A 115343-nucleotide genomic window follows, 5' to 3' on the forward strand; every position below is an offset into this window, starting at 1 on the left:
CAGGGGGCGGCCATTGCGACGTTTTTCAAACGACCGGCCACGACAAGCAAGGATTCGGCCAGAAACCCTGGGAGACCGAACTAGCTGACATGGTTGCGTGGCTCGATCAGCTTGAGAAACCCGTGGGGGTGATGGCCGCCACCGACTTCCGTGCCTTGCAAGTGCTGGACGCCTGCCGCCAGGCCAACGCCTTTGTGCCCGAGGGTATCGCGGTGATTGGTGTCGATAACGAGGAGATTGTCCGAGAAGCCGCTATCCCAAACCTCTCCAGCGTCATGCCCAACGCAGAGCTCGTTGGCTATCATGCTGCTCAAACACTGCACGAACTAATGAGCGGCAGGACCGTTACGAACCTGCTCCAGTACATCGAGCCGGTGCGTGTCGTTGTGCGCCAGTCGACAAGTTCGCTTGCGATCCAAGATCCGTTTGTCGCCGATGCCATGCAATTCATTAGGCAGAACGCGTGCGACGGCATCAACGTCACCGACGTCCTCAAACATATTAGAATTTCGCGAACTGCGCTTCAGCAACGTTTCTTGGATCAGACCAATCACACCATTCATGAAGAAATCGTTGCGGCAAGAATTCTCAGGATTAAGGAGCTGCTTTCCAAGACGGAAATGGCGATTCCCCTGATCGCCGAACGGGTGGGCATCAATTCGTCGCCTTACTTAAGTGTCTTATTTAAGAAACACACCGGAATGACTCTAAGCGAGTATCGACGCCAGAAGCAAAGCCGCCGTCGGACTTGAGACCGTGGATGGCTCGGCATGAGTCGTTGTGCGACTCCCCAATGAAGCCCTGTCAAGCAAGCCCCTTCCAAAAAGAACTTCTTCAGGAAAGAAAAAAGTAGTTATGCTCTACCACTCACAACAGCAGCGTCTTGTGACGTTCGCCATGTTCACTCTCGCCGTGCTCGGCACCGCAGTGACCGGACGCGCAAAGGATCAAGCTCCCTCGACCGACCCGGCGCAGGTCTTTTACGTTTCCCCCGCGGGCGACGATGCGGCCCCGGGCACTGAAGCAAATCCGTTTGCTACGATTCTTCGCGCCAGAGAGGCGGTACGCCGTCTGAAGTACACCGACCAGTACCCCGCCGAAGGCGTTACGGTTTTCCTCAAGCAAGGAAGGTACGAGCTGGACGAACCGCTCAACCTAACGCCCGCCGATTCCGGCCTGGCCGGCGGCCCGGTGGTTTACGCCTCTGCCCCTGGGGAGCTGGCGACGCTTTGTGGTGGAAGCGAAATCAGCGGCTGGAAACAGCACGGCCGAGGGCTTTGGCTAGCTCCAACCGATGGGGAGTTTCGTCAGCTTTATGTCAACGGCAAGCGGGCAACCCACGCACGGTCGCCCAATGATGGGAAGCAGTTCTACTTGGTGAGTAAGTGGCACAAAGAATCCAAAACTCTTGAGATTCCCTGGGACGTCGCGAAAGACCTGGAAGACGTTTCGCAACTCGAAATGCTCCTGCAAAACGAGTGGTGCCAGTCGATCTTGCGAGTCAAGTCCGTAGAACGGCAAGAGGAGAATCAAGACTTAGCGACGGTGCAACTTCGCAATCCCGGCCAGGACATGATCTTCTCCCGTCTCGCCCCCTGGATTCTCGACGGAAACGCATTTCGCTGGGAGAACAGCCTTGGATTGCTCGACGTGCCTGGGGAATGGTATCTCGATCAAAAGAAGCACGTGGTCTACTATCGCCCCCGCGAGGGTGAGGACATGACACAGGCTCGGATAACGGCTCCGCGGATGGAAAGCTTGATCCATATCGCGGGAACCGTCCGCCGACCGGTCGAGCATGTCGTCTTCCGCGACTTAGCCTTTGAGGAAACCAATTGGCACCGACCGAGTCGCCTCGGGTTGATCGAAGGGCAAGCCGGCTTCTTTAATTACACGGCCACTGCAGACAACTTCCAGCTGTTCGGACGCCCCCCGGCGGCGGTCGAACTGACCGGGTGCAAGCATATTCGCTTCGAGCGGAACCAATTCCGCAATCTGGGTGCTACGGCTCTCGATCTCCTTTTCGCAACCAACGCTTGCGAAGTGGTTGGCAACCGCTTCACTGACATCGCGGGCACGGCGATTCGTCATGGTACCTTCTCCCCACCGGAGTACGACCACCACTACGTATTCAATCCCAAGGACGAACGCGAGATCTGCACCAATGATCGCATCGCCAATAACTACATCACCAACGCAGCGGCGGATTATCTGGGCAACCTTGCCATCGCCTGTGGCTACGTTCGCGGTGCGCGAATCGAGCACAATCAGATCGAAAACCTCCCGTACACGGCCATTAGCCTTGGATGGGGCTGGGGTCCAAAGCCCAACGCGATGCTAGGCAACAAAATTCGGTACAACCACATCTCCGATGTAGTCAAGCAACTTCACGATGGTGCTGCGATTTATACGCTTGCTCCGCAACTAGGCACGGAGATTGCCTTCAATTATATGGCTGACATACAGCCTTCGAATTGGGTGACCGCCGACAAAGCGTGCGGCGTCTTCTTCGATGAGCAATCGGATCACATCCGGTGCCACGACAACGTGATGTCCAATATCGCTCGCCCTTATCTGCTGCATGCGATTGGCAACAACAACCAGATGGAAAATGACGTGGTGCTAGACCCGGATTCTGACGAATCCGAAACCACTCGGAGCTTCCCACACTTGGGCGGCAAAAGAGCGGGGACTCCTGCGTTTTCACTTAAAGTTATGCGTGAACCAACGCCTGCAGTCGAGGAAATCATTTCGCAAGCCGGCTTGGAGCCCGCTTATCAGGACCTCCTGGAGCAAGCTCAGCCCTGATGCCCAACTCTGCCGAACTACAACTGCAGTCCACCGACTACGCCGTGATCGCGGCGTACTTTGTGGGAATATTGGCTGTGGGCGTGTACGTCAGTGTTCAACGGCGCGAGGAGGACGATCATTTCCTCGCAGGTCGCAGCTTTGGGTGGTTCAACGTGGGGCTGTCGGTTTTCGGCACGAACATCAACCCTTCGTTCCTCATCGCCTCGGCCAGCGCCGCCTACGCGACCGGAATGGCGACGGCCAACTTCGAATGGATGGCTTGGCCTTTCCTATTGCTGCTGGCTATGGTTTTCGCCCCCCACTACTTAAATACCCGCGTCACGACGATGCCGCAATTCGTCCGCCGCCGTTTTGGCCCAGCCTCGGCTGAGTTCCTATCTTGGTACGCTTTGCTCTCGACGATCGTCCTCTGGTTAGGCGGCGCCCTCTACACGGGTGGGTTGTTGCTGAGCCAGATTTTGGACATTCCGCTGTGGGGTGCTGTTGTGGCGCTCACCGGAGTCGCAACCTTCCTGACCGTTGCGGGCGGCTTGGCGGTGATCATGGTGACAGACATGCTGCAATCGTTGCTGATGATTGCAGGTGCCTCCACGGTGACGTTCCTTGGTCTGTACCACATCGGTGGACTGGAAAACCTTCTTGCCGCGGTGCCCGCTGATCGCTGGGCACTCATCCGCCCGGCAAACGATCCGGACTACCCGTGGATTGCCATGGTCTTGGGCTACCCGGTGCTGGGCGTATGGTTTTGGTGTACCGATCAAACAATCGTGCAGAGGATCCTAGGGGCACGCGATCTCAAACAAGCTCAGTTAGGCGCACTGTTTACGGGTTTCTTGAAGGTCGCTACACCGTTTATTTTCACCCTGCCCGGCATCATGTGCGCGGTGCTTCACCCAAAGCTCGAAGACTCCGACCAAGCCTTCCTGACGATGGTCAACTACTTGCCGGTGGGAATGGTCGGACTGATTGTCGCCGTCCTCATCGCAGCATTGATAAGCACCATCGACTCAGGGTTGAACTCTTTTAGCACGATTTTCACGCTCGATATCTACCAACGCAAATTCCGACCCGACGCTTCTCCACAACACATCAAAACGGTTGGCCGAGTGGTGACGATTGGAATTGCCATCGTCTCGATCGGTATCGCCCTGTCGATGCAATCAGTCGGGAAGAATCTGTTCGACCTACTGCAGAGCATCATCGCCTACTTCGCCCCTCCAATGGCGGCCGTATTTCTGATCGGCATCCTCTGGCGTGGGGCCACTGCTACCGCTGCCTTGTGGACGCTCGTTTGCGGCTCAGCAGTATCCCTAGGCTTTGGGCTCATCGATTTTTTCAAGGAACCCATCACCTCGCAGTTCGGCATTGAAATTCAACTGCCTCACTTCCTGATGATGTCCTTTTATCTGTTTTCAGGCATCAGCCTGTTCATGATTTTGCTCTCACTAGTCACCGAGAATGCTTCCTGTGAGGAGCACTTGCCATCGCCTAACAAAGCGAGCCAGCAACTTGGTTCGAAAACCGGCCTCATCTGGGCCGGCTGGGCACTACTTGCGCTCATCATGATTGGGATTTACGTTTTGTTTTCTTCTGCTGAAGGCACGTCCGCACTTAACTGACCCCAGGGCTCACAGAGGCTCTCTGGCCGCTTTAGAAATAACTTAGGACACGAAGTGATCTACTATGAAATACCTCAATATTTTTCACGCCAATCTGAACTACGCTTACTTAACCCCCGAAAGCTATGAATTCGTAATCCGCCACTCGTACGAAATGATGTTCGATACGATGGCGGAACATTTCCCAGGGGTAAAGTACGTATTTGAGGCGTCTGGATTCACAATCGAGCAGATGGCGGAGCGAACCCCTGATGTACTGGCAAAGCTCAATGCGGCTATTGCCGATGGCTCGTGCGAGTTCATGGGCAGCCCGTACGCGCATCCCATGCTTCCCAATTTCCCTGAGGAGGATGGGCTATGGACACTGCGATTTTCCAACGACATTTACCAGCAACATTTAGGCTTCCAGCCGCGTAGTTTCTGGAACCCGGAATGCGGCTGGCGGAGTTACGTGCCCAAAATGGTGCACGATGCTGGGTATGCCAACTTGATCGGCGATTTCGAGGCTTACAGCCGCTCTCTTAAGTCAGACGGAACGCCGCAGCGTCCAGAGATTTATGAGGCAGAGCACTCCAACGAAGCGGCTTTCTACAACTTCGCCTTCCGCTACGATCTCCCCGGCTCGGAGCCGGCGATCCATTTCCCCTTCAATCAGCTCCAAGGCCTTGAGAAAGACCAGTTGCGCATGCTCTTGCGTTCTGATCGGATTGCACAGCACGGTGTACGATACTTCATGGGGATGGACGGCTACACGCTTGAATCCTATCTTGAGCTGATTCGCAAATATTCCTCCCAGAGCGAAGGCGAATCTGAAGGTGCCATGATCGTCTTCGCCGACGATGCCGAATACGTTGGCACCAACGGCTGGTTCCGCTTGAAGTACGAGAACCGCCCGGACAATGTGTTCGAGCACACGCCCAAGTCGAGAGAGAAGCTGATCGATTTGGTGGCTGCGTGCCTAGAAATGGGCGAATTCATCACTTTCGACGAGGCCTGCGCCACCTTGCCAGCGATTGAGGAACCGATCACTTTCGATGACGACTCCGCCTGGCACGGGGCCTTTGCCTCGACTTGGGCCAATACCCCAATGGCTCGTATTCTCAGGCCGTGGCAGGACTTGGTTCGTGAGAAGCTCAACGCGAGCGAAGACCTCACCGAGTCAACCGAGCGCCAAGCGTGGTATCATTTGACCAATTCGTATAACTCTGATGGGCAGTGGCCGCCGACACTTCCTGAGTCCCCGCATATCGTTCATCCCTACAACTACCAATACTGCTTCGATAACTTGTTGGAAGCAGAAAAGTTGGTGGGTGGCGTCGATCATTCACGGCTCGAAACCGATGCCAAAAACACCTTGAACGAAATCCTTTCCCTGCAGCAAAACCTCGTACTCAAGAAAGCCGAGGCCGCGATGACTTCTGGTATTGCCAACCAGAACACTAGCGCACAGCAAGCGAAGCAGCTCATCGAATCTTCGCGAGATATTTCTTTCCGTTTAGACTCCGGCCATCAAATTCGACCCGATACGTACGCCCAACTTGCCGCCGCTCTCACAGAGGCTCGGCAACTGGTTGGCGGGATTGAAATTGAGCGATCTGAAGAGGCTGTTAACTAAGGAGAACCATGCAATGGCTACAACTGATCGAAGAAACGTCCTGCTTGGCTTAGGGCTTTCAGCTGCAACGTTTGCCTGCAAAATACCGGGCCTACGAGCTGGCGAGCGATCGCCAAATTCAGAACCCGGCAAACTTACTCTGGGGCTGGTGGCAGATGTCCATCAAGATGTGATTCAGGATGCCCACGAGCGACTTCGGATGTTCATCGACCAGATGAAGCAGGACAAGCCGGATGCCATTATCCAATTGGGCGATTTTGCCATACCCATCTCGAATAACCAACCATTCCTTGATACTTGGAATTCGTTTGACGGGCCGAAGTATCATGTGCTCGGCAACCACGATACCGATGGCGGTTACAGGAAGCAACAGACGATGGAATGGTGGGGGATGCCCGAGCGGTACTACTCATTCGACAAGCATGGATTTCACATCGTCGTACTCGACGGCAACGATTCCAACCCAGAACCTTGGGAAGGGTACCCCAGATATATCGACGCCGAGCAGCAGGACTGGCTCGCTCAAGACATTGAGGGTACCGGTCTGCCAACGCTGGTGATTTGCCACCAGAGCCTTGAGGCCGAACGAGGTGTCGACAATCGAGACCAGATTCGCAAGATACTTGAGGCGGCCAACGCCAAAGCTGGGCATAGCAAGGTGTTCGCCTGCCTTAGCGGACACCACCATATTGATTACCAAAAACGATCCAAGGCATCGTCTATATCCAGATCAATAGCATGTCTTATCATTGGGTGGGAAGTGCATACGAGCACACGCGGTTCCGTCCTCATGTTGAAGAGGCATTTCCTTACATCAAATTTACCTGTCCCTATCGCGATCCATTGTTCTCCACCTTAATCCTTGATCGAGAATCTGAAACTCTCACGCTGAACGGTCGCAGCTCGGAGTTCATTCCGCCATCTCCTCAGGAGTTAGGCGTGCCCGACAGTGATACGCTTTCGGCGACGATTAGCGACCGTGAAATACAGTTCCGCCAACAGACAAATTAGCACAAGGTCACTTACCAGTCCGCTCTGTACTCACCTCATAGTGCTGACCGTCAGAAACGATCTGCACTTGGCCGTGTATCTTGTTGGAATACACTGCTGAGCCAATGTCGCCGTAAACCTTTTTCGCTCGCTGCCCATCGCCGTAGCGATTGAGACAACTGATCACAACAACCTCAGGTTGGACGGACTTAGCGAACTTTAGATCGGCATGCAGGCCGTGCCCTGGGGCAGACATGATCGTCGCCTTGAGATCCTCAGGCTTGTAGTACTCTTGCATAAACTCTCCTTGATCTTGCTCCTGGATGTCCCCTGGGAGCAGGATGGTGACCTTGCCGTGTCGAATCCTGAGCGTTATTGAGTTTTTATTGGCCATGTAGTGCCACGCGTGATCGTAGCTGGCTCGTTTCTCGGGATTCGCCTCCTTGAAAAACCCCGCTGGGGGTGCCAGTACATCAACCTGGAGCTGCTCGTCCAGCACAAGCGGACTGCCGGCAAGAATCGGATGATAGTCGCCCCCCTCTTCGACAAATTTGTCGATGGAATCCTGATAGGCAGGAGCATATCCTGAGTCGAATAGTCGGTCGATTTTGTAATTATTCAAAAGCCACTCAAGGCCGCCATAATGATCGTTGTGCGGATGGCTAATGATGATGCCATCGATTCGCTCAATACCTTCACGCTTCAAGTATGGCGCGATCACATCTCGCCCAGCGTTGAAGGACTCTTGCTCATCAACCGAGACACCCGTATCGTAGAGCCATGTCTGGCCGGCAGGAGTTTGAATTGCTATCGCCAGACCGCAACCGATACCAATGTCCTGCATCTCAAAGAAAGTCAGCTTGAGTGGTTTACCATTCGGCTTTTCAGCGGCTTGGCTAGTTGACCAGCTGTGCGCCGAAATGAAACTGGCGACAAGAAGGATGAACAATCGCATGTTGCTTCTCCAGTGTGCGAGGGATAGCCTGTGCGGCCCCCTTTGAGGTTGCATGTATCCTCGAGAGATTGTAGCCCAATGGCGCAGCTAGCCCGCGTTATTCAAGCCCGATTGGTAATTAGCGTAGGAATGGGTGTGGAATAGTAAATCGCCTAGAATGGACTTTTTGACAAGAATAATGTGGTGAGGGATACGGCTGATCGCTTGCCGTCAGAGAGGCAATTTCCACCGGCTAGAACGCCTACGGTGCTTCTCGTAGCTATGTCTTGACTCACTACTCAGTGGTCCTTGCTATGCAAGCGACTCCCGGAACAGAGAAGCAGAAAGACGAGTCAATGTCTCTACCTATACGGTCTAGATTCTCCCTCGCAACAAGACGATTGCTCATCTTGTTCGTAGGTGCGTGTAGTTGGCTGCTCGCCTCCTCCGCAGCGCCGGCGGCAACCTACTACGTGGCCAACAACGGCAACGACTTTCGATCGTTTTCGCAGGCACAGAACCCAGACACTCCCTGGAAAACTCTAGACAAAATCAACGGGCTCAATCTCAACCCGGGTGACAACGTCCTCTTCAATCGGGGCGACACTTGGAGAGAGTCTTTAGTGGCTTCCAATTCTGGGGTAACTGGAAGCCCGATCACTTACGGTGCCTACGGTTTGGGAGCCAACCCCACGATTAGCGCTTCGTCGGTGATCTCTGACTGGACACCTCATCAGGGCAACATTTACGTGGCCAACACTCCCGCTCCTGTCAATCAGCTATTCTTTAACGACGCCCCTCTCACCTTGGCACGGACTCCGAATGAGGGTTACCTGAAAATGGATTACAAAACAGATGCTACGACTTTTGTCGACGCAGCGCTAGGCACGGACATCGACTGGACTGGCGCAACGGCCCACATTCGTACTTTGCAGTGGAACATCGCCACCGAACCGGTGGCGGCTTTCAACCCATCGAACAAAGCAGTGACCCTGGCCAGCGAACCCACCTATGGCTTACCCGACCAATCAGGCTGGGGGTACTTTCTGAATAACAAACTCGAGGCATTAGATTCCCCAGGCGAATGGTACTATGACGCGCCGACGCAACAAACCTATGTGTGGATGCCCGACGGGGATTCCCCGGCCAACTATCTGATCGAAGGATCGGCGTTGGACTACGGGGTCGAGCTGTCTGCCAATACGCATGACATCAAAATATCCGACCTTACGATCAAGCATGCCGCCAAGCATGGCATTTTTGCGGATCGGTCCTCGGACATCAGCGTCGAGAATAACGAAATCCTCTACCCCGATGCCGTTGCTGTTTTCGTCGGCACCGAATTCTCACGCCAGGGAAGCGACAGCCTCATCGACGGCAATCTGATTGTGGGTGCGAACCACGCCGCCATTTACTCGTCCAATGATGCTACCACGATTACAAACAACACCGTTAGAGACACCGGCGAATTCCAACGCATTAATGCAAGTGGGATCGGCAGCAATATCTACGGCGCTATCGGAACCAAGTTGCGCGGCAACGACAATGTGGTAAGCAACAACCATTTCAGTGACACCGGCTACAGCACCATCACCTTTTCTGGCGAAAACACACTAATCGAACAGAACCTGATCGAGAACAGCAACAAGATCAAAGATGACGGTGCTGCCATCTATACGTACAATCCCAATGGGGCACTGCCGGGTTCGGCCGGCTCGATTATTCGCTTCAATATCATCCTGGACACACAAGGGGCACCCGAGGGGACTGCGAATGAGAATTTTCGTTCCACGTCGGCTGGCATTTATTTAGATGAGAACACCCATGATGTGCTCGTCGCAAACAACACCGTATCAAATAGCTATGAGCGCGGAATCTTCGTCCATCGTTCTTTTGACAACCAAGTTATCGACAATACTCTCTACGATAATGAAGGCGGACAATTAAGGTTTTCTGAAGGCAACAATATCCCCGTCAGTGGCCATACCGCTACCGGCAACATATTCTTTTCCCTTACGCCTGAACAAATTGGACTCTCCTTATCAAGCCAATTATCGAATCCCGATTTCGGTACTTTCGATGACAACTATTTCGGCAATCCATACTCAGAAGATGTGGTTGAGCATAAAGCGGGTTCAGCAGGCAACGCCACTTTCACCTTAGCAGAGTGGCAAGCATTCAGTAGCCAAGATTCCAATTCAGCAACGAACAATTTTTCCTTCGATCCTGAGGACGGAGACCCGCACGGCCTGGCGATGCTGTTCATCAATCCAACGACAACTGATTCCGTTATCGACTTAGCCGGCTTAACTTACCTCGACCTGCAGGGAAACACCGTAAGCGGCAGTATCACACTTTCTCCATTCGCCTCTCAAATCCTCATTTTCGACGCCACCGGAGGACTTGCTGGAGACTTTACCGGCGACGGCAACGTCGATGGCATTGATTTTCTCGACTGGCAAGCCAATCCCACGATCGGCAACTTGGCAGACTGGCAGCAGAACTATGGCATGAGCACGTCAAGTTCAGCTTCCACTTCTACGGCTGTGCCTGAACCAATTTCAGCGGTACTATTGGCCCTGACGGGATTGTTTGCGTTGCGACAGCGGAGTGCTAGGTCAGAGCGTTCCTAAACGAACATCTATCACAGACAGGTTACGCACCTGGAGCGATTGTCGTTGAACTGGGCGGACGTAGGTCGATGCTGCGGATCCCTGCCGAAGCCGAGAAGGGCGGAACCCACTGGCTACTTCCGATTACCCCTGAGTTTTCCGAGCTCCTGGAATCGGTCCCTGAGGATGAGCGGCGCGGGCGAGTGTTCCGGCTTCTATCTAAGCATGGCGAACCAATGAAGCCAAGCCGACCCGCCATAGGACCCAGAGTAGGGGATATTGGCGAAGCGGCTGGGGGAATCGTCGATCACCGTGAGAAGAAAGGCGAGTTACTGAAAGTGTTTGCCAGTGCTCACGATCTGCGGCGCAGCTTCGGTTTCCGCTGGTCCCGCCGGGTAATGCCTACGGTCCTGCGGGAGCTCATGCGGCACGCTTCGATTGGAACGACGATGAAATACTACGTTGGCGTGAATGCCGAAGCGACCGCCGATGAACTATGAAAAGCCGTGAGAAAGTCTCAAGGTAACACTGTAGGTAACATTCAGGGCGACGATGAAAAGCAGGTTTCAGAGAACACTGCTATTTAAGTACCGGAGGGGGGACTTGAACCCCCACGAGGTTGCCCTCACTGGATTTTGAATCCAGATGTCTCAACTTTCTTGACTCTTCACTTGCATGGGAACTGTGTTGCGTCTCTGTTGGAAACCGCTTGCCTCACTGTGTTTAAAGCCGGGTAGTAGGAATGTCCTGCGGTGCTTGGATTGTATCCGCATGGGAGTTGTGTGGCCAGTATCTGCCCCAATTTTGCCCCCAGTTTGAGACACGCCTTGGAAGATCGATTTACTTCGTTCCCAGCTTCTTGATCGCCTTGCTCAGCGGCAAGAACAGTGACCTTGGATCGCGGGCAAGCTCTAAGAACCCAAAGTGCTCATAGAACTCAGCAGAGCTATTGTCTTTGGCGTCAACGACGATGGCATACGCGGCAATCTCGGACTGGGCTGTCCTGGAATCGCTTTCGCCAGCAAGATGCCGCTCAGCTTTCGCCCCCAATAATTTACGCCCGCTGCTAGCCATCCCAGTCGAGCGACGCTATTACAGCGTTAGTTTCTCGTTGATTCCACGAACGCTGTGCATTTCCGGAGATTTGTTACGATCGTCTTAGGTGATAGTAGACGCCGCCGCGTCAGCAACTTGATCCTGCTTGCCCCTCCAGCATCCTGACTCTCCTCGTGTGAACTTCTCGGTAAGATGGCTTTCAATCTGCCGACGCTTCCACCCCCTGGAGATTCTCTTGTCGATTGCTTCTAGCGAAATAGCTTCAACAACCGGATCCGACGCCTCGACACTCATAGCACCAACTGCGACAGCCTTTTCGAGGGCCTCACCAGGGTTTGCATCCCGGGATATCGCGGCAAGAAATCCTGCGATCGTTCGATCGCCGGCCCCATTGGTGGAGGCAACTTCCACCTCGAAGCACGGAGCATACAGCTCGCGGGCCACCCACTCTGCTAGGTCTCGTTTCCCATCATAGAATCCGTGAGTAATCCTCTCTGCGTCCGAGGAGCTTTTCAAATAGAGGCCGTGCGAACCAAGTTTCAATACGACAATACCTGCTCCCAACGAAATCAAGCGATCCGCAGTTTGACTCAACAGGTCATGATCGAAGGTATCAACTTGCCCCGCTTCTGCCAGCTCGTGATGACGTGTGGGATCAAGCATGAAGAGGACCTCTTCGAGGCTCGGCATAAATAGAGCTACATGGGGCAACACGCGTTCTAGCCATGCGCTCCAGTTAATTTCTCCAGCCGGAGCAGTCGGGTCGGGCATCGCCATGTCGAGCGATGTCATGGGGCCCTGCTCTTTGACACTTCGAAAGAGCCTTGCCATTGCTGTTCCGCCATCCTCCCAGAATCGCTGCATGAGCGGTGGATAGCCAAAGTGAAATAGCTTTGCGCCTTTGAGCAGCTCAAGCTGAATGTCTTCTGCCGAGAAAGTATCATTCGCCGCTGGAAAATGCAGGAAGGAACGATCAACACCCGATGGCATAATCACGAGCGAATAACTGGCATGCTCACCTGGAGCAACAATCATCCCGTCTGCAAGGTCACCGCTGGTGTTCTGCAGAATGTTGAGTATCTCATTCCCAAAAGAGTCATCGCCGATTTTTCCCATCAGGGATGTTCGCACGCCAAGCTGGTGTAGTGTCAGACCTACATTGGCAACACAACCTCCGGTAACATGAGCTGCCGGGCCAATTACTTTTAACTTGCCCGGTTCAATAAGGGCGTTCGCTGAAACGGTCTCTTGAGGGAACTCTGGAATAATGTCCAAGCAGATGTGGCCGGCGACAACGACTTCAGGCCTCGGCCTCTCGGGCCCTTTTCCCTGACTCTCTCGCCTCGAAACGGCTGAGGTCGTCTTGCTGGAATAGTCGAAGTAGCGATTGGTCGCATGTAGGTCTTCTTCTAGGGTGCGAAACGGCCTTATGCCAAGACCTGCTAGGTCGTTGTGGTAAGAGCGAACTGCTTCTGCCGCATCGGTAAGCTGGCCATCAGCCAAGTAGCGGAGATGCTTGATAAAGGTGAGTTGATGCTCGGAATTGTTGATCATTCGACCATAAAGGGCCACACGAGCACCATATTTTTTGGCTTCCCACAACTGCTGGAAGGCGTCGTAGGTTGTGCCGGACGAACCTCCGAGAATCCCCACCACGAGCGAAGAATCGTAACTGACCAGCTCCTCTAGCGATGCGGGGCCGTGATAAACCATCTTCAGAAACAGTGGACGACCTCGCTCCGTGACGCCAGCCAGTGCTCTCACGATATGGTCGTTTACAAACGAACCTACGTCTGCGATAGGATTGACGGGGCAGTTCGGATCAAAGATTTCCAGAAAGTGGCGAAATCCTTTGCGTTCGGCTTCCAGACAGAATTCGCGATAAGCTGAAAGAGCTTGTGCATCGAGCACGGTGTCGTTATTGAAGGTGATCGAATAGAGACCCAGGTCTGCTCCAAGCTGACGTTCTTCCCGCTGGCAGTCCGCCTTACCGCACATGGCATGGTCGATCGAGGCAGAACGAAATGGACGTGACGGTTGCTCCGAGTAGATGCCTCCCCGTGCCAGCCAGATATCGGTCGTGTCATTAGCACGAATTGCAGGGGTGACACGACTTTGGTCAAACAGACGCTCGTTGAGGGTGAGCACTTCGTTGGTACTCGCACTCATCAGCATGATGTCGATGAGACCTTGCTGAGTGTTTTGGCGAATGATGTCGCGATACTCTTGCAACGATCGGAATTGTTTCGATTCTAAGTTCTTGCCGGGAGCAGCAATCCCGAAGGCCATGTCCGCATCCTTAGCGTCGGCAAGAAGGAACTCATCGCAGGAAGGATCGTCGAGAATGCGAGTTAGCTTCTCATCCAACGTCTTATTGGCATGGTCTGGCATATCGTTGACTGTACAGTTCTTTCAGAAAGCTAAGCTAACAGGAGTGCTATTACCGTGCTGATTACGTCACCATTGCTTCAATGCATCTCTGTTTCGACGCTGCCGATTCCACCACGATAGAAGTTGAAACGGACTTGGGGATGATCGGCCAGCAGCGACATCGGTACAGAACTATCGGGGATCTGTTTCGCAATCATCAAGGCACTCAATCGCATGCCAAACGGGTTGTCGTGGTGACCCGGATGCCAAATCGACACACAATCGGCCTTCCAAGTCTCTACGGGGCCGACCGTTGCGGCGCGAATGGGCACTTGGGGAACGTAGCCCCCTCCTGAGGTACGCGCATTCTGGATGACCGTCATGGGATGCAAGTCGGTGATGCGGGTTCCTAACTGGCGATACTCTTCAGGTGTTGGTGGTGCATCCTGATAATCGCCTTCTCGCTTAGGCGGATCGTTAAATGCCCAATGCTTGACTTCGCCTTGTCCACCTTGCATCAGTGCGCATCGCACTTCATCGTAGCTCTTGGAGTAGGCCTCCAAGTCCGTCGGGAAGTGTATGTTTTCTGTGGGCATCAAGAGTTCAGGTCGAATGCGGTTAAAGCAAAGTTCCATGTCGGCTTTGGCAAACGAGAGAGGATGATCGGTGGCGACCGGCTTACCATCTTCGATCCATTCATCCATCCCCCAAAAGTGAGCGTCATGGAGTTTGAGGTCGAGCGCGTTAACCATCCGTGCCACGAGAGGCAATTGTTCCGTCGGACCAATCGGACCGCAAATCCCTACAGGATTGTCGGGGGTCGCTTGCCGCCAAACCTGAATGTATTCGAGTGCTTCGGCGCAGAAGAATTCCTCCAGGGTGTCGTAGAGGGTCACGACGAATCCGTCTCGCGATAGCCCCGTCAGATCGTCAGCCGTTAGTCGAGCCGCATCTTTGAGAATCTCCGAGTCGAGTGTCGTATAGTCCCACCAGCCAGGTGCCACTTTGCTTATTGGACGTCCCATCGTTCTAACTTGCCTCCTAATAGTTCGTGCAGAATGTCGGTTTGAGGAAACGGATGTCCCCGGTGTTGGATGAAGGCTTCGGCATACTCGGTGCCAAGTTCGGTGCCTCGCTGCTTACTGTGCCGTTTCATCGACTCAATGTATTCATCCATGCCGTGGTGGGAGCGTAGCCACTCACGCTGCGAAGCGTGACAGGCGAGCATCTCGCTCTTCCGGTCAATCTGTTCTGAAATATCGATTCGAACAGACGGCTTCACCAGCTCTCCAGAGTAGGGGTCGCTCCCCTCGATCGGATCGCAATAGTAGAGCCAAGGGATAGTCGAGCCTGCCAGAAGAGGCAATGGTGACGCATTGGGTATCGGGAAACCAAAAGCGGCACTGCGAGCCAGTTGATGCACTTGCTCGTGGTCGAGCATGTAGTCGTGACGCGGATGCGTGAAGACCAGGGAGGGGGCTACTCGACGGAACAAGTCAATTGCCTTTCGATTCGTCTCTTTCTCAAACACGACATTGACATCGCGTTCCTCCAGGCAGTGATAAGTGGCGCCGAGTACCCGAGCGGCAGCGACCCCTTCGGCGCGACGTATCTTTGCTATTTCTTCTGGAGGCAAGGAGGCTGACCCGCAATCACCGGGAGTCGCGGTCGCAATGTGCGTTTCCCAGCCCAGCTTGGCAAGACGTAGCAGGGTGCCAGCACAGAGAATCTCCGCGTCGTCGGGATGTGCTAGGAAGGCTAATGCGACACGTCGGGTTGTCAGGGTGGAACTGGCCATAGAATCCATGACTCAAATCTTTTGGTAGGTAGGTGGTATCACTCTGAGCTAATTCACTGGAAGCCACCTTTGTCGTGGCCTGCGCACTTGAGAAGCAAGTGCACGAGTCTCGCCTAGGTTAGTGAAAGAGCCTTTTGGGGATTGAGAGAGGTAAGCATGCATATCGAATCTTCATCGAGATGTAGGTGATTGCGAAGGTTATCAGCACTCGTAGTCATGGTTGCAACCGAACCTGCCAAATGAGATTTGTCACCAGCAATCGATGTCACTCCATACTCGTCAACATCGACCTGTTGCCCTCCGATGGTGTACTGCCCTGGCCCCAGGCCGGCGGCGGAGATCGCATCTGTCACAACAATCGATCGATCAACGCCTGCGACTTGGAGGTAGTTGCCAAGTGCATAGAACGGAATGTGTACTCCATCGGCGATAAAACAGCACCAGAGGTGATCTGCAAAACTGAGTACTCGCTGAATGACATTGTCGTGGCGGTCAATCTCCTTGGGACATCCATTGCCTACATGAGTGAACATGGACAGTCCTGAATCGACTGCTGCTCGCAAGACATCAAGCGGTGCTTCGCAATGTCCGGCTGAGACGATTACTCCCTCCTGAGAAAGTCGTTGAGTTACCTTTAGTCCGCCGTCACGCTCAGGTGCCAGTGTCACTATGCGGGTTAGTCCTTCTGCCGCCTCCAGCAGTTGGAGCATCACCTCGGTATCCGCAGGCCGAACAGAATTTGCCGGATGGGCACCAACATACCCTGTTCGTTCGTTGATGAAAGGTCCCTCAATGTGAATGCCTTGTATGACCTTACGTACGATCTCATCTTCGTCGCGAGCCCGAACAATTCGCCGGAGTCGCGAAACCATGGCATCGATATCATCCGTAATGACCGTAGCCAGGATCCCTTCCACGCCATCGTTCGCTAAGCGTGTACACGCGCGGTGATAGTCTCTACCACTAGCATCGTCGGAATTGAAATCAACGCCGTCGTAGCCGTTGACTTGCAGGTCAAAGTATTGGGGGCCGTTAATCATGGATTCCTTGCTTCCTAGCGGGTGGCAGACATGGATTCTGACAGTTTGCTTGCGGCGGGTGGATCCAGGAAGATGGTCGTTGCCAGGTGCGATTGCAAGATAGATGCAGGAACATCCTGGGTAATCGGCCCTTCAATGACCTTCGCCGTTGCATCTGCCTTCCGTTCGTCGGGAACGCTACAGACAATGGCGTTTGACTTGAGGATTTGCCGAACAGACATGCTAATTGCCTGAGTTGGGATCTCTTCAAACGTCGAAAACCAGCCTTCGCCAAGTTGTTGGCGACGACATGCCTCGTCCAGCGAAACCACCAAGTAAGGTACTTCCGTATCAAAATCGGCAGGAGGATCGTTGAAGGCAAGATGGCCGTTTTCGCCTATGCCTATCAGGGCAACATCAATCGGATGAGCTGTTATCAGATCGGATAGGCGAGAACATTCATCGGCAACTTGCTTAGCCATTCCATCGATAAAATGGAAAGCTTTCAACGGCACCTTGGAAACAAAGCGTTCGCTAAGGTACTTGCAAAACGAGGCCGGGTGATCTGTGGAAATCCCAATATATTCATCCAGGTGAAATCCCGTAACTTGCTCCCAAGGAATATCCTTCTGCGCTATCAATGCAGCCAACGTTTCAAATTGGGAGGCTCCCGTGGCAACGACAATATTGGCAGAGCCTCGTTCGGCAACGGCCTGCTTAATCAACTCACCAGCTTTGGAAGCAGCCAGTTCTCCCATTTCTCTTGTGTCTTTTGAAATAACAACGTTCATCTTTCTCGTCCTTTCGCGGTTAAGTTTAGTAGGTCAAACCTTGACTTGTTGTGCAGGTTGTTGCGTGTGAATTGGTTTTATACTCGCAACACGGTTCCCAGCTGCTCACATATTGCATTGCTTGATTTTCGAATTCTGATTGCCATTTCATTTGTGCAAGCACCAGAAACTCCACTTCTCACTTCGTATGGATCTCTCCTGCAAGCAGTTACGGTATCACATTGCCAGAATTCTCCATTTCAGTCTGTTGCAGAGTTGAGAGCGGTTATCGGAGCAACCTAACATTGAAGCAACTTAATTTGACTCCCGCTCAAAACTGCGCTGAACAATTTATTGAGGTGGGCCTGCAATGTCCGGGATCCGTTCTTCAACAGGTGTTTTCAGCTGTCGATTAGTGACGATAACTTCAGTCTCGGTACCTTGTGTTCCTTGCGAAGTAGCTATTCGTCTCCAAATTCACTCCAAACGGGGCGATGCCTTGGCAACTCAGCGCGAAAATCGCCGAGACTGTTCCAATTGAGTGGCCTGGCTAGGTCAACTTCGGCAAGGACAACTGTGCCAAACTCGTCTCCCTTAGAAAGCGGTTGTCCCGTGTGGTCCCACACAGCCGATAACATCCAATCCTGACTTGGCGAACAATAAGTGCTGCTCACAAGGTAGACTTGGTTTTCACAAGATCGAGCCGAAGCTAATGTGGGATTGCATCCCCAAACCGGCCATGCGATTACTTCGGCTCCGCGATTAGTCAACTTTCGGGCTACCTCAGGAAAAAAGCCGTCGTAACACACCATCATCCCGATTTTGCCAAAGCGGGTTTCGAAAACTGGATATTCGTTTCCGGTTGCAATTCCCTTTTCGACTTCTTCGCGAGGAAGACATACTTTTCGATACTTGCCGACTATTTCTCCTTCTGGCCCGAGCAACACAGCGCAATTATAAATCAAATGACCTGATCGCTCATAAAGGCCGACAACGATATAAAGGTCGTGTTGTTTGGCAAGAGAAGCGAAGTAATCGGTCGATGGACCCGGTATTGCCTCTGCCACTTCGTCACACGTTTTGCCCAAGCCGAAGTAATTGATCGTTTCTGGCAGAACCACGAGATCGGCCTCTTGGTTGGCCGCCGCTTCGATCAATGGGGCAAATTGTTGGCTATTGTCACTTGGGATCTCGCCTCCGTGAGGGCGGTAGTGAACTGCGGCAAGGCGAATCGTGCGACTTGGAGGCGCATCGGATTCGACAAGTGAGACCTCTCGATACTCCACCGCACCGTTAGGTGCCCATTGCAAGTGCAGTTCGACGACTGCCCGCGTTGCGCGCCGCGGGGCACAATAGTTGCCCGACAATTCACACCAACCTTCGCTATCTACCTGGCCGTCACGCGGATGTTCTGCTTCCACAATGCCGAGCGATTTTGGCAAATATCCGACACCTGGAGGCTCGTCACGTGGTACCTTCCGCCCCAGATCGTCGGTCCAGACAATGCGGACCAAGCAACTTCGTCGTGGCACTGCCACGTTTCTCGTTTTTCGTAGAGCGGTAAAGCGATACCACTTGCCACCCTTGATCGGAATCGTATTGGTCCAATAACCGTCGAGCCCTGGTCGCTGGTCATGCTCGACATTTAGCACCGGCTGGCCAACGGTATCAGTCGAAAATGAAAACTTAGGCTTAAGTTCATCTCGAGGTGCGGCTGGTATCCAGCCGCCTGAATCATTGCTTGTCTCGTCGCCGCGAGCGGCAAGAGTTGCAAAGAACAGAATCAATGCAAACCAATAACACTTGTAAGACATGCTCGACCTCCATTCGGAAGATGGTTTCATGTTAGCACGGGGCGACAATCCAAATTCTACTCAACCTACGCTTCGGAATTCGTCGCGCGGGCCGCTACAAAATAACTCTTCGCACATTCGGTTGACTTTGGCATCAAATAATACTAGGGCACAATTGTGTATTTCGAAGACCTTTCGGACGATTGCATTTCGTCACCGAAACTAGAGAGTGTCCTCATTCCTCCGGCGTGTTCCTATATTTCCCACGGCTCACGCTTGGGTCTCTTCAGCATCCCAGCGGCTTCGTCGTCGCCGATGATCTGCTCCGATTCCGGATCCCATTTGATCTTTCGTTTCAGTTTCATCGCGATATTTCCCAAGTGACAAATTGTTGCAGTACGGTGGCCGACTTCGACTGGTTCGATAGGGTCTTGCCTTGATTTCACTGCGTCTAAGAAGTTCCGCACATGTTGTGGCGATACACGGTCATATCTAGTAACCGGCTTGCCGGGCACGGCTACAGGTAAGTGAAACTCGTCGGGACCGATTACCGAAGTGAGCAGAGACTTCGGCGAGGCGTGTACACCGCTTGAATCGACCTGCACCCAGCCCTCACTGCCTTCGAATCTCGCACCGAATCCAGGAGGTCGGGTTTCGCAGATTAGCTCAACACCATCAGCGTAACGTGCGTGAAATGCAACTCTCGTTGCAGTAGTAAACAGCGAACCTGACTCTGGCCACTCTGAACCGGCATCGGTGAACTCTAATGGTCCGGTGAGCTCACTACCGTGTCCGAGCTGAGCCAGATCAAGCGAATGGGCACCAAAGTTTGTCGTCTGACCACCAGAATACTCTTCGATGAAGCGGAACTTGTAGAGGCAGCGGTCCTCATGATAGGGTGCCTTTGGGGCGGGGCCGAGCCACATGGCGTAGTCAAAGCCTTTTGGCACAGGCATCGGCATCCAACTAGTACCGGGACCGGTGAAATTGTTCTCGGCGATGTATGCAGTTATTCGTTCCAAATCGCCGATGCGTCCGTTGCGCACCAACTCGCAACCGCGGCGCATGTTATCGTTTGAGCGATGCTGACTACCCGTCTGCAAAATACGCTTATGCTCTCTCACGGCCTTGACCATCGCCTTTCCATCTTCGACTGTGAGTGACAGCGGCTTCTCGCAGTAGATGTCTTTGCCCGCCCTCGCCGCAGCAATGGTCATCGTGGCGTGCCAATGGTCCGGCGTGATGATGACCACTGCGTCGATGTCGTCTCGCCCCAAGACTTCGCGAAAGTCAGTATATGCAGCGCAGCCTTTGTAAGAACCTGAATGAGACTTGTCGGCGTAGTACGCTTCCACACTTTGCTTGCCTGGCTCTCTACCGAGAAAGTCTTCCGGTACGCGATAACCGATGCTGCCAGTGTTTACATCGCATACGGCCAAGACTTGCACGTCATCGTTTTCCAAAAACGCGGGCAGATCGACTTTGCTCTGGTTGCCCAGGCCAATGAAGCCAACGTTGATGCGATTGCTGGGAGCATTTGCCCCAAATACACTGCGCGGAACAATAGTCGGAGCGGCAACGGCGCACGCAGCGGATTTGATGAATGTACGGCGGGTTGATTGGGACATGATAGGACACTCCTTTTTTGGGATAGTAAACTTTGTTCACTCAGAGATTCACTCGAAGTTGTTCGAGTGAATGAGATGGCATGAGAAGACTTTTCGCTCTACCCGTTGGAAGTAGCGTATGAAATTGATTCCAGGAGAAAAATGCACAAGCCATTAATCTGTGGATCAAGAAGTATTCAAACATAGCAAAAACTATAAGGTTGCGTTGATCGAAAAGGCTCGGATCGAACGTAGGAGACATAGTCCCAGTGCCTATCCCGGAAAGGTTCTGGCTCCGCAGTTGAAGGGCCAATTCGCGTGCAGGAGTATTGCCAACAACGCCACCACCAACGATCAACGCTTCAATCGTACTCATTGTTATCAGATTCAAAGCTTGAGAATTCAATTGATATCGCTTCCCGTACTAAACTTGAGAATCGGTCGCTGCTTTCTCAATGAGCAGGCTGACTAGGAGGCCATCCGTTGTTCCCACTGCAACCGAGATATGCAAAGTCCAAACAAGACAGTACTCAATGATCTCACGAGCAAGGAAGGCCTACGCCTCCGACGATACTCGCGAACGCTGCATTAGTAGTGTCTGACTATGTCGCTGAAGGAATGCGTGCCGTCCAAACAGCTACAACATATACAAAGTGCCAATTTAGGATTTGTTGAGTCCATTAAATTAGAGTCCAGATGATGATTGATACAGGCCCATTAAGTTGACGAACCAGCGAGCGGGTATTTTGGAAAGCATCTAGAAACGAGTACTCCGATGGAAATCTGAACTATTAGTCCCAAGGGCATAGCCCATAGAAAATTTATGCCTTGTTGGCCAGTAATCTCTTCCCAGTAATTCACTGTCACGACGACAATCAGACCACATAGTGCACCAAGATGGGTACCCAATACTGTCGATCTAGGAACGAACATGGCCATGAAGAAAAGACCGAATAGAGGAGCAGTAAAAAGGTTGCATATTTTGAACGATAATTCCAAGAGATTGCCCTTAACGGAGCCAACGACTGTGCTCAACAGTACCACGATTAGGCCGACGCCCACCGATATCCACATTGATTGAACAACGTCCTTCCGTTGACTCTTGGAGGGCGAGCGACTTAGCCGATCAAAGAAGTCGATCTTTATAACTGAACAAGACGAGTTGATCCCTGAGGAAAGACTAGACATAGCCACGGCCAAGAGGCCTGCCACCACTAGGCCACTGACGCCGGGTGGCAAATTGGTCATGATAAAATCCGGAAATAGTCGATCCGCTCGAGCCAGCAATGCAATCGATTCAGAAGGCTGGCTTACATTGGCTCGATAGTACGACCATACTGCTAGTCCAACTAAAGCGAGCAGTATGGCTGAGAAGGCACTGGAGACTAATGCTGCTATTAGAGTTCGCCTGGCGGTTTTAACATCGCGGTTGGCCAAGAATCGCTGTACTGCCATTTGGTCCGAAGCTTGAGTACAAACGTACCAAACCAAAGTACCGATCAAGGCGCCAAGAAAGGTTCGTGTGTCAGGATCGTTGTCGTATCCCCACCGTGGTTCGGGCCAGTGCGTGAGCCAATCGTCAGGCCACCAACTACTAATGCCGCCAGAAAGATAGGTTATCAGTGCCAATGTCAGCAACGCTCCGCTGAAGAGAATTGCACTTTGTAGTACGTCGGTAGCGACCACAGCTCGCAGTCCTCCTAGTGATGTGTATGCTATCGTCACAGCACCGAGAACTAAGCTTATCCAGGGAGTAGCCCATTCTTCGATTCCTAACATCGGGACCAGCACCATCGCCGCAGTTGCGTAGACGACCACCGCCATCCACATCAAACGCAACGACAAGAATAGGAACGCACCAAGTAATCGAATGCTAAGTCCCAGTCGAATCTCAAGGATCTCGTAGGCACTGGTTACCCGCATCTGCATGATTCGAGGAATAATCCACCATCCGACAATGAGAGCAACCAACGGATAGGCAGCTAACTTACCCATCACAAAAACGGGCCCATAGAGTGCTGTCTCACCAGGAATTGCTAGGTAAGTAATCGCACTTAGCATGGTTGCGAAGAGCGATATCCCCAGATTGAACCAGTTCATCTCTCGACCGCCGAGGAGATACTCTTCGGTCGAGGTTGTTTTGCGAGAGTAGTACCATCCGATCGCCAACACTAGCAGCATATAGGCTGCGATGACGAGCCAATCGAGTGGCCCTAGTCCAGGAGTTGTCTTTAAATCAGGCATTAATAAAAAAAGGAGCCCGTCAATGAGCCTAGCTCACCGCTGAAGGGACTTAGCGATGGCTCGAACAGAGAGTGGTTGACAACTTACCCAAGGTGTTAGCGCAATACTCGCGCAGTGAATTTGGAGCCATATCACTTGGGAGGGCGTTTCTGAAGTTGGAGCATGGCCTGAGCGAAGCGATTGCCCAATTCTTTGGCCGAGGCGGCGTCAAAATGAACCGCGTCTTCTTGCGATTTTAAACCACTTGCTTCTACACTAGCGGTTGCCGGAACGCGATGTGGCAATGACTTAAGGGCATCGTTCACCATGGCCGTGAATGGAAACTGCTTTTTACTTAGGAAATCGCCTAGCTGGCCGACGACGATTGGTAGTCTTGCGTTTTTCAGGTCACGGCGTAAATCGTTAATTAGCGAGTCTAAACGCTTGGCGTAGCTTTCCGCTTTTTCCTTTGTCATCGAATCATTTTCGCCTTGATGCCAGAGCACTCCCTTCAGTGTTCCGTGCTGCAGTGCCGTTTCAGCGCGTTGGAGGGCCTGTTTGTACAGATCGCCTCCCTTTTCCCAACGAGAAAGCGGTGTGCCCCCAACAGCACACGGTACTAAGCCGATAGTTGCCGACAGGTCGACCGCAGCCATCACATTGCCGAACGAAAGGCCAGGTCCAACCCCCGCCGTCGGCTTGTCGAAATGCAGAGGATCTCTCGCAATTGCCCAACGATCCTGTTGGTTCAATACCAACACGCGTGGGCTGGGCTGATCGTCTTCCTGACAAATCGCAGCACGTCCCGCCATATTGGACTGGCCCATCAATAGGTAAATGTGAAAGCTCTTCTTCGAAGGAAGCGTGCTGTGATCCTCAGCCGATGCTTGTTTCAAGAACAACATTGATATTGAGACGCACAGCAATAAGAGAAAGCATATTAACCGATTCATGAATTGTGACCGCAAGTCCTGTTTGTTCACTGTTGTATCTACTGTTGGTACTAGAAATATCGAGTAAGCGGTGATCTTGCCGCAAGACAGCCTGCGCAGGACTCGGATGCTATGCGGTGGGCATTTTGCTAATGACTTTGCAGTTCGAAGTTAAATCGATTGGGCCCATCCGACGTCACCTCTAAGGTCAATTCACTATCGCTGTTATATCGTGGTGGCAACAATTGCCGCGTTCCTTCAACTTGTTCCAATTTGCCGGTGTTAAAGTCAATGTCCGCTTGCTTTCTGCCTGTGGTAGTTTGAGCAGCCGTGACTTCGACGCGAAACTTCCCTGCCAGCGGCCCTCCGCTAGATGCTATGGAGAATTCGCCGTCAACAATCTCGGCACCGGCTGTTGGACCACGAGTTCCTTGAAGTGGTACGAGGACAATTTGACCGCTAGCGAGCGGTTCACCGTCGACGGTCACCGTCCCTTTCACGGGCAGGCGAAGTGGATTGTCACTGCAGCCACTCGTTGCTACCACCATGAGCGTACAAGCGATAAAGTAACCGACAGGACTTCGCCGGCAAGCCCAGTGAAGTGGTAGAGGGTAGATAGGCATTTGCGTTAACTCCTTTCGACTAGAATTGCTACGGTATTCCGCGACTGCTTCTGGCATGTCCATCCTCACGCGTCTGCACTATCGGAAGGCAAAACTATACAATTCAGCATCGTGTATGTTTAATCGCAATATTATCGGTCGACCTCGCAGCTCTGACACGTCTTTCTTATTGTTGAATGTCACTACGTGACGAATCTCGTCGCCCGAAAAAGGATCGGACTCTTCCCACCCCTTTAGTGTTTGCCCAGCAGCATCCAGGATCTCGACGGTAATCAAACCACCAGCTTTGGTTAACGCGTTAATCTCCAATCGCTCGCCTTCGAAAGTAATGGGCACGGTTGTCAATGTTCCGCCCTCCTTAGGACCGTTGACCGACATGAAGCCATCAAGCCTCCATGTTGCCAGACCGATGGACCCCCTTAATGGCTGTCGTCCGACACCAGGAATGTTGAGGTACCCTTTTTTCTTGGCTTCCCCGACGCCATGAGTCTGATTGCCTCCGCCATAATAGACCCAGATCTCGTCGTTTACTCTTAGAGCGCTAGAAGGACTTGTTATGTTTACTGAATCCCAATCGCTTATCTTCCCGAACTCAATAATCGGCGTGCGGAAAGGACGCTCCCAGTTGAGAAGATCGCGAGAAGCTGCCAACTGGACCTCCATGGTACCTTGGTCGTTGCCATAGCGTGCTTTGGCATTGGTCGTCAATATCCAAGGCAATGCGACGGTGCAGCTCTCGGATTCATAGACTCCAATTCCATAAAACTCAGAACGCATCATGGAAGGGTCATCCGGCATATCTAGCAACGCTCGGACCGGTTCAATTTTGAGCAAACAATTCGCGTCGTCTCTTAAGTCGTTGGTAAATGACAACTTAGGCTTTGTCCAATTCTCAAAGTCGTCGCTAAAAATGGTCGCGAACGATCTGCGTTGAAAACCTCTTACGGTCGTGTTGTGTTTTGGAAAGCCCACATACTGGCTTAATCGGTGGTCATAGTAGCCTGTTGCGACATCGCTGCTTCGAGAGATTGGTTTTTCGCTTAGCATTGTCCAATTCAAGCCGTCAGGGGAAATATACGAATAGAAGCCGTGCGTTGTCGAGTCTTGACGCCAGCCGATCATTTTGTACCGCCGATTAGGGTCTGCATCCTTATTGTCTTTGAGTACTGATCCGTGGGTCATCAGTCTAATGGCATTGTGAGGCTCGCCATTTTTCGAAACGATTGTCCCGATAAGCGGCTTTTCCCAATGAATTCCGTCTTTACTAGTGGCGTAGCATACCGTCCCGTAGTCGAAGTAGTCGTTCGCCTTCCATGGGGATGTATTCTTAAAGGAATAGTTTGAATACCACATCTTGAAGAGCTTTTCTTCTTCATCGTAGATAGCAGTATTGCACTTGACCAACCAGGGTTCCCATGGTTGATCTGCGACTATTATTGGATTGGCGGGATGCTTTGTGCCTGTGTGTTGCTTAAGCCAAACACCATCCATTTCTTGAACGATTACTTTGTCAATGAATAACTGCGCCTTGTTCCCGACATCGAAAGGTGAATTTGCAGCGATAACACTCCCACCTAGAGTGATTAGTATGACAAAGCAATAGCACGATAGCACCCGTGCGGGGTTGAGTTGTACTGGTTTTCTCATACATAGCTCCAAGCTGCTCTGATTAGCAATGTAAATTTGACTAAATAGGTTCGCTGTATGGGGTGAATCAGCAAGCTGGATAATCCTATTGATTGCCCCGGGTCGATTTCTGCAAGGAGGGGGGCGCTCGGTCACAACTCATGGTCGCGGCCTGCAGTTGTGTTGCAGGTCGGTTCACTGTGTCGGCGCGACTTCGCCTTGGTCAATCGTCGAGATTCCTCGCCAAGGGATTAGATCAACCGTGTCGCTGTAGAAACTCACATGACCGTCGACAAACAATACATTCACGCCTCCGGTGTGCATGCTTCTGGCAGCAGCATGTTCGTTTTGTCGGTCCACGCCCGCCGTGGTATCGCAAGGCATTTGTGGCTGCGAAATACACGCAGTACGATCGATGCGGTCGCCAACACTTGTATTAGGGGTATTACGATGCGTGTAAATGGACTTGCCCATCCATGCCAGCGCCCAGATGCCACGAGTTTCGTAGGGCTTACTGCTACCGTCATCAGATTCGCCGACTAACAGTTCACTTGCAGCGGCGGTATTGGAAGTTCCGTCTGTAAAGTCTTTTAAACGACGCCCAACAAGCATGCGAAAAGCGCCGTCTGTGTCATGATCGGAGTCATCTCCACTGCAATAGGCAAGTGTGCTCCACGAGGCCTTTCCAGTTGGTAACAATATATCGGAACCAAAGGAGACGACATAATTGGACCGGGCACGGCGATCAGCTGAATTCGAAGCTTGGAAATAACGTCCCGCTGCGTCATCGCTGGGACAAATGAACGTCGCGATGCTCGCGCCAATGGACTGCCTGTTTTGTCCACTATAAACCAGTCGATTAAAATCAAAGTCAGCAGCCAAATTGGCCTGTTCTAAGAAGGGCAACATATAAACAAACGCGGAAGCACCTGTCCATGACAGGGTGACCGTACTGCACCCCGAAGAGCCTGGCGGCAGATTGCTGTTTGCACTCTCGTAACTGTGTATGGCCAAGCCAACTTGCTTCTGATTATTTACGCATTGCGCTCTTCGAGCGGCTTCTCGCGCCGCCTGAACGGCCGGCAACAGCAGTCCGACCAAAACGCCGATGATCGCGATGACAACCAACAATTCCACTAAGGTGAAACCACCTTCTATTTGCACCTTGCAGGTACGCTCTTTCGACTTTTCACAAATCGCGGATAAGTCTGAACGTCGCGTCAGTCTTGACTTCATGGGAATCTCCTAGAGCACGATCCAACAGAATTCACACAAATCAACCACGACCAGCCGCTGCCCCGGCCTGGGAACTGATCGTGGCTGAATTGTTCATGTCCGTTCACCAAACTAAGTAAAGAGAAAGCCAATCAGCAGTTGCGATTCCGATAACAAAGCAACATGAAATTGCACCCTACGATCAAAGCGAGGCAGCTAGGCTCCGGAACCGCTTGGACAGCGGAGAGGGGATAAAAACTTTCTCCGTAGTTGGATTGCCAATCCGCCAGGCTCCCCACTCCGGGATCTCGCTGCCATGCGAGGAAATCCTGGCCGTCCACGTCGAAATCTGCGTCGAAGTCACCCGGTACCAGCGCAACGGAGTCCGTTGTGACCCCCCCGACTCCGTTGCTATCCAAAACCAAACCGATACCGGCTGCACCCAAGTTGATTAAGCTGCCAGGCGTGCCGGAGATTTCGGCATCGAACTCCCAAGTCTTTCCATCGATAGTGACGTCAGTCAGGGAGCCGTCGTACACTTGCCAGAGGCTGTCGGCCTGACTCGCGTTGTAATTCACGCTTGGATTATTGGCAAAGCTGACAAGCGAGTTGATCTCCGCCGAATTGAGCGCCTTATCCCAAACAGTGAAGTCATCGAGGAATCCAGGAAAGGGTGCCTTTGCAGAACTACTAACATACCAACGATCGCCCAAGTTGAGGCTGTATTCTGTGGCAAAGCTCGTGCCGTCGGCATAGCCATTGCCTATAACGTTACTGGGAGCCGTCACCCACCCGTTTTCAAGTTCTTGATCCGTACCCGACACGGTGGCATTGCCGGAACCAGCGCCGTTGAAGTAGCCGACCAGAACATCGTTGTCATCGTCAAATACAAGTGCCACATGATTCCAAGTATTCGCTTGAAGGACACCGTATAGCCTCATTCCGACACGATTGTCTCTGATTCCTTCATCGGGGTTCGCCGTAATCTGCACAAAACCACCTGAGGTGGCGTTCAGATCAATTGCAAAGCCTTGATTTGTACTCCCCATAGCGCCTTTTTTTAACAGAGCACCTGTCCGAATGCTGGTCGGGTTAAACCACAACGATGCGGTATATCCGTTTCCAGGAACAGGATTGGCAACGTCTCCGAAATCGACGTGACGATCCAGTCCCGCAGTAATGCTATGCCCCACGAACTGCAGACTCTCGCCAATTATGCCGGCTTGACCGGAAATGACCTTCTGTGTCGATTCGCTAGGTCCTGTAGCTAAACCATCCAAGCTATTCCCAGACGTGTCAAAAACAGTAAAGCCTGCCACGCTAGTATCGCCGCTACCGCCATCGCTTACATCGGCATTATCCATGGTGGCATGAATCAATGGATCGGCGTGGACGGCGACTGTTCCGGCAAGCAGAGACAATACTCCGATGGTCAAGCCCATTAGCTTGGCACTTGACTCTTGGATCAACCCCATAATTGGTCTCCCTTTCAACGATGTGAATATCAGGACAAGGATGGCATGTGCATTACACACATGCCCGACGAGCTTCTCTCCATACCGTAAAGCCGCAATCATTCCCTCCGTTCAGGATTCACCATCGAGGCGTAAACTGAACAGCGAACTAATAAAGTGTTAGTGAAAGAAAACACGACTAATACATCACAACTCTCGTTTCTATCAAGTAATGACGTACGCCTCATGTTCTGTCAATTATTACGAAAATCGTGCAAACTGTCAATGGGCCAGTTGTGATTAGCTGTTTTTATGCAAGCAAATGATTTTCTCAGGTTTTAAGCCCAATGCATTACTACGAAACCTGGCAATAAGATCGCTGCTGATTTCGGTTTGCTGGGGTGGCTCAGAGTACTGATGTCTGATCTCGTCGACCGTGTGGCATTCCGCCAGAGGTGCGAGAGTAGGCCACCTGCACATCGCCGTTCGGGAGGTGCACGCCATTTGGGCGTCAAGAGGCGATCACCGTGGTAAAGATAGTGGCTGCTGCTCGGTCACAACTCATGGTCGCGGCCTGCAGTTGTGTTGCAGGTCGGTTCACTGTGTCGGCGCGACTTCGCCTTGGTCAATCGTCGAGATTCCTCGCCAAGGGATTAGATCAACCGTGTCGCTGTAGAAACTCACATGACCGTCGACAAACAATACATTCACGCCTCCGGTGTGCATGCTTCTGGCAGCAGCATGTTCGTTTTGTCGGTCCACGCCCGCCGTGGTATCGCAAGGCATTTGTGGCTGCGAAATACACGCAGTACGATCGATGCGGTCGCCAACACTTGTATTAGGGGTATTACGATGCGTGTAAATGGACTTGCCCATCCATGCCAGCGCCCAGATGCCACGAGTTTCGTAGGGCTTACTGCTACCGTCATCAGATTCGCCGACTAACAGTTCACTTGCAGCGGCGGTATTGGAAGTTCCGTCTGTAAAGTCTTTTAAACGACGCCCAACAAGCATGCGAAAAGCGCCGTCTGTGTCATGATCGGAGTCATCTCCACTGCAATAGGCAAGTGTGCTCCACGAGGCCTTTCCAGTTGGTAACAATATATCGGAACCAAAGGAGACGACATAATTGGACCGGGCACGGCGATCAGCTGAATTCGAAGCTTGGAAATAACGTCCCGCTGCGTCATCGCTGGGACAAATGAACGTCGCGATGCTCGCGCCAATGGACTGCCTGTTTTGTCCACTATAAACCAGTCGATTAAAATCAAAGTCAGCAGCCAAATTGGCCTGTTCTAAGAAGGGCAACATATAAACAAACGCGGAAGCACCTGTCCATGACAGGGTGACCGTACTGCACCCCGAAGAGCCTGGCGGCAGATTGCTGTTTGCACTCTCGTAACTGTGTATGGCCAAGCCAACTTGCTTCTGATTATTTACGCATTGCGCTCTTCGAGCGGCTTCTCGCGCCGCCTGAACGGCCGGCAACAGCAGTCCGACCAAAACGCCGATGATCGCGATGACAACCAACAATTCCACTAAGGTGAAACCACCTTCTATTTGCACCTTGCAGGTACGCTCTTTCGACTTTTCACAAATCGCGGATAAGTCTGAACGTCGCGTCAGTCTTGACTTCATGGGAATCTCCTAGAGCACGATCCAACAGAATTCACACAAATCAACCACGACCAGCCGCTGCCCCGGCCTGGGAACTGATCGTGGCTGAATTGTTCATGTCCGTTCACCAAACTAAGTAAAGAGAAAGCCAATCAGCAGTTGCGATTCCGATAACAAAGCAACATGAAATTGCACCCTACGATCAAAGCGAGGCAGCTAGGCTCCGGAACCGCTTGGACAGCGGAGAGGGGATAAAAACTTTCTCCGTAGTTGGATTGCCAATCCGCCAGGCTCCCCACTCCGGGATCTCGCTGCCATGCGAGGAAATCCTGGCCGTCCACGTCGAAATCTGCGTCGAAGTCGCCCGGTGTCAGCGACACGGAATCCGTCGTGACCCCCCCGACTCCGTTGCTACCCAAGACCAAACCTGTACCGGCCGCACCCAAATCGACGACGCTGCCAGGCGTGCCGGAGATTTCGGCATCGAACTCCCAAGTCTTTCCATCGATAGTGACGTCAGTCAGGGAGCCGTCGTACACTTGCCAGAGGCTGTCGGCATGACTTGCGTTGTATTTTAGTCCGGGGTGATTGGCCAAGCTGACAAGCGAGTTGATCTCCGCCGAATTGAGCGCCTTGTCCCAGACAGCAAAGTCATCGAGATACCCAGGGAAGGGGGCCTTAATGGGACGAGTATCATACCATCTATCACCCAAGTTGAGACTGTAATCCGTTGCAAAGCTCGTGCCGTCAGCATAGCCGTTCCCTACCACACTAGATGGAGCCGTCACCCACCCGTTTTCAAGTTCTTGATCCGTACCCGACACGGTGGCATTGCCGGAACCAGCGCCGTTGAAGTAGCCGATCAGAACATCGTTGTCATCATCAAACACTAACGCCACATGAAACCAGGTATTCGTTTGAAGAGCACCGTACAATCTCATGCCGACACGATTGTCCCTGCTCCCATCATCATCGGGGTTCGCTGCAATCTGTACAAAACCACCTGAAGTGGCGTTCAGGTCAATTCCAAAGCCTTGATCTGTGCTCGCCATAGCGCCTTTCTTAAGCAGCGCGGGGGCAGTAGGAATAGGGCTGGTCTGCTGAAACCACAGCGATGCGGTATAACCGTTTCCAGGAACTGGATTGGCAACGTTGCCGAAATCAATATGACGCTCTTCCCCGGGCAATATACTCGCTTCTGTAAGCTGCAGGCTTTCGCCGATCGCGCCGGCTTGACCGGAAATGACCTTCTGTGTCGATTCGCTAGGTCCTGTAGCTAAACCATCCAAGCTATTCCCAGACGTGTCAAAAACAGTAAAGCCTGCCACGCTAGTATCGCCGCTACCGCCATCGCTTACATCGGCATTATCCATGGTGGCATGAATCAATGGATCGGCGTGGACGGCGACTGTTCCGATAAGCAGAAACAGAACTGCTATGGTGATGTCCGTCACAATGGCACCTGACATTCGGATCGAACTCATGACTGGTCTCCCTTTCAACGAAGTGAACACTAAGACAATAGCGCTGCGCGCAACTAGCACATGCCCGACAAGCCTCTCTCTAGACCTTAAAGCCGCAATCCGTTTCTTCCGTCCACGATTGTCGGCAGGGCAAAAGCCAAACAACCAGCGAATAGAAAATTCTTCGCCATCCTTTATTTCGGGAGCAAACTCATCACCCCAGAGTCAACGCCAGTGTAGAACAGGTCGCGTCGACTCATATCAGGCGAAAGTAATCTCTTCCGGTAAATAAACACCAACAAGTGACAACCTACAATCAACACGAAACCGCTAGGCTCTGGCACTGCATCAACGACGACTGATGGCAAGCTCATTCCGTAGTTTGTTTGCCAGTCCGCTAGGCTTCCAACTCCAGGATTGCTCTGCCACACGAGAAAATCATTGCCATCCACCTGGTTATCTATATCGAAGTCCCCGAGCATGAGACCAAATTCGACGGTCGACAGCTGGTCGACCGGCAAGTCAAAGAGTACTTGAGAAGCCCCGCCTGGCCAGAATATCTCCAGATCGACAGGCGCGGTATGGCCCCCCAGACCGAAGTGGAGAGTCGACTCATTTTGATTGCCCTCACCGGTGCCGAACTCGACCTGTCGGAGGAGCGTGTGGTTGCCGAGATCAATGCGGACTTGTGCACCGACCGCGTCCCGATTGATCGACTGCCCATCACCGACAAGCTTAACCTTTAGCCAATGGTTGTTGTTGCCTTGGTTTTGAAAAAGCTTGCCTTCGGTGACCAGGTCCAGGTCGCCATCGTTGTCGTAGTCGGCAAAGCCGGCTTGGTAAGTCACACCAAGTCCAGCCAGACCGGCGATACTGGTTACGTCGGTAAAGCTCCAATCTCCATTATTGCGATAGAGCCGTGGATGGTCGCCGCTGTAGACGGCGGTGAAGTACAAGTCGAGGTAGCCGTCGTTGTCGTAGTCGCCTACCACCGGAGAGGCATACGACTCCTGCCAACCTACGCCACCTTGCCCCATGTCTTCGAAGGTATACCCGCCAGCCGCTCCCCGATTTCTCAGGAATTGGGATTCAGGTTGGCCGGGATGAGCGAAGTGTCCGGCGAACAAGTCAATCTCGCCGTCATTATTAAAGTCGCCCCAGGCCGCCCCGATGGCATGTCCCCAGGTGCCACCCCACCGCCCCCCCTGGACGCCGCGCGTTGCTGCTTGGTCGCTAAAGATGCCATTGCCACCATTCACGTGCAATTGATTTGGCTCCAAGCGGTAGTTCGAAACGTAGACATCCAGGTCTCCATCGCGGTCGAAGTCGGCAGAGGTCACTCCGCGGCCCGGTCGTGGTCGACCGCTGGTGACGATGGCGTCGTTTGGCTGCATCCAAGTTTGTGAAAAAGAGGTTCCCTGATTGTTCTGCAAAATGACATCAGAATAGTAGGCATCAGGATAGTTTTCATAGCCTCCCGTATAGAGATCTAGGAAGCCGTCATTGTTGAAGTCGCCCCAACTTGCCCCACGGCTGGCTTGGACGGGCAGCGACGGCAGGGTGGTGAGTACAAAACTGTTTCCCGACTGGCTTCGGAAGAGCTGCTGATTGTTATACGCATAATAGTCGAGCCATCCATCGTTGTTGTAATCGCCCCATAAGCCAGATGCCTCCAAGCTCCTTTCGGGAATAAAAGTGAAGCCACCGTTATTGCGCCAGAGAGTGCCACCGGCTTGGAAATCTACCCACCCGTCGTTGTTGTAGTCACCCCACGCGACCTTCGCTCCGCCTGGGGCAGCTACTGCCTGAAAAGTCGCTGCCACCGTCCTGGCAGGTAGAAATGCGGCAAGCAGCCCAACTGCAAGTGCGACGAAAGGGCTTGGGTGGATTCCAATAGTGTTCGCCGTGTCCCGCCTCAACATATTTCGCCACAATTCTTTCTTGCTGGAATTTGACAATTCGACGACTGCCTCCGCGGCGTGTGATACCACCACCTTGTTCTTGGGTTTTACAACTTTCATGCTTTTGGCTCCACAAATTCGAGCCGAACGATTACATTTGCGTTCGCACGCTCGGGCCCTAATTCGAGTCGCTGATTGTTGTGACGATACGGCTTCATAATAAATTCACCATCGCCATTGGCAGTCGTAATGCGCGCCAGACTCGCCAGTCCTATTATCGCAGAGTCGACGCCAGTTCGGATCGGGTCGCGGCGACTCATATCAGGCGAAAGCAATCTCTTCCGGTAAATAAACACCAACAGATGACAACCTACAAGCAACACGAAACCACTAGGCTCCGGCACTGCATCAACGGCGACTGTCGACAAGTTCATCCCATAGTTTGTTTGCCAGTGCGCTAGGCTTCCAACTCCAGAATCATGCTGCCAAACGAGGTAATCATTACCATCCACGTCGTTATCCATGTCGAAGTCCCCAAGCACAAATGTCACGAAATCCGTCGTGACCCCCCCGACTCCGTCGCTGTCCAAGACCAAACCAAAGTTGCCAGCGCCTAAGTCAATCACACTGCCGGGAGTACCTAAGAGGGCGGGGTCTGACTGCCAAGTCTTGTTGCCAATCGTGACCTCAGCCAGATCCCCAGCGAATACCTGCCACAGCAAATCAGCTTGGCCGGCGTCATAGTTCAGGTTACCTTCCGTCGCCAGCGTATTCAGCGATTGAATCTCGATCGGGCTGAGTGCCCGATTCCACACGGAAAAGTCATCAAGGTATCCAGGAAAGGGCGCTTTAGAAGAACTGCCAACATACCATCTATCGCCCAAGTTGAGACTGTAATCCGTGGCGAAACTCGCGCCGCCTGCATAGCCGTTGCCTACGACATTGCTGGGAGCCGTTACCCAGCCATTAGCTAAATTCTCATGATTGCCCGTCACAGTAGTAGTGCCAGAACCAGCACCGTTGAAGTAGCCAACTAAAACATCATTGTTATCATCAAGCACAAGAGCAATGTGATACCAAGTATCCACTTCAAGGATATGGTAATACCTCATGCCGACACGGTTGTCGCGAATCCCCTCATTGGGGTTTGCTGTAATCTGCACGAAACCACCTGAAGAGGCATTCAAATCAATGGCAAAGCCTTGATTGGTGCTCCCCATAGCCCCTTTTTTGAGCAGCGCGGGAGCGAGAGGGGCGCTTGTCGGATTAAACCACAACGATGCAGTGTATCCGTTCCCAGGAACTGGATTGGCAACGTCTCCGAAATCGACGTGACGCTCTAGCCCCGGATCAATGCTCGCTTCTAGTAATTGCAGGCTTTCGCCGATCATGCCGGCTTGACCGGAAACGACCTTCTGTGTCGATTCGCTAGGTCCTGTAGCTAGACCATCCAAGTTATTTCCAGACGAATCGAAAACAGTAAAGTCTGCCACGCTAGTATCGCCGCTACCGCCTCCACTCACATTGGCATTATCCATGGTGGCATGGATTAATGGGGCGGCGTGGACGACGACTGTTCCGGCATGTAAAAACAAAATTGTCATGGTGATGCCCGTCAGCCTGACACTTGACTTTTGGATTGGCCCCATGCTTGGTCTCTCGTGCAACGATGTGAACACTAGGGCAAGGGTGCGACCTGCACTACACCCATGCTCGACGAGTTTCTCTCTGGACCGCAAAGCCGCAATCTTTCTCGCCGCCCAGGATTGCCCGCCGAGGCGTTTGCTGAACAGGTGACGAATAAGATATCAGTGAAAGAAAACACGGCTTGTACATAACCCATTTCGTTTCTCTCAAGTAATGTCGCACGCCTCAAAAAGTGGTGGTTCAGGGAACTGACACCTGTGCCCAGCGACCGTGTGTCACTCCGCCCGTTGTGCAAAAATAAGCCACCAGCACATCGCCGTTTGGCAGAAGCACGCCATTTGGACGCCCAAAGGCAATTACAGTGTTCTTGGCGATTACAGTGTTGTTGGCCGCCTTTTGAGTCGAGGTTTCACTACCAGCGTCGAAGACGACAACTTCGTTTTCAAGGTCGTACTCCGAGAAATTGTTGCTCACCGCCAGGCGAACCCCCTGAGGTTTGTGCCGGTAATTGTAAATTACTGCAATGCGACCATCCGAAAGTGCAATTGGGCAACAAACTTGCCCGCGTAGATTCGTTGGCTGCGGTGACGACCACGAGCGACCACAATCGCGTGATATGGCCCAGTGATTGGTCAGATCGGACTGCTTTGTCCAGTCAATGGCCCAAAACATGGTGTATAAATCACCATTGCTAAGTAGCGTGCTATTTTGGTCGTGGTATTCGATTCGATCATCGGTGTCATCGGCGACGATGGTGAAATCGCTCCAGGTTTTGCCGGCGTCTTCCGTGAACACTGCAGCCGCCTTGTGGTCGCGATTGGCGTAACCTTTGGGCATTCCTACTTGCAAGGGATACATCCAGCGATTGGGCTTCAACACCATCAACCGCCCCATGCCATGGCAAGTATATTTGTCGGCGGGAAGATCGGCGGGCACAACCTGCGGTGCCGACCAGCTATGCCCAGCGTCTGAAGACCACAGCACCAATCGCTCGCTCTCGGGCATGGCGCCAGTCTTCAAATCGGCGAGAGTTTTTCCTGAGAATCGAAAGCGATTTACCAACATCGCCAGACGGCCATCAGGAAGCTCGGTAGTTGACGGACTGCGATACGACCAGGGGTTGTCGCTCGATTCCAGATTCAATCCCGGCAAACGTTCCCAGTGACGCCCTTCATCTCGGGAGAGCAATACCTGCACTTCCGTATCAGGAGCGGCGAGCGACGAGGCAGTGTATTGCGTCGCAATCCACGTGCCATCAGAGAGCGGCGTGATGTAAGGCATAAACGCCGACTCACTCGGGTCACGCGTGATGAATCCGTCCGCGACGATATGTGGCTTCTTAGCGAGCGTTGAAGTGTCACCTTGTTCGGCTTCATTCTTTGATGAGCGTTCCTTCGCAGGAACGCTCCCCAGTAATCCAAATACAAGCTGAGTCGCTAGGGCCGCTTGAACAAAGATGCGACGAGTAACTTTCACATGCATGATCGAAAAAGTGCTAAGAATCGATGAGGGTGATGGATTCCTTGTAGTGTCAATTATCACGAAAACGGAGCATTCAGTCAAGCGTTCTAGGCCTCATTTTCTGATTTATGTGCCAAATCCCTGCGCCAATGGCATATGCACTTTACTTTTAATACGATACCTGAGATAATTAGCTACGCGATGTTGGTGCTAGAGGGGAGAGATTGCTTCAAAGGGATCTACTAAACACAAGTGCGAGCCGACTCATCGCCTCCTATTAGGCTCGCTTCATACTCCTCTTTCTTTAGCAGGCGGTAACGCAATTATTATGAGCAACCTTTCTGACCGCAGTATTCTCGATTTAATTCGTGCTGGACGTGCCCAAACCCAAGCCGAAGTCTGCCGACTTACGGGAATGCGAAGCTCTACGATTTCATGTGTTCTGAAACGTTTACGCGAGGCGGGGCTAGTAGAAACCGTTGGGAAACGAGTCGTGGGTCCCGGTAAGCCGGCGACGGTTTTCCGGTTTGCTCCCCCCGGAGAGGTGTTGGCAGTGCACATCGACGGCTCGCACGCAGAAGTCGGTATTGTGACTTTGGCGGGGACTGTGCTTACTGAGTGTTCCGTCGAGCTAGGCAAGTCGCCCGAGCCCCATGCGCTTCTGCAGGAACTCTCGGGGAGAGCCCGCCAATTGGCGGAGCAGTCGGACATCAAGTGGGGAGGTTTACGAGCACTGGGATTGAGCGTTAATGGCTATGTGTCTCCGGATGGTGTGTTGCAATTTTCTACTGTACTTCCCTGGCGCGACGTTTCTGTAGTGCAGTTGGCACGCGAGGCCTTTGGCTTGACGGTTTATTGTTCCGATGGTCGTAGTCGGGCTGTAGCGGAATACCGTCACGGAGCCGGGCAGGGAAGCGAGGTAATGCTGTTTTTCAATGCTGCCGATGGAGTGAGCGCCAGACCCGTGGTTCGTGGCGAGTTGTTTCGTGGCGCTCGGAGTCATAGCGGGGAGATCGGTCATATTGTTGTAACACCCAATGGCCCACATTGTGGATGTGGCCAACGTGGTTGTTTGGAAGCCACTATTAGTGGACCTGCTCTGGTACGACGAATTATTGCGGATACTGCGGCAGATTCAAAGCTTGCCCAAGAGCCGGCTATTGCACGATTGGTACATTTAGCTGAGAACAGCCGCGCATCCAAGGTGGTCGATGAGTTGGTGCGATTGGCGACCGAAGAGCAGTTTGCCTATGCCCAGAGAATGGTCGACGAGGTGGTTTCTTCGGCTGGCCGTGCGCTGGGAACGGCTGTAGCTTGCTTCGACCCGGATTGCATCGTCATTGATGGCTACATATTTCGGAATCGACCTGCGCTACTGCATCGACTGTGGCAGTCAGCGAACACGCATTTCAATCCGGATTATTCAGAAGTCGTCCGGCTGACACCAGCCATGCTCGGCGCCAGCGCTGAACTTATTTCACTGGCCACGTTTGTCGGAGACAGTTTAGCTTACACCCCCGAATTGACTGGGTGATGCACATCTGCAAGCAGAGCAAGGACAACTAGAAGTGGCATATGCCTTGGCGTTCGAAGCTAGGGATGAAGCAATCAAGGAAATTCGATGACAAGTCGCACTAATCAATTGTCGGAGCGCCTACGCAACAAGGAGCCGTTGCTGGGGTTTTATTATGGCTACCCGGCCGAAGGGATTTTGGAAACCATAGGACCAGGATGGGATTTTGTGTGGATCGATGGGCAACACGGTCAGTTGTCATTCGGCGATGCCCTGAGCGCGGTACGTGCTGCATCGTGGCTTGGGTTGGAGACGGTGCTGCGTGTGCCGACGCACGACCCTGGCTTGTTGTCACAGTATGCCGATACTGCGCCGTCCGCAATGATGATTCCGCAGGTTGACTCTGCCGAGATGGCGACTGCGATCGTGCGCGCCTTGCGATTCCCTCCGCAGGGGAATCGATCGTACGGAGGTCGCAGGGTGATCGACGTCAATGGCCATGATTATTACCGATCCAGTGAACCGTTGATTATGGCGCAGATCGAATCCCGTATCGGCTTAAAAAATGTAGAGCAGATTGTCGCAGTTGACGGCATTGATGGTCTGTTCTTCGGTTGCGACGATTTCAAATTAAGCCTGGGACTGCCTATTGAAACTTGTGCAGCGGAAAACGAGTCAATCCAAATCGCACGGGGTAATACCGCTCGGGCCGCACAGTCCGCCGATAAGTGGAGCGGCACGAGCATCGGCGTTAGCGAACTGTCGGCGCATCTCGATATGGGATATCAATTGCTTGCGATTGGCAGCGATGTTGGCTTCCTCCGCCAAGGAAGCCGGCAAGCCCTTAATGAGGGTCGGAGCATTCTTCATAAGAGTTCGGCCGAAGAAAGCGCTGATGGTGATCGAGTCCAAACAGCTTCCAACACAGTGAATTCATAGGTCGACATGAGTACAGAAATCTACGTTAGCTGGACTTTGGACTGTGAGGCGACGCAACGCGCAGTCAACGACATAGAGTTGGGGTGCCGCTCGGCGCGAGCATTTGTTGATCTAACGATGGCCGCGGGCATGATGCCCACATTGTTCGTGCTGCCAGGAGATGCGCAGGCCTATCCAAAGTTATTGAATACGTTTGCTGAAGAAGGAGTGGAGATAGGCTTGCATTATCATCCACAAGAAGAAGGGTACGATGACTTCTGCGGTGCCTATACCGCAGATGAACAACACGAGATGTATCGAACTGCCGTTCTTCAATTTGCCAACGCCTTAGGTTTCGAGCCGCGAACATTCCGCACCGGAAGCTGCTCGGCCAACGACGCCACCTTTGCCGTCACGGCTGAGTTGGGATTCACTAGTTGCTCTCACTCAATGCCGGGTCGCAAAATAATGAAATTGCGTAGTAATTGGACAGGTGCACCCGATCATGTGCATTATGCACACCCGGCAAATCGACTGCTGGAGAGTGGGCTGGACTTGGTGGAAGTTCCGGTGTCCACCGATCCCGACTCGATGCTCTGGTCGGGTGGACATCCGCAAGACTTGCGTGTGGAATTATTTGACGCCAAAAATCAGAAGTTTCTCATCGACAAAATCCTGCAACGTGAAAAACTTCGTCTCGGACCGATCAAGTCAATTGTGGGGTTGAGCCACAACATATTCCGTTACGACGAGCCAAACGATTTCCGCCGTCAGACATTCAAACAGATGTTGAGTGATTTCTCAATGCTGGCTGACCGATACGAGGTGCGGCTTAAGTCTGCAACAGTCAGCGAGCTTGCAACTGCCTATCGGGCGGCGGCTCCACATAGGCAGTGACTTACCTGTTTTTTCTTTATTATCACATTTACCCGCAAGAACTTGATCTTTTAGACCCATGAAAACATCACCCGCGATCCGAGAAATTCCATTTGCCGCTTTAGGTGGCGTTTTTGAACAGGACGATATTGAGGCTGCGTTGGCAGTCATGCAGGGCGCAGCTGAACCCAGCGGTAGTTTCTTTCCATTGCCCGAGGAAAACGATTTTCAGCAGGCGCTAGCCAAGCACGAGGGAGCTGCGAAAGCGGTGTCGGTTAATAGTTGCGGCACCGCTCTCGATCTATGCATGATGGCATTGGAAATCGCACCCGGCGATGAAGTCATCACTACACCCTTGAGCTTTGTCTGCACCGCGACGTGTGCCATCGCGCTTGGAGCAAAGGTTGTCTTTGCCGATATCGATCCGAATACCATGTGCCTCGACCCCCAAGATGTGCGAAGACGTATTACACCGCGCACCAAGGCGATCCTGCCCGTACACTTTGCAGGATTGGCAGCGGACTGTGGCGGTTTCGACGCCATATCGGACGAAACCGGCATCCCGATTATTTACGACGCCGCTCATGCCGTCGGAACAAAGTATCGCGGAGCTCCTATTGGCGGACGTGGACGCGCCAACTGCTATAGCTTTCAGTCAAACAAGAATATGACGACCCTCGGTGAAGGTGGTGCCGTAACCAGTAATGATGAAGAGTTTGCTGAGGTGGTTCGCCAAAAGAAAACCTTTGGCTACGTTTATGGCCCACAGTTGCGTGTGGCCTCAGTAGGATTCAACTATAGGATGACCAAGCCCCAGTCTGCGGTGGGACTCACCCAGCTTGCGAAAATAGATCGTGTGATCAGCCGTCGGCTCGAAGTGTTTCAGGTCATGCATCGGATGCTGGAAGGAGTGGAAGAGTTGATTCTCCCAGACGGTATCGAAGATGGGCACGGCTGCCATCTATACATAGTTCGCCTCAACACCGACCGCTTTCCGCTGGATCGAGCGGAGTTCTTAAGTGTACTCAAGAACAAATATCGCGTCTCATGTGGCATGCACTATCCTGCGATTTGGACTTGGGACGCGATGAGTGAACTGGGTTATTCCGAAGCAGGATCTGACTGTCCAATCGCCGCCAAAGCCTCTCGGCAAGTTGTCAGCCTTCCGCTCTTTCCAAAGACCACTTCCGATGACTGCGAGTATCTCGCATGGGCAATTAAATCGTCCTTAGCGGAAATACAAAAGTCGTGAGCAGCTTAGAATTAGTGTGCGTACAAAAAAAAGTGAACCACAATGACATCAATGGAAAAACTGCGTTGGGCAATCGTCGGCTTGGGGGATATTGTTCGCAAACGTGTAGGTCCAGCCATCCTCGAACAGCCACAAAGTGTTCTCCAAGCCTGCGTCACACGTGATCCAGATCGCCGAACTGATGAGCTGCGTGCTCTAGTGCCTGGCAAGGTGTATACGGATTTCGAACAAATGCTCACGGACACGGAGGTTGACGCGGTCTACATTGCGACTCCGGTATTTCTGCACGCTCCGCAAGCGATCGCCGCGCTGCGTGCTGGGAAGCACGTCTTAGTGGAAAAGCCGATGGCACTCGACGCAAGTGAGGCCGAGGCGATGAATGTCGCTGCCAAGCAGGCCGGCCGCAGGTTATCCGTTGCATATTACCGCCGCTTTTGGCCGACCTTTCAGCGGGTTCACAGCATGCTGGAGCAGGGTGATTTTGGCCAAATTGTTTTGGCCCGTGTTGCGCTGCATAGTTGGTACGCGCCGTCGCCGAATGATTCGAATGCCTGGCGCGTTCGACCGGAGTACTCGGGAGGCGGAGTCCTGAGCGACGTCGGGTCGCACAGGCTCGATCTACTGGCATGGTGGTTCGGCTTGCCTCAAAAGACGGTGAGCGACGTTCGCACTCGCACTCAAGACTATTCAGTGGAAGACTCTGCTACTGGGATCTTGGTCTTCGCAGACGGTTTTCCATGTACGTTGTCGTTTCAATGGAATAGCAAGACATGGACCGACGAACTGCACATCGTGGGTAGCGAAACGAAAGTTTCTCTTACGCCGACCGACAGTGATGAGATGAAAATCACGTGCGGTCGTGAGACTACCACTTCACGATTGAACCGGCATCCCAATGCGCATTATGGACTGATCGATGATTTCGCGACAAGCATTCTCGAAGGTCGTGCACCCAGATTCAGTGGTGATGACGGCATAGCGGCAACCCAAATGATGGATTGGATCAAGCAAGCGGCAACTTGCCGGACATGGATCGAAGGCGGATGAGAATATGACAACAACTAGTGAACTGGGTAAATTACAAGCGCAGTTTGGGGACGTTGCTGAATACATTGGCAATCGGCTTTCGGCTGCGAACCCGTGTGTAGTGGCTTTGATTAGCAAGTGGCCGACGGGCGACTTAGTGCCGGGACTGAGCGATATGGACTTCCGTGTGGTCTGCGACAAGACGACCACCGCCTCAGACTGGGTCCAAATTGACTGGCACGTTGGTCGCATCCACCGTGAAATGGTCGAACACCATCCAGAATGGAACCGGATCAATGAACATACCCCCGGAGCGGGTATCTCTTTGACAGAACTCGATCACGAGCGGCTTCACCACCCCGAGTATTCGGTATGGAATGTGTGGTGGGGCAGTGGCGAGTGGCTAAGTCGCCTAAAATCGCGAACGCTGCCAAGACCACTATGCGCAATCGACGAACAATACCATTTGGCGAGATTCTTAACATACTATTCTCCCTACATTCACGGCATTGACCCGCCCATTAATCTTGGCGCATATGAACCAAAATATGCGCTACACTCGCGCTGTTGGCATTATTATGCGCCTCCGATGCTCTCTGCCGCTACGTTGCTAGCCCGCAGGCATTTTGTGGGCAAACGAGAGTCGCTGAGGTGGCTGATCGAGAATGATTTTGCCAAGAGGCAAACCCAAGCGATGCTACAACAAGTTGATGCTCACTACGATACTCCGGAGCTATCGGATCCGTCACGTTTGGATCGCTTTGAACAACTGCTGTGGACTGGGTTTCAAGAGTTGTTCGAACCGGTGTGCCGGTCTGTAGAGCATTTGGAATTACCAAGCCCTTTTTCGCTAGTGGACTTGAAGCAGCAAGTTAACGATTTGACTGTGGATCCATTAATGGAACTCTTGGAGAATGTCCGCTTTCTTCGCATTCGCGCTTCCCGGTGCTACTTTTACCTAAACGCACCAGCACATTTCTCCGCGAACCTTCAACTGGTCCAGGAACAACCTTGGATGCAAAAACTCGTAACTCGAACGCTCCAATTGCTCTGTCGTTTGCTAGGTGGGCAGGGGCGGAGCTTTGAGGAATGCATGGACGTGCTAGGGGTCGATCTTGACCAGCAACAGCGATCAGCACTGCGGTTCGTCACAACATTGACCGCAACGCCAACCTCCGATACGAAGCTTCGAGAGAATTTTGCAGCGGCAGTTGAGATTCTGCCGCACTATTCTCGCACGATGGAGCAGGCATTCTCAATACTCTCAATGCGTTCCGACGGCGCTGTCGGCAAACAGCGTGAGGGATCGCTCATACGCCTGGATGCAGTCCATAAAACCGCCAAGTCATCTATAATATCCATGCCAGGATTGGAGCCGAAACCAAGTGAAAACTTCTGATATTAGATCCTTGCCGCAAACTACGCGATCATTAGGAGAGCGGTAATCCGGTGACAATTATCGGCCGTATTGAAAGTATGCTCGCGCAAAGGTACTTCTCCGCATACGCTGTTTTGCGTCCCGAGCGACCCCAAAATGTCATATCGGCCTGCCGTCAGATTGACGCTCGTGGCAGCGACCTTTGTGACTGCCAAGAGCGATACCTTTCGCGGGAGCTTGCCTGCGTAGTTGGAGAACAGTATTGCGTCTCACTGCTTATGCTCTAGGGGTTCTTGGTTGTCCCGAGCCCCGGCTCGCCTAATGCAATGAAAATCGGTTTGACAGCATACCTGACCTGATGAGAGCGTAGATATTCTAATCACAATGTAGCATTTAGAGGAGTAGCATGGACCACAATATCAGTACCTCGCGAAGACAGTTTCTTGCAGCCAGCGCATTTTCCGCGTCAGTTTCCGCTTTCTCAGCCGAAAGCTATGCTCGAATATTGGGCAGCAATGAACGAATAGGTGTTGGTTTTATAGGTGCCGGCGGCATGGGCACCAACCATCTCAATGCCTGCCAAGACTTGAAGGCAACTAATAATCTCCACTTTCACGGTGTTGCCGACTGCTGGAGAACTCGCGCGGAGCATGGTGCGGCCATCGTGAAGACGGAAGCCATCGTCGACTATCGCAAGCTGCTGGATAAGAAGGAAATTGATTACGTAGTGATTGCAACGCCGGAACATCGACATGCGCAAATGGTTCTCGATACTTTGGATGCTGGCAAAGCGAGTTATTGCGAAAAGCCTTTGGCTCACACCATTAGAGAAGGTCAGGCTATTGCCAAGAAGCAAGAAGAAACTGGGCGGGCTCTCCAAGTGGGAGTTCAGTCGATGTCGGATGATTGCTACACCTCCGCAGCAAAAGCTATCGCTGAAGGGGTCATCGGCCAGGTCGTGCAGGCGCAAATCGAATACGTCCGCCGATATGATAAGCAAGGCCTGTTTCGCAAGCAGGATCTGGATCACCAGATGCCTAAGCCCGAGGATCTGGACTGGGCTGCTTGGCTTGGAGACGCGCCAAGCGTCCCTTGGAATCCGCAGCACTATTTCGAATGGCGTTGCTACTCGGCCTATTCCGGCTCCATCGCAACCGATCTCTTCATCCATCGTATATCGAGAATAATTAAAGCTTGTAATCTCGACTTTCCGCGCAGGGTTGTAGGGATGGGGGGCATATGGCAATGGAATGATGGTCGCGATTTACCCGACAACTTCGAGATGATCGCCGAATACCCACGAGGCATGACGGTATACGTGCTGGGCACGCAAAGCAACCGTGTGGGTTTTGATCACTTGATCCGCGGCTACAGAGGCACACTCTATTTCACGCCTGACGGGTGGATTGCGAGAGATAAAGATGGCAAGGAGCTGGCTTCGGATCATAATCCCCCAAAGGAGGACATCCATCTTCACCACACGAACTTGCACAATCATTTACGCGAGGGCAAACCATTGGCCTGTCCTGTCGACAATGGCCTCGCTGCGGTTGCAGCGATGTGCATGGCCAATGAATCGTGGCGTACCAGTCAAATGATGGGGTGGGATAAGGTGAACGAGCGTATGGCACCGGCGCATAGCCTTGATCTTTCCCATCTGCCTATAGAGAGTGTTGATGGCAAGACGCCGTAGTGTTTTTGTAGTGTTACTGAGAAAGTGATCATTGCACAGCGAATATCGCTCACTTCGGCAAGTACGTTGAGTTAGTACTGATGAGAGGACTCGCCTGCAAACGGCAATTTTGAAACTTGCGAGGACTAGTGCCCATACGCATCTCAATTGAGATGCGCATTTGATTGCGGATGATGCGAGTTTCCCGACAGATTTGAAAACACCTACGCGTCGCCAATTCAACAGAATCACCTTCTTTGGCTACAGAACTAACTCAAGCTCACTCCGTGCACTGTAAAATAGCCGGTAGACGAGCTAGCCTTACGGTCATCAACGCCCCCTTAACGATTCTCGTGGAGCATCCGTGGAACTGACAACGCTGATAAATCGGTGGGATTGCTATCGAGTTAGAGAACCTATTGCGAGTCTTCTGCTCATTCGCAGAAAATCATGTTTCTGCTGGGTGGTAATCATTCTAGTACTTACTACGGCAATTCAGGTTCAGGTTGATGGTAAAGAAATCCCCATTGTCAGAGATCACCTCGCACAAGGAGTGATTGTAATTCCGGATGAGCCTTCGATTCGGAACCGAAAAGCTGCGGCATTATTGTCAGAATACATCGAAGAATCTTCTGCGGCTACGTTGAGCATAGTTCATGAATCAAAGGTTCCCATGCAGGGCTCTCGTATTCATGTGGGGAGAACGCAATTCGCGAAGCAGTCTCATTTGCATTTAAGTGAGCTAGACGCCGATGGGTTTGTGATTCATCCGGTGGATGAACAGAATCTTGTAATTGCTGGGCCAACAGATTGGGGAACGGAGTTCGGAGTATGCGAGTTTCTTGAAGAAGTTGTTGGAGTTAGGTGGTTGCTACCAGGAGAGGATGGTACCTATGTTCCTAAAAGGCCAGCAATCGTGGGACCAAGAGAGGCTGTTCGGCAGGAACCGGCCAGCATTTCCCGGTTCATGAGTGGGTTCCCCAATGTCGTCCAGAGCGAGTGGGCAAGACGCAACCGCATGCGAAGTCGAATTGACTTTCACCACAATTTGTTGCATCTATTTCCAGTTGAAAAGTATTCTAAGACGCATCCGCACTTCTTTCCGATTCAAAATGGCAAACGGTATTTGCCTAGCGAGGGCGTAATCGACGGCTGGCAACCTTGTTTCACAGCGGAAGGTATTGTTAAGGAAGCCGTAAAGAACATCAATGAGTTCTTTCGAACGCATCCAGAAGCGACGTCCTTCTCACTGGCTGTAAATGACAGCGGCGGCGATTGTGAGTGCGCAACCTGTCAATCAAGAGATACGGGAGAGAATAATTACTTAGGTGTACGTGACGTTTCCAATCGTTACTTCGAGTGGTGTAATCAGGTTGTAACTGAAGTACTCAAGTCGTATCCGGACAAGTACTTTGGGTGCTTGGCATACTATCAAGTAGGGGTGCCGCCGACGGAGTTGAAGTTGCATGAACGGCTTGTTCCATGCCTTACGCAAGACCGGATGAGGTGGTTTGATCAGAGCCTTGAAAAACGTGGTCGTGAGCTGACTGAATCCTGGGCAAATGCCAGCCCAACGTTAGGATTTTATGAATACCTCTATGGCACACCTTACATGCTCCCACGCATCTATTTTCGGCAAATGGCCGAGAACTATCGGTATGCAAAGCGACAAGGTGTCCGCGTTCATTATGCAGAAGTATATCCGAATTGGGGTGAAGGGCCAAAGTTGTATCTGGCGCTTAAATTGCAATGGAACCCCGACCAAGATATCGACAAGTTGCTTAACGATTGGTACACGACTTGTGTTGGCGAGCAAGCTGCTCCGGCACTCGCCGAATATTACGAACTTTGGGAAGAGTTTTGGACAAGTCCGGAACTTGCAAATGGAGAATGGTTTACTTCCTCAAATCGTGAATATTTGAATTTCTATTCACCTGATTACATGGAGTTGGTATCCGAAGATATTATTCGACGAAGCAGGGAACTACTCGATCTAACAATTAGTAACACTAAGACTTCTGAGCAGAAGAAACGAGCCGAATTAATACTACAAGCCTTTGGGTATTACGAAGCATCGGCGTATTCTTATCTTGCAAGCCAAAAGCATCTCAAGACGATCTCCAATGAAGAGGAGGCGTTAGAGTTCATCGCGCTTACCTTGAAAGGGGGAGCAATGGCCGAGAAACGCCAAGAGTTGCATGGCAAGTTTTATGATCACCCAGTACTGGTACATCCTCGCCCTATCTCCATGAGACAGCATGAAAGACTGCGCTGTGAAGCGTGGGGGGTTGGTTCGTTGTGGCCCATTTATCCATGGCTGGAAAAGTCACAAGATGTTCAGGATATGCTGAAGAAAGTCTCTGCAACTGGTTGGAATGTGCGTGCCGCACAAGCCAAGAATATTCTCGCAAAATGGAGCGCACAGCAAGAGTAGTAGCACAAGCCACATGTTTCCCAGGCCCTCTTGGATGTGAGTATCCACCCTGCAAGAGACTTGGATGAAGGTGAGTGTTACATCGCAAGGAATTGGCGAAACCCTCTTGGATTGCATACGATGCAAAAGAATAAAGTCATTACGAGTTCTAAATGTCTCACAACAACTGAGAGTAAGCCGACTGACGTAAGTGTGCGCTCAGCAGCTTTGTCTCTATTGCCTGTCGAGTTGCGTGTCCCGCTTAAGTTTGGTGATCAGATAGTCACAAGCATCGTTTGCCTTCGCGTGCGCATGTCAGTCTGCGACAATAGCGGCCGTACAGCGGAGGGCTGGGGAGAAACGCCACTATCAGTTCAATGGGCTTGGCCCAGCGAGATGACTTATCAGAATCGGCTTGATTCTCTGGTCGAGTTCTGCCACAAGCTCAAGCAATCTTGGCCAGAACATCGGGGTAGTGGGCATCCTCTCGAACTCGGACATGACTTCCTTCGCGACGTGCTTCCAGCTTTTCAAAGAAATCACAATGCAGGTGCTAGGTCCGGCGAAGAGCTGCCTTACTTGGCTGCGCTCGTTGCCAATAGCGCCTTCGACATCGCCCTGCATGATGCCTATGGGAATCTGCATCAGGTAGATATCTACGATACTTACAATGCGAACTATATGAATCGAGATTTGGCTGCCTTCCTACAACCTGCTGAGAGTCAATCGACAACGATTTCATTCTCAGGTGCCTACCCCGAGGACTTTCTTGTCTTTCCTCCCCCCCAGCAATTATCTGCCTGGCATCTAGTTGGAGGTCTTGACCCTCTATCCTCCAGCGAACTGGGGGACAATCCACCCGATGATGGCTATCCATTGCTGCTAAGAGAATGGATCGAAACAGATGGGCTGAAGTGCTTGAAAATCAAGCTGCGAGGCAACGACATGGAGTGGGACTACGATCGCCTTGTGCAAGTCGGTAAGGTTTCACTTGAGACAGGAGTCGAGGCCTTATCTGCCGATTTTAACTGCTGTGTCCAAGAAACCTCCTACGTCAACGTAGTACTAGACCGGCTCCGCAATGAAGAGCCCGCTATTTTCGAGCGACTTGTCTATGTGGAACAACCTTTTGAGTACGATCTTGAGCAGCGCCGCCTAGACGTCCATCAAGTTGCCAGACGTAAGCCGCTATTCCTAGACGAGAGTGCCCACGACTGGCAACACGTCCGCTTGGGCTATGAACTCGGCTGGACGGGTGTTGCACTGAAAACTTGTAAGACACAAACAGGCGCACTGTTGAGTCTCTGCTGGGCCAAGGCACACGGCATGCAGCTGATGGTACAGGACCTTACGAACCCGATGCTTGCGCAGATTCCACACGTTCGGCTAGCAGCACACGCAGGAACAATAGGTGGAGTCGAAACAAACGCAATGCAGTTTTATCCAGAAGCATCAGCCCGTGAAGCACAGATTCATCCTGGCCTCTACCGCAGACGTAAGGGGCAGGTAGATCTCTCGACTCTATCTGGCTCTGGATTCGGATATCGAATCGATGAAATGAATCCCTCTCACCAGCATCACGAAGTATGAGTTGCAATTAAATGAATAGCGGGAAAACAATTAACGGGCTCTTGCACAGTCTACTTCCTATTGCAATTGTGCGTCGATTTGCAGCGTTGGGTGGTTGTTTCGCTTTGCTGCTAGTAGTCGGGGTTGCGTCATCCCCACTTACTGCTGCTGACGACACAATACGTGCTGGCATTATCGGCTGCGACACTTCGCACGTCATTGCATTTACCGATCTATTCAATGCACCAGACGCAGATGAATCGCTGGCGAACGTAAAAGTCGTGGCAGCATTTCCGGGAGGGAGCCACGATATTGCATCGAGCCGTGATCGAGTTGGTAAATTTACGGAAAAACTTCGCGACAAGGGGATCCAGATTGTTGATTCGGTTGACACGCTCGTGGATCTGGTCGATGTCGTCTTGCTGGAGAGCGTCGATGGCAGAAAACATCTTGAACAAGTTCGCCCGGTATTTGCCTCTGGCAAGAGAGTCTTTATAGATAAACCGATTGCAGCCTCGCTTGCCGATACGATCGAAATAGCAGACCTGTCGAAAGAGTCGGGAGTGCCGTTTTTCTCTTGTTCAGCAATTCGATTCACGCCTGGAATATCAAGTGCCCGCACCGATCCGAAGTTAGGCCAAATCACAGGGTGTGCAACTTACAGTCCATGTCCCGTTGAACCGACCCACCCAGATCTTTACTGGTATGGCGTTCATGGAGTTGAAGCGTTGTTCACTATCATGGGACCGGACTGTGAACGTGTAACGCGAACGCAAACGGAGGATACCGAATTGGTGGTGGGAGTTTGGGGGGATGGGCTCGTTGGAACATTTCGAGGAATTCGCAAAGGGCGTCGTGACTACGGAGCCCTCTTGTTTCGAGAAAAATCAAATGTCTTCATCGAAGGATTTGGGGGATATGAACCGCTGGTAAAACAAATCGCCCAGTTCTTCAAGACAGGTGTTCCGCCGGTGAGTGCTGAGGAGACAATTGCAATCATTGCCTTTATGGACGCAGCCGACGAAAGCAAGCGCCAAGGCGGCATGCCTGTCACGATCGAGAGTGTGATGGCTAGAGCGAAAGCAGAAGTGGCTGACCGAAAATGAATTCCTCCCACCCCAATCGTCTTTTAGTTTGGTTTCGAAGTATCGGCCCGGCCATTATTGTCGCATCGGTTGTGCTCGGTCCCGGTAGCATACTTACCTCAAGCAAGGTCGGCTGTCAGTACGGCTACTCGATGCTTTGGGTGCTGGTGGTGGCGGTTGTTTTAATGATCGGCATGACGGCCCTGGCAGCAAGACTTGGTGTGGGTGCAGAGAAAACACTTTGCGGCGAGTTGGCGGATCGAATCGGCAGACCTTTTTCAGCGATGGTGGGCATTGTCTTATTCTTAGTGGTTGCCAGTTTTCAGTCTAGTAACAACATGGCGGTGGTTACCTCAATCGAATCAGTCCTAGCCTCTGGCCCTACCACAGACACCTCGGGCTCGACCAAGACGATACTCATCGTCCTCTTAGTTCTCTTCAATATCGCACTCATAGGCACGATGTTTGTCTTGAAGTCTCTCTACAAACCGTTGGAACGGTTAATGAAGTTCTTGCTGGGAGTCATGATACTCGGCTTTGGCGCAAACCTTTGTCTGGCCGGTCCATCGCTAGGAGAAGTTTTCTCAGGCCTAGTGCCAAGTATTCCCTCGGAGCTAGCGGGTGGATTCTGGCCACGGCTAAATACTTCTGGCCACATTGTTGATCCGCTGTGGGCAATTCAGGGGTTGGTGGCAACGACGTTTTCCGTTGCCGGGGCGTTTTACCAAAGCTATCTGGCCCGCGAAAAAGGCTGGACGAGCAGTCAATTGAAACAAGGCTTGGTTGATTCAATCGTGGGAATCTCAGTGCTTGGAGCTTGTAGTGCAATGATCATGATTACGTCAGCCACCATGCTGCATGGAAAAATGTCACCTGATGAGCTGAGGAGTGCGGCTGATGTAGCTGGACAATTGGAACCTCTCTTCGGCCCGGCAGCAACGATTCTTTTCTCCTGCGGCATTTTCGCAGCCTGCTTCAGTCCATTTTTGATCAACGCGATGATCGGTGGTTTGCTGCTGTCCGATGGACTTGGTCTCGGTAGCTCGATTGATTCTCCTTGGTCGAAGAGGCTGACTGTCGTTGCGATGCTGTTAGGTATGTCGATAGCGATCTGGGCCACAATTGCTGGGAACAATCCGGTAGGTGTGATTATTTTTGCACAAGCTCTGACGGTTCTTGGATCGCCGCTCTTGGCACTTTCGCTGTTGTATATGGCAACACGCAGTGATGTGCGCGAACGCGTATCATGCCCCATCTGGATGATTGGAGTATGTAGTCTAGGGTGCGTCGTCACTATTGTCTTGGCAGCGCGTACGGCGTGGAAACTGTGGTTAGAAGGGGCTTAGTTCGACTTTTGCTGACGACCTCGTGTTATGAGGCTAGTCATCCACTATGTAAAACCCGGTAACTGATGACCCATGAAACCTCACCTGACACTACAGCTACGTCAAATCGCTCGCTTGGTTAGCCTGGGCTGTAGCAATGAAGAAATCGGCAAGATTCTCGGTAATTGTCACATCGACCGTCATTGCTCTCGCTTGTCAGAATCGCTTGAAATCAAAAAATCCGTATTGTCCACACGACTGGCTATTTAGGATCGCATTACCTCAATGAAAGACAAACTGATGCCCCTGGAAAAAGGCAAGAGCGGTCGAAAGTAGGTTGGTTGGAATTAACCAGGTGCATGCATCGGCGGAGTCGATCTTCTTAGCACAAATCCCGTTGCGTCGGAACGCTCGGCATCGGTGAGGGACGATCCAATTCGACCGGAACAGCGTCCCGGAGAATGGCATCTAATTCACCAGCTGCCTGCCCTCCGAATGCTCGCTCGTACAGGCTCAGCATACTCCCATAGCGATTCTTGAGAACCTCGGCTTCTTGATTCATTTCGATTAGGGCAATTTCTAGCAGTCCGGTGCTCAATCCTTTGCCGGTCACCGCGCAGATCGCTTTTTCAGCGCATTCATAAAGATGAGCAAGGTCTAGTCGCATGCTGAGCAATTCATACGCATGCCCAAGCGTGATGCCTTGCAATTCTTCGGGGCTGGGACGAACCGGACCATTGATCGCCATCCCAAATCTACCCTCCTTAATCGCCTGCTCCAGCGGTTCAGGCGTCGGTAGGCACACCCCGGCCAGTCCGCATCGTTCAAACTCCAACTGACGTTTGCTCTTCCGATGCCTCATCACAACAGCTCTAAATCGATGTCTTCGATCCGCTGATCGATCTGGGTGAGCCGATATTCCAGTTCAACGCCCCGCTCGATCCGATCATCGGGAGCGATCTTTTCTTTCACGCGATTGAACTCACGCATAGCACGGGCCGTCTGCTGACGCTGCCCTCGCAACTCGGCCTGCTCGTTCAATAACTTCTGACGTTGCTCTTCCCAATCCATCGCGCGATCGTAGCACTGCAGAACGGGGCGAGTCAAAACTTTTCGTACTCACTCGCACGATGTTGTTCAGAAATCAACGATATCTTTTGTGCTTGACTCCTATTGCCCTTTTCTGGTTTCTTCGCCTTGCAATGGCAAAGAGAAAATACACCAAGAATCACAAGCGAGACATTTACCAAGAGATCACCGACCGCATCCTCGCGATGTTAGAGACAGGAACCGTGCCGTGGCGCAATCCCCTGCGTCGTCAGGGGGGCGGCGGTTGGCCGAAGAATCTTGATAGCATGAAACGCTACCGCGGCATCAACGTATTCTTGTTGGCGGTCACTGCTTGGGAGCGTGGCTACGGATCCGACTACTGGCTCACGTTCCGCCAAGCTGTCAAACAGGGTGGCAAAGTGAAAAAAGGTGAGAAAGCCTCGCTCGTCACTTTCTGGAAGCTGTTTGATAAGACTGACAAAGAATCGGGCCAAGAATACAAGTTACCCGTGTTGCGTCATTACAATGTGTTCAATGCCCAGCAGTGTGAAGGAATCCAGACGCCCGACCTCCTCCCTCCCGATCCCGATGCTCCGCCTTTCGAGCCACTTTCCGAGTGTGAAGCAATTGTTGCAGGATACAAGGACGCCCCACCGATTGAGCATCAGGCTGGACCGGCAAGGTATCGACCGTCGGCAGACCGGGTACTGATCCCCAAACCGGATGAGTTTGATACGCGCGAGAACTACTATGCGGTACTATTTCACGAGCTTGTTCACAGCAGTGGTCACAAGTCCCGACTTGACCGTGGATTTGAAGAGTCCCCGGCTCCCTTCGGTTCGCCCGACTATTGCAAAGAAGAACTTGTGGCTGAAATGGGAGCTGCTTTTCTTGCGGCTGCCGGTGGGATCAGTCCACCGACGATCGAACAATCGGCTGCCTACATCGACAACTGGCAGAAACAACTTCGCGGGGATGCCCGACTGATCGTCACCGCAGCTGGAGCTGCCCAAAAAGCAGCTGATTTTATCTTCGGAGCGAGCTTCGAGGAGCAGTCACCTACCCAATCGTAGTTGCGCGGGCGGCTAGAGAAACGACTACTGCTTCGTTTTGCCAAAGCTACCTTGTTGGAGTTGGTGGCTAGAGTTTAGCCTTTTCTACGAGACGATCAGGTTACTTCCCTTAGCCGGTGCTTCTGAGAGGTAGTCTCCCACAGGAACCTCTACGGAACGATGACTTCCTATCGCGCCTGATGCTTCTGGTGATTCGCTGATATGGCAATCGATACGCTCAACGCTCCTCCAGCCTGCGATTGTTCCACCACTAGAAATTCAACGACTTCTTATGGGTCGCGACATCAGGAGATTTCTGTCCTTACAGTCCGTGATTGAGGGATCGCTGCATGGTTCCACCCAGTCCTGGCCCAGTTCAAATGTCGCAAAAAATAGACACTCACCAGCTCGATCGATTTTTGGTCGATCCGCAAAGCGGCAAACATTGGACCCGCACCAGCGCCGGTCGGAAGGATTCCAGGCATCGTCAACCACAGACTGAAAGGACAAACTCATGACGAACACTACTCCAAAGAACCCAGTCGCAAAATTCCAAGATGGTAAGGTACAACTGGCCATCTGGAAGAACCCGAGCGAGCAAGGGAGTTTCTACTCGATCTCCGCTCCCACCCGGAGCTACCAGGATGAGGCGGGAAACTATCGGGATACGACTTCCCTGAGTGGAACCCAGCTCCTCCAGGCGCAACGGTTACTCGGCCTGGCCTACGATCGCATTCGTGATCTGCAGGATGCCGACTATGCAGCCCGCCTAGCGGCTGCCAACGAGGCGAGTTAATCCGCCTTGACCCACGAGTGCGGCGGTCGTTTGCTCAGAGCGATCGCCGCTCTTCGTTGGCTCTGTAGGTGCAGGTAGTCGTAGCGCTGCCGAATTGTTTTGACTCAGGTGCTTAAATAGCTCTACGCTTGGTCAGAGGTTTTGCAGGAAAAAAGATGGCCTATCAATCACGTTCTAACAAGCATGCTGGTTTGAGTCTGCTCCGGGTGAAGTTTAACCGGGTGAGCGCGCTGCGCCGCAAGCGAAGAAAAGATATATCCCCGCCTCGGCCCCGGCGCTCTCGGAAATTGTCATTGCGAGGTTTTCGGCGGCGATATCCTAGGCCAAAGCGATAGGAGTAGTGATTGTTGGAAGTGGAATCGAGAGACTTGACTCGGTGGGCCCTTTTGGGCTAACCAGAGAAGAGATGAACTGTGAATGGCAGTTGAAAAGTGCAGCGATTGGCGGTCGAAAAGTACAGCGCTAGGTAGGTGCGGGGATTGTAACAGACCCTCCCGCTTAGGTCACGATTACTCTTTGGTTCTCTTTCGGCGTCTGCGTTGTGCGTCCTTGAGTCGATAGCTTTCGCCGGTCGTTTCGATGATCTGACAACGATGGGTAAGCCGGTCAAGGGCTGCCCCAGTCAACCGTTCACTGCCCAGCACTTCGGTCCAATTCTCAAAGGGCAAGTTCGTTGTGACAATGAGACTCTGCCGCTCATAGGCGGTGCCGATAATGTCGAACAGCAGTTCGGCTCCCACCTTGCTAGCTGGCACATATCCCAGTTCGTCTAAAATGAGTAGGTGCTGCTTGGTCAACTGACTACGAAGTCTCAACAACAACTTCTCATCGCGAGCTTCAAGCAAGGTGGTGATCAACTCGGTGACTCGGAAGAAGCGAACCTTCTTGCCAGCCAAGCAAGCGGCCATTCCTAAGGCGATCGCCAGGTGTGTCTTGCTGGTGCCACTGGCGCCGACCAGGATGAGATTCTCCTGCTTCTCAAGATACTCACCTTTGATCAACTCCAGCACCAACGGCTTGTTGAGCGAAGGCTGTGCCTTAAAGTCGAACTCATCAAGCGTCTTGTGAGCCGGGAACTTCGCTAACTTGAGACGACGTTCAGCGGCACGTCGCTCTCGCTCTACCAGTTCTAATTCGCACAGCGATAGCAAGAACGCCAAGTGATCCAGATTCTCGTTCGCCGAGCGAGCCGCCACCTTCTCACACTCGCTATGCATCGTGGGAAGTTTTAATTGCTTCAGGTGATGCTTCACCAGTACGGTGGACTTCGTTTCGGTCTTGGTCATCTTACGTCCTCCATGAGCAATGCTTGATAGGCCGAAACATTCGTTTCGGTAACCGCTACCGTCCTGAGGTGTGGACGCCCATCGAGAGAAAACAGTCCCACAGGAGATTCGCGTCGATGTTCCAAGATGACTCGAATGCTGTCGGCATCGTGAATGCCGATATCGAGAGCATACTCGATAGCTCGTGCCAGTTCAGGGACCGAGTAAGATTCCAACAATCGTAAAGCGCGAATGTATTCACGCGTTCCCAGCCCATTGGGCTCGGTCTCCATCCGTCTGCGAAGTACCGTAAAGCAGGTCGGAAGATCCCACTTCTCTAGTGGTCTAGCATGGTCCAATCCTCCTGGCTTCCGCTCTAGCAGTGCCAAGTAATGCACTGGATCAAAGAGGTGTTGCTCGCGTCCCCAATGCCTGGGGTGCCTAGCAATCAGCTCTCCCTGAAACGTCAAGCGAACTTCATCAACGCTGGCAACAATGGTGATCTGCCGATGGGCGTATTTTACGGGGACGGAATAGCTGTTGGTGTCGAAACGGACTAGCGAGAGCGTGTTCGCCATGGCATGGGTCACGCGTCGTGCGTCAAACGCCTGACGTGGCAGGTCGAGCATCGCAGAGAGTTCCTCTTTAAGAAGCTCCTCTTTCGTAGCTGACTTACCCCGTAAGGAGCGCTGGAGATCTGCTCGGAGCGACGTTCAAGCTCTGCATTCAACTCTGACAGTGTGTTGACCTTGGGAATCGGCACGAGGTAGTTGCGTCTGCCGTAGCCGACCAGATTCTCAACATGCCCCTTCTCAGTGGGACGACGAACTAGGCAGAAATGAGATTCATAGAGGTAATGACTCTGTAAACGCAAGAACTCACTGGTCAGCTGACGCTGACGGCTACCGGTGATCTTGGTAACAGCAATCTTCGAGTTGTCGTAGCTGATCCGCGTCGGCACACCCCCGAAGAACTCGAATGCTCTCCGATGACCTTCTTGGAACGATTCGGTGCACTCCCGTGGAAACGCCTGGAGGTAAAAGGCGTCGCTGTAAGGCAGCGTTATCAAGAACAACGCGACCTGCACCCGTTCGCCTGCTAAGTCGATGTAGGCATAGCCGAAATCAACCTGGGCCTGTCCCGGTGGATGGGATAGTGGCAAGAAGACTTCTTGCGTCTTCTGCTTCCACTCCTTGACCGCAGTGCGAACGCTTGTGTAGCCACCTGGGTAGCCATGCTCGTCACGCAAGCGATGGAAAATACGCGTTGCTGTGTGACGCTGCTTCTTCGGTGCCTGCCGATCCGACTTGAGAATCTCATGGATGATCGGCAGATAAGGTTCGAGGACCGGCTTGCTACGCGGCAGTTGCTGGCGATAGCCAGGCGGCTCTTCGAATTCCAGCATCTTCGCTAGCGTTCGCCAGCTAATGTCATATTCGAGGCAAGCTGCTCGCTTGCTCAACTCGCCGGTCAGAACCCGGCGACGAACTTCGGTCCATTGCTCCATATCAGCGTACACTCCTGTGCCTTTCTGAAAATCTGGGAAAGATTGGGCCTAACGGCCCATCTTCCCAAACTCAAAGAACTGCACATCTGTGCGCTGTACGATTCAGTTGCCAATTCTACCCCGCCAAGCGCTGCACTTTTCGACTGCCATTCACACATAGAGAGCGCTATCGAAAAAAGAGATTTGTATCGGACGACGTCGAGAAAGTGGGGGAGTTCATCGACTTGATGTTCACATTGTTTCCTCCTGAGAATGACCCTAAGCATGATGGGGCACACTACGTTAGCGGACGCGATGCTGCCGTTCATCTACGAACTCTGATGCTAAACTGGCTCACCGATCAGGAATCGCAGGAGGGCGTTAACGAGCTAAGAAAGTTGGAAGGTAAATACCGTCGGAAGTATCCTTGGATTCGTCGAGCAAGGGCTCGAAGTGAACGTAGTCGACTTCAAACTTCTTGGCAGCCAATCCCTGTAAGATCAACAGCCGAAATTCTTGAATATGCATCGCGAAGACTAATTCGGTCTGGCAGAGATATCCTCGACGGCATAGAAGCTGCTGTACAAGCGTATGGTCAGTACCTGCAGCACAGTGAGCCATCAGGCCTAGAAGATCTATGGAATACACCCAGTGGCGAGATACCTAGCCCAAAGCATGAAGAACGCATGTCTGAAAAAATCTGTGAGGTAATTCGAGATGCGTTTCAAGAAAACGCTGTGAGCGCTAGCCGAGAATCGCAGATTAGAAGGAGATTGGTTCCGAAGAAAGACGGCGGAGAACCTGGAAGCGAGACTGATGTCTTTGTCAGTGTTCCCGCCTTAGGTGTCGTTTCTGGTGATCCAATGGAAGTGGTTGTGGAGGTCAAGAGATCCTGCAACCGGGAAGCCAAGGAGAGCCTGCGTAGCCAACTTGTAGACCGATACATGTCCGAGGCTGGAACTGACTTCGGCTTCTATATTGTGGTTTATCTTGATGCACCATCTTTACGAGATTCACATAAGCCAGTGTGGTCAACATTAGAAGAGGCACAGTATGATATAGTCCAGCAAGCCGAAGCCATCGAAACAGATACGTCAGGCACGACATGTGTGAGACCCCACGTTATCGACGCCCGTATTCAGTAGTTCCCGCTTTGGGATATCATCAGTCACACCAAATTCGGATTCCAAACTGCCTCGGCCGTAAACGCCGGACGGCCTTGAGTCGATCGGGCAAGCTGTTGGAGGAAGCAATGGAAATCTCTATGCAGGCAGATTGGCGTTCCATGATAGTCGGATCATCAAGGCGTAAATCGTGCTTAGATGCTCGCCATTAAGCCTACTCTGGAAACACCTCCGCTATCGCTTTTTGCTGCTGATCGGGTATCAAGTGACGGTATCGCTTAACCATCGCCTCAGTTTGGTGGCCGACCCAACCATTGATGATCCGTTGGTCGATGCCGGCAGCGGCACAATTCGAGCAAAACGAGTGCCGGAACACATGCCAGCCCCGTGCTTTCGACCAGTTCGATCCCGCCACCGCTCGCTTGAAATGATCGTGAGCCTGATCGCATGAAAGGGGCATAGCCGTGGTCGCCTTGTTTTTCGATCTTGCAACGCCCGGAGGCAACGAGAACGTAAACTGACCTCCAGGGTGATTGGGCAAGTATTCGCGCAACACTTGGCGGAGCAGGGGGGACAGAGGTACTGATCTCGTTGTTAGCTGGCCACGCACTCGCTTCTTTTCGCGTATGGTGACAGTGCCAATTTCAAAGTTAATATCGTCCAATTGCGATCGCAGCATTTCACTTCGCCGAGCGCCAGTGTGTGCTGCGAAGACGAACATTGGGTACAAGAAGTCATGCGAGGCAATGGCTTGGACGTGAGCCAGCAACTCGGCAAGCTCAGTTGTCGTCAAGAACAAGGCTGACCACAGTTCATTCTGCTCCTCGTCGCCAAGACCGCCTCTTGCGATGCGACGTTCAATTTCCGCCTGGGTTTGGAACGGTGGCTTCTCACTCGACTTCGGATAGCGGGTTCCCTTGAGGGGCAGTTGTCCAGTCAGGTGGCCGGCATCCTTTGCCCAATTCCACATCGTCCGTAGCGTCGTCAGTTCTTTCTTGATTGTCGCGGGGCTCAGCTTCTTTCCACGGATTCCTGGGGCTTTCCCGCGTTCATCTATGTACTTCTGAATATCTACAAGCGCTGTAGTCGGTAAAACAAACGAAGCCCCCATCACACTTCGCAGATGGCGCAAATGCGTCTCCATGCCTTTGATCGTGCTTTGTTCCAGTGCGTCATCTGGAATAGATCCCAAAAAGGCTGAGGAGAATTGACCAAGAGTACGCAACTGCCGCTTAGGTCTTGCTGATTTCGTCCCGTTTAGCTGTCCATCCGACAACAAAAACGATGCCACATCACCGTCACTCGGCAACACCAAGCGACCAGCTTCCAGCAAGTTGATATTCTCGTGGACACGTTGGACACGAGCGTTAGCTGCTCGCTTATCGCTCGTGCGAAGGGCACGCTTGAATTTCAAGCCACCGTAGCGAAAGGCAATGTGGTAGCGTCCAGTTTCTGTTTGTTCGAGCCATGCCATCGTATTGTTCTCCTGCATTGAAGCTAATGGCCACAACACAGTGAGAACAGCAATACGACTGCCACACGAACACAACAGTGCCCCCAAAATGCCCCCAGTTTCAGAATTCTGGGGAGCATGGACTTTTCGTCAATCGACGTAAGTCCTTACTATGAAAGAGTACCGGAGGGGGGACTTGAACCCCCACGAGGTTGCCCTCACTGGATTTTGAATCCAGCGCGTCTGCCAATTCCGCCACTCCGGCATTGAGTGCGATGTCCAATAGATTACCGCGAAATGCGGGAGGCTTCTAGGCCTGATGGGGGGCGAACTGCCGGGTAAATCTGATCGGCAATACCGGCTGGCCGAGTGGAAGTTGCCCCTGCTAGTCGAGCATGAGTTGCATAAATATCGAAGTCAGCCAGCGGTCGAACTTGCGGCCGATGTTTGGAAAGCGGCCCGCTTCTACGAAGCCGTGCTTAGTGTGCAAGGCGAGACTGCCGGCTTGCTCGCTGTCGATGGCGGCAATAATCGTTCGCAGCCCTAGCTGGCGAGCACGAGCGATCTGGTCGGCCATCAGTGCGCTGCCGACCCCTTGTCGCACAAAACTGGGATGGACGTAAACCGAGTTCTCTACCGTTCGTCGGTAGGCAGGCCTCGAGCGGAAAGTCCCCAGAGATCCCCAGCCTACTACTTGGTCTTCGCGGCAGGCAACGGTTACGGGATGAATTGCTTCTCGGTCGACAAACCACGCTTCACGCTGCCGTGCCGACCAAGGTTCGAGGTCGTAGGTAGTTGTCGACTGCGCAGGATATTCGTTGTAGATCGCATTGATCGATGGCAAATCCTTGGGGGCCGCTAGGCGAATGGAAATCTGGGATGACATTGCAAGCGGAGCTCCATAGAGGACGCTCCCTAAAGTTAATTGGTGAAACTGCTCTACTTAGACATCTTAATCGAAGACATCTCAGTCGATGGAGGGGTTCGCCACACTAGTTATCACGCCAACGTGCGGATAATCGTTACAAACCTCACCCCAAACGTGCAAATGTGGGGTATACGCGATGCCAGATTGCCCTGAGAAAAGTAGAGTTGTGGTAAGCATCTGCTACTAACTGACGGTTATCGCTTCCGAGCGTCTCGACCGCCTCACTAAACTCTGCCTATCGAATACTATGCCCACTATCGCTCCTCCCACGCCGACGGACGAACTCTCTCCCAAAGTTGCCGCCGCTACAAAACCGAATCACGTGATGCTGGCCGACGGTCGGCTAAGTGACCTGAACGGACTCGACCGGCGGCAACTCCACGAACTTCAATGGGAACAAGAGCAGAAATTCACGCACGCAATTCTCGCCTTTCCCAAAGGATCGCAGGAACGCGTGATGATTGTGGGGCAGGCGTACAATACGATCTGCACAATCCTAGCCGCCATGCAAGGTGACGACGAGCCGCTACAAATGGGCATGGACAAGCGGTACATCAAGCTAGTGCTCGATCTGTTAGTGCAACAGTATAATCGAGGAAGCGCGCGGCCTGCGCTGTTTGAGGTCGGCTACGGTTGCGGCTCGCTGCTGGACGAAGTTCGTGGCCAGGGCTACCAGATCGGTGGCATTGAAGTTTCGTCTACGATGCGCGACCAAGCCGTTGGCGTACTTGGCCAGCGCCACGAGGAGAACCTGCTACTCGGCGATCTTCGCAGCGTCGATACAGAGAGCCTGCCGTTTCAACCTACGGTCGTTTACTGGAACGATGTGTTTGAGCATATCGCCCCGGATGAAATCAAAGACTACTTACAAACCATCTACGGCGTGCTCGCCCCAGGTGGCGTTCTGGTGACGATCACCCCAAACTGGCTCTTGCGCCCCTCAGATGTAACGGGCGACTTCTGCCCCGCACGCACTGAAGCGCGCGGCCTACATCTCAAGGAATACTCGCTCGCCGAGGTTACTTCGCTACTTAAGCAAACGGGTTTCCGCAGGATCGGCACGCCACTGGCATCGATCCCGGGCAAGCTCATCATGTGTGGCGGTGGGGGACGATGGGTGAAGCAGCGGATCGAGCCAATGCTCGATCGGTTGCCGGTCCGTCTTGCTCACCTCTTATGTCGCGGGTTCGCGATGTCGATCACGCTGGCTTGGAAGTAGGGACTTTGCGACTACTTTCATATTGCCAAAGTAGCTCAATAGCTAAATGGTTTGTCCCTGATAGACAGCTACTTGGGACCCTTCAGCCCAGAAGGCTGAGGCAGGTTCACTACTGAGTGCTCTCGCAAACTCTTCACCGTAGAGATTGGCGTAGTCTCCTTCAAATTTTGCTCGCCGGGCGTTTGCGATTCGTCAACTTGGGTGTTCCACGCGATACTCTTTCGCTGATCCATTGGGCTGAGCAGAGTAGCCCCAATAGTGCTCGGCAATGAATTGTTGCTGCGAGCCTGCTTCCGGCAGCTTCGGATTATCACCTGCTTCAATCGTCAATAGGTAAGGCTTCTATTCCAGTCCCATCTGAAGGTTGCGGATGCAGGAGACTGATCTAGAGTCAGTTTTCTCGAAGGACGAATGTCATGGCTCATTCGCGTTGACCAATACTTCTCCGCGTACAGTTTGCGAGCAACAAATGCGATTGCCCAGCGGGGGACTAGTTCGCGTACAAATACGACTCCCCGCCGCCAACCTTCCGGCCCTTGTCGCTTGACATAGAACCGCAAGTTGACTTCCTCGAAATTAATGTGCCATGGAATCGGCAAACCGAAGATCCGGGTATTAAGAAACAAAAAACCTACCATCGATAGGTAGGTCTTTCCTTCCCAAAAGTCGATTTCCGTCCCGGCAGGCACTAGAGGCTCTACGACCTCAGGATCAACTTCATAGTTGATCATCACCAACTGTCGCCACTGGGCTCTCAGAACTGGCTTGCTTTCTGGAAGCGGAAGGTGATCCGATGACAGGGACGGTATGACAGGCACGCTCATCGATGGACCAGTTGCGATTCGGGTTCAAACTCTCCACGACGTAACCGCGAGCCCTGCGTACGTTTAACTCTCTTGCTAGGCGGCTTGCTTATGGGAACTCAACTCCGCAGAGAAGGTCCGTCCAGAGGCGTCAATTAACTCAGAAACACCTAGTGCCGCCAACGCACAAATCCGTGATTCTCGCTGATCATTGCTCATCTCTACAGCGGTACTCCACCTCGAAGCGATTGATGCAGCTCGGATGCCTACTCGAACTCCGAAACGCTTTGCCCTCAAAAAGAATTCTTCTCGCTCATCGAAAGGAGAAGCGGAGGTCCAGCCGCCGAGTGCTCGCAGCTTGTCGGTGCGAGCGACGAAGAAGCTCTGTGTGAAGTCGCATTCGGCGACACCAGTTCCTGCGAATGGGAGCCCCAATTGGAATGTAGCTTGCTCGCCGCTGGGCATCATCTTGGCAAGAACGCTACCGTGAGACGGCATGAGTTCGCGACTGGTGAACAATCCAAATCGTTTGGCGCAACGTTGCAGTTCGCCGGCGACTAGGTCTAGGGAGTCGCCAGCGACCGGTTTCAGTAGGTGCTCTACTTGTGACTTGCGGCCTAGCTCGATAGAGTCGTCGATTAGCAGCACGTAGGGCGTTCGCACTCGTGCCAGCAGCGCATTCCTGCTGCCATTCACATCCTGTGCGTCAGGCACGGTGACAACGGTCACGCCCTCTGCTACTGTAGACTTCGCCGAGGCAAGTAGCGTATTCGCCCCTGGGCAGAAGCGGGCGACGCTGCGAATCAACCGTGGGGTTGCCTTGGCGGGATCGCTCGTCGTGGCAAGGACAGTTAGCTTCGAAAAATCGCTGGACACGGCCGAAAACTCGCGATCAACATGAGAAGGGCAGGGTAGGGCAGTTGTTTTAACTTATCGGCCAACTCGCCGCCGATCACCAATTTGCCCGGCAATGTCGGCACCCTCGCTGTCAGATAGCCTAGTTTCACATTGTCGAATATGGGGCGACACGCAATATGCAATCGGAGCGGTAGTTCCGCTCAACTATTTCATCGCGAAGCTTGCTCAGCGGCTAAATCTATTGGCGTGGCACCTAGTGGTACTATTCTGTCCCGGCGGTGTGAGAACTGCTCTGTGTGCTTGCCTGTTTGCTGGCGAATAGCGGTTCTAAGGCAATCGCAGTCAGCTCGCCTGCGGCGCTGGGCATGTCGCCGATTGAGAGGTGCAGGGTTCGTGTCTTGGGCTCGAACACCATCGTCTGTAGCGTCATCGTCTCGAAGCCCACCATCTGCAAATACTGATGCACTCGATCCACGGTCACGCCTTGTTCCTTGCCGAGTTGCATGAGGCGCGGATAGCGCCAGCAGCGCTCACCAACCGTAAGTTCCTCGCTGCGAAAGTGGTTGGTAGCGGGCAATACGCGTTGGTCGGGCTGTGCGTTGCGACGTACGATTTGCTTAGGCGAAATCTCGAACACCGCGCCGCCTTGCACATCGCAGACGGCCAGATTCATCCAGGTGGTCGCTTTTACTTCGCCAAGTAGTTTCTCCGCTTCTTCGACGTTCGTGCACTCTTCGAGAATTCGGCGAAAAACAAAGCCCAAGGGCTCACCCTGCGGTGCAAACTTGGGAGACTCGTCGCCCGCGCGGTACACATCCAGTGTGGCAACCGCGAGCCCGGCGTCGTTCATTCCAGAGAAAACACCGCCCAATCCTGGGAAACCAACCGAAGCAAAGGGGTGACCCTTTTCAGGTCGATAAACTGCAAGCAGGCTGTAGCGATTGAGAATATCGAGCGTGGGAAAGTCGAAGTTTCGGCCGAACAGCGGCCCGCCACTGGTGGTGTTTTTCGAGTCGACAATGACGGTGGAACAGCCGAGACGTCGCAGTTCGAGCAAGGTATTTGCGACATCGAGAACTTGCGCATCGAAGTCCTCGTGTTCTGCGGTAGCCAGTAGTTCGCGACGATAACGCTCCGGCGTATTAAGCATAAGTGACTTGGCCGCAACGGCTGCTAGCGGCCAGTACCGATCCGCCCCGTACTCGGCCATGAATTGCTTAGGAAACGCCATTATCGGCTTGCTCGACTTCGCTAGTAATTCTGCGTGTTGGCGGCCGATGTCCTCAGGCGTACCTGTAAAAATGGCGATTGGGATTTCTCCCTGATAGTAGAGATTGGCGTCTTCAAGATGGCGCTCAGCGAACATGCGCTCCGCCGCGACTACGGGTCGGAAGCAACAGGCAATGAGGAAGGCAAAGAGAATACGTAGCAGCATGACAAGTCCAAGAGGAGCCAACAGATGTCAGATGACTAGCCTACCAAATCTGCTCATGCGGGCCGAGAACAAGTTCAAAAACTACTCCCGGACTTTCTGCAGCAGTATTGAATAGGAGGAATTCAGAGAGAGTAGAGCTTTGCATTCAGCCTTCCTCCGTTCTCTCTGTATCCTCCCGTTCCTATTTATCTACGCGATGCTAGCAGGTTCCGTTCGCTGTGGAACGACATGTCCTGTTGTCTGAAAGTCCTGAATCTCGTAGCTTCCCCATGATTCGATTGCCTCTTGCCCATCTTGATACGTCTACTCGCTGGAGTTGCGATGCGCGTCGGTGTTTTTCTTCCTAACTGGATCGGGGATGTCGTGATGGCAACCCCGGCAATTCGTGCGCTGCGCAAGCAAAACGCAAACGGCGAATTGGTCGGTATCATGAGGCCCTATGTCGGCGAAGTCCTGGCCGGCAATTCCTGGTTCGATGAGACGATTCTCTATAAGAAGAAAGCCGAACAGACAGAACTCCAGTGGCCGCAGGTAAAGCAAAAGCTACGCGATGCGAAGCTTGATCGCGTTGTGTTGCTCACTAACTCATTACGCACGGCTTGGATGGCTTGGCAGTCGGGTGCGCCAGAACGCATTGGCACCGTGCGAGATGTTCGAGGGCCGCTACTTACAACTCGTGTCTACCAGGCGAAGAAACGTAAGGGGTGGGGCAGGGCAGAGGATGTCCAACTGCCAGCCATCGATGGCTACTTGCAAGTCACTACCGCCGCCGGTTGCCCGCCTGAGCCGCCTGAATTAGAACTGGCAACCACGCCCGCCGACGAACAGGCTGCCGACGAGGCTTGGCGTGTGCTCAAGCTGCCCGATCCCTCGCAAGTCGTGGTGTTCAATACGGGCGGGGCATTTGGTGCGGCAAAGGACTGGCCGCGGAAACACTTCATTTCGTTGGCACGCGCAATCGCCGAGCGGGATAATCTGCATGTCCTCATTAACTGCGGGCCTAGCGAGCGAGACAACGCACGGGAAATCGTCAGCGAAGCAAACGATTCGCGAATCACAAGCCTGGCCGATATCGCCGACTTACCGATTGGACTCTCCAAGGCATGTATCCGCCGCAGCCGCTTGTTGGTTTCAACCGACAGTGGACCCCGGTTTTTCGGCGTTGCATTTGGTGTGCCGACCGTTACTTTGTTTGGACCGACAAGTACTCACTGGACGCGGACCTATGCGGACCACGAGAAACGAGTTTCGCTAGAGCTTGATTGCGCCCCTTGCATGAAGCGTGTGTGTCCACTGGGACATCATCGGTGCATGGAAGACCTTGCAGTGGAGAGAGTCCATACTGAGGTAGCTCGCTATCTTTCTAAACCAATGAAATCTAATGCAGCGGCATAGGACTGGTAGCGTAAGAATGTTCTTTAAGAATTTCGCAGCTAGTGTCAAGGTGTCGCACATCCCTTCCCCCCCCTCCCTGTTGTGCTTAGATCACATGATGGGCAAAAAAGCAGGTGTTAATTCCCGCAATCATAAGCGTGAAGGGGATTACAAAAGGAACTCAACGGTTCGCGATTGGTGGGGGCTTCTATTCCTCATCGCTTCTTCTATTGCATTAGGAATATTGCACGGGATGAGTCGTAAGTGAGGCGGGAGATAGGGCTGAGTTCACATGGAAACCGGATTCCTCGGTCGGTGAGCCTCTCGTCGGAATGACAAAAATCGTCTCTTGCTGAAACTCACATCAGCTGATCCTTGAAACGCTCCCATAGAGCACCGCGCGATCGAGAGTAAGTTGCGTCTTTGAAATATCGCTCAAGATGGGCGATATTCTCTTCTCCCAGGCGGGGGCGTTCGCGCAACATCTGCAATGCTTCTCGCACGGCTGAGACGACCGAATCGCCATCCGGAACATGGGTCATACCCTCGGTAGGCAGCGGTACTAGCATTTCTCGCTCGCGATAGTCCAGCGTTGCCACGGCATTGCCGGCATACAGGCACTCGTAGTGACGATAGGTCCACGGCACATTTCCACCAGGGGCAAGAGCCACGCGACTGCGACACAGGTTCTTCCAGTACTTGGCGAAGTTCACCTTCGAGCCTTGATAGAGTAAGTCACTCACATCACCGTACTTCTCTTCGAGCACCTGGCGGTGCTTGTCATTCACCTCGACCAAACCGCCCCAGACCTTCAGATCCGGTGCGTTGCGTTTGAGATCGAGCATCCAATCAACCCGCTGGTCTACGCGATGGATCTTGCCGTCCATGTAGAATCGAGTGTGATTCGGCCGACCAAGAAACGCGGCATCGTACTCAGGCTCCGGCCGCGTTCGGACTAGCTGGTTCAGGCGATCGATGCGTCTGGCCCACGTGAAGCGTCCGTATCTTCGAATCGGAAGCGTGCCCATTTGCAGATTCGCGTACTCGGGCAGCGACTCCCAGATGGGTTCCTTCCAAGGCTTAAGGTACACTTCCCCCACACTTCGGAATGCGGCCCCCTGTTCCTCACTCCAGGCAAGCTCGTGTTGGTCGAAGTAGTCGAACGCGACGATCCGCTGGCAACCCGTTCGGTTTGGTAGGTCAGCAATCTGCTGGGCCGTTAGGGAAGTTGGCAGCCCGAGGAAAACGGTTTGTGCGTGAACACTCGGATTGCTTAGCAAGTCTTTCGGCTCAAGGTAGCGTACCGCGCGTCGGCCATGGTAGGTTCTTAGAAACCACACGAGTGCCAGCCCGCGCACTCCGCGACCCGCCGGTTTCGCGTCTGCGCCAATGACCAGCCACTCAACCATGAGGAGCACGCCTCCTGCGGCACTCTAGCTATAAATTGAGGGGAAGTGGCTTAAATGTACGTGTTGATCAGATTCTCGAGCATCTCTTGGCGACCACTCACGTTGCCGGCGATGTCGCCCTGCTTGAGCATGACCTCCGAGAGCGATTCCAAGGTATGCTTGCCCGCTTCGATCTCTGCACCGAGCCCGTCGTCCCAGCTAGCGTAGCGCTCGCTGAGCAACCCTTCTAACTTGCCGTCGGCTCGCATGGCAGCGGCGATCTTCAAGCCCCGCGCGAACGCATCCATGCCGCCGATGTGAGCGTAGAACAGGTCGATCGGCTCGAAGCTTTCACGACGCACCTTCGCGTCGAAGTTCACCCCACCAGGATTCAAGCCGCCGTACTTAAGTATCGAGTACATGCACTGCGACGTGAGATAGATATCCGTAGGGAACTGGTCCGTATCCCAGCCGAGCAGCATGTCACCCGTGTTGGCATCCACCGAACCCAATGCCCCGGCGGCACCAGCGGTCTCTAGTTCATGCTGCATCGTGTGGCCCGCGAGCGTGGCATGATTCGTCTCGAGGTTGAGCTTCAGGTGATCGATCAAGTCATACTGTCGAAGGAAGTTCAGGCAGGCTGCCGCATCAGAATCGTACTGATGCTTGGTCGGTTCTTTGGGCTTCGGCTCGATATAGAACTGCCCTTGGAAGCCAATTTTCTTTGCGTGATCGACCGCCATGTGCAGGAACTTCGCGAGGTGGTCGAGCTCTCGTTTCATATCAGTGTTCCAGAGATTCTGGTAGCCCTCGCGACCTCCCCAGAATGTATAGCCCTGGCCACCTAGTTCGTGCGTGACTTCCATCGCGTGCTTCACTTGCCCAGCAGCATAGGCGAACGCTTCGCTATTGGGACTGGTTGCCGCCCCATGCATAAAGCGCGGGTTGCTGAACATGTTAGCCGTGCCCCACAACAACTGGATGCCAGTGCGATCTTGCTCTTCCTTGAGCACCTTGGCAACGGCATCGAGATTCTTGTTCGACTCTGCCAGGGTTGCTCCCTCAGGGGCTACATCGCGATCGTGGAAAGCGTAAAACGGAGCGCCAAGCTTTTCGATAAACTCAAACGCGACGCGAGCACGATTCTGGGCATTCTCTACGGAATCAGTTCCGTCTTCCCAAGGACGCAACGCTGTGCCCGGGCCAAAGGGGTCGGCACCGGTGCCACGAAACGTATGCCAATAGACTACGCTAAACCGCAAGTGGTCTCGCATACTCTTGCCCTCGACCATCTCGTCGGCATCGTAATAACGAAACGCCAGCGGGTTGCGGCTTTCGGGCCCCTCGAAAAGAATAGAATTGACTTCAGGAAATGCAGTCATTGTGGTTTTTACGCAACATGCTAGAGGAACGGAAATCGGGCTGTGCCGTTTGTATCCAAACTGAGCTCGGATTCTAACAAATTGAGTAGGGAATTGGGCAGGGGTAGCGCAGAAAAGTAGACAGCTTGGCGGCAGACAACTAGCATAAAACTAGGCAGAAATTCGAGAGCCGCTGTGCCATCGATGGCACCAATGATCATTATGGAACAGAACTCAGACCTCAAAGAGGCAGCAATATGCTTCCACCGCTGCACGCTAAATCCCTATCTATCGTTTCTTTCATTTCAATTTTCTCACTCACATGGTCTCCGACTATTTCAAATGCGGGAACTGTCGTGAGATTTGACACTGTCGAAGGAGCGTTCGATCTCGAACTGTTCGATGACCAAGTACCTGTGACTGTCAACAATTTCCTGGGCTATGTGAACACGCAACGTTACGACGGTTCGGTCGTCCACCGCAATAGCGACACTAGCGACCCAGTGTTGCGTGATTTTGTCATTCAAGGAGGAGGTTTTTTTCTCAATGACCCAACTCCGCCAAGCGACACGATTTCGTTCGCAAATGTTGTCACTGACCCGCCAATCGATGACGAACCGGGAGGTGGTGTCACAGGCCCCTCCAATGTCCGCGGCACGATCGCCATGGCCAAGTCTGGCACCGATACGGTGACCAGTCAGTGGTTTATCAACCAAGGCGACAATTCGATTCTCGACAGCCCTACACGACCCGACGGTGGGTTCTCCGCATTTGGACAAGTGTTGGGTGACGGCATGACGGTAGTCGACGCTATTGGCGATCTGCCGCTCCCGAGCGACTTCGGGTTCGGCATAGGCGCACCCTTCAATGATTTGCCCCTTCGTAATTTCAGTGGTGATTCCATTGATGACATCCGTGAAATTCACACTGTCGTGGTTGAACGGATATTTGTCTTCGCTGATTTCAACCATGACAACAGCGTGAACAGCGCCGATCTTGCCATTCTCAATAATAATTTTGGTAACTCCAACGCTGATTTTGAAGACGGCGATGCCGACAATGACGGTACCATTACAGGTAAGGACTTCTTGATCTGGCAACGCGCTTTCGGCGAACCTCCGACCTCTGCCAGTGCTACAACTTCCGCAATACCCGAACCAACTTCAGTAGCCCTAGCCGCTTGTGGCCTAGCCGCTCTCTGCTCCCGAATGCTTGTGCGAGCGAGGCAAGCATAGAATGTTCACTATGAAATATATGACCAACGCAGAAAGACTAGCACCTACTCTCCAGCGCATCTTGCTCGCAACTTGCGTGCTTTGCTGCTCGCTAGCCTCATACGCCAGCGCTCAGGTCGCAACACGCAAGGCGCGCTGGTACTTCAACTTCGGCGATGCAGTAGAAATCGAATTCTACGGCAATGAGTCGCCGCTGCACGTAGCCAACTTTTTTGACTACGCCAATGACGATGACTACAACAGTTCGTATATTCACCGTTCTGTTTCGGGATCTTCGCGATTCTTCCAAGGGGGCAGCTACTACATCCCTCCTTCTCCAACCCTCGACAATTTGTCTAGTCTTCCAATTACCGCCGGTTCGCAAATACCTAACGAATTCAACGCCGCTAACGGATTAAGCAATACGCCTGGAACCCTAGCCGCAGCGAGAACTGCTCATCCCGATAGCGCCACGAGTGGTTGGTTCATTAACATCACCAACAACGCATCAGGATTTGACCCCGGTCCGTACACCGTTTTCGGCCAAGTGACAAAAGGTTTGGATTTCCTGAACCTAGTGGCGCAACAACCGCTCTTTGAGAATATCTTTCCTGGGTATTCGTCGGCCCCTTACGGAACGGCACCGCTAATAAATGGGGAATCTCTTTTCGTCATCCAGGAAGTTTTGGAAGTGTCCGTATTAGATGGCGACTACGACGATAACGGTATGGTGAATGCTGGGGACCTGGCAGAGTGGAATCAAGACTATGGAACGGCGGGCTTCCTGCAAGCGGATGGCGATGGAAACCGCAATGTCGGCGGTGGTGACTTCTTGCTGTGGCAGAGCAATTTTGGGGCAACTTCCGCGACCCCAGCAATCGGCGTAGTCCCCGAGCCCACCTCCCTCGCCCTAGCCGCTTGCGGCTTAGCAGCGTTGGGGTTCGCACGACGACGCAAGATCCAACTAGCCGGCCGCTAAGCCGCAAGCGGCTGGCGAATCAGAATTTCAAACCGATCGCTTCGCATAAGAAAGCCACGTAGCCTCTCGATGCACGAAATGCCGTCGCGGTTTCTTTCACGACATCCGCAGAAAGCACGGTGTCGTAATCGAGTTTCGCCACAGCAATGTGGTCTTTCCGCTTGATATCTTCAATTAGAGGGTGCTCGACTGTGTAACCTTGCGGAGGACGCTTCAAGCTCTCGCCACTTAGCTCCCAACGTTTCTTCAAGGCCGCGCTACTCTTTGTTTTTCTCCACTCCGCGGACTGTTTGTCAATCGCTCTACGAATCTTTCGCAGCGTGGGACCGTCGGGATTCCAGATTCCGGCGCCTAGAAAAGCTTCGTCGTTGTCGATATGGGAATAGAAACCCGGGGCGTGGACGTCCTTACCTTTCTCGTGCCGAAAATGTATCCCCAAGTTCGTCTTATAGGGTCGCTTGTCTTTTCCAAAGCGAACGTCGCGATAGATGCGCATGATCGAACCGCCTTGGCGCTTCGGTACTGCTATGAAGTGGGGTGATATTTTCGCCAGGGGTGCAGCCATCGCTTCCACGAAAGCCATCGCTGGGACCAGCACGCTCTCTTCATAACGTGGCTTGTGCTTAGCGAACCAATCGCGATTGTTGTTCTTCGAGAGTTGATCGAAGAATTTCAGTAGATCAAGCGGAAAGCCAGGAAACTTTGTCTTCGCCATAGCGACTCTTACCTTCAAGCTAGTGAATATTTCGTGCCCGCTAGTTTCGCCGACCTACGAACACTTGGGAAACGAAACTCAAGGAGTGGTTGCTGCCCCTCACAAAAAAGTCTCCCCTACAGTCCAGCTACCACCCAGCCGATACACGGCATAGGGCATGTGGCATGACTCCTGCAACAGGTTGGCAAGGTTTACGCAGGCGTCACAACCTGACCGTTAGTAGTTCGTTAATCCTTACTCTTTAGCTATCCGGCAATCATGAGTCGCAATCGATTCTCATTATTCTTGCTGCTCATCTGCTGCTTACTAGGGTCAGGCTGCCGGCTTGATACCCCCGTGCTCCAGCGTGGCGGCAATGGACGGATGGGGGTACTGCTGAACTACTCTTGCGGGGCTCATCCGTGCGACGCCATCGACCCGGCCAAGCCGACTATCGTGTTCACCCACGGCTGGAACCCACTGCCGAAGCGCATTCGCACGACTTTTGCCCAGTCTTCGGCTCGAGAGCTGCGCTGCCGCTGTGGCGACAGCTATAACCTGCTTTCCTGGGATTGGAATGGTGTGAAGGTGCGCCCCTTCAACAATGAACCCGAACGCATCGGCCGCTGCCAGGGCCAAATGCTGGCTTCCGCACTACGGGCTCGTGGTGTGAATCCTCGTCAAACGCAAATCGTTGGGCATAGTTTGGGAACTGTCGCCGCCACCCAAGCGGCCGTGTGCTTGAGAGATCTCGGTCCCATGGCGCAGTTGACACTGCTTGACCCCCCAAAGAATTATCACGAACTCATCTTTTGCAAACTGGGTGCCACACGGCATGCGTGCAAAGTGGAGAACTATTGGGCCCCCGGCTGTAGCGGCTTTGGAGCCGTGGCCAATTACCGAGGAGTCATGAACTATCGAGTCGACGGCCCCACGCCCATGCGCGGTGTGCCCGACTTAAGTAGCTCAAATCACGTCCATGTAATGTTGTGGTACTACGAGACCATTCGCTCCCCAAACAAGCAGTGCGGTTTTCAGAACAGCGATCTGCGTTGCTATTGCGGACGCACGATGAGACAGCCTGAGGAAGTCGCCGCTGAAACTGATTTGGAGAATATTGATTTGAATGAGGCTCTACCAAACGCAGAGGTGCCGCCATCAGTCTACACCGCAGCAGCGTCAGACGGATCGCGAAACCGGTAGCCCACGCCGCGAACGGTTTGGATAAGATCCGCATGTCCTCCGAGTTTCTTGCGGAGGGCTCGAATATGCACATCGATGGTGCGTTCTAGTACGATTGCATCGTCTCCCAGGGCCACGTCAATGAGTTCCGCCCGACTATAGGCACGCCCAGGCTGTCGCACCAGGGTGGTGAGCAAGTCGAATTCGCTTGGAGTTAAGTCAAGAGCCTCATCGCCTACTGTCACCCAATGTCGGCGTCGGTCGATCATGATGCCTTGGCTTACGACGATGTCCCGATCCGCGCTGCTTTGATCTTTACGCCTTAGCAGTGCATTTATTCGCTGCAGGAGTACTTTCACGCTGAACGGCTTTGTCACATAGTCGTCCGCTCCCATGGAGAAACCGACAAGTTGGTCAGACTCTTCGCTGCGTGCCGTGAGCATCATCACCAACATGTCTTGGATCGCGGCATCGGCACGCACCAGCCGACAGATTTCGAGCCCGTCAATCAGAGGCAGCATGAGATCGAGAATCACGAGATCGGGGCAACGCAGCCGAATCTCGCGTATGCCCTGTTGGCCATCACGCGCTAATTGGGTTTCGTAGCCTTCTTGGCGGAGATTGTACTCTAGCACTTCGCCCAGCGAAGCATCGTCTTCGACTATCAATACTCTTGCTTTGGTCATGTTCTCAGACGGCGTTTCGGTTTCAGTTGGCGACCCTAAACGGACGCTTCGTTACGGTGGCGAGTGATTTCGCCATCCACTAGATAAATCACATCCTCGGCGATGTTCGTCGCGTGGTCGCCTATCCGCTCGACGTGACGTGATGCCGAGAAAAAGTAAATCGCCGGCTCGACATCAGAAGCATTCTGATGGACCAAGTCATGCAGGGCGTCGATCACTTGACGATTGAGAATGTCCACAATGTCATCTCGCAGGCAGACCTCCCTTGCGGTTTCGACATCCAGGCGTACAAATGCGTCGAGCGCATCCCGCACCATGCCAATGGCCACCTCTGCCATGCGGTCGATATTTTCCGGGGCTTGAAACTCAGGAAACATCGTCAGGCTACGCGACCGTTCGCCGATATTGACCGCGAGGTCGGCAATTCGCTCAAGGTCGTTGTTGATCTTCAGAACTGTAGCAACCCGACGCAGATCGACTGCGACTGGCTGGTGGAGCGCAAGTATCTTCAGGCACTCTTCTTCGATTTGGACTTCGCGGTTATTGACGACCTCTTCATCGCGCAGCACCTCCTCGAGCGGCTCGGTACTCAGCTCTCGCAAAGCTTGGCAGCCGCGGAAGACCATTTGCTCGACAATCGACGATTGATCGAGTAACAGTTGTTCGAGAGCTTGCAGATCTCGTTGAAGATGTTTACTCATAGTGGGCTAAACTTTCCTACCGGCGGCTTGTTCTCAGGTGCGATTCCACTATCCGAATCGACCAGTAATATACTCTTCCGTTTGTTGTTGGGTCGGACGCGTGAAGAGCTCCGTCGTTGCGCCGACCTCAATCAGGCTACCTTCGTAGAAGAAGGCCGTTTGATCGGAAACCCGTGCTGCCTGCTGCATGTTGTGCGTCACGATCACGATGGTATAGGAATTTTTCAATTCAAAAATCAGGTCCTCGATTCGAGCGGTTGATTTGGGGTCGAGCGCCGAAGCAGGCTCGTCCATTAGCAGCACATCTGGAAACGTAGCCAAAGCACGGGCGATGCACAGCCGTTGTTGCTGGCCACCGGAGAGCTGCAACGCGGAGTCGTTCAGCCGATCTTTCACCTCATCCCACAGGGCAGCCTGCTCCAGGCACTTCTCAACGATTTCGTCTAATACCCCGCGTTGTTTCACTCCCGCCACACGAGGGCCATAGGCAATGTTATCGTAGATCGACTTCGGGAAAGGGTTCGACTTTTGAAAAACCATGCCGACACGCTTACGGAGCTCGACCACATCGGTCCGCGACTTGTAGATGTCTACGCCGTCGAGCAGGATGTCGCCACGTACGATCGTATCGTCAATCATATCGTTCATACGGTTCAAGCAGCGCAGGAACGTACTTTTTCCACAGCCTGAGGGGCCGATTAGTGCCGTGACCAAATTCTCAGGCATGTCGAGCGATACGTTATGCAGCGCTTGGTTCGACCCATAGAAGAAATCCACGCCCTGGGCGGAGACCTTCTGACGAAGATTACGCATCTCGTCGGCCGAAAGAGACGAACGGTCCGTGCCTACCACGGGTGCTGCCAGTGATGTTGTCGGTCGTTCAGAGGTCATTTCGCTCATAACTAAAGGGCCGAGTGTTTCAGGAGTTGGTTCGCTGAGCTTCTTTAATTTTACCATTGGATCCGCTTACTGAAACGATATCGTAGGAAGACGGCGAGGGCGTTCATACATATTAGGACGGTCAGCAGCACGACAATCGCGGCGGCTGCCGCTTGATGGAAAGCTTCCTGTGGCTGATCCGTCCAGTTATAGATTTGCAGCGGCAGCACACTAAAGTCGTCGTGAACTATGTCTTGAGGCAAGAAGGCCGTGTACGTAGCTGCCCCAATCGCCAACAACGGCGCAGCTTCCCCCAGTGCTCTTGAGAGCGCCAAGATTACGCCCGTTAGGATGCCCGGCAATGAAGCCGGCAACAGTTGCCCCCATACCGTTTGCCAGCGGGTCGCTCCCAATGCGTAAGAGGCTTGGCGAATCGTTTTCGGCACTGCCCGCAGCGCTTCCTGCGAGGCGAGGATCACGATGGGTAATATGACCAGGGTCAAGGTGAGCGCCCCAGCCAGCAAACTGCGGTTGAGGCTCATCGCTCGAACGAATAGGCCTAGACCAAGAATCCCGTACACGATCGAGGGCACGCCAGCGAGGTTAGCGATATTGGTCTGGGCAAAGGTACGCCAGCGACTCGGCTTGCAGTATTCTTCCAGATAAATCGCTGTGCCCACACCTAGGGGCACCGAAAACAGTGCCGTGAGTCCAATCAAGTACAAGCTGCCCACCAGCGAAGACTTGATCCCTGCGTTTTCCGCCGTCGATGAAGGAAAGCTGGTTATGAAGTCGAGGTTCACGCGCCCCCAGCCAAACTGAAATATCTTCCACAGCAATACCACTAACGTGGCCATGCAAACAATGGTGCATGTCGCGCAGGCAACAGCAAAAGCATTGGACGCAAATTTTGCCAGGGGTCTGCCATTGGAGTGCTCTGCGAGCGAATTGCGGTACACAGGCGGTGAGGAATTACTCATTCGTATTCCTCCCTCATGCGAGAGAGTATCCACTGTGCCAGAATATTGATCAGCAGCGTCATGACGAATAGCGTCAGGCCGACGGCAAAAATTGTGGAGTGCTCGACCGAACCAGTAGGGATATCGCCCGAGCTAACCTCTACGATGTAAGCCGTCATCGTCTGGATGCTATCGAAGAAGTTGAGCGTCAGATGAGCCGTTGCCCCGGCGGCCAGCGTGACCGCCATTGTTTCGCCAATGGCCCGGGAGATTGCTAACAGGAACGACGCCACGATGCCAGACAACGCCGCAGGCACAACCACGCCGCAAGTCACGTCGAGCTTCGTAGCACCCAGGGCATAGGCGGCTTCCCTGAGCGAGCGAGGCACCGAACGCAGCACTTCTTCGCTAAGCGAGACGATCATCGGCAATATCATGATGCCAACGACGAGACACGCATTAGCAGCGTTGAAGTACGCTGCCGAAGGGAACCAGTCCTTAATCAGCGGTGAAATGAACACGACAGCCACATAGCCAAACACGACCGACGGAATGCCGGCCAAGATCTCTAACGCTGGTTTCACAACATCCCTGACGACGGGCTTGGCGTACTCGCTCAAGTAGATTGCCGTTCCTAGTCCAAACGGAATCGCAATCGCCGCCGACCCAGCGGCCACCATCATGGTGCCACAGATAAGAGGAAGAATGCCGAAGTGCTGCGGCTTGAACAGCGGCGTCCACTCCGTGCCCATGAAGAACTCGACGAGGGAAACTTCGCCGAAGAACGGCAGCGCCTGGCTCAACAGCACCAGCACAATACCCACGGTGGTAATGACCGAAACGACCGCACAGAACATGAGCAAGCCGTGCATCAGCTTCTCAAACACCTTACGGCGAGCACCACTCGTGACTAAACGAACAGAGCAGGCTGATTGAGGCTCGGCGGATTGAGGTTGGGCTATGGAAACCATCGAAGTCCGAACTCAGTTTGCTGCAGTTGGCTCAAGGTGCGCGGTGGCCTCGCTCTTGAGCAGCTCAGCATTGCTTGCAAGCTCATCTTGCGAAGGTGACACATACAGCTTCTGTACGGCAAATTTTTCCGCATTCTCGACATAGAAGTTTACGAACTCAGACACAGCCGGGCGGGCCAGCGACTTCTTGCTGACGTAGATGAAAATCGGGCGAGCCAGTGGCTTGTAGCTGCCATCTTTCACGGACGCTTCGTCCGGTTTCACTGGCCCGTCACCCTCACCCGCATCGACTCCCAGCAGCTTGAGCTTCTCTTTGTTCTCTGCGTAGTACGCATAGCCAAAGTACCCAAGGCCGCCCTTCTCGTTGGAAACGCCGCGAACAAGCATGTTGTCGTTCTCGCTGGGCGTGTAATCGGGTCGGCTTGCTTTCTTCTCGCCATTGATCACCTGGGTGAAGTACTCGAAAGTACCGGAAGCCGTTCCAGGTCCATAAAGTTTTAGCGGTACATCGGGCCAGTCAGGGTTCACATCCTGCCAGGTACTGACTGTCCCCTTCGCTTCAGGTCGCCAGATGGTTTTCAATTGCTCTACCGTCAGGGAGTCGCACCAATCATTCTCTGGATTAGCCACCACAGCCAAACCATCTTGAGCAACGACAAACCCTACGACTTCAATCCCGTTGGCTCTGGCTTCTTCGACTTCGCTATCTTTGATGGGTCGCGAGGCGTCCGAGATGTCAGTCTCTCCCTTTACGAACTTACTAAAGCCGGCACTAGTACCCGATTGGCTCACAGAGATTCGAATCTCTGGGTGCTCTACCCGATAGGCCTCCGCGGCTGCCTCGGAAACAGGGTATACAGTGCTAGAGCCATCAATGCGAATGCTCTCCCCCTGCCCACCGCAGCCGCACAACAGAGCGGGCAGTGCCAGTAGGGAGAAAAGCCTAGAAGAAAACCAACCTGCAAAATGCGACTCCCAGCCGCGAATGAAATGCATGAATCTAAGTCCTTGACTGATTTGATGGGACACTATCAGGACAGAACGACCCCACAGAATGCTGTCCTGTTCGGGGAGGATAGCAAGCAATTGTTAACAAGAGGTTAAGAAACGGTTGCGATGGCTGGCAAATGCGAAAGATCGGCAATTGGGGCTGAGAACCGCAATACTGGGCCTCTCTGGGTGAGAAAACGACAGCTTCACTACAATGAACTGCACATTTAGTTGCCAGCAGCGGGTAGGGTTACTCGGAATTCGCTCCCTTTTCCGGCCTCGCTACTTACTGTCACCTCTCCGCCCATCGCTTGGCAGAGATGCTTCACAATGGAAAGCCCCAGCCCCGTGCCGCCCAACTCTCGGGAACGAGCCCTGTCCACACGATAGAAGCGTTCAAACAGACGCTCGTGATGCTCTGGAGCGATGCCGATGCCCGTATCGGCAACGGTTATCTCGACTCTCCGCTCCAAGCTTTTCGCAGTGACGCTAACTTGCCCCTCGGCCGGAGTGTACTTCACCGCATTATCGATCAAGTTTCCTAGCACATGTCGTAGGCTTTCCTCATCGGCAACGACCTTGAGTTGTTCTTCGGCGATCTCGCTGAGCAGTCTTACGTGTTTAGCAGCTGCCAAGGACTCGTAGTCTCCTAGGCTACTTGCGACGATGGGCGCGAGGGGCATACTTCTTAGTTCGAGTTGCTCCTTGCCAGCTTCGATCCTCGCTAGGCCAAGCATGTCTTGGATCAGAGAATGCAACCGATCAGCCTGCTCATCAATTCGCGTAAGGAATTGAGTACTGTGCTCGGGGTCGTTGATCGCGCCACTAAGCAGCGTTTCCGCATAAGCCTTGATAGAACTGAGCGGCGTTTTCAACTCATGCGACACATTGGCCACGAACTCTTGGCGAACACCTTCGAGTTTCGACAGTGCTGTTACGTCATCGATTACAAGCACCACACCCGGGCAAGGCTCTCCGGGGAGTGGCGTACCGTGAATCTCCAACTCCAACGGGCTACCACCACCCCGCCATTGCAGGTGGTCGCGTGCAGGGCCTTGAGTATCAAGAACTTGCCGCACGACTTTTCGGAGACGATGATCTCGGACCACTTCCAGCAGGGTTTGCTCTTCAGCCCCTTGCGGGTCGAAGCCGAACACTCGCCCTGCCGCTTTGTTGGCAAACAAGATGCGTTCCTGGTCGTCGACGGCGATCACCCCCTCGGCCATTCCGGCCAGCACCGTGGCGTGGCGCTGCATGTTGTCGCGGAGCTGGCCCTCCCGTTTAGTGAGTGTTTGAACCATCGCGTTGAAAGCACTGGCGAGAGTTTCCAGCTCTCCCGCTCCCACTTCGGTGAGTCGTTTCGGAGCCACCCCTTCAGCCACCTCGCGTGCTGCAACGGTAAGCGATTGAATCGGAAGCACGGTTCGACGTGTGAGCCAGTAGGTTACCAGTAGGCTGAGCAAGCCAACCAGCAGACCCACGAGCCAAATCAGTTGCCGTATCGAGCCCACCTCTGCGAGGATCGAGGGAATGGGTTGGGCGGCACGAACCAAAACAACACTTTCGTCGTTGTGCTTGACAGCAACCGCATAGTACAAAAACGGCACATCCAGGGTGGGACTCTGCCGGCGGGAGGTTCCTGTGCCGTCGTGCAAAGCCTTGATAAACTCTGGGCGACCTAAGTGGTTGTCCATTTCTTCGACTGCGACCAACGAATCCTGCTCAGAATCGGCCAGTACCCGACCTTCTTGATCGATCAGAGTGAATCGCGTTTCCGTCAGTTTTCCGATTCGGGCAATGCGATCCTGCAGCGTTTGCCGATCGGCAAGCGTCAGTTCATCCGCTGATTCAGCCTCGTCGTCCCCTGCCAAGTCTTCTGACAGCAAAGTAGCTGCATCGCGGAGCCTCCGCTGAACTTGGCCGATTAGCTGCTCCTCCTGCCAGCCAGCGACTATCGCCGCGCAGATTCCCACCGCCAGCGCAATCAGGGCGGAGTGCGCGAGGAACGTTTTCCAGAACAAACGTGAAGACCACATAGCCACCCATCGTCGCGTGAAGCGACAGTGTTTGCAAGCAGGATAGCGACTACAAACGCGACTTCGGACAGATTGTAATCTCTGCTTGGCTCTGGCTGACCCAATACCTACTACTTTTTCGCCGCCAGGGATTCCGCCACGTTGAGGGTATGATCGCTGACCCGACGATAGGAGTTCAGCGTCGAGGTGAACGACACGTTCACGTGCGGCTCGACCTTCTTGTTGGTGAGGCGATCCAAATGATCGTCGTGGAGAGTGCGTACCCGATGGCTAATCTCCGACCCCACCGATCTGGCTTTGGTAATCACTTCTGGCAAGCGATTCAAATAGCCCGCAGTCACCATGGCCAGGTAGTCCTTCACCATGACATGCAATTCAGAGAGTTGCCTTTTCATGTTAGGTGAGAATTGGTGTCCTTGGTTGGCCAGCTTCAGCTTGAACTTCAGGATCGAAGTAATGTAGTCGCTAATGGACTCGTACTCGTCGGCCATTCGCAGCTGGCGGCGTCCCTCGTCAATCACGTCGTGCGGCAAGTTCGAGGCCAGCATGTCCGTCAAAAAAGCGACCACCTCGTCCTGCACCGTATCCAGCACTTCCTCGCGATGGAACAGCTTCTTCACCATCCTTTGGTCCGGCACCTCCTGAGCGCTGAGCTCAGCCAACCAATCCATCATTTTATCGCACCCTGCCGCCATCCTCAGAACTTCCATTCGCGACTGCTCGATAGCAATGATCGGCGTTTCCAACATTCGGATGTCTAGGCTCGTTAGATGGTGTTTCTCTTTGTAATCCTTCTGTGGCACCAGACGAGTCAGTAGCGAACCCAGCGCGCCCGCAAAAGGCAAGAACAGCAGCGTGTTGACAATGTTGAAGCACGTATGGGTCGCGGCAATCTTGACGGTCACTCCGACCGCCTCGCCGACTTCAGTATCCACTCCTGCCAACCAGCGCACGACGCTCATATTGAGCAACCAATCGATGAACTCGATGTATTGTCCAAAAATTGCGGTGATCCAAGCGACCCCCAGCAAGTTAAAAATCACATGAAAGTACGCCGCTCGACGTGCCCCGGTCGTGGCACCGATTGAGGCGAGCCACGCGGTAATCGTCGTACCGACGTTTTCGCCCAGCACTAGCGCCGCAGCGGTATTGGGCTCTATGACGTCAATCGAAGCCAGCCCGATCGTAATACCGAGCGTGGCGGAGGAGGATTGCACAATGAAAGTCAAGATGCAACCCACTGCTGCACACTTGAGCACTCCGAAGTAAGTCGACGCGTCGAAGCGATTGAACCATTCCTCGAACGCAGGCAAGTCTTTCACAATGCTGAAACCGTTCTTCATGAGCTCTAGCCCGAAGAACACCATGCCGAGGCCCATGATGGCCAAGGCGGCGTAACGCAAGCGCTCGCGGCGGACAAACAAGTAGCCAAATGCGCCAATGCCCAGCAGTGGCAATCCATACTTACCAATCTTGAGCGCGAGTATCCAGCCCGTAATCGTAGTACCAATATTGGCGCCCATGATCACGCCAATTGCTTGCGAAAGCGTCATGAATCCGCTGTTCACAAACCCCACTACCATGACGGTTGTGATGGAACTGGACTGAACCAGCATGGTGACTAGCGCGCCAACACCAACCGCCATGATGCGATTGTCGGTTACGGCGCTAATCATCCTCCGCAAGCCGCCACCTGCAATCGCCTGCAATCCCTCCGACATATTTTTCATGCCGAGCAAGAATATCCCCAGTCCGCCGATGACCGTCATCACCAGCAGAGCATAGTCCGGATGCCACACGGCAGCATTGAATCGCACGTCGGTGAACCTGCCACTACTCACGTCGGTCGCCCGCACAGTGATTTCCGTCTTGCCGATCTTGCCCCACTTGAGCGTAAGCGTGTCGTCTTCGATAGAAGCCTCTGCCACGCTGGACTTCTTATTGTGCACGACCGACAGCTCCAACGGCCCCTGGGCTTCAGGCATCGTGTCAGCAAAAAGGCCTGCCAAATCGATGATGGTAGGCGGCGAACCGGCCAGGGCCTTGGAATCAGGAATCAGCTTGGCGACGGTGCGGAGCGATTCTACATCGCGATCGTCTTCTGCGTGCACAACGCCAGCAGCCAGCGCAGTCACGAACGCAAGGAGAAGTACCATCCCGCGACTGGTCCTGAGACCCAGGGATTGCTTTTTATTGAGCGGGTTAGTGCGTCCGTACCGCTCGCCGATCACCGCCGTCATGCCTTGCCCCACGAGCCTTGCAGAATTCTTCATTGTTTCTTAACAGAGGAGTTAGGCATCGTAGAGGCATTGCTGGGCCACGCCAAGGGTGCAGAGGCAAGGGGCCTTTGAGGCAGGAAATTACCACGAAGAACGGGTGGAATTGCACAAAGCTACGATACCATTGTTGCCAAGCACGCCAGGCAGAATGGTAGAAAAGACGAGGTCCGAAGATCGCACCCCCAATCTGAGCAGGTCGAACCAAACCTGATTTGAGGGCAGATCGAGTATGAGGGCTTGAATAGCCACCGTTCTTGAAGAATTATCGAAACGCCGTCGGATGTCGAATCCGAAGCGGCAAACGACTTACTTGCGCTACTCACACATCGCCGCCACAGCGCGGCTTGCTACATGCAACCGCAATGTGACGTCGACAGTGACGACTGACCTACCAACCTAGTTGGCGCAGAGCCGAGTGAGTTCGGCGCCTATTGAGGTGTGGCCTTGCGGCTCAGTATTGTTCCAGCAGGTAATTAATGAGATCAGCAGACGTCACTAATCCGAGCAATTGCTGGTCGTCTCCCACAATCGGCAATGCATGAAAGTCACCGCGTGCGAGGATGCTGGCAGCGTGCTTGATGGTATCATTGGAACAAACAGTCACGGGGTTCTTGGTCATAATCGCCTCTACGTCCAGAGTTCGATCCAGCACATCGTAGACGGTTTGTTGGGCCGTCACGCCGAATGAATCTTTGAAGCTCACACGCATCAAATCGACGAAACTGACAATTCCGACCAGTTTTTCGCCACTCACCACGGGCAAATGGTGAAAACCACTTTCCGCGAATATCTTACCGACGGTAGAGAGCGGAGTTTGCGAATTAATTGTCTGCAAGTCCTTGGACATGATATGCGTGATGGATTCGTTCTGCTTCAATCGTGACATTTAGTTCTCCGATGCATGCGATTTCAAAACAATATGTGCTGACGCCATGAAGAATGCACATCGCGTACCGAAACGCCGTTCATTCAAAGAATTGATCTTGTTCGCACACCTCGACTGCGCACTGCGAGTAGTTCCACTGTTTCCGTGAGATAAGCACGCTTTCTAATTCAGTTGGGTGACGTAAAGCCAATTCACCAAGCCTAGCATGTGCCTAATCGCACACCTGTGTGCTTTATGGCACGCCGTTGACTGAGACGAACCCCACGATCGGCCAACTTGTTGAGCCATGGCATCAAGAAAGTCCAGAGTTGGGACAATCGTTCGCGGACCGCATTAAGGGAATAGGATGTGCGTGGTTGGTCTAGCCCAATACCCCAGCAAATCGCCCACCGTCAATCCGCCGAAATCCTGGCCCCTTTCGTCCCCGTACACCTGCGGTGAAACAAAGGTCTTGGCGAGCTCGAGTAGTCGGTAGGCGTGCCACTCGAGTAAGTAAGATGAGTGACACAAACGGAGTAAGGGTGAACACAAACCAGAAGGAAATGACGGAGAGCAGTGCAACGCCTATGGACTCCGACTTAATTTCAGGCGATGGCATTCCGGATTGGATTCGTCAGATCACTGACAGATACAAAAACAATCATCAGTAATCAGTATCCGTAGAATAAGAAAATCGGGAGGAAAGACTATGAGACTCAGAAACGACTACTTCGAGTAGAACTCCTAAAGATGCAACTCTGGGTGCAGAAAAGGGGAAACGCATCGTCATGCTCTTTGAGGCCCGTGACGCGGCATGCAAAGGTGGAACCATCAAACGCTTTACGGACCCCTGAATCTGCTATCCGAGCTCACCCGCTCCTAATCTCGCACTCCGCCTCGTGCGGTTGATAAGAATGACCCCAGTCTTGAAAGACGCCTTGCCCACACCCGTACTGCACCTTGACGTACGGTTAGCTTTAAAGCTACAAAGAAAGTGAAGTCCTACAGTCCATGCGGATTATACATGCAATTGCGACGGCAACAGAAACTACACAGAACGGGCGTCATCCTTGTCCTTCTAACCTGGACGTGGCGACGTCTAGATATGGATCGAATGCTCGAGGCGTGATCACTGCCTACGCTACTTTCTAACTTCTAAATTCAACCTAATCGCAGAGCTGACACCGCCTGCAACAACATTACTCCACAAGAAATGGACACAACCATGGGACGACATGAAATTCACTGTCGGTACTTTTCGCAAGAAGACTTGCTTGGCTCTGGCTGCCTTGACTTATCGATGGCAATGGAAGCCTCGAAGGAAGCAATCAAGTCCTTTCATGCGGGCGACATTATTTTCCCGGAGAAGATTGTACAAATCTTCAACGACGACACGCAGGAGCGCATTAACTGCCTTCCAGCAACGTTCAAGAAGGATGGTATATGCGGTGTCAAGTGGGTCTCTGTGTTCCCCCCTAATCCTGCAAAGCACGGGATCCAGAACCTATCTGCCGTGATCATCCTTTCGGAAATCGAACATGGTTTTCCCATCGCTTTCATGGAAGGGACGCTTTGCTCTAATATGCGAGTGGGAGCAATGGGTGCGCTTGCTGCGCGGTATCTTGCGAGAGAAGATTCTACCACCATCGGAATAATTGGCGCTGGTGAACAAGCGAAGATGCACCTCATCGCGATGAAAACCGCAATTCCCTCTTTGCGAGAGTGCTTTGTCGCGGCAAAAAGTGTGAGCGAAGAGGAGGAGTTTGTTCGACAGATGTCGCCGATTGTTCCGGACATGCAAGTGTCGGGAACTGAAACAAGTCTAGAAGCCGCGGTTAGTCCTGCAGATATCATTGTCACTGCTACCAGCGCACAAGCGCCACTTCTCAAAGCTGCTTGGATACGCCCTGGCGCATTTTATAGTCACGTGGGTGGTTGGGAGGATGAGTTTGCAGTGGCGAAGTTGTGCGATAAGATCGTTTGTGACGACTGGAACACCGTAAAGCATCGCACTCAGACACTCAGCCGGATGTATCAGGAGGGCAAGTTGTCAGATGACGACATCCACGCAGATTTAGTCGATCTTGTCACAGGCAAAAAAGCAGGCCGCGAAAGTCCAGATGAACGAATTTATTTCAATGCGGTTGGGCTCGCATACACAGACATTGCAATAGCCTATGCGATGTACCTGCGAGCAAGAGAGGCTGGAATGGGTCAGGACTTAAAAATTCAGCATGAGATGATATTCGAACATCTGCATCTCAAAGACTGGGTGCGAACCTAGAATGACTCTCCACAAAATTCGCGACGCGGCATCTTGACGCCAAGTGAAGCAACAAGGCTTCCAATGTGCTTCGGATCAACGTCAGTAGTGTGTTGAGCGCTGTGACAGCTTATGTACCTTTGACGCTTGAAGCTTATAACCGTCAAGAAACGCACACCCAATCCTCTGGGATTGAGCCCGCATACCGCCCTTAGAGATCAATCTCGTCGAGCGAATCGATCAGCAGATCGAGCTCGTCCACCGTTTGACTTTGGGTGGTCGTAGCCGCTTGTCGCTTCGGCAAACCGACAGCCATGCCCACAGCATCTCGCCCCACGGCCATAAGCTGCTCGTCCCGTTCGCGGGCGGCTACCTCGTGGGCCTTCTCTGCACCAGGCGCGCCGGGGTCGGGCGCTCCGAACAACTGCGAGAGATCGATCTTCATTGGCCCGCCAATTTCCGGGCTGCCGGCAATCGTGGGTGTTTTGTGCTCAGGGAAGATGATCGCATTCTCAGGGCACACGCGACTACATGCCGGGCAACCCTTGCGGCAATTGTCCGGCTGCTCAACAAGAATGGTCTCCTGCCCGTCCATGCCGTAAACGCCGAATAAGCAAAAGTCGATACACTCCAAGCAATTCGTGCAGCGACTAAAATCAATGACCGGGTACCAACGCCGTGCGGGATCTTCCTCAACCACAATCGGCCCGGCAGAAACCGCCGCCTCGCTACTTTTGCTTTCCCCATTCGCCTTTCCGCTTTCGCCCTCATCACCATTGGCCAAGTACCGTGCTAACTGCTCAGGCTTCGGATCCCCTTTAATCCACCCCATCAGTTCCACGGTCTGCGTGCTCGCTTCACCAGCGATGCGACGGATCTCTTCGAGATAGTCATCTGCCGAATCGTGCGCACGTAAGTCTAAGCAGTAGATCTTGCGAGCAGGCAATTCACGCTGGTCGATGACCCGAGGCTTTTCTTCTGCCTCAGAATCTTCCGACTCGGCGCTATCTTCTTCCTCTTCCTCATCATCCTCGCCGAGGGACTTCAGCAGCGTCGTCCCTTCCTGGCCGCGAATGCCGTTGCGATCGAGCGTCCACCTTGCAGCGCGAGGAAAAAGCCAGCTGCAGAAAACCAAATCGCCGGAAATCCCCGACAAGGACAACATGCCCGGGCCATCGGCAGACAGGTCGTAAAGGTGCGGCACGACCGCCACGTCGATTCCCGCGGAGCCCAGCAGTTCCCCCACAATCCGCTCCTCGATCGCCCGCTTCTTGGGGTTCTGAGAGCGGCTTTGCGAAACAACGACATTCAAGCGGGCAGGCATAGAGAAAGGCGGGGCAAGGGCAGGGCGGACGCACAGGAGCGGACGGGGTACTTTGAATCTATCAGCAAACCAAGCTGCCCGCCAGTTGCGGCGTAGACTCCTATCCCAGTGTTCGGCCAAATTGACGCCCTCGTCGCGTAGAGCGTAGAATTGAGCATGTCGGCTCGATGCCCTCAGTCCTACTGCTTCCTGATCCCTCAGCCTCCAAAAACAAACGTCCGTATGAAACAAACACTCCTCTGGGCTATCGTTGCCGCGATTGTTGGCTTGGGTCTTGGCGCAGCTCTAGCCTACGTCGAGGTTAAGCCTTGGCAATTTGATCTCGCCGCGGGTATCGATGCACCCAACGATCACTCCGCTCACGACCACGGAACGACACCCGCAGACTCACCCGCAGAGTCAACCAAGCAGCTTGAAGTCAAAGAGACGCAGTACGAATTCGGCTCGATGGAAATCGGCACCTCCCAGAGACACGCATTTCCGATCTCCAATACTGGAAGCGAGCCCATCACCGTAGAGTTCCTGACGAACACGTGCCAATGCACAGCTGTCGAACTCAACGGTCTACCTGCCGAAGGCGCCGGACCTGTCCTACTCAAGCCGGGCGAAAGCACGACGGTTGAGCTGGAATGGGTAGCCAAGGGTGAGCCACGCAGTTTCCGCCATGGAGCTACCTTTGAAACGAACGACCCCGGCAAGAAACGGCTAGAGTTTCATGTCGTCGGCGAGCTTGTTGATTCAACAAGTCTTGATCCGCCGCTCTTGCACTTTGGAATGGTGCGTGTCGACAAGCCCGCGGAAGCCAGCCTGTGGATTAGCTCCTACCTAGAACCAAGTGTGGAAATTTTAGACTACGAAATCCTCGAGCCGAATGTTGCCGAACTCGTCGATATCAAGTTCGATGCGGGCACGCCACTAAATCTCCCCGACCCTAAAGCGATGGCCGGTCTGCGCGTGGTGGCTTCGTTTCGGCCGGGCAAGTCCCTCGGGCCGTTTCATGGCACGCTCAAGATGAAGACGAATCTCAAGCGGGCGAGCCAGCTCACCGTCCCAATTTCCGGAAATGTGGTTGGCGACATTTCTGTCTTCGGGCCCGGGTGGAATCGAACGCGCGGTCTGCTCAAGCTACCTCCCATTGATAGCAAAAAAGGCGGTCAAGTAAAACTTACAGTGGCCATTCGCGGCAATCACCAAGCTTCCGGGCCGGTTGAAATTGCTAGCACAAGCCCCCAAGTACTTGAGGCAGAACTAGGCGAACCCGTAGAGATGTCTCCTGAATTACTCCACGTGCCGCTTATCGTGAGCATTCCTAGGGGGTCCCGCCCTATGGCCCGTCTCGGCGGCGATCTCGGAGCGGAGGGTGAAATCGTGCTGAAAACGGGACATACCGTGACACCCGAATTCAAACTTCGTGTCGCTTTTATTGTACAGTAGCCGCTGTACTTCAGCTTGCCGCAACCTAGCGAGGACGGGACTGCGGTGGATTGCAGTACTGGCAAACGGTACGATTCGAAGAGCCCAGTGCGTTGAGCCCAGTCCAAACGATGCTAGCACGACTATCCGGTTGTGGCGGCTCAGTTCAGCAACGCACTACCACTCTCCCTCGAATTGTCCTCCCCGGAATCGTAAGACACGGAGCCACATGTCACGCAATCGCCTGTCCCACAATCGTCTGCTTCTGGTCGGTCTCTCGCTCTCGATACTTGTCCTATGGCGATTCGCGGCCAATGCCCAATCCCATTCCGCAACCAGCGCTGCGACATCCGGCGAGAAAACGGCCCCCGCCTATGAGCGAAATACCAAAGAGGCACGCGAAGCCAAAGACTACGTGAAGCTCAACGGTCCCCTGTTCACCGAGCCGAACAAGCAGCCCTGGCCCAAGCCACAATTGGCCATCGTCCTCTCGGGGGAAATGGATGGCTACATCGAGCCGTGCGGTTGCACGGGGCTTGAAAACCAAATGGGCGGGCTCAAGCGGCGGCACACTTTTCTCAATGAGTTAAAAGAAAAAGGGTGGCCACTAGTGGAGTTCGACATGGGCGGACTTACCAAACGCCTCGGTCATCAAACCGAAATTAAGTTCCGCTATGCCATCGACTCCTTAGTCAAGCTCGGTTACGACGCGGTTGGGCTCGGCGCCAATGAGCTTCGGCTCACCACGGACGAACTCGTCTACGCCATCGCCAACCTCCCACCAGAGAAAAACCCTATCCTTTCGGCCAATGTCGGCATCTACAGCTTCGACAGTGGCATGACTCGCACGCATCACGTTGCTGAAGCAGGTGGCAAGCGTATCGGTGTTACCTCTGTCTTAGGCAAGAAGTACGAAAAGTCTTTGGCAAACGTCAACGATGTCGTCTATCGTTCACCCGAGGAGGGCCTCGCTGAGATCGCTCCGAAGTTGGCTACCGAGAAGTGCGATCTGCAAGTACTCATGGTTTACGGACCCAAGGCAGAAGCACTTGCGCTGGCAAAAAAATTCCCGCAATTCAACTTTGTAGGAGTCGCTGCCGGTGTGGATGTGCCGCCATTGTCACTGGAAAAGGTGTCAGGAACCAATTCCGTGCTGGTTGAAGTCGGTCATAAAGGGAAGTACGTCGTCGTGCTGGGCATCTACGACGACGCGAAGAACACACTCCGGTATCAGCGCGTACCGTTGGACGCCCGCTTCGACGATTCCTCCGCCATGCAGAAGATGATGGTCCGCTATCAAGAGGAGTTAAAGCTTCAAGGCTTGGAAGGCCTGGGCCTCTCTGGTAGTGCGCACCCCGAAGGCAAATTCGTGGGCAGCGAAGTCTGCGCGGACTGCCACTCCTCAGCCACCGAAGTATTTGAGAACACACCACACTCCCATGCCACCGAATCGATCATCAATATCTCCGTGCCACCCCGTCACCACGACCCCGAGTGCCTCAGCTGCCACGTGACTGGCTGGAACCCACAGCAGTATTTCCCATATTCCTCAGGCTACGAGAGCTTAGAAAAAACACCGCACCTGCGAGCCAACGGTTGCGAAAACTGCCACGGTCCAGGTGCCGCGCACGTTGCCGCCGAACTGGGAGAGAGCGACGTCAACGACGCAGAGCAAGAAGCGTTGCGTGCCGCGTTACGAATGAAGATCGTCGAAAACGAAGGGAATAAAAGCGGGCAAGTGTACGGCAAAGTGGTTGAGAGCTGCATGCAATGCCACGACCAAGACAACAGCCCTGATTTCGACTTTCAAAAGTACTGGGAAGACGTGAAGCACGTAGGGAAAGATTGATCCCCTTGTTACGCGTTATCGTCAAGCGTTTGCCAGACGCCATGCGTTGAGATCGTTGACCGTGTCGTCTTCCTTATTTCCCTGTGAAATCTTGAACTCCAGGAAGTTTCCTGGATCACCGAGTTCGGCGACTGATTCGACCACGACATCTGGACCAAACGCATACTTATCGAGATCTTCACGCTTCGTTGAACCAGTCAGCGTCAGCACGGTGCGGTAGCCCATTTGCACGCCACCCAGGATATCGGTCTCCATCGTGTCGCCTACCATCACAGTCTGCGATGTGGTGAGCATCAACTCTTTTCTAGCCGCACGCATCATGATGGGGCTTGGCTTACCAACGCTGAAAGCTTTGCGACCGGTGACTGTTTCCAAATAGGAAACGGTTGCTCCGCAACCAGGGCGGGTGCCCGTTTTGGTCGGGCAGTTGGGGTCCATGTTCGTGGCGATCAGTTTTGCCCCGCCGAGGATCATGTTCACGGCGTGCTCTAATGTATCGAGCGTGATGGTGCGACCCTCGCCGACGACGACAAAGTCCGGGGCATGGTCCACAATGGAGTAGCCATTATGGTGCAGCGCCTGCAAAAGGCCGCCCTCGCCAATCACATAGGCGGTTCCGCCGGGTTTGTGCTTTGCCAGGAATCGAGCGGTCGCCATGGCGCACGTAAAGATGTGTCGTTCCTCGACTTCAATGCCCATGCGTTGTAGCTTCGTCGTCACATCGCGCCGGGTGCGTTGGCTGTTGTTGGTAAGAAACAGGAATGGAATTTCCTGTGCCAGTAGCGCGTTTATGAAGCGATCTGCTCCGGGGATCAACTGACTCCCGCGATAAATAACACCGTCCATGTCGATTAAAAATCCGTTCCTCATCATCAGTTTTCCCTGCTCAGTTTCGTAGTTCGACCCTGCAGGCGCAAGGCTCCAGAGGCGAAGAATGCAAGTTTCATACCGCGTTTGCCAAATGCCCAGAAAACCCTAGGAAACGAGTCTCTGTTGCGATACGACCGGGTCTTGAGAGCGATAGCTGCTCTTAGCTTCGGCAGGAAATTGCAAGTTTGCTGTGCAATGCAATTCGAACCCAATGGTGGCGGATAGGGCCGACAAAAAACAGCCACGAGCTTTCGCTCGCGGCTGTTCTTCGTTATTAAGCTACGTGGTCTTCAAAGCTACCTAGTACCAGTGGCGACCGCTGTGCCGGTCCCAATGCCCTTCGCGATGGAAGTCCCAGTGGCCAGGCTGCACATCATAGTGATTGCCATGACGCCGCACTTCCGTGGGATGCCAATCGTAATGGCTGGTGTCATGATAGTCGTAGTGTGGACGGGCTACGTGGCCCCGAGAGGCGGAGTAGTAACTCATCGGTCGCTGCGGTTAGTAGGCTCGTGTGCTAGCGTGGCCAACCCGGTTATTGCTTCGATAACCGTGTGTTGGGAGCCTTCCCGGACAACAACAGTGCGTTGATGCTGGTCGCGGCCCGACTACGTCACATCGCGGGCACAAAATGGGGAACGAGAAAATACCTGGACATGAGTCGGCTTGCCGATCAGCAGGAAGTGCGAGAGCAACAAGAGACAACCGAGGAGGCGGTCGAGTAGGCCGCATCCGCCCCAACTCCTCCGCTGCTACGGAGTTGGGGACGAACCTGCCAGCAAGGGCATACCCCAAAAATGAATGTGCGCAGGTTGACGGACACTACCGATGACTTTCTCAGCGGACTCGATGTATTGCATCGGATCCGGTGGCACACGTTCCAGAATCGAACGCGACATTATATGCTCGCGTGTCAGCGCCCTACCCGCGTCATAATAAACGCAAAGTTTGCTCATGATCTCGCAGTGCGGTACTGATGCAGAACAAGATAGGGTAGGGCTCACCTTTGTGTATCACATTCTTCTAGCAGCTTCTCATCTATTCAACAATCACTGACAGGCAAGGGTTTACAACCTGTCTAAGAAAGGTGCCAGAACTAAATCCTGAAGCACAATCAGTTATCGGTTCCTGACAATTCTTTACTTTGCAGAGCGCGAGCGGCAAGGCCTATCCAACTCTTTAGACGCTGCGTCAGGTTCACGCGATTGTTATACGGCGCCCCTCCCGAGCCTGCGAAACACTTCTGATTCGGAGAGATCGTCTATTTGCACGACTTTTCGAGGTGAAGTCTTGCCGCGAATCACTCGAACTGCACCAGTTGGCAAATCGAGCGCCAGAGCAAGCGTCGCTTCGACCGCCAGATTTGCCTTCCCGCGTTCGGGTGGAGCGGTCACTCGCAATTTGAGTACGTCGCCGAGCCACTCGGCTACGCAATTTTTCGAAGAGGACGGAACGACTTTTACGGATAGTCTGATTGATTCTTCTCCTAACAGCTGGGATCCAACTTCGACAACGCGCGCGTCGCATAACGGCAACGATCAACGAGCCGGAACGATTGATCTAAACATTGAAAAGCACATGTAAGTCTGGATTCGCGTGCATCGTATTGTTATCCCGCGTTGTCGTCCTTGGAGAAGATGCTCCGACTTCCCGCTGTGCCCCAAGTCTGCTCGTTGAATTGAGAAGAATTTCCGGGTGCTACGGTTAGCCATTGCCACTCACCTTTGTGAACCAGCCTTGCAACAATTGCAATCTGACCAACATGATAGGTTATGTGTGCAACTGAACGCGTTATAGCCTGTGGGATCGTGTGGGATTCTCCACGAATCTGAATACGGTGGCCCAAATTGTCATCGTCAAGTGATTCGATTGCAGTCGCAAGTGCGCCCCATCCAGAGTCGAAATGCACAATGAGCGATTGTCGATCACCGTCCCAGTCGAGAAATTCAGTATCCCGGTTGCGATCTGGCTTCTCGCCGTCCGTGGTAAGAAAGTCCGTCCATCTGCTTCGGAGGTTGCCTCCCAGATGACGCAATATGATTGCGACTGAGTTGGTAGTGGGTGCAGGCCGCGCAAACAGTTCCTCGTCAGTAAGTTGTTCGATTGTGGCGTCAATCATGCATCTATACGACACGATTGTTTCGCGCATTGTGCTCAGCCATGGGAGGTTGCTTGTATGTTTCATAATTAATCTGGATAACGTCAAGCGTAACCGGCGGCGACGTTACGCGTTGATTTCAGTTTCCGCCGGATTCGCCGCTCCGGTTCCTGCGATTGTTGTGCGCCCCTGTTGAGTCAATCTCTTGCCTGGACCTTCGTGTTGAGCTTGAAATCTTGCGGCTCCGTGGGAGGTTTCGCGATTGCGACTATCTGATTGAGGTTAACCCACGTCCTGTCGGTTTCGATTTCCACGGAAGCCTGTTTGCGGAGTCGCACAAGGTGTGCTTGGCCATCCTCGGTAGCTTCCAGCTTAGCTATGGTTTCCGCAGTAAGTGCCGCAATTGCCAATCGCTTGAAGTTCCATTTGAACGCATCCTTGATGGATTTAGGGTGTTCGACAGTCACCCACGAATCACCCCAGAGCTCCACGACGGTGAAGATAGAGACGAAATACGTGATGCTCGCTGATGTGATCCTCGCTGTGTTCGGTCCTTTATTGTCGTAGGGGTCCAACGGAATACCCTCCGTTTGCTTAAACGGTGACTTGCCAGCAAATCGGAGTATATAGTCGTTTCCGGGTTTTAGAAACGACGGTGGGGGACCGTCATCGTCTTGCAGCGCGGAATCCGCAGCGATCAGCAATGTACTGATAGTGAGAACAGATATGAGCGTTCGCATGCGTTCAGTACTCCTCTTTGGCGTATAACGTCCAAGGTAACCGGGCGGCGGACAAGCACCTTTAGTGTCAAGGCGCGGCCGATCCGCCGCTCGGGTTGACCGCTTGGTTCGGCTCAGAATGTGATCTGGACGTAGTGACAAGGACGCACAGTATCATGGACAACACCCACAAGTAAAAGCCAACTCCCAGCTTTGACAGAATCTCGCTGGAACTTGCCGGAAGAAAAGCAGGAATCGGCGTACGAAATAATTCCAATGTATGAAGCGATATAAGCACTGAAATTGCACCGCAAAAACGCGCAGCGACCATCCGGTTTGAGGAAAGACTCAGCCAGGCCCCAATGAAAGTTACGTTTGCGAACCATCCGTATTGTCCGCAGAGTGCGCCGAACCATCCAATACTCAGTAGGCTGGCGCCATAACTCCAGCCCCCAAGTCCCTTGGCTGCACCCTGGTCGCGTTCCAAGTAAAGGGCTGGTGTCGCAAGTGCGATTACATAACAGATGCAACTGAGATACATGCATATCCGCTGTGGCGTCCAGATCACTGCTTTAAGAGACGGCTTCTGCTTGACAGTGACCATGTGCGTTGTTCCTAGGACTGGCACGAGAGCCTAACGTTTGAAATCACGCGGTTGCGGCCAAGTGACTCTCCATCAGGAAACGCGCGATCCGCAACTCGCGTGCATTTTATTGTTCGCCCTCTGCGTTCTATTCGCGCACTGCCGCTTCAATTTCAGCGATGTCGATTTTCATCTGTTTCATCATAGCCGTCATCGCCTTGGCAGACACATTCTTGTCGGCGTTTGTCGTTAATTCCGTCAGTCGCTTTGGATAGATTTGCCAAGACACCCCGAAACGATCCTTCAGCCAGCCGCAGTGGCTTTCCTCGCCGCCATTTGCGGTCAGGGCAGACCATAACCGATCGGACTCCGCTTGATCGTCGGTCGCGACCGAAATCGACACCGCCTCAGTCAGAGTGAACATCGGCCCGGCATCGAGAATCTGGTACGGTACCCCGCCAAGCAAGAAGTCAATTACCGAAAACTCGCCATGTCCCGCGTCACCGTGGAAGGCCTTCTCAATTCGGCTTCCCGGGATCAGTGAGCAGTAGAATTCTGCGGCTTCGCTGCCCCGCCCATCGCGGAACCATAGGCAAGTGCGGATAGAGTTAATCATCGTATTGTTCCTTGCGTGATACTGGTTTCTATTGCGAACAGCTCCCGAACGTCAACCAGTAGTCGATTGAAAATGTTCGAATTCGACACCTATTCGAAAGTTTTCCGAAAAGTCTGCTGGCGAACGTCCGTGATCACCGAGCCGGGACGAGTGATCTTCTATTTTCAAAAGACGCGCAAGACTGGCTTCGCGTGCATCACATTGTTATCCCGCTAAGTGTCCAGGTATGTCTCAGGTACGGTGATCCCCTGGAGACGGAAAAACGTAAGCTGATCGAAATAGCCGCGTTGAAACACAATTTGGTCATTTTGTACATGGAAGAACCCGCAGCCCCGCAGTCCTGTCGGATCGCTCCATTCAAGGATCGCCCATTCGCCTGCTTCGTGCAGAGTCTCTTCATTGCAAGTCATGTCTGCTCGTTTGAACTCTGTCTCAAACATCTTGCGGATTGCAGCACGTCCCACGAGTGGTTCGGTCACGATCTGGTGGTTTGTCGCGTCTTCTGCGTAAAGTTCGCACAGTCCTTGAACATCGGCCCGATTAAATCGGTCAACCCATTCGCGAACAACTTCGGCGGGAGTCATTGAGCAGTCCTAGTATGGCGATGGTAGCTGGCGGGATAACGTAAATCGGCTCAGTTGCCGGCCGCCCGCAGAGAGCAAGCTTCAAACCGACAACAACATCATATCGCGGGCGTCGCCGGTCAACTGCAGCCGGTGGTTAGGCCGAGACAAACTTGGGTTCACCAAACAACTGGCGGTACCGAAAAATGTCCTTGCCAACCACAAACACGCGGAAACGTGGGTCGTTCGCCTTGCGATATACTGGGATGTCGTTACGTATGGGGTCAACTCCCGCAGCAGTTAGCTTAGATTCAAGTACTAGAGCGTCACTTTCGTGTCGAAAAAACCCGACGATGTGCCAATGCTTTTCCCCTGTAACCTTGTCGAAGAAAAAATCACAGGCCTCTCGCTCAGACTTCGAAGCGTAAATCGGTGGAGAGTCTATACCGCGTTCGCTATAAAACACTACCCATTCGCCATCTCGAAGGTCGAGACACCAAGCATCGTGAGCGCTGGCGGAGATCGAATAGTTTGAAGGGTTGCATCCTTCACACCTCAAAAGTTCATCTAAATCGGTGGCTCTCATAGTCGGCCTAACGCCTATGATCACCGAGTCGCCGGAGTGATCACTGCTTCAAAAAACGCGCCGTCGGCGACTTCGGTGCATCATATTGTTATCTGCGTTTGCCTTTGAGTTCGGCAATTTTTCGTTCAATTTGCGACGTGTATTTTTTCGTCTGCCATTCGTCGATTTTTATTTTGCGAGTCTCGCGTATGGCTGCAAGTGGAATACAGATGGATTCATCCCATAACAGTTCCGTTTCACGAACCTCTTTTTTTCCGTCCCAGCCGGCAACAACATCGTGAACCCTTGGAACCAAAAAGTCGACCAGTGCGATTCGTTGATTTAGATCTAGCCGTGCCCCTTCGCATTGCAGGATATCGACGACTGTGTTTCTACCCGAATCGTAAACTGTCAGATAGAAAGGGTATTCCGAATCCGCGCCGGTGTTGTATTTTTTCAATCCCTTCTTCGCATCTGGGGGGAGCGATTTGAGAATCTCATCTTCGAGCTGCTCTCTCTTCTTGCGCCTCGCAGCGATTTTGAATTTGAGTTTTGGATCAGCCTTGAACGCAGCGTCTATAGCATCAGAGAGGTCCTGCCGATCCATTTTTGCGGTCACGTTCACACCGCAAAGTTCGGCGTAATCCAATTGGCGTTGGGTTGGCGGTTTACGCTCCCGCCCAGTGAGCAGTCGAAAGATTGCTTTGAGCAAGAGCATTCTCCGGTTTTTTGTTTAAGCAGATAACGGATCGGCGATAAGCGGCGTTGAATAGTGCCGCCGACTCCGCCGAGCCTAAAAAGGTTGATGCCAGATGGTACAGCGGAGATTTGAACCGAGCTATTCAACGTCCGCTTCATCGGCTTGTTAGCCGGCGTCGCGCGAGGCGCTCCGCTGGACTACCCCGAAGTGATCGGGCGAGCGATCAGTTGTCTCAGCACCGAGAGCAAAGTACCACCAATACCGAGTAGGCAAAGTCCTGCGCCGGGGATTGCGAGGAAGCTCAGCGCCTCTTTTGCTGCTCCCGTACTGCCGACCGAAGGCGCAGCGAGTCCCGCCACGAGCCAGAAGCCTGAGTACAGGAGAGAGCCTGCGCCAAACGCCGCCGCAGAGGTCCTCTCAAGAAGGCCGGTGCTTCCGGAGAGCCCAAGGAGAACAATCGACGCCAGAGCGGCCGCACCGATCGCGCCGCCATGAAGGTGCGCTCTCTTCATGTATTCCCATGATTTGGAAAGGACGGCATCCCTCTTGCTCGCATCGCTCTGATAGACGGTCTCGAACACGGGATCCGCTGAGGAGCGCAAGTGACCCTTGATGGAGTCCTCCGCCGCTCCAAACGCGCCGCCAAGAAGAAAGCCGAAGGCAATCGACAGCAGCGCCAGAATGATCCCGGGAGCTAGAGGTCTCAGATTCGGTACGGAATGGCTCGACATGTTGCCTCCTCGTGTGCGGCAATACACTCGTACGCCGGCTAACTATAAATGGACAGAAAGTAATCCGTATAATTCCCATCTATCATAACAATGCAGATTCCCGAAGGTCAAACCAACAAACGACTTGCGGCTTGGATGCTGGTTATTCGGATGAGTTGACAGAAACAGCTTGCGTTAGTGCTCAAGTGTACACATACTGTCAGAATGAAGCTACTGAACCAAGTACGGCAAAAGCTCCGTGCAGGACACTATGCCTACCGCACCGAGCAAGCTTATGTCCACTGGATCGAGCGCTTTATCCGCTGGCATGCCAAGATCCACAAGAGATGGCGCCATCCGTCCGAAATGGGGACTCCGGAGGTCGAAGCGTTTCTCTCCCATTTGGCCGTCGATCGCCATGTGACTTCTAGTACTCAAAATCAGGCCCTCAGCGCTCTGCTGTTCTTGTATCGCCACGTGATAGAGAAAGAGTTGGGCGACTTGAATGCGGTGCGGGCCGCTCGGTCGCGCCATTTACCAACGGTACTCACGCCCGAAGAGGTCGGTCGCCTTTTGGAGTGCTTGCAAGACCGAAGCGAAGCCCATGGCGCCTACGCGCTGATGGCTTCGCTTATGTACGGCAGCGGTTTGCGGCTCATGGAGTGTTGTCGTTTGCGCATCAAGGACATTGATTTTGGTCGCAATCAAGTGATGGTCAGGCAAGGAAAAGGCAATAGGGACCGCGCCGTGCCATTGCCTCGAACGGTACGTGAGCGTGTGCAGCAGCAAGTTCAATGGCGAGAAAAACTGCACCGTCGCGATCTCGAGGGCGGGGAGGGGCGAGCTGACTTGCCCCACGCCTTTGAGCGCAAATCGCCGAGTGCGGCGTATGATTTAGCATGGCAGTTCGTCTTCGCTTCCGACCGGTTGTCGCGTTGCCCACGCACGGGCCGTTCCGGACGTCATCACCTGCACGAAAACGCACTGCAAAAGTCGTTCCAACGGGCGGTTCGTTCAGCGGGAATCCCCAAACGGGCAACCTGCCACACACTACGTCACTCTTTCGCGACACACCTGCTGGCCAGTGTTTCCTGATCACGGGGGGTGCCGACATCCGTACTGTACAAGAACTACTAGGCCACAAAGATGTTTCCACAACCAGGATCTACACACATGTGTTGCAGCGCGGCGCTTGCGGCGTACTCAGCCCGTTAGATACGCTAAAGGACTAGCGCGGGTGCCACCCAGCCCCCCTCACTCCAACCCAGCCATCACCTCATCCGGAATATCGAAATTCGCCGACACGTTTTGCACATCGTCGTGATCGTCGAGCGCTTCCATCATTTTGAGTACCTTGGGAGCGTCGCCTGCTGAAACTTCGACGGTGTCTTGAGGCACGCGGGCGATCTCAGTAGATTCAGTTTCAATCTCCGCCTTCTCCAGAGCTTCTTGGAGGTCGGTCAAAGATTCTGGTTCACAGTAAACTTCAAAGTTGTCGCCTTCGCTACGAACATCGTCAGCCCCTGCTTCAAGGGCCAATTCCATGAGCGCTTCTTCGCCGATCTGTGCTTTCGGGACAATCGCCAATCCCTTGCGATCGAACATCCAAGCGACGCAGCCTGTAGCGCCGAGTTTGCCGCCGGCGATCTCGAAAATCTTGCGTACTTCTGGTGCCGTGCGATTGCGGTTGTCGGTGAGAATCTCACACAGCACGGCCACGCCTGCCGGGCCGTAGCCTTCGTACAGCACTTCCTCCAGGTTGCCACCCTCGAGCTCGCCGGTGCCCTTTTTGACAGCCCGTTCGATGTTGTCCTTCGGCATGCTGACGGCTTTAGCGTCGTTGATGGCATACCGCAGGCGCAGGTTCATCGACAGGTCGCCACCCCCGTCGCGAGCAGCAATGATGATGGCCTTGGAAAGTTTGCTCCAGACCTTGCCCCGCTTGTTGTCGATGGCCGCCTTCTTGTGCTTAATACCGGCCCAGTGAGAATGTCCTGCCATTTTCGGATGTCAGATGTTCGATGTGAGAAGGATGATGTTTAAACGAATTCCATGATCGGCCTGAGAGTTCAGATCGACTATCAAGGCCGCAAAAGACACAAAGCATATTCGCGAAATTCGACCTGTGCCGCCTGACTCAGCAATAGTGCTTTATTACTGTTAGCGGCTTCTGTGGTTACGCAAATCGCGAGTGGGCTTCTATCGCTTTTTCTTCTTTTTGACTTTCTTTTTCGTAGTCGTTTTCTTCTTTGTTTTCTTCTTCGTCGGGGACTTGGTCGTTTTCTTGACGACCTTCTTCTTGACTTTCTTTTTCACCTTCTTCTTGGCGACTGTTTTCTTCGCGGCATTCTTCGCTACAGCCTTCTTGGTGGCCGCAACCGGTTTCTTGGCGACTGCCTTTTTAGTGTCGGCCTTTTTAGTGTCGGCCTTCTTGCTGGCTGGCGCCGCCTTTGCAGGCTCGGCCTTCTTCTCCTTGGCCTTGGGTTTCTCGGGTACTGGCTCCGGTTCGGGAGCTTTCTTGGGAGCACGTTTGGGAAGGCGGTCTTTGCATCCAGGGTCGATCTCCAGCAAGATCTTACGAATCGTCTGGCCGTAAGGGCTACGGTTCAGTTCCACGCCCAACTGGTGCAGGATCGTGCCAACTTCTTCTCCCTTATTCTTGGGCACGGCGCGTTCCAAGCCTGGAACGGTATATTTCTTCGCCTCGGCGTCGGAGATTACGCCCACCACACGCAAGGACTCCAGCAAACCCGAATTAATCGGAATCGAATGCCCGGCGAGGCCCTGTTGGACGGCAAACGAAACGATGTAGGGCGTGCTGCCGTTGTACCTCGTGATAGTTTTTACGGACTGGCCAATGTTTTGCTTCTTCATTGGCTCTAAGTCAAACGAGTAATGAGTTTCAAAAACGCTCTGCAACACACGTTTCAGACGCGTTGCAGATTCTACTGGATCGTTCAGCGGCTTCATCACTTCCGCTAGTTCCAGGAGCGTACTCACGCGCACTTCGTTCCAATCGAAATAGTCGTTGCTGAGCGACTGAAAGACCTCTTCCGCCACATCGTAGGTGCTATTCTCCGCACAACAGGCAAAGACCAAATGGTCTAGCAACGAGCGGTCCTTCGTCAGAACCACGAGTTTGTAGTGTTTTTTGGCAACCTTCAATACTTTGGCGATCAGGGCTGCTCGATTCGTAGATGCCATGGTGTCGATTCTTGGTAGGAAGTGGAAAATTTTATGGATGGTAGGGTCGGCGACTGGCACCCAGCCGCTGATGAAAAACTCTATTCTTCTTCCTGGTCCGTCAGTTCTTCTAGCTCGGTATCTTCTGCCCTTGCGTCCAGTGACTCGGTAGGCGGGAGATCTTCAGGTGGAAGCACTTCGTCTAGTACCTTTGCTAACTCGATCGATTTCTTCACGCCCATATCCAATTCAAACTTCAATCGTGGCGTGTATCGTGTGTCGATGCGTTTGGCAATTTTGCTCTGCAAGTACCCGGCTGCGCTCTGCAGGCCACTCACGCACAGACGTTGTTTGGCATCATCTCCCATGACCGAGACGCTCACCTTAGCCTGTCGCATATCGGGCGCGACTTCGACTTTGGTGATTGTCGCGTTCTCGATGCGCGGGTCTTTTAGGTCCGCGAGAATCGCCATGCCGACGACTTCGCGGATTGCTTGAGCGGCTTTCAGTACGCGGCGAGAGGACATAACCAAACGAAGATCAAAGGATAATTGAAGTCTGGCCAGGCAGCTTCAGCAGCCTGGCAGCGAAAGTTATTCGGGTTGACGATCAGTCTTCGAAGCTACGGCCAACTTCTTCGACGCGATATACGTCGAACAGGTCGCCCTCTTTCACGTCGTTAAAGCCCGAGAGCTTAATGCCGCATTCGAGTCCTTCACGTACTTCTTTCGCGTCGTCCTTCTCGCGTCTGAGAGTATCAATCGGATAATCGCCGATGATCGTATTGTCACGAATGACACGAGCACGGGCGTTCCGCTCGACTACGCCTGAGAGAACCCGGCAGCCGGCAATGGTTCCACTGCGACTGATCTTGAAAATCTGCTGAACCAGGGCGCGACCCAGGTCGATCTCCCGTTCTTCCGGCTTTAGCAGGCCTTCAATGGCCGCTTTGAGATCTTCGGTGATCTTATAAATGACCTCGTAACGCCGTACTTGCACGCCTCGTTTGTCGGCCATGATGCGTGCTTTCTCATCGGGCACCACGTTGAAGCCAATTATGATCGCATCGGACGCATCGGCGAGGGTTACATCTGCTTCGGTGATGCCGCCTACCGATTTTTGCAGCAGCTTGATCTTCACTTCTGGGTGATCTAGTTTCCCAAGTTCTTTTTGAATCGCTTCGATCGAACCACGCACATCCGCTCGTAAGATAATGTTGAGCGTTTGCACCTCTTCGGCACCATCAAGCCGATCAAACAGGTTCTCCAATGTTACATGCTGAACGTCTACATCCAAGTTCGAGTTGCGGGCTTCGTGTGCACGATCTTCAGCTATCGTGCGAGCCTTGGCAATGTCGTCCAATACGTAGAAAGCTTCGCCAGCGCCCGGAGCCACGTCGAAACCGGTGATATTCACAGGCACACTCGGGCCCGCTTCTTCGAGGCGAGCGGTGGGAATGAGCGTATCGTACATCGCCTTCACCTTGCCGTAGGCTTGGCCAGAAACAATCACGTCGCCCACGCGCAAGGTGCCGTTCTGTACCATGACTTTGGAAACCACACCGCGGTCGGATTCTTGCTGTGCTTCGATGCAAGTACCAAGGGCAGGACGGTCGGGGTTGGCTGTGAACTCGTGCAACTCGGCAACGGTCAGAATGGTATCGAGCAATTCATCGATGCCTTCGCCGGTGATTGCACTGGTCTTAACGACTTCCACATCGCCGCCCCATTCACTGGGCACCAACTCCTGGGCGGTCAGCCCTTGCATTGCCTGATTGGCATCGACACCCGGCAGGTCGCACTTGTTGAGGGCGACAATGATGGGCACTTCAGCTGCACGAGCATGACTGATGGCTTCCTCTGTCTGGGGCATGATGCCGTCATCGGCAGCCACCACGAGCACAGCAATGTCCGTCACGTTTGCACCGCGAGCACGCATTTCGGTGAAGGCTTCGTGGCCCGGTGTATCGACAAACGAAATTTGCTGATCGTTCTTGAAAATCGTGTACGCACGAATGTGTTGCGTAATGCCGCCACTCTCGCCGCTGACAACATCGGTATCGATAATCTTGTCGATGAGCGACGTCTTACCGTGATCCACGTGACCAAGGAAGGTGATAATCGGTGCGCGAGGCTGCAGGTCTTCCTCCGCGTCCTCTCGATCACGAATCTCCGCCAGGTACTCATCTTCGACGGTTAATTCGTCACGGAATTCAACCTCGAGCCCCAGTTCAGCAGCTACTAGTTCTGTGAGATCAGGATCCATGACCGCCGCGATAGTGGTCATGACTCCTTCTTCCATGAGCAAACGCAAGATATCCGTAGCAGCAACACCCGCAGCTTCGGAAAGTTCGCGGACTGTGCAAGGCAGCTGAACGGTGACCTTGCCCTTACGTGGTGCCGCGGTATTGATACCTGAACGACGACGTCGGCTGCGACGTGGCGGGCGAGACATGCCACCGCTACGCCGTCCGGTACGACTGCGACTGAGCTGGCGTTGCTCACGCCCGCCCAGCATTGGAGTATCGCCCTTCTTGCCCCGTCCTTTGGCTCCTTTTTCCTTTTCACTCTGCAGCGCGTCCTCCGCTTTGCGGAGATGTGCTTTCAGCGGGGTGGCCCCAGCTTTGCTCGCCTTGAGTGCATCGGCGGGCAATTTCATGTCCGGTTTTTGGGCGGCCGGTTCTTTCTTGCCACGCGGAGCGGGCTTGGGAGGTTCATTCGTTGGCATCGGCGCGAGCTTAATTGCCGGGCGAGCACGACCACCGGAACCCTTACCGGCTTTGCGTGCACCCCCTCCACCAAGTACCGGTGGCTTGCCGCCGGCAGTAGTGCCGCCAGGAGGAACGTAGTCACCTCGCTGCATGACGCGAGCCAACGGGCCAGGCCGACGGGGGCCTTCGTCTTGCGGAGGCTCGGCCGGCGTCGCTGCGGTTGCTGAATCACTTTCGGCTGGCTCGCCATCTCCACCAGCTCCGCTATCTTTACCTGATGCGCTATCCTCACTTGCTCTGCTCGCCTCGGCAGCTTCTGCCGCTGCCGCTGCCGCTGCTTCTTGCTCGGCCTTTTCCTTGGCAGCTTGCTCGAGGGCTGCCTGACGAGCAGCGATCACCGGGTCTATCGGCTTGGGCGTGCTGATGACCTTAACGCGGTCGACCTCTTTCTTCGTGGGTCGCTGCGGGGCAATCGGTGCAGATGACTTCTTGCCCGGCCCGGCCGAGGGCTTCGCACCGCCGCCAGAAAGATGCTCGCGGATTTTGGTGACTTCCCCGTCGTCCAAACTGGCCAGCGCAGAGCCTTTACCACTGATGCCGATCTGCGTGCAGATATCGACCAGCTCTTTGCTGTCTACTTTCAGTTCCTTGGCCAGTGAATAAATGCGGACCGCCAAATTACTCTCTCCGTGCTCGCAATCGACTGGTCTCTTGAGGACCAACCGAACGATCGAGCATCTAATGGTGTGTTAAAAAAACATAGACTTGCGTCCTCCAACAATCATTTGCTGCCGTGCTACGACAATCGCTGGGTGCCGCAGGCTGCGCTTGCCGAGTCTGGACTTACCAGCGACGGCGAGCCCAGCATTGGTAAGCGTTGACGGCACTAAACCGATTCCTCCTTGTTCTCGTCGTCGGAGTCTGCCGTCGGTTCAGCGGCGGGCCCATCCTTAGCAGGCGACTCAGGTTCAGAGGACGAATCTCCTTCAGTTGCTGGCTCTACTGTTTCGGTTGCAACTTCCGCTCCGTCGTCGGTCTCATTGGTGTCAGTCTCGCCGGCGCCGGACTCGCTGGCGCTAGCTTCTCCCTCAGCGGGTGGCTCGGTTCCAGCTTCTGCTCCGTCAGCTTCAATACCTTCGGCTTCTGCTTTCTCAGCAGCTAGGGCAGCTTCCGCTTCAGCGTGCTGTTCTTCGATCTTTGCGAGACGATCTTCCTCACGTTTGCGTTTGCGTGCTTCTTGGGCAGCGGCCTCGGCCTCTTCGGCTAGCGATTCCGCTTGTTCGACTATCTTATCAACTTGCTCCTCGGTGAGGCCGCCCATTTCCATGAGGGCATCGGGCTCTATTATCGACAGGTCGTCGTAGCTAAGGAAGCCTTCCTCGACCAATCGCTCGGCCACTTCCACCTCTAACCCATCCAAAGCACTAAACCCACCCACAGCACGATCAATGGACTCGGCCAACTCGTCCTGGGTCATGATCTCGATATCCCAGCCAGAGAGTTTACTAGCGAGGCGAACATTCTGACCGCGGCGGCCAATGGCCAGCGAAAGCTGATCTTCCCGCACCAACACAATCGCCCGACCGAGCATTTTACACAGGATCACCTGCTCAACTTCGGCCGGCTGTAAGGCGTTGGGAATGAGTATTTCCAGATTATCGTCCCAGCGGACGATATCGATGCGTTCCCCCGCTAGTTCATCAACAATGTTCTTGATGCGATTGCCACGCACACCAACGCAAGCACCTACGCAATCAACCCGCGCATCGCTGCTGCTCACAGCTACCTTAGAGCGATAACCGGGCTCACGCGACATGGCTCGTACTTCAATGACGCCGTCTATGATCTCAGGGATTTCTTGTTCAAAAAGTCGCTGAACCAACTGGGGACGCGTGCGACTGAGAATCACCTTTACACGACTACCTGCCTTGCGAACTTCAAAAACTGTGGCGCGAACACGTTCGTTCACGTGATGCGTCTCACCGGGAATTTGCTCGCTGCGAGGGAGAATTGCTTCCACGTTAGTCAGCGTTACGGTCGCAGCGCCACCGTCGTAACGATGAATCAGCCCGCTCACAATTTCGCCAATTAGGTCGCTGTACTCGTCGTACAGGGCATCGCGTTCCGCTTCGCGAATCTTCTGAATCATCACTTGCTTGGCGGTCTGAGCACCAATGCGACCGACGGTCTCTTCAGAATCTAGCACTTCGCCGTTGTGAGTGGCAGCAATCTCGCCGCTATCACGATCGATACTAACCTCGATCTCTTCCTCTTCGCCGTAGTGCTTCTTTGCTGCTGAGACTAGCGCAGCTTCGATCCCCTCGAAAACAATTTCCTTTTCGATGTTCTTGTCGCGATGGATAGCATCGACGATGCGGAGCACTTCAGAGGGGTTCATATTGAGAAAGATCCTTTCGCGGCGTATTCGCCCGCCGCGTGCGGCACAGTCAAGTTGTCAGATTGTGAGTCAGGTTTTTCAGGTTGTACATCCAGAGAGCCTTAATGCCGTGAAACACCGCAAGACCTCCCCCCGCACTCGCTACCCCAAAGGAGCCGCGAAACGTCGAAAGGCCTTAGAGGTCAACGACTTAAAGCACTCTATAGTCTGGCTACTCTACGATGGGTTTGCCGACGTGTCAATGGGCAGGGCAATGTGGGTCTCGGCTAAGCGGCAAGCCTGGCTTGCCGCCTAGCCGAGACGAAGTGACTGAGCTGGGCTCAACCGCGCCCCACAACCAGCGCCGCCGCTTGCCCCTGTGGCGTGACGCTCAGCTTCAAGAAGCTCTCTCCGGCGGGCGAGCCCTCGCTGGCGATGCTCACCGGGCAGTTTTCATCCGGTGACTGGAAATTTAGTGTTTCAAAGAGCTTTCCCTCGCCAAGTGCCATGACGCTCGCCACTAGCTCGACGACGCTACTCGCCGCTCCCAAATTACCGAAGTAGCTCTTTGCCGCCACAACGGACGCTTCGCTTCCTGTTTCGCCGCCCAATGATCTTAGCGCCTTTGCTTCCGCCGCATCAGCTTTAGTTGTGCCTAGCCCATGAGCCGAGATGTGCCCAAGTGCATCAAATTCGAGAGAAGCATCGTCCAACGCAGCGGCTGCTGCATGCTCGAGTGACTCCTCGGGGCGGGCCTTGAGATCGACATCTGTCGCCACCGAGCTGCCAGCCCCCAGGATTTCGCCATAGATTGTCGCCCCGCGTGCCAGGGCTGCTTCGCGCTCTTCTAATACTAACGCACCTGCCCCCTCGCCAACGACCATACCAGTTCGAGCGGCATCAAACGGCCTACTCGCTGTTGTCGGGTCGAGCGTCGGATCGGCCAACTGCTCCGTCTGCACCGCGTGGATGGTCTTGAACGAATGAACGCGCGTGCCGCACGCCCCGGCCAGCATGCGATCGGCGTGCCCACGAGCAATCGTGTGCGTCGCCTCCCGAATGGCCATCAGCCCAGCGACTTCCCGCAGTGTGAGCGAATTATTCGGCCCTCGCAAATCATTAAAAATGGCTATATGGCTGGCTGGCATGTTAGGCAGAAACTTGAGCATCCACAGCGGGTTCATCTCAGGTAAACCCGTTGGCCCCCACTGGTCGAACTTAAAATCAGCCTCGTCCGCGCCACATTTGTTCATGCCATCGAGAAAGTCATCCGGCGGGCTGAGCATGTAGTCGCTGCCGAACACCACGCCGGATCGTTCTGGGTCGGGCACCGCTTCGCCGAAACCGGCATCGACCATCGCCTGCTGAGCTGCAGAGACCGCCATCATCGTTTCGCGACACATCATCTTCAGAGCTTTGCGGATCACCTTCTTGCGGTCTTTGGTCAGTTCGCCAAAGTCACCGATTTCGCCGGTGAAGTCACGCGCCTCGCCAGCATAGACCACTCGGCCCGCCAGCGGGGGCAACAACCCTAGCGGTGCCACACCGCTACGACCCGCACAGAGCGATTCCCACAGCGCGGCAGGCGAATTACCCAGTGGCGATACCACCCCCATCCCAGTGATCACAACACGGCGCGAAGAATTGGAAGCACTCATTATGCAGGACACTAGTCACGGAATTTGGGGCAAAGATCGAGCCCTCTAGCATATCCGAACTACTCCCGGAAGTAAGCCCCGCCAATTGTGCCACGCCAGCCATTCCGCTTCAGGCTTAGCCGACGGCATGAAAGAGGTGACCGCCCGGATCAGGCCGCCCAGATTGGAGTGGAGAAGTCAAACTGGGCGTTATGAGCTGGGCGATTTCAGAACTGGGCCGCCAAACTGCGAGCGGCTCAATACCGTCCATGAAATGTCGTATTGCGACTGGCCGTACTAGCAGCAGGCCCACCACCGGTGGCGGCAGTCCCTGGCACAGCAACGATCCCACGGCTTTCGACCATCAGCAACGCATCGGCTCGCGGGGGCGATTTCGGCAGGTGAAGCGTATCCATGATAAGGTTCGGCTTAGCCGGTCCTGGAGACGCGACGACGCCCATGCTCAGCAGGAGTACCTGATTTGTCGGCCAGCGGAAACGTTCGTGAAGCGAAACCATCGTCATCTGAGGGACCTCTACCTGTGTGCGTTGGTTGGGAGCAACCGTAGAGGGGGCTTCCAACTGCACCGGTAACATCTTTTCGACTTGGGTGAGTTTTAGTTTCACAACCGCGTCAGTCGTGGCCGTGTCCATCGAAAGTAGTGGGCTGAATTCAAAGTTAAATCCCTCGTCAATCGTGGCCAACTCAGGCTGATAACCGGGCCATACATTGGCCGTCGGAATAATGCCCTTGGTGTAGCTGAGCGGCTTAATCGAACTGACCACCTGCGACTGTCCGTTGAATACCATCTGGTGAGGCGGGTTGTGTTCACGATAATCCGTGCGGCGACGCAGTTCGGAAAGCAGCAGTGCCGCATCTTCACGGGCCATAATCCAACCCTGCACACCTGGTGATTGCACCGGCAGCGGGGTCATCAGCGGCAATGCTCGAGCTCGCCAGTTGGGGTTCTTCATCGTGATGATGCGAATGCCGAACCCATGTTGCTCAGCCGCTTTGTTGACAAAGCGGTCGACAATATCCGCGACGGTCGCCTGCATCTGTGGAGTGTGATAAATCTTCAGACGCTGACGATCCGCACTCAGCAGACCCACTGGACTAGAATGCCAAGCCTCGTAGCCCGTCTCTCGCAGAATCCAGTCAACAATCGTTTGTTCGGGATGTTTCGTGGCATCGACCCGCATCGTGTAAGGCGTGATGTCGTACTCACGCCACACTTGTCCATGGTCGTTGGGAAGCGCGCCGGTACCCTTACTTACTTGAGCGCGTGTTGCCCCAGCAGGGAGCGAATTGCCCGGTGCAGCTTGCGCCGGGGGTGTTTCGCCCGGTGTTTTCGGACTATCTGCCTCGCCGTTATCATAGCGGGCGGTGCGCACTTGCGGTGCCGCTGTCGCGTTGCTGGAAGAGCCTGGCGCCCGCCAACCCGTCGCGCCACTCTGTTGAGCATGTAATGTTTCGCAAGGCAGGTACAGCAACGCGATAGCGAGTATCGCTTTATGCATAGGCATCGGAGTCTCTCCGCTGGTCTCGATGGGAATCCATTCCGGAGGCGGAGTGTAGAAAAGGGTAGGGTGCCCAACAAGATCGTTGGGAGGAGCGTGCTAGCAGCCAGTGTGAGACCCGTCGAATAGAGAGCCGCAGGAAATACCCCGAAGGAGTTACATATCATAGCCCAGGGCAACTGCCGCGAGCCTAGGCGAGCAAGGGACGCCCTGGGTTCCGGAAGCATACAAAGACATCGACCGAGCAGAACGCATTGTCGACGATTGCGGACCATCGAGGTCGATATGAGAAACGGTAAACCCAGGATGACTGCGTTATGATATCACGTAACGACTGGCGTCTCCCAGCCATCATACTCGCCACCAAACTCCTCCGCCTTACTTGTGGGCATACCGTATTCGTTAGGAAATTTGCAAGAGAGCCTGATGATAGCCAAATTGGTGAGAGCTAATTCAATTTGATCGGCGATGCCAACATCGACGCTAATGAAAGCTTGATACTCACCCATAGCGCACGGAAACATGACCCATTCGTTGCTCATCAGCAATGCCTAGAAAAGAACGGAATCTGCTGAGAGCGAGGCGTAGGTGCCTTAAACCGGGCGAGGCGTAGCTCGCCGGCTACTTCGAGGTGCCAGCATCACTACCGCACCGCACCCGCCACCAAAGACGCATTGTGCCCGCCGAACCCGAAACTGTTTTTCATCACGCACTTCACTTCGCGCTCTTGCGGCGAGTTCGGCGTGTAGTTGAGATCGCACGCGGGATCGGGCGTGTCGAGATTGATCGTGGGCGGACAAACTTGGTCTCGCAGAGCAAGCAGCGAGAAGATCATTTCCACGCCGCCGCTGGCACCGAGCAAATGGCCCAACTGGCTCTTCGTGCTGCTCACGTTCACGACCTTCGCATGATCTTCAAACACGCGTTTCACGGCGGTGGTTTCTGCCTTATCGCCCAACGGTGTGCTCGTGCCGTGGGCGTTGATGTAGTCGATCGCGGATGGCTCGACCTGGGCATCCCTCAGCGCAGCGCTCATAGCCCGGGCTGCGCCGGTGCCTTCAGCATCTGGCTGGGTGATATGGCCTGCATCGGCACTGGACCCATAGCCGAGGACCTCGCCGTAGATTTTCGCTCCGCGTGCTTTGGCGTGCTCGAGTTCCTCGAACACGAGAATCCCGGCTCCTTCGCTTAACACGAAGCCATCGCGACCGGCGTCAAACGGGCGGCTGGCTGCTGCGGGTGCATCGTTTCGTGTGGATAGGGCCTTCATGTTGGCGAAGCCGCTCAGGCCGATGGGCGTGAGTGCTGCCTCCGTGCCGCCGGTCACCATGACGTCGGCATCGTCGTATTGAATCGACTTGAATGCGTCGCCCATGGCGTTGGCTGCACTCGTACATGCAGTCGCCACGGCATAGTTGGGTCCGCGAAGGCCAAAGCGAATCGAGATGTGCCCGGCTGCCGCATTGAGCATGAGCTTGGGAATCGTGAAGGCACTGACCCGATCGGGACCTTTGAGGATCAAGCGACGTTCTTGCTCTTCGATTTCATTGAGTCCGCCAATGCCCGAGCCAATGATGGCTCCACAGCGGTAGGCGTCTTCCTTCTCGAAATCGAGACCCGAGTCCTTCACGGCATCGGCTGAAGCAGTCAGGCCGAACTGCGTGAAGCGATCCACCCGCTTCGTTTCGCGGTGATCTATGTACCCTTCGGTCGTCCAAACATCCGATTTTACTTCGCCACCAAAATGTACCTTGAAGGCGCTCGTGTCGAACATCGTGATCTCGCTAATGCCGCTCTCGCCGGCGAGAATGCGTTTCCAAACGTCTTCAACACCTGTGCCCAGCGCTGTAACACATCCTAAACCAGTAATGACAACGCGGCGTTTCATCGCAAACTCAACTTCGTAAGAAAGACTTGGGACGCACTGAAAACATCGGCGAGGAACCAACTGCGCAGCGCTCGGAAATCACGCCAGTACACTCTTAGGTACCTACACGATGAGGCAAGCTGGCAAGGGAAGTCTGCCATCGATACAGCCACGGCTAAGCGGCAAGGCGCTACGAAGAGCTGCCGTTTTTCTCGATGAAATCGACCGCCTGACCAACCGTTTGAATCTTCTCGGCTGCATCGTCTGGGATGTTCACGTCGAACTCTTCTTCGAGTTCCATAACCAACTCAACCGTGTCGAGCGAGTCGGCGCCAAGATCGTTCACAAAGGAAGTCTCGGGCGTGATCTTGTCTTTATCGACGCCAAGTTGCTCTGAGACAATGTCTGTTACGCGTTCTAATATTGAGGCCACTGTGTGGTTCCTCCTTCAACCTGTAAGTGTCTGTCGTTTTGTAAAATGCGAAGCGAGCCACCCAGATGATGAGTCATTCACTTCGCAATGCTGACTTTCCGCTAAGCCGGCACTGACGCTAGCTTAGTTTTCTCATTTACTCAGCTCTGCACAATTAGGGCTGTGGCACCATTGTCGAGAAACTTGCTCGCTTGCACACCGCCTAAAGTCCGCCTTCTGTGTAAGCCATTCAAAATAGAACGTCTATGCGAAGGAGGTCAAGATATACCGTCTCATTTAGGGGCTGTCTAGGTCGGCTGATCATAAGTCCCTAGCCGCGGGCCAACGGCTCGCAGGTGCCCTGGCAGTAGGAAAATATACCCGCGATGTCTGAAATTGGCTCTCCGATTACGGGATTCGAGGCTGCGTGAGCAAACCTCCGACGAACAGTTGACTCGCAGGCTAATTCCCGCTCGTCACTGCCCCCCCTGAATTAAGCAGTCAGCCCCCCGTCGATCGTCAGCACTTGGCCCGTAATGTAGCTCGCAGAGCCGCTAGCAAGATAAAGAACGGCATCGGCGATCTCTTCGGCTTGCCCCAAACGTTGGGCCGGGATGCGTTTCTTGACCTCTTCATCCAAGGCGGAACCGAGCGCATCGGTCATTTCGGTGGCTATGAATCCTGGGCAAATAGAGTTGACCGTGATTTTTCGTTTCTTGCTGGCCAGTTCACGTGCAACCGTCTGCGTGAAGCCAATAATGCCGGCCTTAGAGGCCGAGTAATTCGACTGCCCTGGATTGCCCATGATGCCCGATACGCTCGAAATGTTGATGATCCGACCCGTCTTCTGGCGCATCATGACGCCTGTGGCCGCCCGCGTTAGCAAGAACACCGAACGCAGGTTCGTGGTGATCACTTCGTCCCAATCCTCGTCGCTCATACGAGGAATTAGTGTGTCTCGCGTGATGCCCGCGTTGTTGACCACGATATCTAGACGTTCCCAGTCGGCGTGGATCGTGTCGACGATTTTCTGCACCGCTTCGGAGTTCGTCACATCGCAAGGAAAACTCTCAGCCGAGCCACCAGCCGCGATGATCTCGTCGACAGTTTCTTTCAGCTTTTCTTCATTCCGCGCAAGGCAAGCGACTTTCGCTCCCGCAGCCGCGAGCGACAAGGCAATCGATTTGCCAATCCCACGCGACGCGCCCGTTACTAATGCGGTCTGTCCCGCGAGATCGACTTTGATTCGTGCTTCGATAGAGTCTGGCATCGTTTTCCCTACTAACTAGATTGCAATATTTGTTTATGCGGGCACGCTCTCGCACGGTGTCTTCCGAGCTATACGTTTGAGCAACCCCCGCAGCACCCGACCTGGCCCGACTTCGTAAAACTGCTCGATTCCGTAATCGTCAATCAATAGCCTTATAGAATCTTCCCAGCGTACCGGACTCACGACTTGGCGAATGAGCAATTCGCGGATTTCTTCAGGGTCGTCATGCGATTTGGCATCGACGTTAGAAATTACCGGTACCGCGGGAGGCTTGATATCGACCTCCTGCAATGCTTGACTCAGCCGCTCGACGGCCGGCTGCATAATCGGTGTATGAAACGCTCCCGCGACGGCCAGCGGAATGACTTTCATGGCTCCGGCTTCATCGGCCAGAGACGCGACACGCTCGCAAGCCGGGGTACTCCCAGAAACGACAATGTTACCCGGGCAAAGCAGATTCGCGATCTGCAGTACATCGTCCTGGCGTGCTTGGTCGCACAGATCGGCGACCTGTTGGCGTTCCATGCCCAGGATGCTTACCATGCCACTGGAGACTTCATCGGCTGCGTCCTGCATCGCTTGGCCGCGTTGCTGGACGAGCTTCAAGCCTGAGGCAAAATCGATCGAGCCAGCAAACACCAGTGCTGTGTATTCGCCTAAGCTCAAACCGGCAGTGGCAACGGCAGAGGAAACCGTTTCTGCGGCATCAACCTTCAACTGCTCCAGAGCAGCTAAGCTGCAAACGAACAGGGCTGGCTGGCTGTGGACTGTGGAATCTAGCTCTTCAGCCGGGCCCTCTTTGCAGAGCGTCAGCAGATCATATCCGAGAATTTCCGCCGCTTGCTCGAACAATTGACGAGCAGCAGGCAAACTCTCTGCGAGTTTCCCGCCCATGCCAACTGTTTGAGCGCCTTGGCCGGGAAATAGAAGAGCCGCTTTGGCCATAGAGAAGGTTCCCGAACGAAAGAGAAGGCCACGAACTAAATGGAACGTAGTGGACCGAGGGCCAACGCACCCCTGGAATGGGCTTGTAATACCCGCGGTCCGTTAGAAAGTTACAGCGCTGCGTAACTGAGCATGCATTGCTCAGCCAGAACTACTCGACCGATTCCACCATGGCGCGACCCATGTAATGGCCGCAAGTGCCACACACAACGTGCGTTGGGGTGGCCGTGCCACAGCGAGGACAGGGCTGCAGTTGCTTTGCCTTGAGGGCATTATGCGAACGACGCTTGCCGCTACGTGAATTGGAATGCTTACGCTTAGGGACGGCCATAGCCGGGCCTCTTCAATAACTGGGGTCAAATGAGCTTGGTCGAATCGCACAGGATACCGTGGAATTCCCCGCGACGAAAGGGGGAGCGGGCCATAGAGTGCCGTTGCATTGTGAACACATCCGTTAATCGCCAACCAGAGGCATTTGGCGGCAGAAATTGGGGTCGGTATTCGAGCAGTTACTGCCCGCGAGGCGATCAAGGTCGGCACCTAGCATACCCAAGCTTGATCGCACATCCAGTGTCATCAAAGACTTAACCCCTGCCTGCAGAAGGTGATAGGTTGCCGATGGCTGTCTTTTCCTGGAGGAAAAATGACGCTGTTCTGCTTTTATGCGACTGCTTTGCGACTGCCCGGTGCGTTAAAAAGTGAATTTGACGTGAGTTCCTAGATATGGCTATGATTGGGGCCCCCGGGAAGCTTTGCTTTCCAAGAGCCACCCCACCCCATTTTCCCTCCCTAAGTTTGCCACGGAGTCTCCCACCATGCGTGCCCCCCTGCGCCACACGGATTCCCGCCGCCGCGGTTTTACCCTCGTAGAACTCTTGGTCGTCATCGCCATCATCGGCGTCTTAGTCGGCCTGCTCCTCCCTGCCGTGCAAGCTGCTC

The 115343-nt window shown here is 53.6% G+C and carries 102 protein-coding genes and 2 tRNA genes (2 of these 104 cut by a window edge); 34 read left to right on the top strand and 70 right to left on the bottom strand.

Features of this window, described 5'->3' with window-relative positions; translation table 11 throughout:
* From HG15A2_RS17590 to HG15A2_RS17610, 5 genes are all read left to right on the top strand, one after another.
* Positions 1–752 carry the 3' portion of a XylR family transcriptional regulator gene (locus HG15A2_RS17590; protein ID WP_145061836.1) on the top strand. It extends 460 nt beyond the left edge of the window, so the window shows 752 of its 1212 coding nt (coding positions 461–1212); the start codon falls outside the window, past its left edge; the stop codon is at positions 750–752.
* 103 nt (positions 753–855) lie between these two features.
* Positions 856–2808 carry a right-handed parallel beta-helix repeat-containing protein gene (locus HG15A2_RS17595; RefSeq protein WP_145061838.1) on the top strand — a complete coding sequence of 651 codons (1953 nt, stop codon included), beginning with the start codon at positions 856–858 and terminating at the stop codon, positions 2806–2808.
* Positions 2808–4430, top strand: coding sequence for a sodium:solute symporter family transporter (locus tag HG15A2_RS17600; protein ID WP_145061840.1), 1623 nt, complete (start codon positions 2808–2810; stop codon positions 4428–4430). Before HG15A2_RS17595 ends, HG15A2_RS17600 begins: the two co-directional genes overlap by 1 nt.
* Before the next feature lie 64 nt (positions 4431–4494).
* Positions 4495–6045 carry a polysaccharide deacetylase family protein gene (locus tag HG15A2_RS17605; protein ID WP_145061842.1) on the top strand — a complete coding sequence of 517 codons (1551 nt, stop codon included), beginning with the start codon at positions 4495–4497 and terminating at the stop codon, positions 6043–6045.
* Positions 6046–6058: 13 nt separating this feature from the next.
* Complete coding sequence (locus tag HG15A2_RS17610) at positions 6059–6904, top strand: metallophosphoesterase family protein (RefSeq protein ID WP_145061844.1); 846 nt, start codon at positions 6059–6061, stop codon at positions 6902–6904.
* Between the two features lie 159 nt (positions 6905–7063).
* On the opposite strand, the gene HG15A2_RS17615 is transcribed toward HG15A2_RS17610, so the two are convergent.
* The gene (locus tag HG15A2_RS17615; RefSeq protein WP_218932056.1) at positions 7064–7990 is read right to left on the bottom strand and encodes a ComEC/Rec2 family competence protein; all 927 of its coding nucleotides are present in this window, start codon (positions 7988–7990) and stop codon (positions 7064–7066) included.
* Between the two features lie 380 nt (positions 7991–8370).
* Between HG15A2_RS17615 and HG15A2_RS17620 the strand changes: the two genes are divergently transcribed.
* Positions 8371–10602, top strand: a complete 2232-nt coding sequence (locus HG15A2_RS17620; RefSeq protein ID WP_218932057.1) for a right-handed parallel beta-helix repeat-containing protein — start codon at positions 8371–8373, stop codon at positions 10600–10602.
* Between the two features lie 68 nt (positions 10603–10670).
* A complete protein-coding gene (locus tag HG15A2_RS17625) occupies positions 10671–11081 on the top strand; it encodes a site-specific integrase (protein ID WP_145061849.1) in 411 nt (136 codons plus the stop codon).
* Positions 11082–11169: 88 nt separating this feature from the next.
* Here the strand turns inward: HG15A2_RS17625 and HG15A2_RS24175 are convergent.
* The 20 genes from HG15A2_RS24175 to HG15A2_RS17720 form a co-directional block, all read right to left on the bottom strand.
* Positions 11170–11253: transfer RNA gene (locus HG15A2_RS24175), tRNA-Leu, on the bottom strand.
* A 168-nt stretch (positions 11254–11421) separates the two neighbouring features.
* A complete protein-coding gene (locus HG15A2_RS17630) occupies positions 11422–11655 on the bottom strand; it encodes a hypothetical protein (protein ID WP_145061851.1) in 234 nt (77 codons plus the stop codon).
* A gap of 84 nt (positions 11656–11739) precedes the next feature.
* Positions 11740–14028 carry a carbohydrate kinase family protein gene (locus tag HG15A2_RS17635; RefSeq protein WP_145061853.1) on the bottom strand — a complete coding sequence of 763 codons (2289 nt, stop codon included), beginning with the start codon at positions 14026–14028 and terminating at the stop codon, positions 11740–11742.
* 77 nt (positions 14029–14105) lie between these two features.
* Positions 14106–15032, bottom strand: coding sequence for a sugar phosphate isomerase family (locus HG15A2_RS17640; RefSeq protein ID WP_145060407.1), 927 nt, complete (start codon positions 15030–15032; stop codon positions 14106–14108).
* Entirely contained in the window at positions 15017–15805 is a 789-nt protein-coding gene (locus HG15A2_RS17645) for a PIG-L deacetylase family protein (protein WP_145060406.1), read from the bottom strand. The genes HG15A2_RS17640 and HG15A2_RS17645 overlap by 16 nt, the downstream gene beginning before the upstream one ends.
* A gap of 113 nt (positions 15806–15918) precedes the next feature.
* Entirely contained in the window at positions 15919–16845 is a 927-nt protein-coding gene (locus HG15A2_RS17650; protein ID WP_145060345.1) for an N-acetylglucosamine-6-phosphate deacetylase, read from the bottom strand.
* A gap of 14 nt (positions 16846–16859) precedes the next feature.
* Positions 16860–17615, bottom strand: coding sequence for a glucosamine-6-phosphate deaminase (locus tag HG15A2_RS17655; RefSeq protein WP_145061855.1), 756 nt, complete (start codon positions 17613–17615; stop codon positions 16860–16862).
* Between the two features lie 440 nt (positions 17616–18055).
* Complete coding sequence (locus tag HG15A2_RS17660) at positions 18056–19408, bottom strand: carbon-nitrogen hydrolase family protein (protein WP_218932058.1); 1353 nt, start codon at positions 19406–19408, stop codon at positions 18056–18058.
* A gap of 233 nt (positions 19409–19641) precedes the next feature.
* Positions 19642–21015 carry a Gfo/Idh/MocA family protein gene (locus HG15A2_RS17665; RefSeq protein ID WP_145061859.1) on the bottom strand — a complete coding sequence of 458 codons (1374 nt, stop codon included), beginning with the start codon at positions 21013–21015 and terminating at the stop codon, positions 19642–19644.
* A 696-nt stretch (positions 21016–21711) separates the two neighbouring features.
* Entirely contained in the window at positions 21712–23238 is a 1527-nt protein-coding gene (locus HG15A2_RS17670) for a sodium:solute symporter family transporter (RefSeq protein WP_145061861.1), read from the bottom strand.
* 131 nt (positions 23239–23369) lie between these two features.
* Positions 23370–24113 (bottom strand): sialate O-acetylesterase, encoded by a 744-nt coding sequence (locus tag HG15A2_RS17675; RefSeq protein WP_218932059.1) that lies wholly within the window; start codon positions 24111–24113, stop codon positions 23370–23372.
* Between the two features lie 185 nt (positions 24114–24298).
* The gene (locus tag HG15A2_RS17680) at positions 24299–24772 is read right to left on the bottom strand and encodes a hypothetical protein (protein ID WP_145061863.1); all 474 of its coding nucleotides are present in this window, start codon (positions 24770–24772) and stop codon (positions 24299–24301) included.
* 78 nt (positions 24773–24850) lie between these two features.
* Positions 24851–26419 carry a hypothetical protein gene (locus HG15A2_RS17685; protein ID WP_145061865.1) on the bottom strand — a complete coding sequence of 523 codons (1569 nt, stop codon included), beginning with the start codon at positions 26417–26419 and terminating at the stop codon, positions 24851–24853.
* Between the two features lie 174 nt (positions 26420–26593).
* Positions 26594–27634, bottom strand: coding sequence for a DUF1559 family PulG-like putative transporter (locus HG15A2_RS17690; protein ID WP_145061867.1), 1041 nt, complete (start codon positions 27632–27634; stop codon positions 26594–26596).
* A gap of 131 nt (positions 27635–27765) precedes the next feature.
* Positions 27766–29088 carry a LamG domain-containing protein gene (locus HG15A2_RS17695; protein ID WP_218932060.1) on the bottom strand — a complete coding sequence of 441 codons (1323 nt, stop codon included), beginning with the start codon at positions 29086–29088 and terminating at the stop codon, positions 27766–27768.
* Between the two features lie 576 nt (positions 29089–29664).
* Positions 29665–30705, bottom strand: coding sequence for a DUF1559 family PulG-like putative transporter (locus HG15A2_RS17700; protein WP_145061867.1), 1041 nt, complete (start codon positions 30703–30705; stop codon positions 29665–29667).
* Between the two features lie 131 nt (positions 30706–30836).
* Positions 30837–32168: a LamG domain-containing protein gene (locus HG15A2_RS17705; protein ID WP_145061871.1), complete on the bottom strand. Its 1332-nt coding sequence runs from the start codon at positions 32166–32168 to the stop codon at positions 30837–30839.
* Positions 32169–32341: 173 nt separating this feature from the next.
* On the bottom strand, positions 32342–34168 hold the full coding sequence (locus HG15A2_RS17710; protein WP_145061873.1) for a CRTAC1 family protein: 1827 nt from the start codon (positions 34166–34168) through the stop codon (positions 32342–32344).
* On the bottom strand, positions 34165–35652 hold the full coding sequence (locus HG15A2_RS17715; RefSeq protein ID WP_218932061.1) for a LamG domain-containing protein: 1488 nt from the start codon (positions 35650–35652) through the stop codon (positions 34165–34167). The genes HG15A2_RS17710 and HG15A2_RS17715 overlap by 4 nt, the downstream gene beginning before the upstream one ends.
* 283 nt (positions 35653–35935) lie before the next feature.
* Positions 35936–37177, bottom strand: coding sequence for a sialidase family protein (locus HG15A2_RS17720; protein WP_145061876.1), 1242 nt, complete (start codon positions 37175–37177; stop codon positions 35936–35938).
* A gap of 307 nt (positions 37178–37484) precedes the next feature.
* Between HG15A2_RS17720 and HG15A2_RS17725 the strand changes: the two genes are divergently transcribed.
* The 11 genes from HG15A2_RS17725 to HG15A2_RS17775 all read left to right on the top strand — a co-directional run bounded on the left by HG15A2_RS17725 (position 37485) and on the right by HG15A2_RS17775 (position 52204).
* Positions 37485–38690 carry an ROK family transcriptional regulator gene (locus HG15A2_RS17725; protein WP_145061878.1) on the top strand — a complete coding sequence of 402 codons (1206 nt, stop codon included), beginning with the start codon at positions 37485–37487 and terminating at the stop codon, positions 38688–38690.
* A gap of 87 nt (positions 38691–38777) precedes the next feature.
* Positions 38778–39608, top strand: a complete 831-nt coding sequence (locus HG15A2_RS17730; RefSeq protein WP_145061880.1) for an HpcH/HpaI aldolase family protein — start codon at positions 38778–38780, stop codon at positions 39606–39608.
* 6 nt (positions 39609–39614) lie between these two features.
* Positions 39615–40484 carry a polysaccharide deacetylase family protein gene (locus tag HG15A2_RS17735; protein ID WP_145061882.1) on the top strand — a complete coding sequence of 290 codons (870 nt, stop codon included), beginning with the start codon at positions 39615–39617 and terminating at the stop codon, positions 40482–40484.
* Between the two features lie 58 nt (positions 40485–40542).
* Positions 40543–41715: a DegT/DnrJ/EryC1/StrS family aminotransferase gene (locus HG15A2_RS17740; RefSeq protein ID WP_145061884.1), complete on the top strand. Its 1173-nt coding sequence runs from the start codon at positions 40543–40545 to the stop codon at positions 41713–41715.
* Between the two features lie 42 nt (positions 41716–41757).
* On the top strand, positions 41758–42762 hold the full coding sequence (locus tag HG15A2_RS17745; protein ID WP_145061886.1) for a Gfo/Idh/MocA family protein: 1005 nt from the start codon (positions 41758–41760) through the stop codon (positions 42760–42762).
* A gap of 4 nt (positions 42763–42766) precedes the next feature.
* Positions 42767–44140 carry a hypothetical protein gene (locus HG15A2_RS17750; protein WP_145061888.1) on the top strand — a complete coding sequence of 458 codons (1374 nt, stop codon included), beginning with the start codon at positions 42767–42769 and terminating at the stop codon, positions 44138–44140.
* Positions 44141–44525: 385 nt separating this feature from the next.
* On the top strand, positions 44526–45812 hold the full coding sequence (locus tag HG15A2_RS17755) for a Gfo/Idh/MocA family protein (RefSeq protein WP_145061889.1): 1287 nt from the start codon (positions 44526–44528) through the stop codon (positions 45810–45812).
* A 442-nt stretch (positions 45813–46254) separates the two neighbouring features.
* A complete protein-coding gene (locus tag HG15A2_RS17760; protein ID WP_145061891.1) occupies positions 46255–48225 on the top strand; it encodes a DUF4838 domain-containing protein in 1971 nt (656 codons plus the stop codon).
* Between the two features lie 120 nt (positions 48226–48345).
* Positions 48346–49794: an enolase C-terminal domain-like protein gene (locus HG15A2_RS17765; protein ID WP_145061893.1), complete on the top strand. Its 1449-nt coding sequence runs from the start codon at positions 48346–48348 to the stop codon at positions 49792–49794.
* 68 nt (positions 49795–49862) lie between these two features.
* A complete protein-coding gene (locus HG15A2_RS17770; RefSeq protein ID WP_246117776.1) occupies positions 49863–50879 on the top strand; it encodes a Gfo/Idh/MocA family protein in 1017 nt (338 codons plus the stop codon).
* Positions 50876–52204: an Nramp family divalent metal transporter gene (locus HG15A2_RS17775; protein ID WP_145061897.1), complete on the top strand. Its 1329-nt coding sequence runs from the start codon at positions 50876–50878 to the stop codon at positions 52202–52204. Before HG15A2_RS17770 ends, HG15A2_RS17775 begins: the two co-directional genes overlap by 4 nt.
* A 361-nt stretch (positions 52205–52565) precedes the next feature.
* Here the strand turns inward: HG15A2_RS17775 and HG15A2_RS17780 are convergent, their stop codons facing one another.
* Together HG15A2_RS17780 and HG15A2_RS17785 are read right to left on the bottom strand one after the other, a co-directional pair.
* Positions 52566–53045 carry a hypothetical protein gene (locus HG15A2_RS17780; RefSeq protein ID WP_145061899.1) on the bottom strand — a complete coding sequence of 160 codons (480 nt, stop codon included), beginning with the start codon at positions 53043–53045 and terminating at the stop codon, positions 52566–52568.
* Positions 53045–53290, bottom strand: coding sequence for a hypothetical protein (locus tag HG15A2_RS17785; RefSeq protein ID WP_145061901.1), 246 nt, complete (start codon positions 53288–53290; stop codon positions 53045–53047). Before HG15A2_RS17785 ends, HG15A2_RS17780 begins: the two co-directional genes overlap by 1 nt.
* 95 nt (positions 53291–53385) lie before the next feature.
* Here HG15A2_RS17785 and HG15A2_RS17790 point away from each other — a divergent pair, with 95 nt between their 5' ends.
* Positions 53386–54306, top strand: coding sequence for an ArdC family protein (locus tag HG15A2_RS17790; RefSeq protein ID WP_145061902.1), 921 nt, complete (start codon positions 53386–53388; stop codon positions 54304–54306).
* A gap of 493 nt (positions 54307–54799) precedes the next feature.
* Positions 54800–55081 (top strand): hypothetical protein, encoded by a 282-nt coding sequence (locus HG15A2_RS17795; protein ID WP_145061904.1) that lies wholly within the window; start codon positions 54800–54802, stop codon positions 55079–55081.
* A 509-nt stretch (positions 55082–55590) separates the two neighbouring features.
* On the opposite strand, the gene istB is transcribed toward HG15A2_RS17795, so the two are convergent.
* From istB to HG15A2_RS24190, 4 genes are all read right to left on the bottom strand, one after another.
* On the bottom strand, positions 55591–56367 hold the full coding sequence (gene istB / locus HG15A2_RS17800; RefSeq protein ID WP_145061906.1) for an IS21-like element helper ATPase IstB: 777 nt from the start codon (positions 56365–56367) through the stop codon (positions 55591–55593).
* Positions 56364–56975 (bottom strand): Mu transposase domain-containing protein, encoded by a 612-nt coding sequence (locus HG15A2_RS24180; protein ID WP_218932062.1) that lies wholly within the window; start codon positions 56973–56975, stop codon positions 56364–56366. Before HG15A2_RS24180 ends, istB begins: the two co-directional genes overlap by 4 nt.
* A complete protein-coding gene (gene istA, locus HG15A2_RS24185) occupies positions 56933–57853 on the bottom strand; it encodes an IS21 family transposase (RefSeq protein WP_218932063.1) in 921 nt (306 codons plus the stop codon). The genes HG15A2_RS24180 and istA overlap by 43 nt, the downstream gene beginning before the upstream one ends.
* 360 nt (positions 57854–58213) lie before the next feature.
* Positions 58214–58360 carry a hypothetical protein gene (locus tag HG15A2_RS24190; RefSeq protein WP_218932064.1) on the bottom strand — a complete coding sequence of 49 codons (147 nt, stop codon included), beginning with the start codon at positions 58358–58360 and terminating at the stop codon, positions 58214–58216.
* 158 nt (positions 58361–58518) lie between these two features.
* Between HG15A2_RS24190 and HG15A2_RS17810 the strand changes: the two genes are divergently transcribed.
* The gene (locus HG15A2_RS17810) at positions 58519–58977 is read left to right on the top strand and encodes a hypothetical protein (RefSeq protein ID WP_145061908.1); all 459 of its coding nucleotides are present in this window, start codon (positions 58519–58521) and stop codon (positions 58975–58977) included.
* 193 nt (positions 58978–59170) lie between these two features.
* Here HG15A2_RS17810 and HG15A2_RS17815 read toward each other — a convergent pair whose 3' ends face one another.
* From HG15A2_RS17815 to HG15A2_RS17825, 3 genes are all read right to left on the bottom strand, one after another.
* Positions 59171–60430: a tyrosine-type recombinase/integrase gene (locus HG15A2_RS17815; RefSeq protein WP_218932065.1), complete on the bottom strand. Its 1260-nt coding sequence runs from the start codon at positions 60428–60430 to the stop codon at positions 59171–59173.
* Positions 60431–60590: 160 nt separating this feature from the next.
* Positions 60591–60674: transfer RNA gene (locus tag HG15A2_RS17820), tRNA-Leu, on the bottom strand.
* 120 nt (positions 60675–60794) lie between these two features.
* Positions 60795–61295 carry a GNAT family N-acetyltransferase gene (locus HG15A2_RS17825; protein ID WP_145061912.1) on the bottom strand — a complete coding sequence of 167 codons (501 nt, stop codon included), beginning with the start codon at positions 61293–61295 and terminating at the stop codon, positions 60795–60797.
* A 289-nt stretch (positions 61296–61584) separates the two neighbouring features.
* On the opposite strand from HG15A2_RS17825, the gene HG15A2_RS17830 reads away from it, so the two are divergent.
* On the top strand, positions 61585–62556 hold the full coding sequence (locus HG15A2_RS17830) for a class I SAM-dependent methyltransferase (protein WP_145061914.1): 972 nt from the start codon (positions 61585–61587) through the stop codon (positions 62554–62556).
* Positions 62557–62748: 192 nt separating this feature from the next.
* Here HG15A2_RS17830 and HG15A2_RS24660 read toward each other — a convergent pair whose 3' ends face one another.
* The 4 genes from HG15A2_RS24660 to HG15A2_RS17850 all read right to left on the bottom strand — a co-directional run bounded on the left by HG15A2_RS24660 (position 62749) and on the right by HG15A2_RS17850 (position 65652).
* Positions 62749–62886 (bottom strand): YqjF family protein, encoded by a 138-nt coding sequence (locus tag HG15A2_RS24660; protein ID WP_145061916.1) that lies wholly within the window; start codon positions 62884–62886, stop codon positions 62749–62751.
* Positions 62883–63380 carry a YqjF family protein gene (locus tag HG15A2_RS24665; protein WP_145061918.1) on the bottom strand — a complete coding sequence of 166 codons (498 nt, stop codon included), beginning with the start codon at positions 63378–63380 and terminating at the stop codon, positions 62883–62885. The genes HG15A2_RS24660 and HG15A2_RS24665 overlap by 4 nt, the downstream gene beginning before the upstream one ends.
* 75 nt (positions 63381–63455) lie before the next feature.
* Complete coding sequence (locus tag HG15A2_RS17845) at positions 63456–64235, bottom strand: hypothetical protein (protein WP_145061920.1); 780 nt, start codon at positions 64233–64235, stop codon at positions 63456–63458.
* A 244-nt stretch (positions 64236–64479) separates the two neighbouring features.
* Positions 64480–65652, bottom strand: coding sequence for a C45 family autoproteolytic acyltransferase/hydolase (locus HG15A2_RS17850; protein ID WP_145061922.1), 1173 nt, complete (start codon positions 65650–65652; stop codon positions 64480–64482).
* Between the two features lie 294 nt (positions 65653–65946).
* Between HG15A2_RS17850 and waaF the strand changes: the two genes are divergently transcribed.
* Positions 65947–67047 carry a lipopolysaccharide heptosyltransferase II gene (gene waaF / locus HG15A2_RS17855; protein ID WP_145061924.1) on the top strand — a complete coding sequence of 367 codons (1101 nt, stop codon included), beginning with the start codon at positions 65947–65949 and terminating at the stop codon, positions 67045–67047.
* A gap of 338 nt (positions 67048–67385) precedes the next feature.
* Here the strand turns inward: waaF and HG15A2_RS17860 are convergent, their stop codons facing one another.
* Together HG15A2_RS17860 and xylA are read right to left on the bottom strand one after the other, a co-directional pair.
* Positions 67386–68435, bottom strand: coding sequence for a hypothetical protein (locus tag HG15A2_RS17860; RefSeq protein WP_145061926.1), 1050 nt, complete (start codon positions 68433–68435; stop codon positions 67386–67388).
* 50 nt (positions 68436–68485) lie between these two features.
* Positions 68486–69796 carry a xylose isomerase gene (gene xylA / locus HG15A2_RS17865; RefSeq protein WP_145061929.1) on the bottom strand — a complete coding sequence of 437 codons (1311 nt, stop codon included), beginning with the start codon at positions 69794–69796 and terminating at the stop codon, positions 68486–68488.
* Between the two features lie 335 nt (positions 69797–70131).
* Here xylA and HG15A2_RS17870 point away from each other — a divergent pair, with 335 nt between their 5' ends.
* Both HG15A2_RS17870 and HG15A2_RS17875 read left to right on the top strand, forming a co-directional pair.
* Complete coding sequence (locus HG15A2_RS17870) at positions 70132–71010, top strand: peptidylprolyl isomerase (protein ID WP_218932066.1); 879 nt, start codon at positions 70132–70134, stop codon at positions 71008–71010.
* A 10-nt stretch (positions 71011–71020) separates the two neighbouring features.
* The gene (locus HG15A2_RS17875) at positions 71021–71968 is read left to right on the top strand and encodes a peptidylprolyl isomerase (protein WP_218932067.1); all 948 of its coding nucleotides are present in this window, start codon (positions 71021–71023) and stop codon (positions 71966–71968) included.
* Positions 71969–71987: 19 nt separating this feature from the next.
* On the opposite strand, the gene HG15A2_RS17880 is transcribed toward HG15A2_RS17875, so the two are convergent.
* Positions 71988–72683 (bottom strand): DUF2461 domain-containing protein, encoded by a 696-nt coding sequence (locus HG15A2_RS17880; protein ID WP_145061935.1) that lies wholly within the window; start codon positions 72681–72683, stop codon positions 71988–71990.
* A 258-nt stretch (positions 72684–72941) separates the two neighbouring features.
* On the opposite strand from HG15A2_RS17880, the gene HG15A2_RS17885 reads away from it, so the two are divergent.
* Positions 72942–73865, top strand: a complete 924-nt coding sequence (locus tag HG15A2_RS17885; protein WP_145061937.1) for an alpha/beta hydrolase family protein — start codon at positions 72942–72944, stop codon at positions 73863–73865.
* Here the strand turns inward: HG15A2_RS17885 and HG15A2_RS17890 are convergent.
* The 9 genes from HG15A2_RS17890 to HG15A2_RS17930 form a co-directional block, all read right to left on the bottom strand.
* The gene (locus HG15A2_RS17890) at positions 73826–74530 is read right to left on the bottom strand and encodes a response regulator (RefSeq protein WP_145061939.1); all 705 of its coding nucleotides are present in this window, start codon (positions 74528–74530) and stop codon (positions 73826–73828) included. The two genes, HG15A2_RS17885 and HG15A2_RS17890, sit on opposite strands and share 40 nt — an antisense overlap.
* A 35-nt stretch (positions 74531–74565) precedes the next feature.
* Positions 74566–75231, bottom strand: a complete 666-nt coding sequence (gene phoU, locus HG15A2_RS17895; RefSeq protein WP_145061941.1) for a phosphate signaling complex protein PhoU — start codon at positions 75229–75231, stop codon at positions 74566–74568.
* A gap of 48 nt (positions 75232–75279) precedes the next feature.
* Complete coding sequence (gene pstB, locus HG15A2_RS17900; RefSeq protein ID WP_246117978.1) at positions 75280–76044, bottom strand: phosphate ABC transporter ATP-binding protein PstB; 765 nt, start codon at positions 76042–76044, stop codon at positions 75280–75282.
* Between the two features lie 137 nt (positions 76045–76181).
* Entirely contained in the window at positions 76182–77090 is a 909-nt protein-coding gene (gene pstA / locus HG15A2_RS17905) for a phosphate ABC transporter permease PstA (protein ID WP_145061944.1), read from the bottom strand.
* Complete coding sequence (gene pstC, locus HG15A2_RS17910; protein ID WP_145061946.1) at positions 77087–78040, bottom strand: phosphate ABC transporter permease subunit PstC; 954 nt, start codon at positions 78038–78040, stop codon at positions 77087–77089. Before pstC ends, pstA begins: the two co-directional genes overlap by 4 nt.
* 12 nt (positions 78041–78052) lie before the next feature.
* Positions 78053–79036 (bottom strand): PstS family phosphate ABC transporter substrate-binding protein, encoded by a 984-nt coding sequence (locus HG15A2_RS17915; protein WP_145061948.1) that lies wholly within the window; start codon positions 79034–79036, stop codon positions 78053–78055.
* A 221-nt stretch (positions 79037–79257) separates the two neighbouring features.
* Positions 79258–81066 carry a HAMP domain-containing sensor histidine kinase gene (locus tag HG15A2_RS17920; protein WP_145061950.1) on the bottom strand — a complete coding sequence of 603 codons (1809 nt, stop codon included), beginning with the start codon at positions 81064–81066 and terminating at the stop codon, positions 79258–79260.
* Positions 81067–81176: 110 nt separating this feature from the next.
* Positions 81177–83339 carry a Na/Pi cotransporter family protein gene (locus HG15A2_RS17925; RefSeq protein WP_246117777.1) on the bottom strand — a complete coding sequence of 721 codons (2163 nt, stop codon included), beginning with the start codon at positions 83337–83339 and terminating at the stop codon, positions 81177–81179.
* A 457-nt stretch (positions 83340–83796) separates the two neighbouring features.
* Complete coding sequence (locus HG15A2_RS17930; protein ID WP_145061952.1) at positions 83797–84231, bottom strand: CBS domain-containing protein; 435 nt, start codon at positions 84229–84231, stop codon at positions 83797–83799.
* 737 nt (positions 84232–84968) lie between these two features.
* Between HG15A2_RS17930 and HG15A2_RS25175 the strand changes: the two genes are divergently transcribed.
* Together HG15A2_RS25175 and HG15A2_RS17940 are read left to right on the top strand one after the other, a co-directional pair.
* Complete coding sequence (locus HG15A2_RS25175) at positions 84969–85064, top strand: hypothetical protein (protein ID WP_391483927.1); 96 nt, start codon at positions 84969–84971, stop codon at positions 85062–85064.
* Between the two features lie 446 nt (positions 85065–85510).
* Positions 85511–86494, top strand: a complete 984-nt coding sequence (locus tag HG15A2_RS17940; protein WP_246117778.1) for an ornithine cyclodeaminase family protein — start codon at positions 85511–85513, stop codon at positions 86492–86494.
* 190 nt (positions 86495–86684) lie between these two features.
* Here the strand turns inward: HG15A2_RS17940 and HG15A2_RS17945 are convergent, their stop codons facing one another.
* Positions 86685–87797 carry an ATP-binding protein gene (locus HG15A2_RS17945; protein WP_145061957.1) on the bottom strand — a complete coding sequence of 371 codons (1113 nt, stop codon included), beginning with the start codon at positions 87795–87797 and terminating at the stop codon, positions 86685–86687.
* Between the two features lie 222 nt (positions 87798–88019).
* On the opposite strand from HG15A2_RS17945, the gene HG15A2_RS17950 reads away from it, so the two are divergent.
* A complete protein-coding gene (locus HG15A2_RS17950) occupies positions 88020–89231 on the top strand; it encodes a DUF1573 domain-containing protein (RefSeq protein WP_218932068.1) in 1212 nt (403 codons plus the stop codon).
* A 208-nt stretch (positions 89232–89439) separates the two neighbouring features.
* The gene (locus HG15A2_RS17955) at positions 89440–91059 is read left to right on the top strand and encodes a multiheme c-type cytochrome (protein WP_145061961.1); all 1620 of its coding nucleotides are present in this window, start codon (positions 89440–89442) and stop codon (positions 91057–91059) included.
* 21 nt (positions 91060–91080) lie between these two features.
* On the opposite strand, the gene HG15A2_RS17960 is transcribed toward HG15A2_RS17955, so the two are convergent.
* Entirely contained in the window at positions 91081–91929 is an 849-nt protein-coding gene (locus HG15A2_RS17960; protein ID WP_145061963.1) for an HAD-IIA family hydrolase, read from the bottom strand.
* Between the two features lie 300 nt (positions 91930–92229).
* Entirely contained in the window at positions 92230–92418 is a 189-nt protein-coding gene (locus tag HG15A2_RS17965) for a hypothetical protein (protein ID WP_145061965.1), read from the bottom strand.
* Positions 92419–92483: 65 nt separating this feature from the next.
* Between HG15A2_RS17965 and HG15A2_RS17970 the strand changes: the two genes are divergently transcribed.
* On the top strand, positions 92484–92654 hold the full coding sequence (locus tag HG15A2_RS17970; protein WP_218932069.1) for a hypothetical protein: 171 nt from the start codon (positions 92484–92486) through the stop codon (positions 92652–92654).
* 27 nt (positions 92655–92681) lie between these two features.
* Here HG15A2_RS17970 and HG15A2_RS24205 read toward each other — a convergent pair whose 3' ends face one another.
* The 8 genes from HG15A2_RS24205 to HG15A2_RS18010 form a co-directional block, all read right to left on the bottom strand.
* Positions 92682–92828: a hypothetical protein gene (locus HG15A2_RS24205; protein ID WP_218932070.1), complete on the bottom strand. Its 147-nt coding sequence runs from the start codon at positions 92826–92828 to the stop codon at positions 92682–92684.
* 309 nt (positions 92829–93137) lie between these two features.
* Positions 93138–93464: a DUF167 domain-containing protein gene (locus HG15A2_RS25180; RefSeq protein ID WP_218932071.1), complete on the bottom strand. Its 327-nt coding sequence runs from the start codon at positions 93462–93464 to the stop codon at positions 93138–93140.
* A 74-nt stretch (positions 93465–93538) separates the two neighbouring features.
* On the bottom strand, positions 93539–94114 hold the full coding sequence (locus HG15A2_RS17980; protein ID WP_145061967.1) for a DUF1572 family protein: 576 nt from the start codon (positions 94112–94114) through the stop codon (positions 93539–93541).
* Between the two features lie 110 nt (positions 94115–94224).
* Positions 94225–94767 (bottom strand): hypothetical protein, encoded by a 543-nt coding sequence (locus HG15A2_RS17985; protein WP_145061968.1) that lies wholly within the window; start codon positions 94765–94767, stop codon positions 94225–94227.
* A 710-nt stretch (positions 94768–95477) separates the two neighbouring features.
* Positions 95478–95945, bottom strand: a complete 468-nt coding sequence (locus tag HG15A2_RS17990; protein WP_145061970.1) for a VOC family protein — start codon at positions 95943–95945, stop codon at positions 95478–95480.
* A 212-nt stretch (positions 95946–96157) separates the two neighbouring features.
* Positions 96158–96529, bottom strand: coding sequence for a nuclear transport factor 2 family protein (locus HG15A2_RS17995; RefSeq protein ID WP_145061972.1), 372 nt, complete (start codon positions 96527–96529; stop codon positions 96158–96160).
* A gap of 653 nt (positions 96530–97182) precedes the next feature.
* Positions 97183–97722: a hypothetical protein gene (locus HG15A2_RS18005; protein ID WP_145061976.1), complete on the bottom strand. Its 540-nt coding sequence runs from the start codon at positions 97720–97722 to the stop codon at positions 97183–97185.
* 248 nt (positions 97723–97970) lie between these two features.
* On the bottom strand, positions 97971–98504 hold the full coding sequence (locus HG15A2_RS18010; RefSeq protein WP_145061978.1) for a hypothetical protein: 534 nt from the start codon (positions 98502–98504) through the stop codon (positions 97971–97973).
* Between the two features lie 204 nt (positions 98505–98708).
* Between HG15A2_RS18010 and HG15A2_RS18015 the strand changes: the two genes are divergently transcribed.
* Positions 98709–99578, top strand: a complete 870-nt coding sequence (locus tag HG15A2_RS18015) for an integron integrase (RefSeq protein ID WP_449185917.1) — start codon at positions 98709–98711, stop codon at positions 99576–99578.
* 17 nt (positions 99579–99595) lie between these two features.
* Positions 99596–99715 (top strand): tyrosine-type recombinase/integrase, encoded by a 120-nt coding sequence (locus tag HG15A2_RS25275; RefSeq protein ID WP_449187098.1) that lies wholly within the window; start codon positions 99596–99598, stop codon positions 99713–99715.
* 22 nt (positions 99716–99737) lie between these two features.
* Here HG15A2_RS25275 and HG15A2_RS18020 read toward each other — a convergent pair whose 3' ends face one another.
* The 13 genes from HG15A2_RS18020 to rpmF form a co-directional block, all read right to left on the bottom strand.
* Entirely contained in the window at positions 99738–100484 is a 747-nt protein-coding gene (locus HG15A2_RS18020) for a YebC/PmpR family DNA-binding transcriptional regulator (RefSeq protein WP_145061980.1), read from the bottom strand.
* A 198-nt stretch (positions 100485–100682) separates the two neighbouring features.
* Positions 100683–101687, bottom strand: a complete 1005-nt coding sequence (locus tag HG15A2_RS18025) for a hypothetical protein (RefSeq protein WP_145061982.1) — start codon at positions 101685–101687, stop codon at positions 100683–100685.
* Between the two features lie 80 nt (positions 101688–101767).
* Complete coding sequence (gene rbfA / locus HG15A2_RS18030) at positions 101768–102193, bottom strand: 30S ribosome-binding factor RbfA (RefSeq protein WP_145061984.1); 426 nt, start codon at positions 102191–102193, stop codon at positions 101768–101770.
* An 82-nt stretch (positions 102194–102275) separates the two neighbouring features.
* Entirely contained in the window at positions 102276–105053 is a 2778-nt protein-coding gene (gene infB, locus HG15A2_RS18035) for a translation initiation factor IF-2 (protein ID WP_145061986.1), read from the bottom strand.
* A 209-nt stretch (positions 105054–105262) separates the two neighbouring features.
* Positions 105263–106774: a transcription termination factor NusA gene (gene nusA / locus HG15A2_RS18040; RefSeq protein WP_145061988.1), complete on the bottom strand. Its 1512-nt coding sequence runs from the start codon at positions 106772–106774 to the stop codon at positions 105263–105265.
* A 320-nt stretch (positions 106775–107094) separates the two neighbouring features.
* Positions 107095–108411, bottom strand: coding sequence for a beta-ketoacyl-[acyl-carrier-protein] synthase family protein (locus HG15A2_RS18045; RefSeq protein WP_145061990.1), 1317 nt, complete (start codon positions 108409–108411; stop codon positions 107095–107097).
* A gap of 236 nt (positions 108412–108647) precedes the next feature.
* Entirely contained in the window at positions 108648–109916 is a 1269-nt protein-coding gene (locus HG15A2_RS18050; protein WP_145061992.1) for a hypothetical protein, read from the bottom strand.
* A gap of 317 nt (positions 109917–110233) precedes the next feature.
* On the bottom strand, positions 110234–110452 hold the full coding sequence (locus tag HG15A2_RS18055) for a hypothetical protein (protein ID WP_145061994.1): 219 nt from the start codon (positions 110450–110452) through the stop codon (positions 110234–110236).
* Positions 110453–110553: 101 nt separating this feature from the next.
* A complete protein-coding gene (gene fabF / locus HG15A2_RS18060; protein WP_145061996.1) occupies positions 110554–111798 on the bottom strand; it encodes a beta-ketoacyl-ACP synthase II in 1245 nt (414 codons plus the stop codon).
* A gap of 169 nt (positions 111799–111967) precedes the next feature.
* Entirely contained in the window at positions 111968–112210 is a 243-nt protein-coding gene (locus HG15A2_RS18065; RefSeq protein WP_145061998.1) for an acyl carrier protein, read from the bottom strand.
* 472 nt (positions 112211–112682) lie between these two features.
* Positions 112683–113459, bottom strand: coding sequence for a 3-oxoacyl-[acyl-carrier-protein] reductase (fabG, locus tag HG15A2_RS18070; protein WP_246117780.1), 777 nt, complete (start codon positions 113457–113459; stop codon positions 112683–112685).
* A 33-nt stretch (positions 113460–113492) separates the two neighbouring features.
* Entirely contained in the window at positions 113493–114404 is a 912-nt protein-coding gene (gene fabD, locus HG15A2_RS18075; RefSeq protein ID WP_145062000.1) for an ACP S-malonyltransferase, read from the bottom strand.
* 151 nt (positions 114405–114555) lie between these two features.
* Positions 114556–114735, bottom strand: a complete 180-nt coding sequence (rpmF, locus tag HG15A2_RS18080) for a 50S ribosomal protein L32 (RefSeq protein ID WP_145062002.1) — start codon at positions 114733–114735, stop codon at positions 114556–114558.
* A 484-nt stretch (positions 114736–115219) separates the two neighbouring features.
* On the opposite strand from rpmF, the gene HG15A2_RS18085 reads away from it, so the two are divergent.
* A protein-coding gene (locus HG15A2_RS18085; RefSeq protein WP_145064141.1) for a DUF1559 domain-containing protein crosses the window boundary here: on the top strand, positions 115220–115343 show its 5' end (the start). It continues 791 nt past the right edge of the window; 124 of the gene's 915 nt are visible here — the first part of the coding sequence; its start codon is at positions 115220–115222; its stop codon lies off the right edge, out of view.

It is taken from the genome of Adhaeretor mobilis (assembly GCF_007741515.1).
Classification (GTDB): domain Bacteria; phylum Planctomycetota; class Planctomycetia; order Pirellulales; family Lacipirellulaceae; genus Adhaeretor; species Adhaeretor mobilis.

Coding starts and splice junctions, on each gene's coding strand:
- HG15A2_RS17595 (WP_145061838.1), top strand. CDS start 856: ATGCTCTACCACTCACAACAGCAGCGTCTTGTGACGTTCGCCATGTTC.
- HG15A2_RS17600 (WP_145061840.1), top strand. CDS start 2,808: ATGCCCAACTCTGCCGAACTACAACTGCAGTCCACCGACTACGCCGTG.
- HG15A2_RS17605 (WP_145061842.1), top strand. CDS start 4,495: ATGAAATACCTCAATATTTTTCACGCCAATCTGAACTACGCTTACTTA.
- HG15A2_RS17610 (WP_145061844.1), top strand. CDS start 6,059: ATGGCTACAACTGATCGAAGAAACGTCCTGCTTGGCTTAGGGCTTTCA.
- HG15A2_RS17615 (WP_218932056.1), bottom strand. CDS start 7,990: ATGCGATTGTTCATCCTTCTTGTCGCCAGTTTCATTTCGGCGCACAGC.
- HG15A2_RS17625 (WP_145061849.1), top strand. CDS start 10,671: ATGCTGCGGATCCCTGCCGAAGCCGAGAAGGGCGGAACCCACTGGCTA.
- HG15A2_RS17630 (WP_145061851.1), bottom strand. CDS start 11,655: ATGGCTAGCAGCGGGCGTAAATTATTGGGGGCGAAAGCTGAGCGGCAT.
- HG15A2_RS17635 (WP_145061853.1), bottom strand. CDS start 14,028: ATGCCAGACCATGCCAATAAGACGTTGGATGAGAAGCTAACTCGCATT.
- HG15A2_RS17640 (WP_145060407.1), bottom strand. CDS start 15,032: ATGGGACGTCCAATAAGCAAAGTGGCACCTGGCTGGTGGGACTATACG.
- HG15A2_RS17645 (WP_145060406.1), bottom strand. CDS start 15,805: ATGGCCAGTTCCACCCTGACAACCCGACGTGTCGCATTAGCCTTCCTA.
- HG15A2_RS17650 (WP_145060345.1), bottom strand. CDS start 16,845: ATGATTAACGGCCCCCAATACTTTGACCTGCAAGTCAACGGCTACGAC.
- HG15A2_RS17655 (WP_145061855.1), bottom strand. CDS start 17,615: ATGAACGTTGTTATTTCAAAAGACACAAGAGAAATGGGAGAACTGGCT.
- HG15A2_RS17660 (WP_218932058.1), bottom strand. CDS start 19,408: ATGTCTTACAAGTGTTATTGGTTTGCATTGATTCTGTTCTTTGCAACT.
- HG15A2_RS17665 (WP_145061859.1), bottom strand. CDS start 21,015: ATGTCCCAATCAACCCGCCGTACATTCATCAAATCCGCTGCGTGCGCC.
- HG15A2_RS17670 (WP_145061861.1), bottom strand. CDS start 23,238: ATGCCTGATTTAAAGACAACTCCTGGACTAGGGCCACTCGATTGGCTC.
- HG15A2_RS17680 (WP_145061863.1), bottom strand. CDS start 24,772: ATGCCTATCTACCCTCTACCACTTCACTGGGCTTGCCGGCGAAGTCCT.
- HG15A2_RS17685 (WP_145061865.1), bottom strand. CDS start 26,419: ATGAGAAAACCAGTACAACTCAACCCCGCACGGGTGCTATCGTGCTAT.
- HG15A2_RS17690 (WP_145061867.1), bottom strand. CDS start 27,634: ATGAAGTCAAGACTGACGCGACGTTCAGACTTATCCGCGATTTGTGAA.
- HG15A2_RS17695 (WP_218932060.1), bottom strand. CDS start 29,088: ATGGGGTTGATCCAAGAGTCAAGTGCCAAGCTAATGGGCTTGACCATC.
- HG15A2_RS17700 (WP_145061867.1), bottom strand. CDS start 30,705: ATGAAGTCAAGACTGACGCGACGTTCAGACTTATCCGCGATTTGTGAA.
- HG15A2_RS17705 (WP_145061871.1), bottom strand. CDS start 32,168: ATGAGTTCGATCCGAATGTCAGGTGCCATTGTGACGGACATCACCATA.
- HG15A2_RS17710 (WP_145061873.1), bottom strand. CDS start 34,168: ATGAAAGTTGTAAAACCCAAGAACAAGGTGGTGGTATCACACGCCGCG.
- HG15A2_RS17715 (WP_218932061.1), bottom strand. CDS start 35,652: ATGACAATTTTGTTTTTACATGCCGGAACAGTCGTCGTCCACGCCGCC.
- HG15A2_RS17720 (WP_145061876.1), bottom strand. CDS start 37,177: ATGCATGTGAAAGTTACTCGTCGCATCTTTGTTCAAGCGGCCCTAGCG.
- HG15A2_RS17725 (WP_145061878.1), top strand. CDS start 37,485: ATGAGCAACCTTTCTGACCGCAGTATTCTCGATTTAATTCGTGCTGGA.
- HG15A2_RS17730 (WP_145061880.1), top strand. CDS start 38,778: ATGACAAGTCGCACTAATCAATTGTCGGAGCGCCTACGCAACAAGGAG.
- HG15A2_RS17735 (WP_145061882.1), top strand. CDS start 39,615: ATGAGTACAGAAATCTACGTTAGCTGGACTTTGGACTGTGAGGCGACG.
- HG15A2_RS17740 (WP_145061884.1), top strand. CDS start 40,543: ATGAAAACATCACCCGCGATCCGAGAAATTCCATTTGCCGCTTTAGGT.
- HG15A2_RS17745 (WP_145061886.1), top strand. CDS start 41,758: ATGACATCAATGGAAAAACTGCGTTGGGCAATCGTCGGCTTGGGGGAT.
- HG15A2_RS17750 (WP_145061888.1), top strand. CDS start 42,767: ATGACAACAACTAGTGAACTGGGTAAATTACAAGCGCAGTTTGGGGAC.
- HG15A2_RS17755 (WP_145061889.1), top strand. CDS start 44,526: ATGGACCACAATATCAGTACCTCGCGAAGACAGTTTCTTGCAGCCAGC.
- HG15A2_RS17765 (WP_145061893.1), top strand. CDS start 48,346: ATGCAAAAGAATAAAGTCATTACGAGTTCTAAATGTCTCACAACAACT.
- HG15A2_RS17775 (WP_145061897.1), top strand. CDS start 50,876: ATGAATTCCTCCCACCCCAATCGTCTTTTAGTTTGGTTTCGAAGTATC.
- HG15A2_RS17780 (WP_145061899.1), bottom strand. CDS start 53,045: ATGAGGCATCGGAAGAGCAAACGTCAGTTGGAGTTTGAACGATGCGGA.
- HG15A2_RS17790 (WP_145061902.1), top strand. CDS start 53,386: ATGGCAAAGAGAAAATACACCAAGAATCACAAGCGAGACATTTACCAA.
- HG15A2_RS17795 (WP_145061904.1), top strand. CDS start 54,800: ATGACGAACACTACTCCAAAGAACCCAGTCGCAAAATTCCAAGATGGT.
- istB (WP_145061906.1), bottom strand. CDS start 56,367: ATGACCAAGACCGAAACGAAGTCCACCGTACTGGTGAAGCATCACCTG.
- HG15A2_RS24180 (WP_218932062.1), bottom strand. CDS start 56,975: ATGCTCGACCTGCCACGTCAGGCGTTTGACGCACGACGCGTGACCCAT.
- istA (WP_218932063.1), bottom strand. CDS start 57,853: ATGGAGCAATGGACCGAAGTTCGTCGCCGGGTTCTGACCGGCGAGTTG.
- HG15A2_RS24190 (WP_218932064.1), bottom strand. CDS start 58,360: ATGCATATTCAAGAATTTCGGCTGTTGATCTTACAGGGATTGGCTGCC.
- HG15A2_RS17810 (WP_145061908.1), top strand. CDS start 58,519: ATGTCTGAAAAAATCTGTGAGGTAATTCGAGATGCGTTTCAAGAAAAC.
- HG15A2_RS17815 (WP_218932065.1), bottom strand. CDS start 60,430: ATGGCATGGCTCGAACAAACAGAAACTGGACGCTACCACATTGCCTTT.
- HG15A2_RS17825 (WP_145061912.1), bottom strand. CDS start 61,295: ATGTCATCCCAGATTTCCATTCGCCTAGCGGCCCCCAAGGATTTGCCA.
- HG15A2_RS17830 (WP_145061914.1), top strand. CDS start 61,585: ATGCCCACTATCGCTCCTCCCACGCCGACGGACGAACTCTCTCCCAAA.
- HG15A2_RS24665 (WP_145061918.1), bottom strand. CDS start 63,380: ATGAGCGTGCCTGTCATACCGTCCCTGTCATCGGATCACCTTCCGCTT.
- HG15A2_RS17850 (WP_145061922.1), bottom strand. CDS start 65,652: ATGCTGCTACGTATTCTCTTTGCCTTCCTCATTGCCTGTTGCTTCCGA.
- HG15A2_RS17860 (WP_145061926.1), bottom strand. CDS start 68,435: ATGGTTGAGTGGCTGGTCATTGGCGCAGACGCGAAACCGGCGGGTCGC.
- xylA (WP_145061929.1), bottom strand. CDS start 69,796: ATGACTGCATTTCCTGAAGTCAATTCTATTCTTTTCGAGGGGCCCGAA.
- HG15A2_RS17875 (WP_218932067.1), top strand. CDS start 71,021: ATGAAATATATGACCAACGCAGAAAGACTAGCACCTACTCTCCAGCGC.
- HG15A2_RS17880 (WP_145061935.1), bottom strand. CDS start 72,683: ATGGCGAAGACAAAGTTTCCTGGCTTTCCGCTTGATCTACTGAAATTC.
- HG15A2_RS17885 (WP_145061937.1), top strand. CDS start 72,942: ATGAGTCGCAATCGATTCTCATTATTCTTGCTGCTCATCTGCTGCTTA.
- HG15A2_RS17890 (WP_145061939.1), bottom strand. CDS start 74,530: ATGACCAAAGCAAGAGTATTGATAGTCGAAGACGATGCTTCGCTGGGC.
- phoU (WP_145061941.1), bottom strand. CDS start 75,231: ATGAGTAAACATCTTCAACGAGATCTGCAAGCTCTCGAACAACTGTTA.
- pstB (WP_246117978.1), bottom strand. CDS start 76,044: ATGCGTAATCTTCGTCAGAAGGTCTCCGCCCAGGGCGTGGATTTCTTC.
- pstA (WP_145061944.1), bottom strand. CDS start 77,090: ATGAGTAATTCCTCACCGCCTGTGTACCGCAATTCGCTCGCAGAGCAC.
- pstC (WP_145061946.1), bottom strand. CDS start 78,040: ATGGTTTCCATAGCCCAACCTCAATCCGCCGAGCCTCAATCAGCCTGC.
- HG15A2_RS17915 (WP_145061948.1), bottom strand. CDS start 79,036: ATGCATTTCATTCGCGGCTGGGAGTCGCATTTTGCAGGTTGGTTTTCT.
- HG15A2_RS17920 (WP_145061950.1), bottom strand. CDS start 81,066: ATGTGGTCTTCACGTTTGTTCTGGAAAACGTTCCTCGCGCACTCCGCC.
- HG15A2_RS17925 (WP_246117777.1), bottom strand. CDS start 83,339: ATGAAGAATTCTGCAAGGCTCGTGGGGCAAGGCATGACGGCGGTGATC.
- HG15A2_RS17930 (WP_145061952.1), bottom strand. CDS start 84,231: ATGTCACGATTGAAGCAGAACGAATCCATCACGCATATCATGTCCAAG.
- HG15A2_RS17940 (WP_246117778.1), top strand. CDS start 85,511: ATGGCAATGGAAGCCTCGAAGGAAGCAATCAAGTCCTTTCATGCGGGC.
- HG15A2_RS17945 (WP_145061957.1), bottom strand. CDS start 87,797: ATGCCTGCCCGCTTGAATGTCGTTGTTTCGCAAAGCCGCTCTCAGAAC.
- HG15A2_RS17950 (WP_218932068.1), top strand. CDS start 88,020: ATGAAACAAACACTCCTCTGGGCTATCGTTGCCGCGATTGTTGGCTTG.
- HG15A2_RS17955 (WP_145061961.1), top strand. CDS start 89,440: ATGTCACGCAATCGCCTGTCCCACAATCGTCTGCTTCTGGTCGGTCTC.
- HG15A2_RS17960 (WP_145061963.1), bottom strand. CDS start 91,929: ATGAGGAACGGATTTTTAATCGACATGGACGGTGTTATTTATCGCGGG.
- HG15A2_RS17965 (WP_145061965.1), bottom strand. CDS start 92,418: ATGAGTTACTACTCCGCCTCTCGGGGCCACGTAGCCCGTCCACACTAC.
- HG15A2_RS24205 (WP_218932070.1), bottom strand. CDS start 92,828: ATGTCGCGTTCGATTCTGGAACGTGTGCCACCGGATCCGATGCAATAC.
- HG15A2_RS17980 (WP_145061967.1), bottom strand. CDS start 94,114: ATGAAACATACAAGCAACCTCCCATGGCTGAGCACAATGCGCGAAACA.
- HG15A2_RS17985 (WP_145061968.1), bottom strand. CDS start 94,767: ATGCGAACGCTCATATCTGTTCTCACTATCAGTACATTGCTGATCGCT.
- HG15A2_RS17990 (WP_145061970.1), bottom strand. CDS start 95,945: ATGATTAACTCTATCCGCACTTGCCTATGGTTCCGCGATGGGCGGGGC.
- HG15A2_RS17995 (WP_145061972.1), bottom strand. CDS start 96,529: ATGACTCCCGCCGAAGTTGTTCGCGAATGGGTTGACCGATTTAATCGG.
- HG15A2_RS18010 (WP_145061978.1), bottom strand. CDS start 98,504: ATGTCGAGCCATTCCGTACCGAATCTGAGACCTCTAGCTCCCGGGATC.
- HG15A2_RS18015 (WP_449185917.1), top strand. CDS start 98,709: ATGAAGCTACTGAACCAAGTACGGCAAAAGCTCCGTGCAGGACACTAT.
- HG15A2_RS18020 (WP_145061980.1), bottom strand. CDS start 100,484: ATGGCAGGACATTCTCACTGGGCCGGTATTAAGCACAAGAAGGCGGCC.
- HG15A2_RS18025 (WP_145061982.1), bottom strand. CDS start 101,687: ATGGCATCTACGAATCGAGCAGCCCTGATCGCCAAAGTATTGAAGGTT.
- rbfA (WP_145061984.1), bottom strand. CDS start 102,193: ATGTCCTCTCGCCGCGTACTGAAAGCCGCTCAAGCAATCCGCGAAGTC.
- nusA (WP_145061988.1), bottom strand. CDS start 106,774: ATGAACCCCTCTGAAGTGCTCCGCATCGTCGATGCTATCCATCGCGAC.
- HG15A2_RS18045 (WP_145061990.1), bottom strand. CDS start 108,411: ATGAGTGCTTCCAATTCTTCGCGCCGTGTTGTGATCACTGGGATGGGG.
- HG15A2_RS18050 (WP_145061992.1), bottom strand. CDS start 109,916: ATGCCTATGCATAAAGCGATACTCGCTATCGCGTTGCTGTACCTGCCT.
- HG15A2_RS18055 (WP_145061994.1), bottom strand. CDS start 110,452: ATGAGCAACGAATGGGTCATGTTTCCGTGCGCTATGGGTGAGTATCAA.
- fabF (WP_145061996.1), bottom strand. CDS start 111,798: ATGAAACGCCGCGTTGTCATTACTGGTTTAGGATGTGTTACAGCGCTG.
- fabG (WP_246117780.1), bottom strand. CDS start 113,459: ATGCCAGACTCTATCGAAGCACGAATCAAAGTCGATCTCGCGGGACAG.
- fabD (WP_145062000.1), bottom strand. CDS start 114,404: ATGGCCAAAGCGGCTCTTCTATTTCCCGGCCAAGGCGCTCAAACAGTT.
- rpmF (WP_145062002.1), bottom strand. CDS start 114,735: ATGGCCGTCCCTAAGCGTAAGCATTCCAATTCACGTAGCGGCAAGCGT.